This is a genomic window from Streptomyces sp. NPDC001717 (assembly GCF_042892775.1).
Taxonomy (GTDB): domain Bacteria; phylum Actinomycetota; class Actinomycetes; order Streptomycetales; family Streptomycetaceae; genus Streptomyces.
Genome location: NZ_JBIAUK010000004.1, coordinates 55,795 through 167,393, shown reverse-complemented (window position 1 = coordinate 167,393; position 111,599 = coordinate 55,795). Strand labels below are relative to the sequence as shown.

101 protein-coding genes and 1 pseudogene (2 of these 102 only partly in view) are annotated in these 111,599 nt (G+C 73.3%); 65 read left to right on the top strand and 37 right to left on the bottom strand.

Going from position 1 to position 111,599, the window contains the following annotated elements; translation table 11 throughout:
* The 3 genes from tdh to ACFYZL_RS10350 form a co-directional block, all read left to right on the top strand.
* Positions 1-821, top strand: partial view of an L-threonine 3-dehydrogenase gene (gene tdh, locus ACFYZL_RS10360; RefSeq protein ID WP_384743987.1) — the 3' portion only. It extends 208 nt beyond the left edge of the window; only the last 821 of its 1,029 coding nucleotides appear in the window; its start codon lies beyond the left edge, outside the window; it ends in the stop codon at positions 819-821.
* Positions 822-1,134: 313 nt separating this feature from the next.
* A complete protein-coding gene (locus ACFYZL_RS10355; protein ID WP_384743989.1) occupies positions 1,135-2,343 on the top strand; it encodes a glycine C-acetyltransferase in 1,209 nt (402 codons plus the stop codon).
* Positions 2,344-2,400: 57 nt separating this feature from the next.
* Positions 2,401-3,336, top strand: a complete 936-nt coding sequence (locus ACFYZL_RS10350) for a LysR substrate-binding domain-containing protein (protein WP_384743991.1) — start codon at positions 2,401-2,403, stop codon at positions 3,334-3,336.
* Positions 3,337-3,358: 22 nt separating this feature from the next.
* On the opposite strand, the gene ACFYZL_RS10345 is transcribed toward ACFYZL_RS10350, so the two are convergent.
* From ACFYZL_RS10345 to ACFYZL_RS10330, 4 genes are all read right to left on the bottom strand, one after another.
* Positions 3,359-4,834 (bottom strand): lipase, encoded by a 1,476-nt coding sequence (locus tag ACFYZL_RS10345; protein ID WP_388677865.1) that lies wholly within the window; start codon positions 4,832-4,834, stop codon positions 3,359-3,361.
* 144 nt (positions 4,835-4,978) lie between these two features.
* Positions 4,979-5,308 carry a putative quinol monooxygenase gene (locus ACFYZL_RS10340; protein WP_384743995.1) on the bottom strand — a complete coding sequence of 110 codons (330 nt, stop codon included), beginning with the start codon at positions 5,306-5,308 and terminating at the stop codon, positions 4,979-4,981.
* 48 nt (positions 5,309-5,356) lie between these two features.
* Positions 5,357-6,088, bottom strand: a complete 732-nt coding sequence (locus ACFYZL_RS10335) for an IclR family transcriptional regulator (protein ID WP_384743996.1) — start codon at positions 6,086-6,088, stop codon at positions 5,357-5,359.
* 196 nt (positions 6,089-6,284) lie between these two features.
* Positions 6,285-7,064, bottom strand: a complete 780-nt coding sequence (locus ACFYZL_RS10330) for a DeoR/GlpR family DNA-binding transcription regulator (protein WP_388677861.1) — start codon at positions 7,062-7,064, stop codon at positions 6,285-6,287.
* Positions 7,065-7,236: 172 nt separating this feature from the next.
* On the opposite strand from ACFYZL_RS10330, the gene ACFYZL_RS10325 reads away from it, so the two are divergent.
* The 5 genes from ACFYZL_RS10325 (at position 7,237) to ACFYZL_RS10305 (ending at position 11,866) form a co-directional block, all read left to right on the top strand.
* Entirely contained in the window at positions 7,237-8,139 is a 903-nt protein-coding gene (locus ACFYZL_RS10325) for an SIS domain-containing protein (RefSeq protein WP_388677858.1), read from the top strand.
* Positions 8,136-8,972 carry a ketose-bisphosphate aldolase gene (locus ACFYZL_RS10320; RefSeq protein ID WP_384744002.1) on the top strand — a complete coding sequence of 279 codons (837 nt, stop codon included), beginning with the start codon at positions 8,136-8,138 and terminating at the stop codon, positions 8,970-8,972. The genes ACFYZL_RS10325 and ACFYZL_RS10320 overlap by 4 nt, the downstream gene beginning before the upstream one ends.
* An 18-nt stretch (positions 8,973-8,990) precedes the next feature.
* Positions 8,991-9,515 carry a hypothetical protein gene (locus ACFYZL_RS10315; protein ID WP_388677855.1) on the top strand — a complete coding sequence of 175 codons (525 nt, stop codon included), beginning with the start codon at positions 8,991-8,993 and terminating at the stop codon, positions 9,513-9,515.
* A gap of 117 nt (positions 9,516-9,632) precedes the next feature.
* Entirely contained in the window at positions 9,633-10,805 is a 1,173-nt protein-coding gene (locus ACFYZL_RS10310) for an LLM class flavin-dependent oxidoreductase (RefSeq protein WP_388677852.1), read from the top strand.
* A 53-nt stretch (positions 10,806-10,858) separates the two neighbouring features.
* A complete protein-coding gene (locus tag ACFYZL_RS10305; protein WP_384744007.1) occupies positions 10,859-11,866 on the top strand; it encodes a zinc-binding dehydrogenase in 1,008 nt (335 codons plus the stop codon).
* On the opposite strand, the gene ACFYZL_RS10300 is transcribed toward ACFYZL_RS10305, so the two are convergent.
* Both ACFYZL_RS10300 and ACFYZL_RS10295 read right to left on the bottom strand, forming a co-directional pair.
* A complete protein-coding gene (locus ACFYZL_RS10300) occupies positions 11,853-12,548 on the bottom strand; it encodes a hypothetical protein (protein WP_384744009.1) in 696 nt (231 codons plus the stop codon). The genes ACFYZL_RS10305 and ACFYZL_RS10300 overlap by 14 nt on opposite strands.
* Before the next feature lie 195 nt (positions 12,549-12,743).
* On the bottom strand, positions 12,744-13,295 hold the full coding sequence (locus tag ACFYZL_RS10295; RefSeq protein ID WP_388677848.1) for a DinB family protein: 552 nt from the start codon (positions 13,293-13,295) through the stop codon (positions 12,744-12,746).
* A gap of 162 nt (positions 13,296-13,457) precedes the next feature.
* Between ACFYZL_RS10295 and ACFYZL_RS10290 the strand changes: the two genes are divergently transcribed.
* On the top strand, positions 13,458-14,648 hold the full coding sequence (locus ACFYZL_RS10290) for an acyl-CoA dehydrogenase family protein (RefSeq protein ID WP_384744066.1): 1,191 nt from the start codon (positions 13,458-13,460) through the stop codon (positions 14,646-14,648).
* Positions 14,649-14,665: 17 nt separating this feature from the next.
* On the opposite strand, the gene ACFYZL_RS10285 is transcribed toward ACFYZL_RS10290, so the two are convergent.
* Entirely contained in the window at positions 14,666-15,334 is a 669-nt protein-coding gene (locus ACFYZL_RS10285) for a CBS domain-containing protein (RefSeq protein WP_384744013.1), read from the bottom strand.
* Positions 15,335-15,622: 288 nt separating this feature from the next.
* Between ACFYZL_RS10285 and ACFYZL_RS10280 the strand changes: the two genes are divergently transcribed.
* From ACFYZL_RS10280 to ACFYZL_RS10245, 8 genes are all read left to right on the top strand, one after another.
* Positions 15,623-16,699 (top strand): zinc-dependent alcohol dehydrogenase family protein, encoded by a 1,077-nt coding sequence (locus ACFYZL_RS10280; RefSeq protein ID WP_384744015.1) that lies wholly within the window; start codon positions 15,623-15,625, stop codon positions 16,697-16,699.
* A gap of 5 nt (positions 16,700-16,704) precedes the next feature.
* Positions 16,705-17,391, top strand: a complete 687-nt coding sequence (locus ACFYZL_RS10275; RefSeq protein WP_384744017.1) for a helix-turn-helix domain-containing protein — start codon at positions 16,705-16,707, stop codon at positions 17,389-17,391.
* Positions 17,388-18,143 carry an HAD family hydrolase gene (locus tag ACFYZL_RS10270; RefSeq protein WP_388677843.1) on the top strand — a complete coding sequence of 252 codons (756 nt, stop codon included), beginning with the start codon at positions 17,388-17,390 and terminating at the stop codon, positions 18,141-18,143. The genes ACFYZL_RS10275 and ACFYZL_RS10270 overlap by 4 nt, the downstream gene beginning before the upstream one ends.
* Complete coding sequence (locus ACFYZL_RS10265; RefSeq protein ID WP_384744020.1) at positions 18,140-20,539, top strand: glycoside hydrolase family 65 protein; 2,400 nt, start codon at positions 18,140-18,142, stop codon at positions 20,537-20,539. The genes ACFYZL_RS10270 and ACFYZL_RS10265 overlap by 4 nt, the downstream gene beginning before the upstream one ends.
* A gap of 78 nt (positions 20,540-20,617) precedes the next feature.
* Positions 20,618-21,067, top strand: coding sequence for a universal stress protein (locus tag ACFYZL_RS10260; protein ID WP_384744022.1), 450 nt, complete (start codon positions 20,618-20,620; stop codon positions 21,065-21,067).
* 105 nt (positions 21,068-21,172) lie between these two features.
* Entirely contained in the window at positions 21,173-22,069 is an 897-nt protein-coding gene (locus ACFYZL_RS10255) for a universal stress protein (RefSeq protein WP_384744024.1), read from the top strand.
* Entirely contained in the window at positions 22,066-22,929 is an 864-nt protein-coding gene (locus ACFYZL_RS10250) for a universal stress protein (protein WP_384744025.1), read from the top strand. Before ACFYZL_RS10255 ends, ACFYZL_RS10250 begins: the two co-directional genes overlap by 4 nt.
* An 8-nt stretch (positions 22,930-22,937) precedes the next feature.
* Positions 22,938-24,668 (top strand): GAF domain-containing protein, encoded by a 1,731-nt coding sequence (locus ACFYZL_RS10245; protein ID WP_388677838.1) that lies wholly within the window; start codon positions 22,938-22,940, stop codon positions 24,666-24,668.
* A 30-nt stretch (positions 24,669-24,698) separates the two neighbouring features.
* Here ACFYZL_RS10245 and ACFYZL_RS10240 read toward each other — a convergent pair whose 3' ends face one another.
* Together ACFYZL_RS10240 and ACFYZL_RS10235 are read right to left on the bottom strand one after the other, a co-directional pair.
* On the bottom strand, positions 24,699-25,433 hold the full coding sequence (locus ACFYZL_RS10240) for a response regulator (RefSeq protein ID WP_384744029.1): 735 nt from the start codon (positions 25,431-25,433) through the stop codon (positions 24,699-24,701).
* A gap of 51 nt (positions 25,434-25,484) precedes the next feature.
* The gene (locus ACFYZL_RS10235; protein ID WP_388677835.1) at positions 25,485-26,129 is read right to left on the bottom strand and encodes a CBS domain-containing protein; all 645 of its coding nucleotides are present in this window, start codon (positions 26,127-26,129) and stop codon (positions 25,485-25,487) included.
* Between the two features lie 246 nt (positions 26,130-26,375).
* Between ACFYZL_RS10235 and ACFYZL_RS10230 the strand changes: the two genes are divergently transcribed.
* From ACFYZL_RS10230 to ACFYZL_RS10215, 4 genes are all read left to right on the top strand, one after another.
* Positions 26,376-26,849 carry a pyridoxamine 5'-phosphate oxidase family protein gene (locus tag ACFYZL_RS10230; protein ID WP_384744033.1) on the top strand — a complete coding sequence of 158 codons (474 nt, stop codon included), beginning with the start codon at positions 26,376-26,378 and terminating at the stop codon, positions 26,847-26,849.
* Between the two features lie 123 nt (positions 26,850-26,972).
* A complete protein-coding gene (locus tag ACFYZL_RS10225) occupies positions 26,973-27,992 on the top strand; it encodes an oxygenase MpaB family protein (protein ID WP_388677832.1) in 1,020 nt (339 codons plus the stop codon).
* Positions 27,974-30,037 (top strand): tetratricopeptide repeat protein, encoded by a 2,064-nt coding sequence (locus tag ACFYZL_RS10220; protein WP_384744036.1) that lies wholly within the window; start codon positions 27,974-27,976, stop codon positions 30,035-30,037. Before ACFYZL_RS10225 ends, ACFYZL_RS10220 begins: the two co-directional genes overlap by 19 nt.
* The gene (locus ACFYZL_RS10215) at positions 30,034-31,608 is read left to right on the top strand and encodes a phytoene desaturase family protein (RefSeq protein ID WP_388677829.1); all 1,575 of its coding nucleotides are present in this window, start codon (positions 30,034-30,036) and stop codon (positions 31,606-31,608) included. The genes ACFYZL_RS10220 and ACFYZL_RS10215 overlap by 4 nt, the downstream gene beginning before the upstream one ends.
* A gap of 20 nt (positions 31,609-31,628) precedes the next feature.
* On the opposite strand, the gene ACFYZL_RS10210 is transcribed toward ACFYZL_RS10215, so the two are convergent.
* Both ACFYZL_RS10210 and ACFYZL_RS10205 read right to left on the bottom strand, forming a co-directional pair.
* On the bottom strand, positions 31,629-32,078 hold the full coding sequence (locus ACFYZL_RS10210; protein ID WP_384744040.1) for a nitroreductase family deazaflavin-dependent oxidoreductase: 450 nt from the start codon (positions 32,076-32,078) through the stop codon (positions 31,629-31,631).
* 117 nt (positions 32,079-32,195) lie between these two features.
* Complete coding sequence (locus tag ACFYZL_RS10205) at positions 32,196-33,368, bottom strand: FAD-dependent monooxygenase (RefSeq protein WP_388677826.1); 1,173 nt, start codon at positions 33,366-33,368, stop codon at positions 32,196-32,198.
* 85 nt (positions 33,369-33,453) lie between these two features.
* Between ACFYZL_RS10205 and ACFYZL_RS10200 the strand changes: the two genes are divergently transcribed.
* The gene (locus ACFYZL_RS10200) at positions 33,454-34,062 is read left to right on the top strand and encodes a TetR/AcrR family transcriptional regulator (RefSeq protein WP_388677823.1); all 609 of its coding nucleotides are present in this window, start codon (positions 33,454-33,456) and stop codon (positions 34,060-34,062) included.
* A gap of 133 nt (positions 34,063-34,195) precedes the next feature.
* On the opposite strand, the gene ACFYZL_RS10195 is transcribed toward ACFYZL_RS10200, so the two are convergent.
* The gene (locus ACFYZL_RS10195; RefSeq protein ID WP_384744044.1) at positions 34,196-34,771 is read right to left on the bottom strand and encodes a TetR/AcrR family transcriptional regulator; all 576 of its coding nucleotides are present in this window, start codon (positions 34,769-34,771) and stop codon (positions 34,196-34,198) included.
* A 120-nt stretch (positions 34,772-34,891) separates the two neighbouring features.
* On the opposite strand from ACFYZL_RS10195, the gene ACFYZL_RS10190 reads away from it, so the two are divergent.
* On the top strand, positions 34,892-35,332 hold the full coding sequence (locus ACFYZL_RS10190; protein ID WP_388677820.1) for a nuclear transport factor 2 family protein: 441 nt from the start codon (positions 34,892-34,894) through the stop codon (positions 35,330-35,332).
* A 41-nt stretch (positions 35,333-35,373) separates the two neighbouring features.
* Here ACFYZL_RS10190 and ACFYZL_RS10185 read toward each other — a convergent pair whose 3' ends face one another.
* Positions 35,374-37,254, bottom strand: coding sequence for a serine hydrolase (locus ACFYZL_RS10185; protein ID WP_388677817.1), 1,881 nt, complete (start codon positions 37,252-37,254; stop codon positions 35,374-35,376).
* 536 nt (positions 37,255-37,790) lie between these two features.
* Here ACFYZL_RS10185 and ACFYZL_RS10180 point away from each other — a divergent pair.
* Both ACFYZL_RS10180 and ACFYZL_RS10175 read left to right on the top strand, forming a co-directional pair.
* Positions 37,791-38,906: an NAD(P)H-dependent flavin oxidoreductase gene (locus ACFYZL_RS10180; RefSeq protein WP_388677814.1), complete on the top strand. Its 1,116-nt coding sequence runs from the start codon at positions 37,791-37,793 to the stop codon at positions 38,904-38,906.
* 5 nt (positions 38,907-38,911) lie between these two features.
* Positions 38,912-40,465: an acyl-CoA synthetase gene (locus ACFYZL_RS10175; RefSeq protein WP_388677811.1), complete on the top strand. Its 1,554-nt coding sequence runs from the start codon at positions 38,912-38,914 to the stop codon at positions 40,463-40,465.
* Between the two features lie 12 nt (positions 40,466-40,477).
* Here ACFYZL_RS10175 and ACFYZL_RS10170 read toward each other — a convergent pair whose 3' ends face one another.
* Positions 40,478-41,281 carry a hypothetical protein gene (locus ACFYZL_RS10170; RefSeq protein ID WP_388677808.1) on the bottom strand — a complete coding sequence of 268 codons (804 nt, stop codon included), beginning with the start codon at positions 41,279-41,281 and terminating at the stop codon, positions 40,478-40,480.
* Positions 41,282-41,344: 63 nt separating this feature from the next.
* Between ACFYZL_RS10170 and ACFYZL_RS10165 the strand changes: the two genes are divergently transcribed.
* Positions 41,345-42,484: a calcium:proton antiporter gene (locus tag ACFYZL_RS10165; protein ID WP_388677805.1), complete on the top strand. Its 1,140-nt coding sequence runs from the start codon at positions 41,345-41,347 to the stop codon at positions 42,482-42,484.
* A 32-nt stretch (positions 42,485-42,516) separates the two neighbouring features.
* Here the strand turns inward: ACFYZL_RS10165 and ACFYZL_RS10160 are convergent, their stop codons facing one another.
* Complete coding sequence (locus ACFYZL_RS10160; protein WP_384744054.1) at positions 42,517-44,955, bottom strand: penicillin acylase family protein; 2,439 nt, start codon at positions 44,953-44,955, stop codon at positions 42,517-42,519.
* 154 nt (positions 44,956-45,109) lie between these two features.
* Between ACFYZL_RS10160 and ACFYZL_RS10155 the strand changes: the two genes are divergently transcribed.
* On the top strand, positions 45,110-46,708 hold the full coding sequence (locus tag ACFYZL_RS10155; protein WP_388677802.1) for a fatty acyl-CoA synthetase: 1,599 nt from the start codon (positions 45,110-45,112) through the stop codon (positions 46,706-46,708).
* A 210-nt stretch (positions 46,709-46,918) separates the two neighbouring features.
* Here the strand turns inward: ACFYZL_RS10155 and ACFYZL_RS10150 are convergent, their stop codons facing one another.
* The 3 genes from ACFYZL_RS10150 to paaK all read right to left on the bottom strand — a co-directional run bounded on the left by ACFYZL_RS10150 (position 46,919) and on the right by paaK (position 50,106).
* On the bottom strand, positions 46,919-47,785 hold the full coding sequence (locus tag ACFYZL_RS10150; RefSeq protein ID WP_384744057.1) for an oxidoreductase: 867 nt from the start codon (positions 47,783-47,785) through the stop codon (positions 46,919-46,921).
* Positions 47,786-47,854: 69 nt separating this feature from the next.
* Positions 47,855-48,706: a YhjD/YihY/BrkB family envelope integrity protein gene (locus tag ACFYZL_RS10145; protein WP_384744058.1), complete on the bottom strand. Its 852-nt coding sequence runs from the start codon at positions 48,704-48,706 to the stop codon at positions 47,855-47,857.
* Positions 48,707-48,798: 92 nt separating this feature from the next.
* Positions 48,799-50,106 carry a phenylacetate--CoA ligase PaaK gene (gene paaK, locus ACFYZL_RS10140; protein ID WP_388677798.1) on the bottom strand — a complete coding sequence of 436 codons (1,308 nt, stop codon included), beginning with the start codon at positions 50,104-50,106 and terminating at the stop codon, positions 48,799-48,801.
* Positions 50,107-50,213: 107 nt separating this feature from the next.
* Here paaK and ACFYZL_RS10135 point away from each other — a divergent pair, with 107 nt between their 5' ends.
* Positions 50,214-51,065 carry an alpha/beta fold hydrolase gene (locus tag ACFYZL_RS10135; protein ID WP_384744061.1) on the top strand — a complete coding sequence of 284 codons (852 nt, stop codon included), beginning with the start codon at positions 50,214-50,216 and terminating at the stop codon, positions 51,063-51,065.
* Positions 51,066-51,667: 602 nt separating this feature from the next.
* Here the strand turns inward: ACFYZL_RS10135 and ACFYZL_RS10130 are convergent.
* Positions 51,668-53,299: an acyl-CoA synthetase gene (locus ACFYZL_RS10130; RefSeq protein ID WP_388677794.1), complete on the bottom strand. Its 1,632-nt coding sequence runs from the start codon at positions 53,297-53,299 to the stop codon at positions 51,668-51,670.
* A 173-nt stretch (positions 53,300-53,472) separates the two neighbouring features.
* Between ACFYZL_RS10130 and ACFYZL_RS10125 the strand changes: the two genes are divergently transcribed.
* The 9 genes from ACFYZL_RS10125 (at position 53,473) to ACFYZL_RS10085 (ending at position 63,013) form a co-directional block, all read left to right on the top strand.
* Positions 53,473-54,273, top strand: coding sequence for a crotonase/enoyl-CoA hydratase family protein (locus ACFYZL_RS10125; protein WP_384759123.1), 801 nt, complete (start codon positions 53,473-53,475; stop codon positions 54,271-54,273).
* A gap of 351 nt (positions 54,274-54,624) precedes the next feature.
* Complete coding sequence (locus tag ACFYZL_RS10120) at positions 54,625-55,584, top strand: Zn-ribbon domain-containing OB-fold protein (RefSeq protein WP_384752413.1); 960 nt, start codon at positions 54,625-54,627, stop codon at positions 55,582-55,584.
* Positions 55,584-56,654, top strand: a complete 1,071-nt coding sequence (locus ACFYZL_RS10115; RefSeq protein WP_384752410.1) for a thiolase domain-containing protein — start codon at positions 55,584-55,586, stop codon at positions 56,652-56,654. The genes ACFYZL_RS10120 and ACFYZL_RS10115 overlap by 1 nt, the downstream gene beginning before the upstream one ends.
* Positions 56,651-57,826, top strand: a complete 1,176-nt coding sequence (locus ACFYZL_RS10110) for a thiolase domain-containing protein (protein WP_384752407.1) — start codon at positions 56,651-56,653, stop codon at positions 57,824-57,826. The genes ACFYZL_RS10115 and ACFYZL_RS10110 overlap by 4 nt, the downstream gene beginning before the upstream one ends.
* Positions 57,827-57,947: 121 nt before the next feature.
* Positions 57,948-58,175, top strand: coding sequence for a DUF397 domain-containing protein (locus ACFYZL_RS10105; RefSeq protein WP_376659906.1), 228 nt, complete (start codon positions 57,948-57,950; stop codon positions 58,173-58,175).
* 127 nt (positions 58,176-58,302) lie between these two features.
* Entirely contained in the window at positions 58,303-58,770 is a 468-nt protein-coding gene (locus tag ACFYZL_RS10100) for a hypothetical protein (protein WP_388677789.1), read from the top strand.
* A 24-nt stretch (positions 58,771-58,794) separates the two neighbouring features.
* The gene (locus ACFYZL_RS10095; protein WP_384752401.1) at positions 58,795-59,202 is read left to right on the top strand and encodes an ACT domain-containing protein; all 408 of its coding nucleotides are present in this window, start codon (positions 58,795-58,797) and stop codon (positions 59,200-59,202) included.
* 92 nt (positions 59,203-59,294) lie between these two features.
* Entirely contained in the window at positions 59,295-62,222 is a 2,928-nt protein-coding gene (locus ACFYZL_RS10090) for an ATP-binding protein (RefSeq protein WP_384752399.1), read from the top strand.
* 290 nt (positions 62,223-62,512) lie between these two features.
* On the top strand, positions 62,513-63,013 hold the full coding sequence (locus tag ACFYZL_RS10085; protein ID WP_384752396.1) for a hypothetical protein: 501 nt from the start codon (positions 62,513-62,515) through the stop codon (positions 63,011-63,013).
* A 19-nt stretch (positions 63,014-63,032) separates the two neighbouring features.
* Here ACFYZL_RS10085 and kstD read toward each other — a convergent pair whose 3' ends face one another.
* The 3 genes from kstD to ACFYZL_RS10070 form a co-directional block, all read right to left on the bottom strand.
* Positions 63,033-64,817, bottom strand: coding sequence for a 3-oxosteroid 1-dehydrogenase (gene kstD, locus ACFYZL_RS10080; RefSeq protein ID WP_388677785.1), 1,785 nt, complete (start codon positions 64,815-64,817; stop codon positions 63,033-63,035).
* Between the two features lie 88 nt (positions 64,818-64,905).
* Positions 64,906-65,460 (bottom strand): hypothetical protein, encoded by a 555-nt coding sequence (locus ACFYZL_RS10075; RefSeq protein ID WP_388677783.1) that lies wholly within the window; start codon positions 65,458-65,460, stop codon positions 64,906-64,908.
* A 309-nt stretch (positions 65,461-65,769) separates the two neighbouring features.
* Positions 65,770-66,894: an aminoglycoside phosphotransferase family protein gene (locus ACFYZL_RS10070; RefSeq protein ID WP_384752387.1), complete on the bottom strand. Its 1,125-nt coding sequence runs from the start codon at positions 66,892-66,894 to the stop codon at positions 65,770-65,772.
* Between the two features lie 231 nt (positions 66,895-67,125).
* Between ACFYZL_RS10070 and ACFYZL_RS10065 the strand changes: the two genes are divergently transcribed.
* On the top strand, positions 67,126-68,625 hold the full coding sequence (locus ACFYZL_RS10065; RefSeq protein ID WP_384752384.1) for a hypothetical protein: 1,500 nt from the start codon (positions 67,126-67,128) through the stop codon (positions 68,623-68,625).
* Between the two features lie 114 nt (positions 68,626-68,739).
* Here the strand turns inward: ACFYZL_RS10065 and ACFYZL_RS10060 are convergent, their stop codons facing one another.
* Both ACFYZL_RS10060 and ACFYZL_RS10055 read right to left on the bottom strand, forming a co-directional pair.
* Positions 68,740-70,161: a PP2C family protein-serine/threonine phosphatase gene (locus ACFYZL_RS10060; protein ID WP_388677778.1), complete on the bottom strand. Its 1,422-nt coding sequence runs from the start codon at positions 70,159-70,161 to the stop codon at positions 68,740-68,742.
* A gap of 190 nt (positions 70,162-70,351) precedes the next feature.
* Positions 70,352-70,603 carry an SCO4226 family nickel-binding protein gene (locus ACFYZL_RS10055; protein WP_384752379.1) on the bottom strand — a complete coding sequence of 84 codons (252 nt, stop codon included), beginning with the start codon at positions 70,601-70,603 and terminating at the stop codon, positions 70,352-70,354.
* Positions 70,604-70,887: 284 nt separating this feature from the next.
* On the opposite strand from ACFYZL_RS10055, the gene ACFYZL_RS10050 reads away from it, so the two are divergent.
* From ACFYZL_RS10050 to ACFYZL_RS09995, 12 genes and pseudogenes are all read left to right on the top strand, one after another.
* Positions 70,888-73,098, top strand: coding sequence for a molybdopterin cofactor-binding domain-containing protein (locus tag ACFYZL_RS10050; RefSeq protein WP_388677775.1), 2,211 nt, complete (start codon positions 70,888-70,890; stop codon positions 73,096-73,098).
* A 15-nt stretch (positions 73,099-73,113) separates the two neighbouring features.
* Positions 73,114-73,569 carry a (2Fe-2S)-binding protein gene (locus ACFYZL_RS10045; protein ID WP_384752373.1) on the top strand — a complete coding sequence of 152 codons (456 nt, stop codon included), beginning with the start codon at positions 73,114-73,116 and terminating at the stop codon, positions 73,567-73,569.
* 204 nt (positions 73,570-73,773) lie between these two features.
* Positions 73,774-75,351, top strand: a complete 1,578-nt coding sequence (locus ACFYZL_RS10040; RefSeq protein WP_388677772.1) for a helix-turn-helix domain-containing protein — start codon at positions 73,774-73,776, stop codon at positions 75,349-75,351.
* Between the two features lie 51 nt (positions 75,352-75,402).
* Positions 75,403-77,325, top strand: a complete 1,923-nt coding sequence (locus ACFYZL_RS10035; protein WP_384752368.1) for an APC family permease — start codon at positions 75,403-75,405, stop codon at positions 77,323-77,325.
* Between the two features lie 136 nt (positions 77,326-77,461).
* Complete coding sequence (locus tag ACFYZL_RS10030) at positions 77,462-78,019, top strand: TetR/AcrR family transcriptional regulator (protein ID WP_384756804.1); 558 nt, start codon at positions 77,462-77,464, stop codon at positions 78,017-78,019.
* A 171-nt stretch (positions 78,020-78,190) separates the two neighbouring features.
* Positions 78,191-78,406 (top strand): annotated as a pseudogene (locus ACFYZL_RS10025) (helix-turn-helix domain-containing protein); the annotation flags it as partial.
* A gap of 186 nt (positions 78,407-78,592) precedes the next feature.
* Complete coding sequence (locus ACFYZL_RS10020; protein ID WP_384583640.1) at positions 78,593-78,997, top strand: hypothetical protein; 405 nt, start codon at positions 78,593-78,595, stop codon at positions 78,995-78,997.
* Positions 78,994-79,767 (top strand): transcriptional regulator, encoded by a 774-nt coding sequence (locus tag ACFYZL_RS10015; protein WP_384756801.1) that lies wholly within the window; start codon positions 78,994-78,996, stop codon positions 79,765-79,767. Before ACFYZL_RS10020 ends, ACFYZL_RS10015 begins: the two co-directional genes overlap by 4 nt.
* Positions 79,768-79,853: 86 nt before the next feature.
* Positions 79,854-80,276 carry a roadblock/LC7 domain-containing protein gene (locus ACFYZL_RS10010; RefSeq protein ID WP_384756798.1) on the top strand — a complete coding sequence of 141 codons (423 nt, stop codon included), beginning with the start codon at positions 79,854-79,856 and terminating at the stop codon, positions 80,274-80,276.
* A 125-nt stretch (positions 80,277-80,401) separates the two neighbouring features.
* On the top strand, positions 80,402-80,779 hold the full coding sequence (locus tag ACFYZL_RS10005) for a hypothetical protein (RefSeq protein ID WP_384756796.1): 378 nt from the start codon (positions 80,402-80,404) through the stop codon (positions 80,777-80,779).
* Positions 80,780-80,945: 166 nt separating this feature from the next.
* Positions 80,946-84,524, top strand: a complete 3,579-nt coding sequence (locus ACFYZL_RS10000) for a CDP-glycerol glycerophosphotransferase family protein (protein ID WP_384756793.1) — start codon at positions 80,946-80,948, stop codon at positions 84,522-84,524.
* Positions 84,525-84,652: 128 nt separating this feature from the next.
* The gene (locus ACFYZL_RS09995) at positions 84,653-85,135 is read left to right on the top strand and encodes a VOC family protein (protein WP_384756790.1); all 483 of its coding nucleotides are present in this window, start codon (positions 84,653-84,655) and stop codon (positions 85,133-85,135) included.
* A 12-nt stretch (positions 85,136-85,147) separates the two neighbouring features.
* Here the strand turns inward: ACFYZL_RS09995 and ACFYZL_RS09990 are convergent, their stop codons facing one another.
* Positions 85,148-85,873 (bottom strand): NAD-dependent deacetylase, encoded by a 726-nt coding sequence (locus ACFYZL_RS09990; RefSeq protein WP_384756787.1) that lies wholly within the window; start codon positions 85,871-85,873, stop codon positions 85,148-85,150.
* A 290-nt stretch (positions 85,874-86,163) separates the two neighbouring features.
* Here ACFYZL_RS09990 and ACFYZL_RS09985 point away from each other — a divergent pair, with 290 nt between their 5' ends.
* Genes ACFYZL_RS09985 through ACFYZL_RS09975 form a run of 3 tightly spaced genes read left to right on the top strand, consistent with a single transcriptional unit; the run spans position 86,164 to position 88,466 of the window.
* The gene (locus ACFYZL_RS09985) at positions 86,164-86,610 is read left to right on the top strand and encodes a hypothetical protein (RefSeq protein WP_388677765.1); all 447 of its coding nucleotides are present in this window, start codon (positions 86,164-86,166) and stop codon (positions 86,608-86,610) included.
* 56 nt (positions 86,611-86,666) lie between these two features.
* On the top strand, positions 86,667-87,590 hold the full coding sequence (locus ACFYZL_RS09980) for an ATP-grasp domain-containing protein (RefSeq protein ID WP_388677762.1): 924 nt from the start codon (positions 86,667-86,669) through the stop codon (positions 87,588-87,590).
* A gap of 21 nt (positions 87,591-87,611) precedes the next feature.
* Complete coding sequence (locus ACFYZL_RS09975) at positions 87,612-88,466, top strand: GNAT family N-acetyltransferase (RefSeq protein ID WP_388677759.1); 855 nt, start codon at positions 87,612-87,614, stop codon at positions 88,464-88,466.
* Positions 88,467-88,560: 94 nt separating this feature from the next.
* On the opposite strand, the gene ACFYZL_RS09970 is transcribed toward ACFYZL_RS09975, so the two are convergent.
* From ACFYZL_RS09970 to ACFYZL_RS09960, 3 genes are all read right to left on the bottom strand, one after another.
* Positions 88,561-89,013, bottom strand: a complete 453-nt coding sequence (locus tag ACFYZL_RS09970; protein ID WP_384583611.1) for a subtilase-type protease inhibitor — start codon at positions 89,011-89,013, stop codon at positions 88,561-88,563.
* Between the two features lie 264 nt (positions 89,014-89,277).
* Positions 89,278-89,739: a Crp/Fnr family transcriptional regulator gene (locus ACFYZL_RS09965; RefSeq protein WP_384757165.1), complete on the bottom strand. Its 462-nt coding sequence runs from the start codon at positions 89,737-89,739 to the stop codon at positions 89,278-89,280.
* 138 nt (positions 89,740-89,877) lie between these two features.
* Complete coding sequence (locus ACFYZL_RS09960) at positions 89,878-90,180, bottom strand: hypothetical protein (protein ID WP_376655823.1); 303 nt, start codon at positions 90,178-90,180, stop codon at positions 89,878-89,880.
* Between the two features lie 210 nt (positions 90,181-90,390).
* Between ACFYZL_RS09960 and ACFYZL_RS09955 the strand changes: the two genes are divergently transcribed.
* Together ACFYZL_RS09955 and ACFYZL_RS09950 are read left to right on the top strand one after the other, a co-directional pair.
* A complete protein-coding gene (locus ACFYZL_RS09955) occupies positions 90,391-91,266 on the top strand; it encodes a class I SAM-dependent methyltransferase (protein ID WP_384757161.1) in 876 nt (291 codons plus the stop codon).
* Positions 91,267-91,281: 15 nt separating this feature from the next.
* The gene (locus ACFYZL_RS09950; RefSeq protein ID WP_388677754.1) at positions 91,282-93,207 is read left to right on the top strand and encodes a helix-turn-helix domain-containing protein; all 1,926 of its coding nucleotides are present in this window, start codon (positions 91,282-91,284) and stop codon (positions 93,205-93,207) included.
* On the opposite strand, the gene ACFYZL_RS09945 is transcribed toward ACFYZL_RS09950, so the two are convergent.
* Entirely contained in the window at positions 93,204-94,688 is a 1,485-nt protein-coding gene (locus ACFYZL_RS09945; RefSeq protein WP_388677751.1) for an MFS transporter, read from the bottom strand. The two genes, ACFYZL_RS09950 and ACFYZL_RS09945, sit on opposite strands and share 4 nt — an antisense overlap.
* Positions 94,689-94,765: 77 nt before the next feature.
* On the opposite strand from ACFYZL_RS09945, the gene ACFYZL_RS09940 reads away from it, so the two are divergent.
* From ACFYZL_RS09940 to ACFYZL_RS09925, 4 genes are all read left to right on the top strand, one after another.
* Positions 94,766-95,419 carry a helix-turn-helix domain-containing protein gene (locus tag ACFYZL_RS09940; protein ID WP_388677748.1) on the top strand — a complete coding sequence of 218 codons (654 nt, stop codon included), beginning with the start codon at positions 94,766-94,768 and terminating at the stop codon, positions 95,417-95,419.
* Between the two features lie 26 nt (positions 95,420-95,445).
* Positions 95,446-95,781 carry a MazG-like family protein gene (locus ACFYZL_RS09935; protein WP_384757149.1) on the top strand — a complete coding sequence of 112 codons (336 nt, stop codon included), beginning with the start codon at positions 95,446-95,448 and terminating at the stop codon, positions 95,779-95,781.
* 127 nt (positions 95,782-95,908) lie between these two features.
* Positions 95,909-98,641: a DNRLRE domain-containing protein gene (locus ACFYZL_RS09930; protein ID WP_388677744.1), complete on the top strand. Its 2,733-nt coding sequence runs from the start codon at positions 95,909-95,911 to the stop codon at positions 98,639-98,641.
* A 21-nt stretch (positions 98,642-98,662) separates the two neighbouring features.
* The gene (locus ACFYZL_RS09925) at positions 98,663-99,142 is read left to right on the top strand and encodes a GNAT family N-acetyltransferase (RefSeq protein WP_384757144.1); all 480 of its coding nucleotides are present in this window, start codon (positions 98,663-98,665) and stop codon (positions 99,140-99,142) included.
* On the opposite strand, the gene ACFYZL_RS09920 is transcribed toward ACFYZL_RS09925, so the two are convergent.
* Both ACFYZL_RS09920 and ACFYZL_RS09915 read right to left on the bottom strand, forming a co-directional pair.
* Positions 99,126-99,659, bottom strand: coding sequence for a GNAT family N-acetyltransferase (locus tag ACFYZL_RS09920; RefSeq protein WP_388678159.1), 534 nt, complete (start codon positions 99,657-99,659; stop codon positions 99,126-99,128). The genes ACFYZL_RS09925 and ACFYZL_RS09920 overlap by 17 nt on opposite strands.
* A gap of 434 nt (positions 99,660-100,093) precedes the next feature.
* Positions 100,094-100,567: a hypothetical protein gene (locus ACFYZL_RS09915; RefSeq protein ID WP_388677741.1), complete on the bottom strand. Its 474-nt coding sequence runs from the start codon at positions 100,565-100,567 to the stop codon at positions 100,094-100,096.
* 107 nt (positions 100,568-100,674) lie between these two features.
* On the opposite strand from ACFYZL_RS09915, the gene ACFYZL_RS09910 reads away from it, so the two are divergent.
* Positions 100,675-100,983, top strand: coding sequence for a hypothetical protein (locus ACFYZL_RS09910; RefSeq protein ID WP_388677738.1), 309 nt, complete (start codon positions 100,675-100,677; stop codon positions 100,981-100,983).
* Here ACFYZL_RS09910 and ACFYZL_RS09905 read toward each other — a convergent pair.
* Both ACFYZL_RS09905 and ACFYZL_RS09900 read right to left on the bottom strand, forming a co-directional pair.
* A complete protein-coding gene (locus tag ACFYZL_RS09905) occupies positions 100,955-101,776 on the bottom strand; it encodes a MerR family transcriptional regulator (protein ID WP_388677735.1) in 822 nt (273 codons plus the stop codon). The genes ACFYZL_RS09910 and ACFYZL_RS09905 overlap by 29 nt on opposite strands.
* 57 nt (positions 101,777-101,833) lie before the next feature.
* Positions 101,834-102,106, bottom strand: a complete 273-nt coding sequence (locus ACFYZL_RS09900) for a hypothetical protein (RefSeq protein ID WP_388677731.1) — start codon at positions 102,104-102,106, stop codon at positions 101,834-101,836.
* A 316-nt stretch (positions 102,107-102,422) separates the two neighbouring features.
* On the opposite strand from ACFYZL_RS09900, the gene ACFYZL_RS09895 reads away from it, so the two are divergent.
* The 3 genes from ACFYZL_RS09895 to ACFYZL_RS09885 all read left to right on the top strand — a co-directional run bounded on the left by ACFYZL_RS09895 (position 102,423) and on the right by ACFYZL_RS09885 (position 104,852).
* Positions 102,423-103,718, top strand: a complete 1,296-nt coding sequence (locus tag ACFYZL_RS09895) for an MFS transporter (protein ID WP_388677728.1) — start codon at positions 102,423-102,425, stop codon at positions 103,716-103,718.
* 142 nt (positions 103,719-103,860) lie between these two features.
* Positions 103,861-103,998, top strand: coding sequence for a hypothetical protein (locus ACFYZL_RS09890; RefSeq protein WP_384757568.1), 138 nt, complete (start codon positions 103,861-103,863; stop codon positions 103,996-103,998).
* Positions 103,999-104,060: 62 nt separating this feature from the next.
* Positions 104,061-104,852, top strand: a complete 792-nt coding sequence (locus ACFYZL_RS09885) for a peptidoglycan-binding protein (protein ID WP_388677725.1) — start codon at positions 104,061-104,063, stop codon at positions 104,850-104,852.
* Between the two features lie 28 nt (positions 104,853-104,880).
* Here ACFYZL_RS09885 and ACFYZL_RS09880 read toward each other — a convergent pair whose 3' ends face one another.
* The 3 genes from ACFYZL_RS09880 to ACFYZL_RS09870 form a co-directional block, all read right to left on the bottom strand.
* Positions 104,881-105,162 (bottom strand): hypothetical protein, encoded by a 282-nt coding sequence (locus tag ACFYZL_RS09880; RefSeq protein ID WP_384757562.1) that lies wholly within the window; start codon positions 105,160-105,162, stop codon positions 104,881-104,883.
* A gap of 39 nt (positions 105,163-105,201) precedes the next feature.
* On the bottom strand, positions 105,202-105,885 hold the full coding sequence (locus ACFYZL_RS09875; protein ID WP_384757559.1) for an alpha/beta fold hydrolase: 684 nt from the start codon (positions 105,883-105,885) through the stop codon (positions 105,202-105,204).
* 193 nt (positions 105,886-106,078) lie between these two features.
* Positions 106,079-106,822, bottom strand: coding sequence for an SDR family NAD(P)-dependent oxidoreductase (locus ACFYZL_RS09870; RefSeq protein ID WP_384757556.1), 744 nt, complete (start codon positions 106,820-106,822; stop codon positions 106,079-106,081).
* Positions 106,823-106,976: 154 nt separating this feature from the next.
* Here ACFYZL_RS09870 and ACFYZL_RS09865 point away from each other — a divergent pair, with 154 nt between their 5' ends.
* Entirely contained in the window at positions 106,977-108,053 is a 1,077-nt protein-coding gene (locus ACFYZL_RS09865) for an RNA ligase (ATP) (protein WP_388677720.1), read from the top strand.
* A 125-nt stretch (positions 108,054-108,178) separates the two neighbouring features.
* Positions 108,179-109,096: an NADP-dependent oxidoreductase gene (locus ACFYZL_RS09860; protein WP_384757581.1), complete on the top strand. Its 918-nt coding sequence runs from the start codon at positions 108,179-108,181 to the stop codon at positions 109,094-109,096.
* 710 nt (positions 109,097-109,806) lie between these two features.
* Here ACFYZL_RS09860 and ACFYZL_RS09855 read toward each other — a convergent pair.
* Positions 109,807-111,599 carry the 3' portion of a poly(A) polymerase gene (locus tag ACFYZL_RS09855; RefSeq protein ID WP_388677717.1) on the bottom strand. It continues 1,006 nt past the right edge of the window, so 1,793 of the gene's 2,799 nt are visible here — the last part of the coding sequence; its start codon lies off the right edge, out of view — the gene reads right to left on this strand; it ends in the stop codon at positions 109,807-109,809.

The following is a 111,599-nucleotide window of genomic DNA, read 5'->3' as shown; positions in this document are numbered from 1 at the left end:
CGGCGCTCGGCGCGGACGTCCGCGACATCGAGGTCGGCGCGCTCGTCAGCGGCGAGGGCCACCTGGTGTGCGGCAAGTGCCGCAACTGCCTGGCCGGCCGCCGCCACCTGTGCCGCAGCACCATCGGCCTCGGGGTCGGCCGTGACGGAGCGTTCGCCGAGTACGTGGTCCTGCCGGCGCAGAACGTATGGGTGCACCGCACGCAGGTCGATCTGGACGTGGCCGCCATCTTCGACCCCTTCGGCAACGCCGTGCACACGGCGCTGTCGTTCCCGCTCGTCGGCGAGGACGTGCTGATCACCGGTGCCGGTCCGATCGGGATCATGGCGGCGGCCGTGGCCCGGCACGCCGGCGCGCGCAACGTGGTCATCACGGACGTCAGCCCGGAGCGGCTGGAGATCGCCCGCAAGGCGGGCGCCACGCTGGCGGTGAACGTGGCCGAGCGCTCCATCGCGGACGCGCAGGCGCAGCTGGGCCTGCGCGAGGGCTTCGACATCGGCCTGGAGATGTCCGGCCGCGCCGAGGCGATGCGCGACATGATCGACAACATGACGCACGGCGGCCGGATCGCCATGCTGGGCCTGCCCGCGCAGGAGTTCCCGGTGGACTGGGCGAAGGTCGTCACCTCGATGATCACCATCAAGGGCATCTACGGGCGCGAGATGTTCGAGACCTGGTACGCCATGACGGTGCTGCTGGAAGGCGGCCTCGACCTCACCCCGGTCATCACCGGCCGCTACTCGCACCGCGACTTCGAGGCCGCCTTCGACGAGGCGTCCACTGCCCGCAGCGGCAAGATCATCCTGGACTGGACGGCCTGACCCTGCGCCTGGCCGCCCGAGCCCTCCGGGCCACGGCTCCCGGGCCAAGCCCCCCCGGGCCACCGGGCCACGGGCCACGGCCCCCGGCTCGGCGACCCACCGGCTCGGCCCGCCAGGCCAAGGCCCGACCAGGCCGGCCACAGGCCACCGGCACGCCGGGCCGGGTGCCGAGCCAAGATCCGACCGGGTCGGCCGCAGGCCGTCGGTCCCCTGAACCATCTCCCTACGGCCGGACCCCGCACACCCTCCCCCCTCCGCGGGGTCCGGCCCCCTCCCGTCCGCCGGACGGCAAACCGCACAAGGAGAACGCAGTATGTTCGAGACCGTCCGCGAAGACCTCCGCGCCACCCTCGACGAGATCCGCGCCGCCGGCCTGCACAAGCCCGAGCGCGTCATCGGCACCCCGCAGAGCGCCGCCGTCGCCGTGACCGCCGGCGGTGCCCCCGGTGAGGTCCTGAACTTCTGCGCCAACAACTACCTCGGCCTCGCCGACCACCCCGAGGTCGTCGCCGCCGCGAAGGACGCCCTGGACCGCTGGGGCTACGGAATGGCCTCCGTCCGCTTCATCTGCGGTACGCAGGAGGTGCACAAGGAGCTGGAGGCGCGCCTGTCCTCCTTCCTCGGCCAGGAGGACACGATCCTCTACTCCTCCTGCTTCGACGCCAACGGCGGCGTCTTCGAGACCCTGCTCGGCGCCGAGGACGCGGTCATCTCCGACGCCCTCAACCACGCCTCGATCATCGACGGCATCCGGCTGTCCAAGGCCCGCCGCTTCCGCTACGCCAACCGCGACATGGCCGAGCTGGAGGCGCGCCTGAAGGAGGCCACCGAGGGCGGCGCCCGCCGCAAGCTGATCGTCACCGACGGCGTCTTCTCCATGGACGGCTACGTCGCCCCGCTCGCCGAGATCTGCGACCTGGCGGAGCGCTACGACGCCATGGTCATGGTCGACGACTCGCACGCCGTCGGCTTCGTCGGCCCCGGCGGCCGCGGCACCCCCGAGCTGCACGGGGTCATGGACCGCGTCGACATCATCACCGGCACCCTCGGCAAGGCCCTCGGCGGCGCGTCCGGCGGCTACGTCGCGGCCCGCGCCGAGATCGTGGAGCTGCTGCGCCAGCGCTCGCGCCCGTACCTCTTCTCCAACTCCCTCGCCCCGGTCATCGCGGCCGCCTCGCTCAAGGTCCTCGACCTGCTGGAATCCGCCGGTGACCTGCGCGAACACCTCGCCGCCAACACCGCGCTCTTCCGTACGAAGATGACCGAGGCGGGCTTCGAGATCCTGCCCGGCGACCACGCCATCGCCCCCGTGATGATCGGCGACGCGGCGAAGGCGGCCCGGATGGCCGAGCTGCTGCTGGAGCGCGGCGTGTACGTGATCGGCTTCTCGTACCCGGTGGTGCCGATGGGCGCGGCCCGCATCCGCGTCCAGCTCTCGGCGGCCCACTCGACGGCGGACGTCGAGCGCGCGGTGGCGGCGTTCACGGACGCCCGGGCGGCGCTGGAGGGCGAGGAGGCCTGACGGGCCCGAGGGGCCCGCGCGGGCCGGGTGACCTGCGCTGCCTGAGATAATGGCGGGGTGATCGACCCCCGCCGGCTGCGCATCCTGCGGGCCGTGGCGGACCACCGTACGGTGACCGCCGCGGCCGCAGCCCTCTACCTCACTCCTTCCGCGGTCTCCCAGCAGCTCGCGGCACTGGAGCAGGAGACGGGCCACGCGCTGCTCACCCGCAGCGGCCGGGGCGTACGGCTCACGGCGGCCGGCGAGATCCTGCTCGGGCACGCGCACGAGGTACTGGCGCAGCTGGAGCGGGCCGAGGCCGAACTCGCCGCCTACGCGGGCGGCTCCGCGGGCGAGGTCACCGTGGCCGCCTTCGCCACGGGCATCGCGGAGGTGCTGGCCCCGGCCATCGCCCGCCTCGCCCTGGAACACCCCGGGATCCGGCTGCGCGTCCGTGACGCGGAGGGCGACCAGAGCCTGCCGCTGCTGCTGGACGGCGAGGCCGACGTGGCCCTCGCCGTCGAGTACCGGGGCGCGCCGGGAGCGGACGACGGGCGGCTGTCGGTGCTGCCGCTGTACGCGGAACCCTTCGAAGCGGTGCTGCCCTCGGGGCACCCGCTGGCCGATCTCCCGGCGGTGTCCCTGGCGGACCTGTCCGACTCGGACTGGGTGGGCCAGTACCCGGGCAACCCCTGCCACGACGTGACGCTGCTGGCGTGCGAACTGGCGGGCTTCCAGCCCCGGTTCGTGCACTCCTCCGACGACTTCCGCGCGGTCACGGCGCTGGTGGGCGCCGGGGCGGGGGTCGCCCTGGTCCCGCGGTCCGCCCTGCGCGGCATGGACCTCAAGGAGGTCCAGGTCCGCCCGGTGGCACCGGTCGGTGGCCCCGCGTCGGGCCCCGCCGCCACCCGCAGGGTCTTCGCGGCGACCCGCCGCGGCGCGGAGTCCCACCCGCTGATCTCCCCGGTCCTGGCGGCCCTGGTACGGGAGTCGGAGCGGCTGCCGGAGCACTGAGCGGGGTGCCCGACGGCGCGCGTCAGGGCCGGGGGATCTCCAGGTAGGTGAACTCGTCCGCCGGACTCTTGGGGGACGAGTAGCCGTTCGACATGACCGTGATGTCGACGGTCGCCGACTTGCCGACGGCGATGGTCGGATCGGGTACCTCGACGAGCAGCTGCTCGGTTCCGTACCGGAGGAGCTCGGCCGGGTTGTCGCCGAACCAGATCTGGGCGTCCTCGTCGAAGTAGAGGCCGTTGACCTGGACTTGGTCCTTGGCCCGCCCGGTGTCGTTGCTGATGCCGGTGACCACCACGTAGGCCGGGCCGCCGTAGGCGAACTGGCCGCGCGGAACGGCAGGGGAGGTGCCCAGGCTGCTGGTGACCCGGACGTCGACCACGCCGACGCCCTCCGGCACCCAGGCGATCAGCACGTCGTCGCGCATGACGTACGTCTTGGTGGCCGGCACCGTACCGAAGTCGACCACGACACCCTGGCCGGTGAATCCGCTGCCGATGATGTCGATCGGGGCGCCGGCCTTGCCGGCCGGGAGCGCGATGACCACCTCCGGGCCCGACAGCACGTCGGGCGCGCCGAGGAGGCCCAGATAGGTGGAGTTGGCGTGCTGGAAGGCCACCTGGCCCATGAAGTCCTGGGTCGACCTCCTCACCACGTCCGGGTCGTAGGGGTCGTAGCCGTCGTTCAGCGGGTCGTCCTTGCCCGGCTGGACGTAGACGTGGGGGCCGGGGAGGCCGGCGAGGGTCCCGATGACGGCCTTGACGGCGTCGTCCGCCACCGGGCCCGTGTCCTTGGGGTACCACTGCTTGGCGGCCTCGAGGTTGTTCCAGGCCTGCGGCACCAGGTCGTTGACGTTGTAGTGGCGCTCGTTCGCCTGCCACTCCAGGGAGTCGACGTAGGCGGCGAAGTCCGCCCCTCCGGCGGTGGGAGCGGCGAACGTGTGCAGTTCGAAGTTCGGCTTCCCGTCGGGCCAGTCGAGCGTCTGCAGCCAGGGGGCGACCATGGTCGCGATGCAGCCGCCCAGGCTGTGGCCGGTGACGTAGACCGTCGGGTTCGGCTGCGCCCCGCCCAGGGCGGCGGTGAGCGCCTGCGCCAGGGTGACCCCGGCCGTGCTCATGGTGACGACCTCGGTGAACGCCTTCATGGCCCCCTTGGCCACGGGGACCGGGGACGGCATTCCGGCGAGGTTGAGCGGGACCACCGTGCCGACGTCGAGGTCTTCCATCAGGTCGGTCACGTTGCCGACGGTGCCGCGGACCACGACGGCGAAGGAGTTGGAGCCGTCGGTGTTCCGGGCGACGTAGGCCAGGTTGGCGTTGCCCGGACTCATCCCGAGCCAGACCAGGACCCAGGTGCCCCGGGTCGCGAGCGAAGGCTCCGCCAGCTGCTGATTGATGCCGAGGACGATCCGGTTGCCCTGCTCCGCGAGGGTTTCCCCCGAGGGGCGCGGGCACGTGGTCGTGGAGGTACGCGGACGTCGCCTGAACTGGTCTTCCACCCGTCGGGCGGCGTCCCGGCCGGGCCCGCGGCCGCCGGGGTCGGCCGCGGCCGACTGCGCGTCACTCGGGGGGTGGTCGTGAGCGGCCGTGGCGGCCCGGAGCCGCGGCTCGGGCCACCATCGGGTCCGCGGTCCGGGGCCGGATCAGCCCTGCGGGGCAAGCTCCGCCATGGGACCCCACCCGTCCTGGTCGGGAATGGTCACGTTGATGATCTCGGGGGTCTCGGCGATGGCGGTGGCCATGGCGGCGAGTCCGGCGGTGAAGTGGTCGGACTTCACGTGGGCGACGGCGGCGTCGTCATCCGCGAACGCCTCCAGCAGGGTGAACCTGTGCGGGTCCTCGACGCCGCGGGACCAGTCGAAGAAGAGGTTGCCCGGTTCGGCACGGGTCGCCTCGGTGAAGGGGCCCACGAGGGACAGCCACTGGTCGGAGTACTCGGGACGGACGGCGAAACGCACGGCGATGAAGATCATGCCTCTACGATGCGGTACCCCGCCGCCTCGGGCCGGCCGGGGACGGGTTCATTCCGACCCTGCCGGAAACGCGGCCGCGGCCAGCACGAGCAGCGAGCCGATCTCGCCCCGGCGGCGCCGGAAGTCCGCGAGCGGCAGGGAGACGGACAGGGCGTGGTCCGGACGCGAGGGCAGCGGCACGGCCAGACAGGTGTAGGCCGGGTCCGCCTCGCCGACGGAGACCGCGAGGCCCCGGTCGCGGACGCCCGCGAGCTCCGCCTCGAAGCGCTGCTCGTCGGTGATCGTGTGCTCGGTCAGGCGCGCCATGCCGTGGTCGGCGAGGTAGCGCCGCCGCTGGGCCCGCGAGAGCGGGGCGAGCAGCACCTTCCCGTGCGCCGTGGCGTGCGCCCGGGTCTCGGGGCCCGGAGTGAACGGGTCCTTGGAATCGGTCAGCGGCGTGGTGCTGTCGATGACGGTGATGCGCCCGCCGCTGTAGGCGGTGAAGTACGCCTCGGCGCCGGTGACCCGCCGTACGTGCGGCAGCAGCGCGGCGACCGCGCTCCCGGCGCCCAGGTGCCGCTGGAAGGACCGGTGCAGGGAGGGGACCCGCGGCCCCGGCGCGTACCCCTCCGGCCCCCGGACCAGATAGCCGCGCGCCGTCAGCGGGCCCAGCAGGTGGTACGCGGTCGACAGCGAACAGCCCACGCGCCGCGCGAGCGCCTTGGCGGTCAACGGTCCGGGCGCGTCGGCCACCAGGTCCAGGAGGGCCAGCGCGCGGTCCACGGACTGCGGCACGGACATGGCGTCGATCCTTTCGGGGGCGTCGGACCCACGAGCGTACCGCCGCCCGCGGCCCCCCGTGCCGGTGATCGCGGGCGGCTCCGGCGTCACCCCCCCCGGGCCGGGCTCGCGCCAGGGCCCGCCGGGGAGCAGGGCCAGCCGCGGTCCAGGGCGCGCCGCTGATGCCGGTGCCCGGCCGTGGCGGGCCCCGGCATCCTCAGACCCGCACCACTTCCACCCCGGCCTCGGCGAACCGCTCCGCGACCGCGGCCGACAGGCCCGTGTCCGTGACCAGCACGTCCACGGACGAGGTCTCGCAGATGCGGGCGAAGGCGCGCACGCCGAGCTTGCTGGAGTCGGCGGCGATCACCACCCGCCCGGCCCGCTCGCACAGCAGGCGGTTGATCGACGCCTCGTCCTCGTGGCGGGTCGCCGCGCCGTCCGCCGGGTCGAAGCCGTCCACGCCGAGCACGGCGGTGTCCACCGCGAGCCGTCCCAGCACCTGTTCCGCGAGCGGGCCGGTGAGTTCGTACGACTGGGGCCGGGCGACACCCCCCGTCAGCACGATCTTGAACTGCGGGCGGATCACCAGCTCGCTCGCGATGTTGAGGGCGTTGGTGACCACGGTCAGCGCGGGCGAGCCCGAGGCAAGGTCCGGGCGCCCGGCCAGGGCGCGGGCGACCTCGGTGGTCGTGGTGCCCCCCGTCAGTCCGATCACCTCGCCCGGACCGATCAGCGCCGCCACGGCCCGGCTGATCCGCTGCTTCTCGGCGGCCCGCCGTGACGTGCGGTAGCGCAGGGGGAGTTCGTACGAGACGCCGTGCGGGGCGGCCCCGCCGCGCGTGCGGACCAGCAGCTGCTGCTCGGCGAGCTGGTCGAGGTCACGCCGGATGGTCGCCGCGGACACCCCGAGGGCGTCCGCGGCCGGCTCCACCTCCAGCTCGCCCTGCTCCACCAGCAGATCCAGCAGCCTCTGCCAGCGCTCTTTGCGCGTCATCAGCAGCCCCCTTGGTTGTCGCGCCGCCTTCCGGCATGTTCTCCGTTGGCCTACACGCCGACACTAACCCAGCCGATCACCCCTCATGATGCTTGAAGTTGCGTGAAACTCCCGGATACCTTGCAGAAACACGCAAGAATGGCACACCCGCACCCACCCGCTAGGGAGCCCCATGAGTCACGTCGCGTACGAGTTGAGCACTCAGCCCGAATGCTGGGAACGGGCCGCCGAACTGGCCCCGGCGCAGCGGCCGGTGCTGCCGCGGCCCGCCGACCGTGTCGCGATCGTCGGGTGCGGCACCTCGTACTACATGGCGCAGGCGGCCGCCGTGCTGCGCGAGGAGGCCGGGCAGGGGGAGACCGACGCGTTCCCCGCCTCGGAGTTCCCGCGCCACCGCCGCTACGACCGGGTCGTCGCCCTCACCCGCTCCGGCACCACCACCGAAGTGCTCGACCTGCTCGCCGGGCTGCGCGAGGCGGGCGTTCCCACGACCGCCGTCATCGGCGATCCGGAGACGCCCGTGATGACCCTCGCCGACGAGGCCGTGGTCCTCGACTTCGCCGACGAGCGGTCCGTCGTCCAGACCCGCTTCGCCACCACCGCCCTCACCCTGCTGCGCGCACACCTCGGCCTGCACACCGCCTCCGTGGTCGCCGACGCCCGCGCCGCGCTCGCCGAACCGCTGCCGGCCGGGCTGGACAGCCGCGGCCAGTTCACCTTCCTCGGCCGGGGTTGGAGCGTCGGCCTCGCCAACGAAGCCGCGCTGAAGATGCGCGAGGCCTCGCTGTCGTGGGCCGAGTCCTATCCGGCGATGGAGTACAGGCACGGGCCCATCAGCGTCTCCGGGCCCGGCACCGTCACCTGGTCGCTCGACGAGGCCCCCGACGGGCTCGCCGAGCAGGTGCGCGCCACCGGATCCCAGTGGGTGGCCGGGCGGCTCGACCCGCTCGCCGAACTGGTCCGGGTGCACCGCCTCGCCCTCGCCGTCGCCGCCCAGCAGGGGCTCGACCCGGACGCGCCGCGCCACCTCACCCGCTCCGTGATCCTCGCCGCCGGCGAGGAGGCGGTCCGATGAGCCTCGTACCCGCCGGTCCCCTCGTCCAGGAGGCGGCCCGCGCGGGCCGCGCCGTGGCCGCCTTCAACATCATCACCCTGGAGCACGCCGAGGCCGTCGTCGCCGGGGCGGAGGCGGCCGGCCTGCCGGTCATCCTCCAACTCAGCGAGAACGCGGTGAAGTTCCGCGGCGGGCGGCTGCTGCCCATCTCCCGGGCCGCCGCCGCGTGCGCGGAAGCCGCCACGGTCCCCGTCGGCCTGCACCTCGACCACGTCAAGAGTTCCGAACTGCTGCGCCAGGCCTGCGACGCGGGCTACAGCTCGGTCATGTACGACGCCGCCCAACTCCCGTACTCCGAGAACCTGGAGGCGACCCGCTCCGCGGCCGACTGGGCGCACGCCAACGGTCTGTGGATCGAGGCCGAACTGGGCGAGGTCGGCGGCAAGAACGGCGCGGCCCCGCCGGACCCGCACGCCCCCGGCGCCCGTACCGATCCCGACGAGGCCCGCCGGTTCGTCGCCGACTCCGGGGTCGACGCGCTGGCCGTCGCCATCGGCAGCAGCCACGCCATGACCACCCGGACCGCCGCCCTGGACCACGTGCTGCTCGCCCGGCTGGCCAAGAGCGTGGAGGTGCCGCTCGTCCTGCACGGCTCCTCGGGGCTGCCGGACACCGAGCTCGCCGCCGCCGTCGCGGGCGGCATCCGGAAGGTCAACATCGGCACCGCGCTGAACGTGGCCATGACCGGGGCCATCCGCGCCCACCTGACCCCGGCGGACCCCCGGCCGTACCTGACCGCTGCCCGCGCGGCGATGGCGGAGACGGCCGAGGCTATGATCAGCGCCCTGAACTGAGCGGAGGCGGGGGCGGTCGTGGACACGCAGCGGGGGCGCACGAACCGGCGGAGGTTCCTGCTGGTCGCGGGCCTCCCGCTGCTGGCCGCGGGCGGCGGCATGACCTACCTCCTGTGGCCGGAGCCGGACCGCAACCCGGTCCGCACCGACCTCAAACCGCTGAACGATCGGTTCAAGCCCTACCTGGGCGAGCTCGGCGAGGCGCACTGGCTGGGCTACGACATCGACGAGGTCGGCCGGGACAGCCGCACCATCCCGAGCCCGGACTCCCGGATCCGGCTGGTCGGCGTCGCCCACCTGCCGCCGGGAGGCGCGGCCGCGGTCGTCCGCGCCCCCGGCCGCACCTTCGCGCCCGCCGAGCCGTCCGCGTTGCCCGAGCGCCTGAGGACGTACGTGCCCGCCGCCGCGGCCTGGCAGCACAGCTCGGAGTTCGACGCGTACGTGAACGAGAGGACCTTGGACGCGAAGAGCTCGTCGGGCGAGTACCACTTCGACGTGGAGCGCGACCTCGTCCGCTTCGACGTGCTCTACGTCTTCAACTGACGGCCGGACGTCCCACTCAGCGGGAGGACGCCCGCGGCACCGTTGAAGCCGCGCCGCGCACGGTGTTTCGTCGTACGGCAGACCTGCCGAGCCGCACGACGGAAGGGCCCACCCGCGATGCCGCAGCACCTCCTCCCCAGCCGATTCGGAGTCTTCCTCGCCCCCTACCACCGGCCCGACCGCGACCCGTCGCTCCAACTGCGCCGTGACCTCGACCTCGTGGGCGCCCTCGACCGGCTCGGGTACGAGGAGGTGTGGGTCGGGGAGCACCACTCCGCCGGGTACGAGATCATCGCCTCGCCCGAACTGTTCCTCGCGGCGGCGGCCGAACGGACCGGGCGGATCATGCTCGGGACCGGAGTCAACTCGCTCCCGTACCACCAGCCGCTCATCCTCGCCGACCGGATCTGCCAGCTCGACCAGCAGTCGCGCGGCCGGGCCATGCTCGGCGTCGGACCCGGGCAACTGCCCTCCGACGCCTTCATGATGGGCGTCGACCCGCTCCGCTCGCGCGAGATGATGGCCGACTCGCTCGACGCCGTCATGCGGCTGCTGCGCGGGGAGACCGTGACGGCCGCCACCGACTGGTTCGCCCTGGAGGAGGCCCGGCTCCAGCTCGGCCCCTACCGGGGGCGGGAGCCGGATGTGGCCGTCGCCTCGGCGGTCTCGCCCGCCGGGGCCGTACTCGCCGGCCGGCACGGGGTCGGCATGCTCTCGTTGGCCGCCGCCGACCCGGACGGATTCGCCGCGCTCGACGCCAACTGGGCCGCGCACGAACGGGCCTGTGCCGAGGCGGGCCGGGAGGCGGACCGGTCGGGCTGGCGGCTGGTCACCCCCGTGCACCTGGCCGAGACCCGTGAACAGGCCCTGCACGATGCCGAATTCGGGATCCTCGACCTCGTCGAATACATCGAGACGCTCGGCGGCACCCGCCTCGAAGGCTGCGGCACGCCCGCGGGAGCCGTCGAACGCTGGGTCACGGACGGTCTGCCCACCTTCGGCCGGGCCGTCATCGGAACCGCCGACGACGCGATCGAACGCATCGGACAACTCGCCGACAAGACGGGCGGCTTCGGCACCTTCCTCATCCTCCAGCTGGACATCGCCGACCCCACCGCGGCCCTGCGCAGCCTCGAACTCTTCGCCGAGCGCGTGGTGCCGCGCCTCACCGGAACCGCCGACGCCCGCCGTGCAAGCCTCGACTGGGCCGGCCGCAACAGCGAGAGGTTCGTCGGGGCAGTGCGCCGCTCCACCATGGAGGCCATCGCCCGGAAGGGAGAGGTCCGTTGAGGGCCGCGGTGCTGGAAGGCGGACGCTTCCTTGTCCGCGAACACGCAGATCCCGTGCCCGGGCCCGGACAGGCCCTCGTGGAGACCGAGGCCTGCGGGATCTGCGGCTCCGACCTGAGCGCCGTCGCCCACACCGAGGAGTTCCTGCGGGCCTCCCGGGACAGCGGGACCACCAGCTTCCTCTTCGACCCGGACCGGCCGCTGGTCATGGGCCACGAGTTCTCCGGCCGCGTACTCGCCTACGGGCCCGGCGCGAGCGGCCCCGAGCCCGGCACCGGGGTGGTCGGCCTGCCCTGGGCGGTCGACGCCGGGGGAGCGGTCCGTACCGTCGGCTACAGCAACGCCTTCCCCGGCGGCTTCGGCGAGCGGATCGTCGTACAGGCGCAGGCACTGCTGCCCGTACCGGACTCCGTGGACCTGGCACTGGCCTCCCTCACCGAACCGCTCGCCGTCGGCTTCGGCAACGTCGCCCGCACCACGGCCGGCGAGGGCACCCCGGCCGTGGTGATCGGCTGCGGTCCCGTGGGCCTGGGAGCCGTCGCAGCCCTGCTGGAGCGCGGCGCCGGGCCGGTCGTCGCCTCCGACCCCTCGGCGCTGCGCCGCGCGGCGGCGGCCCGGCTGGGCGCGCACGCGGTGCTGGACCCGGGCGCCGGCGACGACCCGGTGGCCCACTGCGCCGAGCTGGCCGGGGCCGGGGCGCGGCCGATGCTCGTCGTCAACTGCGTCGGCGTGCCCGGCATGCTCAACTCACTGCTGCACGACGTTCCGCGCGGGACCGAGATCCTGCAGATCGGCGGGGTGATGACCGAGGACGTGATCCGTCCCGTGGTCGGCATCTACAAGGACGTCACCATCCGGATGTGCCTCACCTACCCGCCGCGGGAGTTCGGCGCGACCCTCGACCGGCTCGCCGACGGGCGCATCGACCCCGCCGCCCTGGTCACCGGCGAGGCCGGGTTCGGCGGCCTGGACGCGGCCTTCGCCTCGCTGCGCCGCCCCGAGGAGCACATCAAGGTCCTGATCAGGCCGGGACTCCAGGGGGACGGGATCAACGCGGTGTGAGCCGGGCCTCGTGGCACTGGATCCCCTGCCACTCGGCCCGGTCCGGGCGGGCGCCCCGGGCCAGGGACCGGGTTCCCTCCGCGACCGTGAGGGTGCGCCCGGTGGAGAGGCAGACGGCCACGAACCAGACGGTCCGTTCGGTCTCGACGGTCTCGTCGTAGTACCAGTCCACGGTGACCTCCTCGCCCCCGGAACGGTCCGACGCGAAGGGCCGTTGCAGGAAGTCCTGCACGTGCAGGGGGAAATGGCCGAGCACCCCCTGCGCCCGCTCGTCCAGGCCGAGCCGCAGGACCGGAGCCCCCGGAGCGCCGGGCGCGGCGGCCCGCCCGTCAGGCGACGGCTTCCCGTCGAAGGACCGGCTGCGCAGCGAGCCGGGCTCCAGGCGGACCCGCTGTCCCCGGAACTCCGGCATGCCGTCCCGCAGTTCCTGCCGGACCCGGCAGAGCCCGCGGTCGCCGGCCACCAGCGCGGAGGGCCGCCCGTCGGAGTCCGGCCCGGCCCACCAGGTCAGGGTCCGGCCCGCCTTCTCCGTCAGCCGGGCCGTGACGTCCCCGGGCAGGCTCTCCCAGTACTCGTGGCGTGCGGGGATGCCGTTGTCCACGGGGAGGGCCCCCGGCTCGTGGATCTGGGTCACCGCCAGGCCGTACTCGGGGTTGTCCCGGCGCCGTGCGTCGTGGTCCATGTCGGTCCACCCCCGGTTCCTTCTGCCCGCTCCGCTCCGCTCCGCTCCGCTCCGCTCCGCTCCGCCCCCGCCCGGTCGCCCGGAAAGCCCGGAAGACCCGGAAGACCCGGAAGACCTGGAAGACCTGGAAGGCGCGGACGGTCCCGACGGCCATTGTGCTGCAGGCCGCCCGGATCCGGGGCCGCCTCGCGCGGATCAGATGCCGATGGCCCCGTCGATCCGCTCCCGGAGCAGGTCGGCGTGGCCGTTGTGCCGGGCGTACTCCTCGACCATGTGGATCAGGACCCAGCGCAGGGACACCTTCCCCCGCCACACGTCATCGCCCTCGACGTCGAGGTCGGGCGCGTCCGCGACGAACCGTTCGGCGAAGGCCACTTCGTCGCGCCACGCCTCCCACGCGGCCGCCACCACCGCCGGGTCGTCGACGGCCCCGTCGAAGCCCCCGTCGGGTTCGTCCGCCGAGGAGAAGAGCGGCTCGGCGTCCTGGCCCGCCAGGACCCTGCGGAACCAACGCCGCTCCACGTCGGCGAGGTGCCGGACCAACCCGAGCAGGGAGAGGGTCGACGGTTCCACCGACCGCCGCGCCAACTCGGCTTCCAATCCGGAGCACTTCAGCTCCAGCGTTGCGCGGTGGTCCGCCAGGAAGCCGGCCAGCATCGGTCGTTCGTCGCCGGTCGCGGGGCCGGTGAAGCGGCGGTCCGGCTCCGGGCCGACGAAGATTTCCGCTCTGCTCTGTTGGGTCGTCATGGTCGAAAGTATGCGCGCACCGCCGAACGGGAGTGCGTGGGTCACGCCGAACTGCCCGCCCCTTCAGGGCCCTTCCGATTTTTTGGAACGAGTTCTAGTCTGACCGCCGCCATCACCGCCGCCGCGGCGAACCGGCTGGACCGCGAGACTCCCGGAGGGGCCGTGCACCTCGAATACACGCCTGAGCAGCAGCAGTTGCGCACCGAACTGCGCGCCTACTTCGCCGAGCTGGTCCCCGAGGACGTCTACTCCCGTTACGAGGACCCGGCCGCCCAGAAGCGGTTCTACCGGGAGACCATCCGCCGGCTCGGGGCGGACGGCTGGCTCGGGGTCGGCTGGCCCAAGGAGTACGGCGGCCGCGGCATGACCCCGATGGACCAGTTCATCTTCTTCGACGAGGCCGCGCAGGCCGTCGTGCCGCTGCCCCTGATGGCGCTCAACACCGTCGGCCCCACCATCATGCAGTTCGGCACCGACGAGCAGAAGGCGTACTTCCTCCCGAAGATCCTCGCGGGCGAGATCGACTTCGCCATCGGCTACAGCGAACCCGACGCCGGCACCGACCTCGCCGCGCTCAAGTGCAAGGCGGTCCGCGAGGGCGACGAGGAGACCGGCACCTACGTGGTCAACGGCCAGAAGATCTGGACCACCAACGGCGACACCGCCGACTGGGTCTGGCTCGCCGTCCGCACCGACCCGGACGCTCCCGCGCACAAGGGCATCACCATGCTCCTCGTGCCCACCTCGGACCCGGGGTACTCCTGCACCCTCATCAACACCCTCGCCTCGCACGACACCACCGCCAGCCACTACGAGAACATCCGCGTCCCGGCCGGCCGCCGCGTCGGGCAGGAGAACAAGGGCTGGCGGCTGATCACCAACCAGCTCAACCACGAACGGGTCACCCTCGCCGCCCACGGCACCATGGCCATCCGCGCCCTCCACGACGTCCAGCGCTGGGCCGCCGCCACCAAACTCGCCGACGGCCGCCGCGTCATCGACCTGAACTGGGTCCGCGGCCGCCTGGCCCGCACCCACGCCCGCCTCGACGCGATGAAGCTCCTCAACTGGCAGATGGTCAACGCCGTCGAGGAGGGGACGCTCACCCCTCAGGACGCCTCCGCCGTCAAGGTGTACGGCTCCGAGGCGCGCAGGGACGCGTACGCCTGGCTGATGGAGGTCGTCGGCGCGGCGGGCTCCCTCAAGGACGGCTCGGCCGGCGCGGTGCTCCACGGTGAACTCGAACGCGGCTACCGCAGCGCCGTCATCTTCACCTTCGGCGGCGGCAACAACGAGATCCAGCGCGAGATCATCTCCTGGATCGGCCTCGGCATGCCCCGCGTACGCCGGTAGCGCCCGCGCGGTGCCCCTCAGCCGGGGGCGTCGTCGGGGTCGCCGCCGGCCGAGAGCCGGCAGTGGACGTCGACGACGCCTTCCACGGAGCGCGCGAGGTGCTCGGCCAAGGGGATCAGGCCCGGGTCCCGGACCCGACCGCTCAGGGTGGCCACACCCTGCTCCACGGTGACCGTCACCGACGCGTGGGAGAGCGGGAACAGGCGCTCGACGACACTCTCGCGGATCTCGGCGGTCAGCTCCTCGTCGGTACGGAGGAAGACCTTCAGGAGGTCGGCGCGGCTGACGATGCCCGTGAGGGTGCCCTCCGCATCGACGACCGGGAGCCGCTTGACGTGCCGGCCCGCCATGAGGCGTGCGGCCTGCGGGAGGGTGGCGTCGGGACGGATCGTGACCGCCGGGGTGGTCATGAGCTGCTCGGCGAGGGTGGAACCGGCCTTGGCGGTGTCGCCGAGGCGGCGCATCTGCTCGACCAGGCCGGGGCGGTGCTCGTGGAACTCCTCCTTGGGCAGGAGGTCGGCCTCGGAGACCACGCCGACGACGCGGCCCTCGCCCTCGATGACGGGGAGCGCCGTCACCTTCCAGCGCTCCAGGGCGGCGGCGATGTCCTTGAAGCCGGTCGACGGCGTGACGGCGACGACATCGGCGGTCATGACGTCGGCGACGGTGTAAGGGCTGGAGGTCATGGCGGGCTCCTCGGCGTGCGGGGGCGAGCGGGGTTCCGCCGGCGCAGGCGGCGTCGTACGGCGGCTCGTCCCGGTTGCGGAGCCGCGGGTCCGCGACACCCTGGAAGAGTCCGTGGCCCTCCTCGCGGGACGGGATCCGGTCATTCCACCGTCTCACCGGCCGGTAGCGCGGGGAGGGGTCCGACCGGTACCCGCCGAGGGGCCGACCGGCCCAAGCGGGCCGACGGGACACGGGCACAGCCTGGCGGTGGACCCCTTTCGCACCGCACACAGAGAGAAGGCCGCGCCATGAAGGCACTCGTCTTCCACGGGCCCGGACAGACCTCCTGGCAGGACGTCCCGGACCCCTCGATCAAGGACGCCGCGGACGCGGTCGTCCGCGTCGACGCCGTCACCATCTGCGGCACCGACCTGCACATCGTCAAGGGCGACGTGCCGGAGGTCACGCCGGGTCGCGTGCTCGGCCACGAGGCCGTCGGCACCGTCGTCGAAACCGGAGGCGACGTCCGCACCGTCCGCCCGGGCGACCGCGTCCTGATCTCCTGCATCTCGGCCTGCGGCCGTTGCCGGTTCTGCCGGGAGGCCCGCTACGGCCAGTGCCGCGGAGGCGGCGGCTGGGTCCTCGGCCACACCATCGACGGCACCCAGGCCGAGTACGTCCGCGTCCCGTTCGCGGACCTCTCCGTCCATCCGCTGCCGAGCGCGCTGGCCGGTCACGAGGCGGTCCTGCTCGCGGACATCTTCCCCACCTCGTACGAGGTGGGCGTACTCAACGGGAACGTCCGCCCCGGCGACACCGTCGTCGTGGTCGGCGCCGGCCCCATCGGTCTCGCGGCCATCGCCACCGCGTCGCTCTACAGCCCGTACCGGACCATCGTCGTGGACCTGGCCGCCTCCCGGCTCGCCGCCGCCCGCGACCTCGGCGCCGATGCCACCGTCAGCGCCCGGGAGGAGCCCGAGCGACTGGTGGAGGACCTGACCGACGGGCTCGGCGCGGACGTGGTCATCGAGGCCGTCGGGGTGCCCGAGGCCTTCGAGCTGTGCACCCGGATGGTCCGTCCCGGCGGCCGGGTCGCCAACATCGGCGTCCACGGCAAACCCGCGACCCTCCACCTCGAAGACCTGTGGATCAAGGACGTCACCCTCACCACCGGCCTCGTCGACACCCACTCGACCCCCATGCTGATGCGGATGATGGCCGCCGGCCGGCTGCCCGGGGCCGCGCTGGTCACCCACCGCTTCGAGCTCGACCAGATGGAAGAGGCGTACGAGGTCTTCTCCGACGCCGCCGACACCGGCGCCCTCAAGGTCGTCCTCGGCGGAGCACAGCACGACGCGGTCGCCGTGCCGCCCCAGGAGCAGTGATCACCGTGAAGAGCAACCCCGGAACCGCGCACCGGCCGTCCGCCGGGGCGGCCGGACACACCGACCTGGGCCGCCGCCTGGCTGCCCGTCGCGAGGCGCTCGGCCTGTCGCGCGAGGAACTGGGCCGGCGGTGCGGAGCGGACGGCAAGTACATCTCGTACCTGGAGGAGCACGCGGCCTCCCCGTCCATCGGCACCCTCGTCCGCCTCGCCGACGTACTCGGAGTCACCGTCGACGACCTGACCGGAGCGAGCGCCGGCCGGGTGCGCGGCCGGTCCACCGCCCGCCGCGACGCCGTACTGACGGAGCTGGACGAGGACGAGTGCCGTGCGCTCCTGGGGACGCACGGAGTCGGCCGCATCGCCGTCTTCACCCCCGAAGGCCCGGCCGTCCTCCCGGTCAACTACCTGATCGCGGGCGACGACATCGCGTTCCGCACCGCCGCGGAAACGGTCGCGGCCAGAGCGGCGGGCACCGAGGTGGCCTTCGAGATCGACAACATCGACGACGTCACGGCCGGCGGCTGGAGCGTCCTGGCCGTGGGCCTGCTGGAAGCCGTCACGACCTCGGACGAGATACGACACCTGACCGCATCGGCCCGGTCCCAGCCGTGGGCCGGGGGCCCCCGCACCCACTGGATGAAGCTCACCCCCGTCCGCCTCACCGGCCGCCGCGTGGCCCACAGGTCATGAGCGGGGTGCGCGCCGTCGTCTTCGACACCGACGGAGTGCTCCTGGCGACGGCCGACCGCCACGCCGCCGCCTGGAAGGAGACCTTCGACGGGTGCCTCGCCCGGTGGGGCGAGCACACCGGACAACGGCCCACCCCCTTCGACGCCGTCCACGACTACCGGGACCTCGTCGACGGAAGGTCCCGGCTCGACGGCGTACGCGCCTTCCTCACCGCGCGCCGCATCGGCCTCCCGGCAGGAACCCCCGAGGACCCGCCGGGATGCGACACCGTGCACGCGGTGGCCGCCCGCAAGGAGGCGGTCTTCTCCGAGATGTTGCGGACCGCGCCGGTCGAGCCCTTCGACGACGTCGGGCCCGCCCTGCGGCGACTGCGGGAGACGGACGTGGGGTGCGCGGCGGTCTCCGCCTCACGACACGCCCGTACCCTCCTGAGGTCCGCCGGCCTCACCGACTTCTTCGGCGCCCTGGTCGACGGCCGGGACGCCGACGCGCTCGACCTCCCCGGCAAACCCGACCCCGCCCTCTTCCTCGAAGCCGCCGCCCGCCTCGGAGCCGGTCCCGGGCGCACGGCCGTGGTGGAGGACGCACTCGTCGGCGTCGAGGCGGGCCGTCGCGGCCGCTTCCACCTGGTCGTCGGAATCGATCGCGGCCGCGACCCGCGCACGGCGGACGCACTGCGCGCCCACGGCGCCCACCTCGTCCTGCCGGACCTCCTCGGACTCCCCGCCGCGATCGACGGACTCGGGCAGTGAACACGTCCTGGCGCTGGGAGTACCGGCACTACGATCCCAGGACCGAGCGGCTCGCCGAGGCGCTCTGCACCCTCGGCAACGGCCGCTTCGCCACCCGGGGATCGGCCCCCGAGACCACCGCCGACGCCGTCCACTACCCGGCCACCTACCTCGCGGGCTGCTACGACCGCCTCAGCTCCGCCGTCGCCGGACGCACCGTTTCCAACGAGGACCTGGTCCGGCTGCCGGACTGGACCGCCCTGCGCTACCGCTGCCTGCCCGACGGCGCCCCGCCCGGCGCATGGCTCACCCCGGACCACCCCTCACTGCGCCGCCACCAGGTGTGGCTCGACCTGCGGGGCGGGACGTTGACGCGCCGCATGTTCTTCCGTGACCCCGAGGGCCGCAGCCTGAGCGTCACCCACACCCGACTCGTCCACATGGGCGACCCGCACCTGGCCGCGCAACGCACCCTCTTCCGCGCGTCCGGCTGGAGCGGCCGGATCGAGGTCGTCTCCGTCCTCGACGGCGACGTCGTCAACGCCGGCGTGGAGCGCTACGCCGCCCTCGCGGGACGCCACCTCGTCGGCCACCGGGCCGGGGCCGATGCGGACGGCACCGCCTGGCTGTCCTGCCGTACGTCCGCCACCGCCGTACGCATCGGGCTCGCCGTGCGCACCTCCACGCGACCCCTGGCGGTCGTCGAACGGGCCTGCACGGCCACCACGGCGACACAGACCTCCGTGCTGCCGATCAGGCGCGGGCGACCGGTCGTCGTCGTCAAGACCGCCGCCCTGTTCAGTTCGCTCGACCGCCCCCGCGCCGACCCCGTACGCAGCGGCGTCGAACGGGCCGCACACGCCCCGGCCTTCCCCGCCCTGCTGGAGTCCCACGAGGCGGCCTGGCGGCGGATCTGGAGTCAGGGAGAGCTGCGGACGACGGGGGAGACCGGCAGGATCCTGCGCCTGCACGCCTTCCACGTACTGCAGACCGTCTCCCCGCACACCGCGGAACTCGACGCCGGCGTACCCGCCCGCGGTCTTCACGGAGAGGCCTACCGGGGCCACGTCTTCTGGGACGAGCTGTTCGTCCTGCCCCATCTCGCCCTGCACTTCCCCGAAACCGCCCGCGCCCTGCTGATGTACCGGCACCGGCGGCTGCCCGCGGCGCGGGAAGCGGCCCGCCGGGCCGGGGCCAGGGGTGCGATGTTCCCCTGGCAGAGCGGCAGTTCCGGAACCGAGGAGACGCAACGGCTGCACCTCAACCCGCGTTCCGGACGGTGGTTGCCCGACCACTCCCGCCTCCAGCACCACGTTGGCTCGGCCATCGCCTGGAACACGTGGCAGTACGGCCTCGCCACCGGCGACACCGGCTTCATGCACGGTCCGGGCGCCGAACTCCTCCTGGACATCGCCCACTTCTGGTCGGGCGCCGCAGTCTGGGACGCCTCCCTCGGCCGCTACCGGATCCAGGGCGTCGTCGGCCCGGACGAATACCACGACGCCTACCCGGACGCCGTCGCACCCGGCATCGACGACAACGCCTACACCAACGTCACCGCGGCCTGGGTGCTCGCCCGCGCCCTCGACCTCTACGCGGAACTCCCGGAAGCCCGAAGGGCGGAGCTCCTGGTGCGCCTCGGCCTCGACGCGGACGACCTCGGGGGCTGGGAGGAGATCTCGCACCGCGTGTACGTGCCCTTCCACCGGGGCGTGATCAGCCAATTCCACGGCTACGGAGACCTCGTCGAGCTCGACTGGGACCGGTACCGTGCCCGCTACCACGACATCCGCCGCCTGGACCGCATCCTGGAGGCCGAAGGCGACACGCCCAACCGCTACCAGGCGTCCAAGCAGGCCGACACCCTCATGCTCGGCTTCCTCTTCCGCCCCGCCGAACTCGCCCGGCTGTTCGCCCGGCTCGGCTACGGCTTCGACGACGAGCTGTGGGCGAGGACGGTGGCGTACTACCTGCGCCGGACGTGCCACGGCTCCACGCTCAGCAGCCTCGTCCACGGCTGGGTGCTCGCCCGGCAGCAGGGCCCGGACGCCTGGCGCTACTGCCGGGAAGCCCTGCTCGGCGACGTCACCGACATCCAGGGCGGCACCACGGGCGAGGGGATCCACCTCGGCGCCATGGCGGGCACCCTGGCTCTCGTCGAACGCGGGATCGTCGGGCTCGACCCCGCCGCCGACGGCCTGCGCGTCGACCCCGTGCCGTTCTCCGGGACGGCGGGCTCGACCCTCTCCTTCTCCTACCTCGGCCACAGGGACGTCCACCTCCGCTTCCGGCCCGGCCGGCTGGGCATCCGAGTCCCGCCTTCGCCGCTCGGCCCGCTGCCCCTGATCCTTCCGGGTGACCGGCACGAGTGGATCGCCGCAGGTCAGGAAAGGTGGTACCGCCTGCCCGAGGGGTGACGCGACCGCCCGTCGCGTGGCGGTGCGCCCGCGCCTCGCACACGCTGGAGAGAGAGCGCCGGAAGGAGTGAAGGACACATGGGCACGCAGCATGAGGCTCCACGCATCGTGGTGGGCGTCGACGGGTCGGCCTCCTCCCAGGCCGCGCTGCGCTGGGCGGTGCGGTACGCCGGCCTCGTAGGCGGGACGGTGGAGGCGGTCACGGCCTGGGAGGTCCCCGGCAGTTCGTCGTGGTCGGCACCGGCCGTCGACGCCACGTTCGACGAGGAGGACGCCGAACGGCGCCTGGTCGAAGAGGTCCGTACGGTGCTCGGCGAGGACGGCGCGTCCTCGGTGCGTCAGCGCCTCGTACACGGGCATCCGGTCGACGTGCTGGTGGACGCGGCCCAGGGAGCGGACGTGCTGGTCGTGGGCAGCCGCGGCCGCGGCGGCTTCAGCAGGGCCCTCCTCGGCTCCGTGAGCCAGCAGGCGGCGCTCCACGCCCCCTGCCCGGTGACCATCGTGCGCCCGGACGCCTCCGGCGAGTAGGTCGAGGGCCGAACCGTCCCCGTCCGGTGGACGGAACCTCGTGCCCCGCCCCGCCGATGGCAGCGTGAGGGGTGCCACCCATCGGCTTCTCGGTCGGGAGACAACGTGGACATCACCATCGGTACCCCGGACGCCGGCTCGGTCGTGGTCGGCGTGGACGGCTCGGATCCGGCACGTTCCGCCGCCCTGTGGGCCGCGGGCGAGGCCGTACGCCGCGACCGCCCCCTGCACGTCGTCCACGGCGCGGACACGGACGGCATGGCCCTCTACCTGTCCGCGAAGACCGTCGAGAGCGTCCGCGTCGCGGGCAGGGAGCTCCTGGACGACACGGCGAAGGCCGTGACCGCCGAGTACCCCGGTCTGCGCGTGACCACCGAGTTCAGCCCCGCGGACGCCGTCACCACCCTGCACCGGACCGGCGGCCTGCACGGCACCGTCGTCGTGGGCAGCCGCGGCCTGGGCGGCTTCCGTTCGCTCATGCTGGGCTCCGTCGGGCTCGGCATCGCGGCCATCGCCGAGAACCCCGTCATCGTGGTGCGCGGCATCGACGACGCGGAGGATCGCGGCAGCGTCCTGACCGCCGTCCGCGACGAGCACGACCTCGTCTGCGCCCGCCACGCCGCCCGGGAGGCCGTGCTGCGCAAGGCGTCCCTGCGCCTGCTGCACGTGTGGAACATGCTCGACTCCGTGGGTAACGTGGTGACCATGCTCGACGGCGTGGACGAGATCGCCGGGGGACACGAAGGGACCCTGCGGGCCCTCACGGAGAAGATCCGTGACGAATTCCCCGGCCTGGAAGTCCAGGGCGACGCCGAGAAGAGCTCCTCGATCGCGGGAGTCCTGGTCGAGGCGTCCCACCGGGCGGACCTGCTGGTCATGGGCGGCCGCCGGGCCCCCACCCCGCTCGGACTCGGCCGCAACCTGGGCCGGGTCACCCACGGGGTCCTGCACCACGCGCACTGCCCGGTCCTGCTCATCCCCCGGTCCGGCAGCCGGTCATGACCGCCGAGTGGGAAGCCGCCCGAGACGTCGTCATGGGGATCGACCCGGCGAGGGACTGGTACCTCCCACTGGCCTGGGCCGCCGACGAGGCCGAGCGCCGCGGGCTGCCCCTGCGGCTCGTGCTGGCGGTGCCGCCGGAACACGACACCCGTCACCCCGGTGAGACCTCGCGGCAGACCGCCCTGCGGCGAGCGGGCGCCGACCGGCTGGACGAGGCCCAGGGCTGGGTCCGGGAGCGGAACCCGGAGTTGGACGTCACCGGCGAACTGGTCGCCGGTTCCCCCGCCCACGCCCTGGTGGCGCAGGCGCGCCACGCCCACCTGGTGGTCCTCGGCTCCCGGCACCTGGGACGCATCGCGGAGTTCTTCAGCGCCGGCTCGACGCTGGTCCCGGTGACGGCCCAGGCCCCGTGCCCGGTCGCCGTGGTGGGCGACGCCGAACACGTGACCCAGCAGCCGCCCTACGTCGTCGTCGGCGTCGACGGCAGCTCCGCCGCCACGGACGCCCTGGCCTTCGCGTTCGACGAGGCCGACCGGCGGGGCGCCGAACTCAGGGTCGTCTGCGTGCGTCAGAGGTCGATGCTGATGCCGGACGACGAAAGGGCCGCCATCGCGGAGCAGCGCATCCTGCTGGTCGAGGCCACCGCAAGCCTGACCGGCAAGTCCCCGGACGTGCGCGTCACCCACGAGGTCCTCTCCGGCCACCCGGTCGAGGAACTGGCCCGTGCGGCCGAGCACGCGCTCGCCGTCGTCGTGGGACGCCGTGGTCGCGGCGGCTACACCGGCATGCGGCTCGGCTCCGTAGCGCACGGACTGCTGCACCGCGCCCACTGCCCGGTGATCACCGTCCCCTCCGGATGAGGAGGGACATGAGCGAGGACGGCAGAGCCCTCGCGGGCGGCGTGCCACGGCTGCGACTGGACGAACTCCTCGACGAGCTCCAGGTACGGATCGACGAGGTGAGGGGCGCCCGGGACCGGCTGAACGGCCTCCTGGAAGCCGTCATGTCCGTCGGCCGGAAACTGGACCTGGCCCAGGTGCTGCGCGGCATCGTCCAGGCCGCCGTCGTCCTCGTGAACGCCGAGTACGGGGCCCTCGGCGTGATCGGCGACCAGAAGAGACTCGCCGAGTTCGTCCCCATCGGCATCAGCGACGAACTCCGGGAACGGATCGGCGACCTCCCCTCCGGCCACGGCATCCTGGGCGAGCTGATCCGCCACCCGGAACCCCTGCGGCTGTCCGAACTGTCCGAGCACCCCGCCTCGTACGGATTCCCGCCGCACCACCCGCCGATGCACTCGTTCCTGGGCGTCCCCATCCGGGTGCGCGAGGAGGTCTTCGGCAACCTCTACCTGACCGAGAAGCGCGGCGGAGCGGAGTTCGACGCCGAGGACGAGGCGGTCCTCTCCACCCTCGCCGTCGCCGCCGGCATCGCCATCGAGAACGCCCGGCTGTACGAGGAAGCACGGCTGCGCCAGCGCTGGCTGACGGCCGGCGCCGACATCACGAGCGCCCTGCTCTCCGGCGCCGGTCGCGACGAGGCCCTCGAAGCCATGCTGGCACGCGCCAAGGACATCACCGGCGCCGACATCGGCGTCTTCTACCTCCTCGGACCGGCGGGCGAGCTGCGCGGCTCCCTCGCCCTCGGCAAGGGGGCCGGAGCACAGCGGGGGATCGTCCTGCCGACCCCCCGGGGCACGCCGGCCGAAGCCGCCCTGGCCCAGGAGGGCCTGCTCACCATCGCGGACATCGAGCACGACCGTCACCTCACCGTTCGGCCCGAACGGTGGAAGGGATTCGGACCCGCCGTCGCCGTCACGGTCGGTACGAAGAAGAAGCCCTGGGGTGTGCTGATGCTCGCCCGTAGTCGGGGACGGCCCGCCTTCGCCACGGCGGAGGTCGCCGCGCTCCCGGGCTTCGCCGACCAGGCGGCGCTGGCCCTGGAGCTGGCGGACCGGCGGCGCGAGGCCGAGCAGACGAGCATGGTCGAGGACCACGACCGCATCGCCCGCGACCTCCACGACCTCGCCATCCAGCGCCTCTTCGCCACCGGGATGACCCTGCAGAGCGCCCGTCGTTTCGTCGACCATCCCGAGGCTTCCGAGCGGCTCGCCCGTGCGATCGACGACCTCGACGCCACGATCAAGATCATCCGCTCCACCATCTTCGGACTCCGTGAGCACGAGTCCCCGGCCACGGGCTCGAAGCTCCGCTCGCGCGCCGTCCAGGCCCTCGACGAAGCCGCCCCCGTCCTCGGTTTCGCCCCGGCGCTGCGCATGGAGGGCCTCGTCGACACCGATGTGCCGCCGGGCGTGGCCGACGAGGCCCTGGCGGTCATCGGCGAAGCCCTCAGCAACGTCGCCCGCCACGCCCACGCCGCCCACGTCGAGGTGGTGATCGCCGCGAGCGGCGGAACCCTGACCGTGGCGGTGACGGACGACGGCGTCGGCATGCCCGCAGGCGGCCGGCGCAGCGGGCTGCGCAACCTCGCCGAGCGCGCCGGAAGGCTCGGCGGCCGGATGACGGTCGCCCCGCGGGACCCGGAGGAGCACGGCACCCGCCTGGAGTGGCGGGTGCCGCTCACCCCCGAGCCGAGGTGACCGCGGCGTCCCGGCGAAGCCGGCGACCGGTTACGCGCGGCCTCCGTGGTCGTGGCCATGGTCGTGCCCGTGTTCCTGGTCGTGGACCTGCGCGGCGATCACCGCCGCCTGGACCCGGCGTTCGACGCCGAGCTTGCCCAGGAGCCGGGAGATGTGGTTCTTGACGGTCTTCTCGGACAGGTAGAGCCGTTTGGCGATCTGCCGGTTGGTGAGACCCTCTCCGATGAGTTCCAGGACCGCCCGCTCCCGCTCCGTGAGAGCCGCCAGGCGGGCGTCCTGCGGTTCCTTCGTCGCCTCCGGGTCGCGCAGCGAGCGCATCAGGCGGGCCGTCGTGGCCGGGTCCAGCATGGACTGCCCGGTCGCGACGGTGCGCACGGCGGAGACGAGGTCGGAGCCGTTGATCTGCTTCAGTACGTATCCGGCCGCGCCCGCCATGATCGAGTCCAGCAGGGCGTCCTCGTCGTCGAACGACGTCAGCATCAGGCAGGCAAGGCCCGGCATGTGGGACCGCAGCTCCCGGCAGACGCCGATGCCGTCGCCGTCGGGCAGCCGGACGTCGAGCACGGCGACGTCCGGGCGCAGCGCCGGTCCGCGGGCCAGGGCCTGCTCGGCCGTGCCCGCCTCGCCCACGACGGTGATGTCCGGCTCCGCGTCGAGGAGGTCCCGCAGTCCGCGCCGGACCACCTCGTGGTCGTCGAGGAGGAACACCTTGATCCGTGCCCCGTCGCTCCGCGCCTCGGGGGAGGCGTTCGGGTCGTACGACATGGTGGCCCCAGGTTCGGTCCGCTCTGTGTTCTTCCACCCGAATTGTCTCAGCTAAGCGGCGGCGCCGAGCGCGCCCGGCGACTCCATGCGGACGTCCACGACGCCCTCGACCGCGCGGATCGCCCGCGCCAGCAGGGGCACGAGCGCCCGGTCCCGTACCGGACCGCGCAGGGTGACGACACCCTCCCGGACGGTGAGGTCCACCGTCCCGTCGGGGGCCAGTTCGGCGAGTACCGCCCGGCGGATCTCCTCTTCGAGCTCCTCGTCGGGCCGCAGGAACACCTTCAGGAGGTCACTGCGGCTGACCACGCCCTCGAGCATGCCGACCTCGTTCACCACCGGCAGGCGCTTGACCTGCCTGCGCGCCATGATCCGGGCCGCCTCGGCGAGAGGAGCGTCCGGATGGACGGTGACGGCCGGGGACGACATGAGCTCCTCGGCCAGCACCCCGCCGGCCTTGGACGCCTCCTCCAACTGGTCGGGAAGTACGGGGTCGGTGCGCCGGAACTCCTCCTTCGGCAGGAGGTCCGCCTCGGAGACGACACCGACGACGCGGCCCTCGCCCTCCAGTACGGGTACCGCGCTGACCTTCCACTGATGCATCAGCTCGACGATCTCCTTGTAGGACGCCTCGCGGCCGATCGCGACGGCGGTGTGGGTCATGACGTCACTGACGGTGTAGCGGGATGCGGGCATGACCTGCTCCTTCGGCGTGCGGCGCCGCGGCGATACGGGTGGGGGAGGGAGTGCCGATGGAGGCCTCCGGTTCGAGTCCGCCTCCAGTCTTCGCCGCCGCGTCCACCCGGGCATGGGCCCTGTGGTCCCCTCCGGGGGCCGACCGGCCCATGCCCGGTCCCGCCCGCGCGGGGATCCTGACAGCAGACGGTCGGACAACCGGTCCGGCCGTGGTCGGGGCTCCACGGCCCACGTGAGGTGTCCGCGATGAACAGCAGCGCAGCCCCGGGGACCGCCGGTCCTCCGCCCGCCGCCCCGCCGGTGCGGCGGGCGGAGGACCTCGGGGCGGCCGAGGCGCTGGAACTGCTCGGCAGCGTCGAGGTGGGTCGGATCGTCTTCACCCTCGGCGCGTTGCCCGCGGTGCGCCCGGTGAACCACGTTCTCGACGCGGGCGACATCGTCATCCGCGTCCAGGACGCCTCGACCCTGACCGCCCTCCTCACCACCCAGGCGGGCACGGGCGTGGTCGTCGCCTACCAGGCCGACGCCATCGACCCCGGTGACCACCTGGGATGGAGCGTGGTCGCCACCGGCTACGCCACCGCCGTGACCGATCCGCACGAGATCGAGCGCTACGCACACCTCCTGCGGCCCTGGGTCGAGGGCGCCGCATCCGGCGCCATCCGGATCAGGCCCGACCTCGTCACCGGGTTCCGGCTGCGGGCGGGCGGCGGCGGATAGCGGCGCCGACCCGCGCCCGCGTGCCGCTCACCCTCTTCGCGAGGTCACCCCGGGCGACGACGGGAGTTCGACGACAGGCCCTACAGTGGGTCCACCGGGCGCCTGCGGCAGGGAGGTACGGGGATGGGCGACACCACGACCGGACGCGCCGGCCCCACAGGCCCCCCGAATCCCACAGGCCCCCCGAATCCCACCGGCCACACGGGCCCCAATGGACCCACCGGGCCCGACCCCGGGCTGTACGGGCCGTCGTCCGTCACCTGGAACTGCCACGGCGACCCCGTCATGTGGATCGCCGGAGTCCGCGCCCTCTACCTCCAGGCGCTCCACCCACGGGCCGTCCGCGGCGTCATGGAGAACTCCGACTTCAGACGCGACGCCTGGGGCCGGCTGCTGCGCACCGCCGACTTCGTCGGCACCCTCACCTACGGCACCACCGAGGCCGCCGAGCGGGCGGGGGCCCGCGTCCGGGCCATCCACCGCAGGCTGTCCGCCACCGACCCGGTCACCGGCGAGCGGTTTGCCGTCGACGACCCCGAGCTGCTGCTCTGGATCCACTGCGCGCAGATCGACAGCTTCCTCCACGTGCTGCGCCGCACCGGCGTCGGTCTCACCCCCGGCCAGGCCGACCGCTACGTCGACGAGAACAGGGTGAACGCCCGCCTCGTCGGCCTCGATCCTGCCGGCGTCCCCGCCGACACCGCAGGCCTCGCCGCGTACTTCGAGCGGGTCCGGCCCGAGCTCGCCGCCGGCCCCGACGCCCAGGACGTGTACGACTTCCTGCAGGGTCCGCCGGTCCCTCCCCTCCTCGTGCCTGGCCGAAACCTGCTGTGGCGCCCCGTCGCCGCCCTCGCGTACGGTTCCCTCCCCGACTGGGCGCACCACCTGTACGGGCGGGCCGCACCGCCCCCGCGCACGGTCACCCGGCGCCTGCGCCTCACGGGTAGCGTGCTGCGCAGCATTCCCGCAGGTCTACGCTGGAAGCTGCCGCCAGGTCACATCTTGAAAGCGATGCGTCGCATGGGCCCCGGGAGCCGCCCCTCGACGCACGGGCTGCGCGCGGCAGCCTCCATACTGGACGGGCCGGGGAGGGCATCGCACGACGACGGGGGCGGCTTTAAGACATGGCGGAGTCCAGACTGATCCAGGGCCGGTACCGGTCGCTCGACCTGATCGGGCGCGGTGGCATGGGCGAGGTATGGCGCGCCCGGGACGAATCCCTGGGCCGTCAGGTCGCCGTGAAATGCCTCAAGCCGATCGGTGCCGACCAGGACGCCCACTTCACCCAGGTCTTGCGCGAACGGTTCCGGCGCGAGGCCCGGGTGGCCGCCTCCCTCCAGCACCGGGGGGTCACCGTCGTCCACGACTTCGGCGACGACAGCGCCGCGGGCGGCTGCCTCTACCTGGTGATGGAGCTCCTGGAAGGCCGCAACCTCAGCCAGCTCCTGGAGGAGAACGAGACCCGCCCGCTCCCCGTGGACGTCGTCGTCGACATCGCGGAACAGATGGCCGCCGCCCTGGGCTACACCCACGACCAGGGCGTCGTCCACCGCGACCTGAAGCCCGCCAACATCATGCGGCTCACCGACGGCACGGTGAAGATCTGCGACTTCGGCATCGCCCGACTCGCCCACGACATCGGCTTCACCGCCAAGCTCACCGGCGGCGGCATGGCCATGGGCACCCCCCACTACATGTCGCCCGAGCAGATCGCGGGCGGCGAGGTCGACCACCGCAGCGACCTCTACTCCCTGGGCTGCGTCCTGTACGAGATCGCCACCGGAGCGCCGCCCTTCGACCTCGGCGACTCCTGGTCCGTGCTGGTCGGCCACCGGGACAACGCGCCCGTGCCGCTCCGGCAGCACCGCCCCGAACTGCCGACCTATTTCGAGGAGCTCGTCCTCGACCTCCTCGCCAAGCGCCCCGAGGACCGGCCGGGCGACGCCCGCCACCTGCACCGCCGGCTCGTCGAGGCACGCCTCGGCCCCGGCGGGCGGCCCGGCACCCAGGCTCCGCTCCCGGCGTGGGCCCGGGGGATGACCGCCGGACGCAAGGCCGGGATCGACGCCCGCCCCGCGAGCGGCGAATGGGCCGTGCTCACCGGCTCCTGGACGGCCGCCCGCGCCGGCGGCGAACAGCACGCCCTCCGCCGCCCCGAACCCGCCGAAGACCCGCGCCTGACCGTGGCGTACGGCGTCGCACGCGTCCCCGGCCCGCGGGAGACCGACCCGGCCGCGCTCACCGCCGGCCACACCCGCGCCTTCGCGCTCAGCCGCTCCGGTCACCCCGAGGAGGCCCTGGCCGCGTACACGGCCGTGGCCGAGGGCCGCACCCGCGCGCTCGGCGCGGACCACCCCGACACGCTCGCCGCGCGCCAGGAGGCGGCGTACGAACTGGGCCGGCTCGGGCGCCACCAGGAAGCGCACGACGTCTACCGCGCCGTGCTCGTCGCCCGCGACCGGACCGTGGGACCGCGCCACCCCGACACCCTGCGCTGCCGCCACAACCTGGCCTGCGCCCTGGGCGCCCTCGGCCGGTACGCGGACGCCCACGCCACCGCCGCCGGGGTCGCCGCCGATCGGGCGGCCGTCCTGGGCGCCGAGCACCCCGACACCCTGCTGACCCGCTACGAGGTGGCGTACGCCCTCGGTCGCCTGGAGCGCTGGCAGGAGGCCCTGGCGGGCTTCCGCGAGGTCGCCGCCGTCCGGGAGCAGGTCCTCGGCCGCGACCACCCCGACACCCTGGCCGCCCGCTACGAGGTCGGCATCGCGCTCGGCCGCACCGGGAACAGCGCCCAGGCCCTCGACCTGTTCCGCGCCCTGATCCGCGACCGCACCCGCGCCTACGGCGCCGCCGACCCCGAGACCCTGCGCGCCCGGCACGTCCTCGGCGTCAACCTGGGCCGGCTGGAGCGGTGGGAGGAAGCGGTGGCCGAGGCCCGGCAGGTGGGGACCGTACGGGCCAAGGTGCTCGGCGCCGAACACCCCGACACCCTGGTCAGCCGTCGAGAACTGGCCGTCGGCCTCGGCCGGCTGGGCCGCTGGGACGAAGCGCTGCCCATCTACCGCGAGCTCTCCGGCATCCGCGAGCGGTCCCTGGGCGACGAGCACCCCGAGACGGTGCTCGCCCACGCCGACGAGGCGTACTGTCTGGAGCGGCTCGGCCAGGTGTGCTACCAAGAGCCATGACGACCTTCGGGCGGGACGTATACGACGACGTGATCGTGGGCGGCGGACACAACGGCCTGGTGGCCGCCGCGTACCTGGCCAGGGCGGGCCGCGCGGTCCTCGTCCTGGAACGGCTCGGCAACACCGGCGGCGCGGCCATCTCCAGCCGCCCCTTCGCCGACGTCGACGCCCGCCTCTCGCGCTACTCCTACCTCGTCTCCCTGCTCCCGTCGAAGATCGTGCGCGACCTCGGCCTGAGCTTCGCCGTCCGACGCCGCACCGTGTCCTCGTACACGCCCGTCGAACGCGGCGGCCGGCCCGGCGGACTCCTCGTCGGCGGCGACGAGCAGCGCACCCGGGAGTCCTTCGCACGGCTGACCGGCTCGGAGCGGGAGTACGCCGGCTGGCGCGCCTTCTACGGCACCACCGGGCACGTGGCCCGCGCGGTGTTCCCGACCCTCACCGAACCCCTGCCCACCCGTGAGGAGCTGCGCTCCCGGATCGACGACGAGGCCGCGTGGCGGATGCTCTTCGAGGAGCCGCTGGGTCGGGCGGTGGAAGCGCACTTCGACGACGACCTGGTGCGCGGGGTCGTCCTCACCGACGGACTGATCGGCACGTTCGCCGACGCGCACGACCCCTCGCTCGCGCAGAACCGCTGCTTCCTCTACCACGTCATCGGCGGCGGGACCGGGGACTGGGACGTGCCCGTGGGCGGCATGGGCGCCCTGACGGACTCCCTGGCCGCCGCCGCGCGGGCCGCCGGGGCGGAGATCGCCACCGGGCACGAGGTGCTGCGGATCGACACGGACGGGAACTCACCGGCGGAGGTGGTGTTCCGCACGGCCACCGGCGAGGGGCGGGTGGTCGCCCGGACCGTGCTGGTGAACGCCTCGCCCCGGGCGCTGGCCGAACTCCTCGGCGAGACACCGCGGGAGCCGGCCCCCGAGGGCGCCCAGCTCAAGGTCAACATGCTGCTGCGCAGGCTGCCCCGGCTGCGTGACACCACCGTGGACCCGCGCGAGGCCTTCGGCGGCACCTTCCACATCGCCGAGGGCTACGGCGAGCTGGCCCGAGCCTACGCGGAGGCGGCGTCCGGCGAACTGCCGTCCGTGCCGCCCTCGGAGATCTACTGCCACTCGCTGACCGACCCCACGATCCTGGGGCCGGAATTGGTGGAGCAGGGCTACCAGACGCTCACCCTCTTCGGACTGCACACCCCGTCCCGGCTGTTCGAGAAGGACAACCGGCAGGCGCGCGAGGTCCTGCTCGCCGCCACCCTCGCGCAGCTCGACACCCACCTGGCCGAACCGATCACCGACTGCCTCGCCTTCGACGGCGACGGGCGCCCGTGCATCGAGGCGAAGACCCCGCTCGACCTGGAGCGCGAACTGCGCCTGCCCGGAGGCCACATCTTCCACCGCGACCTGTCCTGGCCGTACGCCGATGCCGGCGGTGGTTCCGGTGGCGGCCGGTGGGGAGTGGAGACCGCCCACCGCAACGTCCTGTTGTGCGGTGCGGGGGCGGTCCGAGGCGGTGGCGTCAGCGGCGTCCCGGGCCACAACGCGGCCATGGCCGTGCTGGGGCACTGAGCTCGCCGCCCGCCGCAGGGCTACTCGGTGGGCTCGATCACGACGATCGGGATCTCGCGGTCCGTCTTGGCCTGGTACTCGTCGTACGGGGGCCAGTGACGCAGCATCAGGGGCCAGTACGCGGCGCGTTCCTCGGCCGTGGCGGTACGGGCCGTGCCCTGGAGGATCCTGGGGCCGACCTGAATGCGGACCTCGGGGTGTTCGGTCAGGTTGCGGTACCAGAGCGGGTGCGCGGGGTCGCCGCCCTTGGAGGCGACGACGAGGTAACGGCCCTCGTCCTCGCCGTAGATGAGGGGCGTGCGCACCGGATCGCCGGAAACCCTGCCCACGGTGGTGAGCAGCAGGGTCTGCGTGCCGTTCCAGTACTGGCCCTCGGTCCCCTTCGAGTCCACGTACAGCTTGACGTGGTCGAGCTGCCAGCTGCCCGGCCGCGGGTCGGTGGGGTGGTCCCAGTCGATGTCGGTCGTCACGGTATTCAGCCTGCCTTCGCGCGTTGAACGGTCAACGAACCTCAACAACGAGTGTCAACACGGTGGGACACGCGGTTTATGCCGGGCGTGCCGGGCGTGCCGGGGCCGGGCGGGGCGTCAGGGGAGTTCGAAGCCGTCGACGATCCCGTCCATCGCACGGTTCGTGGCGAAGGCCGGGGTGGCGCGGACCGCGAGGTCGCGCAGGGCGACCGCGAACGGGTGGGTGAGCGCGGCGACCCGGCCCATGCGGCGGGCCCGGACCCGGATGGCGTCGGTGCGCGCGCAGCGGGCCGCGCTGTACGCGGCGAGCGCGGCCGGCACGGCCGCGGTGTCCCCGGCGCCCAGGAGGTGGGCGAGGACGGCGGCGTCCTCGACGGCCTGGCAGCCGCCCTGGCCGAGGTTGGGGGTCATCGCGTGGGCGGCGTCGCCGAGCCAGGCGAGGCGGCCGTGGTGGAAGCGGGGGAGCGGGGCGGCCAGGTCGTGGAGGTCGTGCTGGAGCACGGCGGCCGGGTCGATCCGTTCCAGCAGGGCGGGGATCGGGTCGTGCCAGCTGCCGAAGCGGCGCAGGAGCTCGGCGTGGACGTCGTCCGGGCGGTACCCCTCGGGGGCGACGGCGGTGGCGTAGACGTAGACGCGGCCGTCGGCGAGCGGGACGGTACCGAAGCGCTCCCCGCGCCCCCAGGTCTCGGTCGTGTCGACGCCGCCACCGACCGCGGCGGCGGCGGAGGCGGGCAGTACGGTGCGCCAGGCGGTCTCCCCGCTGTAGTGGAGGCCGGGGTGGTCCGGGAAGTGTCGGCGGCGGAGCGGGCTGTGGATGCCGTCGGCGGCGAGGACGAGGTCGGCTTCGAGGTCGCCCGCCGAGGTGCGGGCCACGGGGCGGCCGGGGGGGTCGTCCACGGCGGAGACGGTGGTGGAGTACCGGATCGTGCCCGCGGGGAGCGCCGCGGCCAGGGCGTCGGCGAGGGCCGAGCGGTGCAGGGCGAGCGGCGGCCGGCCGTAGCGCGCGATGAGCGCGGCGGTGTCGGCCCGCGTGAGCCATCTCCCGTCCGAGCGCCGCAGGCCCATCGCGGCGGGGACCGTGCGGCCCCCGGCCCTGGTGGCGTCGAACCCGATGGTGTCGAAGGCGCGCAGGGCGTTCGGGGCGAGGACGATGCCGGCACCGACGGCGGTCGGCCCGGAAGCCCGCTCGCAGACGGTGATCCTCCAGCCGCGCCGGTGCAGGGCGAGTGCCGCGCTGAGGCCCCCGATTCCCGCACCCGCCACGACCGCATGACGCCGGACTACCGACATGGCAAGCCCTCCCCATCCTCGTCTTCCATGAGCCTCTACATCCGTAGAGGCTCATGCCCGCACTCTACAGCTGTAGAGTGCGGGCATGTCAACGGAGCGCAGAACCCTGATCGCCGACGCCGCGATCGACCTCGTGGCCGCCGCCGGTCTCCGGGGTATCACCCACCGGGCGGTCGACGGAGCGGCGCGGCTGCCGGCGGGCAGCACTTCGTACTACTTCCGTACGAGGACGGCCCTGATCGGCGCCTGCTACCAACGGCTGGCGGAGCTGGACCTGGACGACCTGGCCGAGGACGGCCCGTCCGCCTCCACCCCGTCCGCCTCCACCCCGTTCGGCCGGGACGAGGCCGCGGCGGCGCTCGGTGGCCTGCTGCTGCGCTGGCTGACGGTGGGGCGCGCGCGCCAACTGGCCCGTTTCGAGCTCAGCCTGGAGGCCGCCCGCAATCCCGAACTGGAGGCCGACCTCCACCGTGCGGGCCAGGGGGCCCGGTCCCGCGCGGCCGCGATGCTCGCCGGGCTCGGGGCCGACCGCCCCCGGGAGGCCGCCGAGCTCCTCGCCGCCTGGACCGACGGACTGCTCTACGACCGGCTGGCGGGCGCCCTCGCCCGCTCCCGCCCGACCCCGGATCCGGCCGAACTCACCGTCGTGGCCCGCCGCATGATCGACGCGGTACTGGCGCCGGAGGCGGACTGACGGGCTCGCGACGTCCTCGCTGGTGACGGGGGCGGTTCTCCCGGACCGCGTCACCCCTGGAGGCGCCGGTCTGCCGGTCTGCCTGTCTGCCGGTCCGCCGGTTCGCCGGTTCGCCGGTCCGTACCGGATGCGCTCAGCGGTGCGGCCGCAGGCCGTCGAAGACCACCGCGAAGATCCGTTCCCTGGGTGCCGGATCGGGCCCCAGCTGCTCCAACGCCACGCCCGTTCCGGCGAGAAGGGCGATGAACTCCGCCAGTCCCACATCCGGGCGGACCGCCCCGGCCCGCTGCGCCCCGGCCAGCAGATCGGCCAGGCGGGCCTGGATCTCCGCCGTCGGCCCTTGCAGGGACGCGTGTGCGTCCACCCCGGCGGCGGCGAGCGCCCGGGTGAACTCGCTCTTGCCGGTGGACTCCTCCACCACCAGGCGGAAGCACGCGAAGAAGGCCTCGGCGGGCCCGGTCTCGGCGGCCAACCGCGCCGTGCGCGCGGCCATCTCCTCGAGCCTGCGCACCATCACGGCTTCCAGGAGTGCCTCCTTGGTCGGGAAGTGCCGGAAGAGCGTACCGACTCCGACCCCGGCGGCGCGGGCGATCTCCTCGGTCGGCACGCCGACGCCGCGGGTGGTGAACACCTGCGTGGCGGTGTCGAGCAGCCGGGCCCGGTTGCGGGCCGCGTCCGCGCGCAGCGGGCGCTCCTGTGCGCCACCCATGTGTCTCCCACCCTTCGTCGGCGACGACGATCCCACCCTGGACAACCGGAGTGCCCAGTCCGTATCGTTGAAACGGAGTCGTCAGTCCGATTCTAGTCACGGTCTCATCGGAGGTTGGGCATGTCCGAAACGCTGTCGCCGCGCGAGGTCTTCGGGAAGCTGATCGAGAACATCGGCGCGGGCCGGTACGAGGAGTTGGCCGCGCTCTACGCCGAGGACGCGGTGGTGGAGACCGTCTTCGAACCGGTCGGTCCGCGCCGGGTCGAGGGGCGGGCCGCGCTGGAGGAGCGGTTCGCCCAGGTCGCCGCGCATTCGCCGGTGGAGCTGACGCCGGCGAACGTGGTCGTCCGGGAGACCGACGATCCGGAGGTGATCGTCGCCGAGTTCGACTACCGGGTGCGTCACCGCGTGACCGGCCGGAGCTTCGAGGCGGCCAACATCCAGGTGCTCCGCGTCCGCGACGGCCTGATCGTCGGCAGCCGGGACTACCACGACCACCTCGCCCTCGTCGTGGCCGGCGGGAACCTCCCCCAGCTGGTGGCGGCGCTCGACGGCGCCTAGTGCCGGGCAGCGCGACGCGGTGAACGCTTCCGGTCACGGAACTAGTCGGCGGACCGGGTCCAGCCGATCGCCACGAGGCGGGACGCGTCGGACGGGCGGTCCTCCGCGAAGAGGAGGCGGGACGGCTCCGCGACGCGGATGACGTCCACGTAGACGCCGCGGCCGACATAGCGGCCGGTCGCGGAGTGGCGCAGGCGCAGCCGGACCTCGCGGCCCGCCCAGGTGGCGGTGAGGGGCGCTTCGAGGCGGTGCCAGATGCGGCCCGACCAGCCGGTCACGGAGCCGCGGGGCCACTCCTCGGGGGCGCCGCCGGTGGTGCGGAGCGTGGTGAAGGGAAGCGGTTCCCAGTGCTCCCCGTCGGCCGAGGCCTCCAGGTGGAGGGCGCCCTCGCCCGGCACGGTGTCCCACCACACGGCGCAGCGCAGCCGGGCGGCCGCCGTGGCCGGGGTGAGCGGGGGCAGGTTGAGGGTGCCCGAGGCGCCGGGCTGGATGCCGGAGAACCAAGCCGGGCCGCCGTGCTTCGTACGGACCGGGACGGCGCGCGCGAAGCGGTTGCCCACGGCGACCCGCGGCGCGCTGCCGGCCCGCCAGGTGCGGACGGGGTGCACCGAGTTGCCGAGCAGGATCAGGAAGGAGTCGGTGGAGGGATCCAGGACGAGTGAGGTGCCGGTGAAGCCGGTGTGCCCGGCGGAGTGCGGGGTGGCCATCGCGCCCATGTACCAGTGCTGGTAGAGCTCGAAGCCGAGTCCGTGGTCGTCGCCGGGGAAGGCGGTGTTGTAGTCGGTGAAGAGCAGCTCGACGGAGGCGGGGGACAGGATGCGCCTGCCCGCGTAGGCCCCGCCGTCGAGCAGGGTGCGGGCGAGGACGGCCAGGTCCCAGGCGGTGCCGAAGACCCCCGCGTGGCCCGCGACGCCGCCGAGCGCGTACGCGTTCTCGTCGTGGACCTCGCCCCAGACCAGCCCGCGGTCCAGGCCGGACCAGGGCGGTCGCTGCACCTCGGTGGCGGCGGTGATCCGGCGCCAGGAGAGCGGCGGGTTGTACCGGGTGCGGTGCATCCCGAGCGGAGCGGTGATCTCGTCGTGGAGCAGGACATCCAACGTGCGGCCGGTGATCCGTTCCAGGAGCAGTTGGAGGGAGATCAGGTTCAGGTCGGAATAGCGGTAGACCGTTCCGGGGGTGTCCTGCGGCCGGACCGACCAGAGGAGTCGCAGCTGCCCCTCACGGCTGGACTCCCGGTAGAAGGGGGCCCAGGAACGCAGCCCCGAGGTGTGGGTGAGCAACTGGCGGACCGTGATCAGCTCCTTGCCGCCGCCCGTGTACTCCGGCAGGTAATGCCGCACCGGGGCCTCCAGCGCCAGGCGCCCCCGCTCCATCTGCTGCACGGCCAGGATCGACGTGAACAGCTTCGTCAACGAGGCCAGGTCGAAGACCGTGTCCTCGGCCATCGCGATCCGCTCGGCCGCCGGGAACTCCCGGACCCGGTCGGTCCGCCCGTCGTAGTCCGCGTACCGCACGGCGTCGCCCATCGCGCGGTGCAGTGCGATCGTGCGGCCCCGCCCCGCGAGGACCACGGCCCCCGCGTAGTAGGGGTGTTCGGGGGAGGGGCCGAGGAACCGGCGTGCCTCTTCCGCCACGCCTTCGAGGTGACGCTCCACCAGGCCGGCCTGGCGGGCGGAGCCGTAGCGCAGGCGGAGGCCCTGGAGGGCGCGGCGTTCGGCCGGGCTGCCGGACGCGGCCGCGCCGGGGCCTCCCGGCAGGGCGGCGTGGAGCACCAGTACGCCGCCGAGTGCGAGGAGGCGTGCGCCCAGCCTGCGGCGGTTGAATCCGTGGCCCTCGGCTGCGCCCCCGGCGCCCGCCTTCCCATCGGCCTCCGTGGAGGCTCCTTCGGCCGCCGTCCCGCCGGCCCCCGTCGTTCCTGCCATGTCCGGCCCTCCTGTCTCCTGCTTTTCTGTCCGAGTCGGCCTGCGGCGCCGTCTCCCGGGGCTCCGCCCCGGACCCCGCGCCTCAAACGCCGGCTAGGCGGGGTTTGCCCCTGCGGCGGTCCGCGCCGGCGAGGCCGGCCAGGCCCCGCCACCTCGGCGACGGCGAGAGGTCCGGCCCCGCCACCGTCGGTGACGGCGAGAGGTCCGGCCCCGCCACCGTCGGTGACGGCGGGGCGGGCTCGGCCCCGCTGCCATCGGCGAAGGCAAGAGGTTCGGCCCCCGCCGCCGTGGGTGGCGGCGAGGCCGGCTCGGCCCCGCAGCCGTCCGCGAAGGCGAGGGGTTCGGCTCCCGCCCCGTGGGGCGGGGAGGCCGGTCGTGGCCCCTGCCCCGGACGCCGACGCGGCCGAGCGCACCGCACGTTAGTGGGTATGTGCCCGCCCCGTGCGCGACCTCCGCATCGACGGGCCCGTAAAGAATCTGACACTGCATCAGAAAATCTCTTCCCTCGATGACCGGGCTGCGGCATCCTGCCGCCCATGGAGACGGAGCTGAGCAAGAAACTGGGAGTCGAGCACGCCATCTTCGGCTTCACGCCCTTCCCGGCGGTCGCCGCTGCCATCACCCGCGCGGGCGGTTTCGGCGTGCTCGGAGCGGTCCGCTACACCGCTCCCGACGACCTCAAGCGGGACCTCGACTGGATGCAGGAGCACACCGACGGCAAGCCCTACGGACTCGACGTCGTCATGCCCGCGAAGAAGGCCGTCGACGGCATCGGTGAAGCCGACATCGAGGCGATGATCCCGGCCGCCCACCGCGCCTTCGTCCGCGACACCCTCGCCAAGCACCACGTGCCCGAGCTCGCCGAAGGCGAGGCCTCCGGCTGGCGGATCACCGGATGGATGGAACAGGTCGCCCGCAACCAGCTCGACGTCGCCTTCGACTACCCCATCAAACTCCTGGCGAACGCCCTCGGTTCCCCGCCCGCCGACGTCATCGCCCGCGCCCACGACCACGGGGTCCTCGTCGCCGCCCTGGCCGGCAGCGCCAAGCACGCCCGCCGCCACGCCGAAGCCGGCATCGACATCGTCGTCGCCCAGGGCTACGAGGCCGGCGGCCACACCGGTGACATCGCCACCATGGTCCTGGTCCCCGAGATCGTCGAAGCCGTCGCCCCGCTCCCGGTCCTCGCCGCCGGCGGCATCGGGAGCGGCGAGCAGATCGCCGCCGGACTCGTCCTCGGCGCCCAAGGGGCGTGGCTCGGCTCCCTCTGGCTCACCACCACCGAGGCCGAACTGCACTCCCGCGCCCTCACCGAGAAGCTGCTCGCCGCCGGCTCCGGCGACACCGTCCGCTCCCGTGCGCTCACCGGCAAGCCCGCCCGCCAGCTGCGCACCGAGTGGACCGACGCCTGGGACGACCCGCAGGGCCCGGGAGCCCTTCCCATGCCCCTCCAGGGGCTGCTCGTCGCCGAAGCCGTCTCGCGGATCCAGAAGTACGAGGTGCGGCCGCTGCTCGGCACCCCCGTCGGCCAGATCGTCGGCCGGATGAACGAAGAACGCAGCGTCCAGGCCGTCTTCGACGACCTCACCAGTGGCTTCGAGCGAGCCATCGACCGCATCAACCGCATCGCAGGCCGAGTCCGAGAGGCGTGATCAGCGTGACCGACCAGCCCCCCAACGGTTTTTGGGCCCAGGCCGCAGCAGACCCCGGGCGGATCGTACTCGTCACCCCCGAGGGCGAGGAGTGGACCGCCGCCCGGCTGCACGCCGACGTCAACCGACTCGTCCACGGCCTGCGCGCCGCGGGGATGGAGCACGGCGACGTCTTCGCGGTCGTCCTGCCCAACGGCGTCGAGTTCCTCACCGCCTACCTCGCCGCCGCCCAGGCGGGTTTCTACCTCGTCCCCGTCAACCACCACCTCGTCGGCCCCGAGATCGCCTGGATCGTCTCCGACTCCGGCGCCAAGGTCCTCGTCGCCCACGAGCGCTTCGCCGACGCCGCCACCGCCGCGGCCGACGAGGCCGGCCTGCCCACGAGCCACCGCTACGCCGTCGGAGCCGTCCCGGGCTTCCGCCCGTACGCGGAACTCCTGGAGGGGCAGCCCGCCACGCCCCCGGCCGACCGCACCCTCGGCTGGGTCATGAACTACACCTCCGGCACCACCGGCCGCCCCCGCGGGATCCGCCGCCCGCTGCCCGGCAAGCTCCCCGAGGAGACGTACCTCGGCGGCTTCCTCGGCATCTTCGGCATCCGCCCCTTCGACGACAACGTCCACCTGGTCTGCTCGCCGCTCTACCACACGGCGGTGCTCCAGTTCGCGGGCGCGGCCCTGCACATCGGGCACCCTCTGGTCCTGATGGACAAGTGGACCCCCGAGGAGATGCTGCGCCTGATCGACCGGCGGGCCTGCACGCACACCCACATGGTCCCGACCCAGTTCCACCGCCTCCTCGCGCTCCCGCAGGCCACGAAGGACGCGTACGACGTCTCCTCGATGCGGCACGCCATCCACGGCGCCGCGCCCTGTCCCGACCACGTCAAGCGGGCCATGATCGACTGGTGGGGCACCTGCGTCGAGGAGTACTACGCCGCGAGCGAGGGCGGCGGCGCCTTCGCCACCGCCGAGGACTGGCTGAAGAAGCCCGGAACCGTCGGCAAGGCCTGGCCCATCAGCGAACTCGCCGTCTTCGACGACGACGGCAACCGGCTGCCCCCCGGCGAACTGGGCACCGTCTACATGCAGATGAAGACCGGCGGCTTCAGCTACCACAAGGACGAGGGGAAGACGAAGAAGAACCGCATCGGCGACTTCTTCACCGTCGGCGACCTCGGGCTGATGGACGAGGAGGGCTACCTCTTCCTCCGCGACCGCAAGATCGACATGATCATCTCCGGCGGGGTCAACATCTACCCGGCCGAGATCGAGTCCGCCCTGCTCTCCCACCCGGCCGTCGCGGACGCCGCGGCCTTCGGGATCCCGCACGCGGACTGGGGCGAGGAGGTCAAGGCCGTCATCGAACCGGCCGAGGGCTTCGAGGCGAGCGACGCGCTGGCCGCGGAGATCCTGCGGCACTGCGAGCGGCAGCTCGCCGGCTACAAGCGTCCCAAGACCGTCGACTTCATCGCGACGATGCCCCGCGACCCCAACGGCAAGCTGTACAAGCGGCGGCTGCGCGACCCGTACTGGGAGGGCCACGACCGGGCCATGTGACACGACCCCGCGTCACCAGTGGGTGAAGTCGTGCACCGAGGCGCAGTACGGATCCGGCGCCTCGGTACGCGTCCACCCCAGCTCGTCCCGCACGAGGGAGTCCAGCGCGGCCATCAGCCCGGTGTGGCCGCCCTTGACCCGGCCGTCGCGGTCGCGGAGCGAAACGTCCAGGCCGACCCGCGCGCCCCCGTCCTCGGGGTCCGCGTACAGGCGCACCGTGTCCGCGTCGATGTGGAGGAATCCGCCGAGCCGCGGCCCCTCCTTCCGGCCCCCGTCGAACGACCGGAACATCGACACCGCGGAGTGGAGCGCGTCGCCGAGGTCGTACGAGGGCTCCTCGCAGAAGCGGAGCGTCGCGTCGCGGGCGTCGACCACGGGGATGCCCAGGCCGTCCCGTGCGCGGCCCGGCCCGTCAGTGGGGCCGGGCCCGACGGCCAGGCTCCGCAGCACCGCGACGAGAACGCTCCACGGGATGTTGCCGCCGGCCGGGTGCACCAGCGGCAGGTCGTACGCCACCGAGCCCGCCGTGTCCGCGCCGTCCCACAGGACGACCCGGGTGATGTCCGGGCGCCCCGGCGGGGTCAGCACGCCCCGCACCGGCCACCCGTCGGTACCGCCAGGCGGCCGTGAGACGTGGCGCAGCATCGCCCAGACCACGATGCGGTGGAGGTCGTCCAGATCGTCCTCGGTGTATCCGGCGGATCCGGTGTGTCCGGTGTACGCGGGATCGGGCTCCTCGGAGGTCATGGCCCAGTCTGCGGCGGACCAGGGGCCGGGCCGCTCCGCCACGCCCGGCGGAACCGTGAGAAGGGACACGTCGGGGCCCTGGAGGGGCTCCTTGCACCGCAGCGGGGGGATGGTTCTGGCAAGTTGGCGTATATGAGTACGGCAACCCGCAAATCGCCCCTGACCGACTGGACCGTCCTGGTCCCCGTGGTGGCGCTCGTCGCCCTCGTCTTCAGCTGGGGACGCGAGCTGCCCTCGCTCGGGGTGGCCCTGGTCGCGCTCTGCCTCGCGGGCGCGGTGCTGGCGGCCGTCCACCACGCCGAGGTCGTGGCCCACCGGGTCGGCGAACCCTTCGGATCCCTCGTGCTCGCCGTCGCCGTCACCGTCATCGAAGTGGCGCTGATCGTCACCCTGATGATCGACGGCGGCGACAAGACCGCCTCGCTCGCCAGGGACACGGTCTTCGCCGCCGTCATGATCACCTGCAACGGCATCGTCGGCCTGTCCCTGTTCGTGGGCGCCCTGCGCAACCGGGTCGCCGTCTTCAACCCCGAGGGCTCCGGCGCCGCCCTCGCCACCGTCGCGACCCTCGCCACGCTCAGCCTGGTGCTGCCGACCTTCACGACCAGCAAGCCCGGACCGGAGTTCTCCACCGCCCAGCTGACCTTCGCGGCCGTCGCCTCGCTCGCCCTGTACGGCCTGTTCATCGCCGTCCAGACGGTCCGCCACCGGTCCTACTTCCTGCCCGTGGAGTCCGCGAGGCCCACCGGCTCGGCGGGCGCGGACGGGGGCGCGGACGGGGACGGTGACGGTGACCACGAGGCGGAGCGGCCCACCCCCCGCGCCGCCCTGATCAGCGTCGGCCTGCTGCTCGTCGCGCTCGTCGCGGTGGTCGGCGACGCCAAGTCCGTCTCCCCGACCATCGAGAAGGGCGTCGCGGAGGCCGGCCTGCCGAACGCCGTCGTCGGTGTGATCATCGCCTTGCTCGTGCTGCTGCCCGAGACCCTGGCCGCCGTCCGGGCCGCGCGCCGCGACCGCGTCCAGACCAGCCTCAACCTGGCCTACGGATCCTCCATCGCGAGCATCGGACTGACCATCCCCGCCATCGCGCTGGCCTCGATCTGGCTCTCGGGCCCGCTGCTGCTGGGCCTCGGCCCGACCCACATGGTGCTGCTCGCCCTCACCGTCGTGGTCAGCGCCCTCACCATCGCCCCGGGCCGCGCCACCCTGCTCCAGGGCGGAGTCCACCTCGTGGTGCTGGCCGCGTACCTCTTCCTGGCCGTGAGCCCGTAGACGGCACGACCGGGAAGAGGGACCGGCGGGCGTCAGCGCCGCTCGCGCGGCCACACCACCTTGAGCTTCGGCGAGGTGAGGATGTCCCGCTCGCAGAACCGCGAGGTCACCCAGCGCTCCGCCGAGAACAACCGGGTCTGGTCGGCGTGGTACGGCGAGTCCGGGTTCGAGGACTGGCTGTACGTCAGCAGGGTGCGGGCCACCGGGCAGCGGCCGCCGTCCCAGCCGACCGCCTGGATGTGGCTGGAGCCGTGAACGACCTCGGGATAGCCGCCGGCCGCCGCGTTCCAGGGCGCCTCGATCTTGTTCCAGACGCCGAGGGCCTCCGTGCCGCCGCCCACCGGGAGCCGCCGGCCGTCGCGGACCACGAACTGGTGCTCGCCCAACGGCGCGTCCAGCGCGATCCCGGCCGCCTTCAGCTCCACCACCGTGTCCGCGAGCGCCCGCCCGATGCCCGGCGCCGCCTGGTTGAGCGTGCGGGGCGTGCGCACGGGATCGGCCGGCGAGAACGGCACCAGCCACAGGTCCTTGGGCGCGGTCGACGCCGTCAGCCTGCGCCAGAACCGGTCGAAGAGCAGGGCGCCCCGGCTGGAGGAGTCCGCCGTACGGTCCCACGCGGCCAGTACCCCGCAAGCCGCCGAGACGTCCACAGCCGTGCCGTCGCCCGCCGTCGCCGAACCCCCGGGGAGCGCGGCGCACGCCTTCGCCGCGTCGGCCGCCGCCAGGTCACCGGCCGGCACCCGGTTCGCGAACTGCTGCCGCTCCAGGTCGGCCGGCTTCAGCCCGCCCTTGGCGGCCATCGCCGACACGTCCTCGACCGCGCCGCGCGTACGCATCGACCGCGGGGTGGAGACATTGCCCCAGATCCGCTCGTAGCCGGTCAGCGGCCGATCGGCATTGGCCAGCCAGGCACTGTCATTGGAGTTCTCGGCGTACGGGGCGTCCCGCAACGTCGGTGCCTTCGCCGGGCCGAACACGCCCGGCTGCACCGCGTCGGGATCCGTGCCGAGCGCGCAGTCGGTGCGCGAACCGTCCAGCACGGCCAGCCCCGAGGCGGGGTACGTGGCCCGGCCCAGCGGGGTGGAGCAGCGTGCGGCCAGCTCGTCCGTGATCCGGGGGAGCACCTGGGACTGCGTGAAGAGGGTGCCGCCCGCGGAGTCCGCGGCGACCGTGTTCACCCAGGGCAGCCCCTGGGTGGTGGCCAGGGCCTCCTGGATCCCGGCCACCGAACGGGCCTTGCCCATGGCCAGGGCGGTGTCGGAGCCCCGCAGGTTCACCGCGTTCGGGTCGTTCAGCGCGTACGCCGTCTGCGCGGTCCAGGGCAGTGGCAGGCCCGGGCCCAGACCCGTGATCACCGGGCCGTAACGGGTCCACCACTGGGTGCGGGTGACCGGATCGCCGCCCGCCACCGGGACGGTGACGGTGCGCCGGGTCATCGCCTCCGGCTTGCCGTCGACCAGGTAGGCCGTCGGATCGGACGGGTCGAGGGCGAGCTGGTGGAGGTTGACGGGGGTGCCGGTGGCCACCGTGTGGCTCCAGGCCACCTTCTCGTTGAAGCCGATGTTGACCACGGGGGTGCCCAGGAGGGAGCCGCCCGAGACGTTCAGCTCGCCCGGGATGGTCTGCTGCGACTGCCAGAAGCGGCGGCCGCCCTGCCACGGGTAGTGCGGGTTCCCGAGCAGCAGACCGCGGCCGTTCGCGGTGGTGGAGCCGTTGAAGGCCACCGCGTTGGAGCCCATGTCGTACCGGGAGGTGTCGAAGAACTCCCGCGCGGCCTCCGCCGCTGCCACCGGATCCGTCTGCTGCGGGGCAGCGGTACGGGCGCCGGGCGCGGGCGCGGCCGGGGGCTGCGCGGCCGTGACGGCGTCGATCCCGCGCCCCTGGCCCCCGAGGACCGAGACGGCGAAGCCGCGGGCCGCCACGTCCGTGGCGGTGACCGGACGGACCCAGCCGGCGCCCTTGCAGGCCGGGTCGGTGATCTTGTTCTGGGCGAGCCAGGCGTTGTACCCGGCGGCCCAGCCGCGCATCAGCTCCTTGAGGTCCTTGCCGGGACCGGCCGGAGCGGGCGTCGCGAGGAGCTTCTCCACCGTGCCGGATTCCCGGACGCCCTTGAAGTACAGGTCACTGGAGAGGTTCCGGGTGGCGGAGGAGAGGGATCCGTCGGGCGCGGCGTCCGGGCCGAACCAGCGCGAGCGCTCCCCGGCGAGGGTCACGAACCCGTCGGCCAGCACGCACACCTGGTCGGCGGCCTGCGCCCAGCCGGTGCCGAAACCGAGGTGCGCGTAGTCCTGGGCGAGGATGTGCGGGATGCCGTTCTCGGTGTACCGGATGACGGCGGACAGGCCGCCGCCGGACGGCATCCGCTCCCCGGTCGCCGCCGAGGCCGGTGGCGCCGCGGCAGCGGCGGCGAGCAGCGCGGCACCCGCAAGGGCGACGCGCCGGAGTATCGGACGTGTGCTGAGGTGCAACATGCCTCCCAAGTAGCCTGCGGATGTGCGTGATTGCCGTTGCGACGGGCGGTGCGTCAGTGCCCCCACACTCATGCAGTCGGTCCGATGATCTGTCAACATCCCGTTCGGTATCCCGGTTATTGACCTTGGGCGTACGGGGCATGAGGATCGCGCCATGACGCCAGAGCAGGCAGTGCGGGCAGAGCGGTCAGGGCAGGCGGAGCGGGCGGAGGGCGCTGACGGCGCCGACGGCGCGGAGCGGGCCGTGCGGGACCGGACGGTCGACGGACTCGTGCGCCACAGCGCGCGCCGGGTGCCCGACCGGGTCGCCGTCCGCTACCGCGAGCGGACCTGGACCTATACGGAACTCGACGCCGCCGCCACCACGGGCGCCGCCCTCCTGCGGGAGCGGTACGGGCTCTCCGAGGGCGACCGGGTCGCGACCTTCGCCCACAACTCCGACGCCTACCTCCTCGCCTTCCTCGCCTGCGCCCGCGCCGGGCTCACGCACGTCCCCGTCAACCAGAACCTCACCGGCGAGGACCTGGCGTACATCCTGGACAACAGCGCCGCCGCCCTGGTCCTGGCCGATCCGGACCTCGCCGGGCGGATCCCCGACGGGTACCGGGTACGGCCGCTGCGCGACGCCGACGGATCCTTCCTGGCGGAACTGGCCGAGCCGCTGCCCTTTGACGGCCGGAGCGAACCGGACGGGCTGGCGCAGCTGCTGTACACCTCCGGGACCACGGCCCTGCCCAAGGGCGCGATGATGACGCACCGGGCGCTCGCGCACGAGTACGAGAGCGCGATCGAGGCGCTGGACCTGGCCGAGGAGGACCGGCCGGTGCACTCGCTGCCGCTGTACCACTCGGCGCAGATGCACGTCTTCCTGCTGCCGTACCTCGCGGTGGGGGCGAGCAACACCATCCTGGACGCGCCGGTCGCCGAGCAGGTCTTCGACCTCGTGGAAGCGGGGGAGGCGGACAGCCTCTTCGCCCCGCCGACCGTGTGGATCGGCCTGGCGAACCACCCCGACTTCGGGCGGCGCGAGCTCGGAGCGCTGAGCAAGGCGTACTACGGGGCGTCGATCATGCCGGTGCCGGTCCTGGAGCGGCTGCGCGAGCGGCTGCCCGGGCTCGGCTTCTACAACTGCTTCGGCCAGAGCGAGATCGGCCCGCTGGCCACGGTGCTGGGGCCGGACGAGCACGAGGGGCGGATGGACTCCTGCGGGCGGACGGTACGGCACGTGGAGGCGAAGGTCGTCGACGAGGACGGCAAGGACGTGCCGGCCGGTACGGCGGGCGAGGTGGTCTACCGCTCGCCGCAGCTGTGCCGCGGTTACTGGAACGACCCGGAGGCGACGGAGAAGGCCTTCCGGGACGGCTGGTTCCGCTCGGGCGACCTCGCGGTGCGGGACGCCGAGGGCTACTTCACGGTCGTGGACCGGGTCAAGGACGTCATCAACTCGGGCGGAGTGCTGGTGGCCTCCCGGCAGGTCGAAGACGTGCTCTACACACACCGCGGGGTGGCCGAGGCGGCGGTGGTCGGGCTGCCGGACGAGCGGTGGATCGAGGCGGTGACGGCCGTGGTGGTACCGCGCGGGGAGGTGACCGAGGCGGAGCTGATGGCGTACGCGCGGGAGAAGCTGGCCCACTTCAAGGCCCCGAAGCGGGTCCTGTTCGTGGACGCCCTCCCGCGCAACGCCAGCGGCAAGATCCTCAAGCGCGAGCTCCGCGACCGCCTCGCCGAACGCCCGGCGCCCGGCTCGGCCTGACGCGTACGCGTACCGCGGCCTGCCAGGGCTCGGTTCCCGGACCGGTGCTCCGGCCGGACCCCGGACCCGGGACCCCGGACCCCGGGCCCGGGACCCCGGACCCCGGACCCGGGACCCGGCACCGCCCCCGGCCTCGGACCGGCGCCCGGGCGCGGGATGCGGGCTCGGGCCGGTGTCACGGGGGCTGTCCGGTACGAGGGGGTGTCGGGGTCAGGAGTCGAAGTCCGTCCCGCGGCTGGTGGGTTCCCAGGCCAGGGCCTCCGCGCGAGCGGCATCCGCGTGGGACAGGATCGCGTCCAGCGCGTCGTTGCCCAGCGCCAGCCGCAGCGGCGTCTGCTCGGCGTCCAGCGCGGCCAGGATCGCCGCGGCCGCCTTGACGGGGTCGCCGGGCTGCTTGCCGTCGCTGTCCGGCAGGCCCCTGCGCACGCCGCCCACCGTGTCCGCGTAGGCCGCCAGCTCGGTGGCGGTCTGCTGCAGCGCGGCCCCGCCCGCGAAGCCCGTACGGAACGCCCCCGGCTCCACGATCAGGGCCTTGATGCCGAAGGCCGCGACCTCTCCGGCGAGCGCCTCGGTCAGCCCCTCCAGGGCGAACTTCGTCGCCGAGTACGCCCCGACCCCGGGGAACGACAGCCGTCCGCCCATGCTGCTCATCTGGACGACGGCACCGGACTTGCGGGCCCGCATGTGGGGCAGCACGGCGCGGGTGAGCGCCGCCGGGCCGAAGAAGTGCAGGTCCATCAGGTCCCGGAGTTCGGCGTCCGAGGTCTCCTCCACGGCCCCGATCAGGCCCCGGCCGGCGTTGTTGACCAGGACGTCGATCCGGCCGAAGCGGTCCACGACCTCCGCCACGGCCGCCTCCGCGCGCGCGACGTCCGAGACGTCCACGGCGAGCGGCACGAGCCGCTCCGGGTGCTCGGCCGCCAGAGCTTCGAGCGACTGGGTGCGGCGGGCCGCCGCGACCACGGTGTCACCGGCCGCGAGCGCGGCCTCGGTGAGGGTCCGGCCGAAGCCGGACGAGGCCCCGGTGATCAGCCAGACCCGGCCGGCCGCTTCACCCGCGGCATGCTGCGTTGTCATCAATCCCCCTGTGAATCAAGCATGTTGACGGCGGTGCGGACCGATCCTGCCATCAGTGGAGCGGTGCGGTCAGCCTGTTTCCGGATCATGAGGAGGTCCCCCGGAGGAGAGGGGTCCCTCGCGCCGCAGGCGCGTCAGCGTGAGGTGCTCGTGGACGAGACGGCCGACGAGCGCCCCGCCGTAGACCACGAAGCCCACCCCGACCAGCCAGGACTGCACGACCAGCAGGGTGCCGAAGGGGCCGTACGTCACGGCGTTCGACGCGATCAGCGGGGAGAACACCAACTGCGAGAAGACCCGCAGACCCAGCAGCCCGAGGCTCGTCGCCAGCGCGCCCGGTACCAGCGCCCGCCAGCGGACCCGCCCGCAGAGCAGCAGCCGCTGCGAGGCGACGAAGAACAGGCAGGTGCCGACCAGGTCGCTCAGGGTGCCCACGACCGTGCCGTACACACTGTGCGACGGCGCCGGGATCCCCACCAGCAGGCCGAGGTAGCAGACCAGCAGGGCCAGCCAGACGACGTGCCGCCACATGGTGTGCCAGCGCGCGGTCGGCAGGTCCCAGACCTTCTCGTAGCCGGTCTGCACGGCGGAGCCGAAGGTCAGGCCGAAGACGGCCAGCGCCGCGAGACCGAAGGCGGTGGTCCGCTCCAGCGCCAGGTCCGCCGCGCCGAACAGCAGCTCGACCCGGTTGCGGGAGGCCCGCGTCACCCCGAGCGCCTGGCCGAGCCAACGGCCGAACCCGGAACCGCTGCCGGGTGCGGCGGCGGCCACGACGATCAGCAGCGGCACCAGGGTGAGGAAGCCGAGGGCCGCGAAGCCCATCGCCCGGTGCATGAGCTCCATCTCCCGGCCTCGGCTCCAGGCCAGACCGGCAGGGGAGCCCTGGAGCCGGTCGTAGAGCTGCCGGATGATCGAGGTCACGCCTCATGCCCTACCCGCGCGGACGACCCCCCTCCCGGAAGGGACCCCGAAGTGGGCCCGAAAGGGTGGTTTCCCCCGGCCGCGGGCGCGTGTCACTCCGCCGCGGAACGCCGCAGGTCCACCAGTCGCTTGATCTTCCCCACCGAACGCTCCAGGGTCTCCGGGTCGACGACCTCCACCCGGACGGAGACCCCGACGCCCTCCTTGACGGCCCGCACGACCTCGGCGGCCGCGGCGGTCCTCCGGTCGGAGTCCGTCTCACGGCGGGCCTCCACCCGCACCGTCAGCGCGTCCAGCCGGCCCTCCCGGGTCAGCCGCAGCTGGAAGTGCGGAGCGAGTCCGGCCGTCCGCAGCAGGATCTCCTCGACCTGGGTCGGATACAGGTTGACCCCGCGCAGGATGATCATGTCGTCGCTGCGGCCCGTGATCTTCTCCATCCGGCGGAAGGCGGGCCGGGCCGTACCGGGCAGCAGCCGGGTCAGATCCCGGGTGCGGTAGCGGATCACCGGCATGGCCTCCTTGGTGAGGGAGGTGAACACCAGCTCGCCCGGCTCCCCGTCCGGCAGCACGTCGCCCGTCAGCGGGTCGACCACCTCGGGGTAGAAGTGGTCCTCCCATATGTGGAGCCCGTCCTTGGTGGACGCGAACTCCTGGGCCACGCCCGGGCCCATGACCTCGGACAGCCCGTATATGTCCACCGCGTCGATGCCGAGCCGTTCCTCGATCTCCCGGCGCATCTCCTCCGTCCACGGTTCCGCGCCGAAGATGCCGGTCCGCAGGGAGGTGGCGCGGGGATCGATGCCCTGGCGCTCCATCTCGTCCAGCAGGGTCAGCATGTAGGAGGGCGTCACCATGATCACCTCCGGTTTGAAGTCCTCGATGAGCCGGACCTGCCGGTCCGTCATCCCGCCCGAGGCGGGCACGACGGTGCAGCCGAGGCGCTCGGCACCGTAGTGCGCGCCGAGGCCGCCGGTGAACAACCCGTAGCCGTAGGCGATGTGCACGACCTGGCCGGGCCGGCCGCCCGCCGCCCGTATGGACCGGGCCACCACGTCCGCCCAGGTGGAGAGGTCCCCTTCGGTGTACCCGACCACGGTGGGGCGCCCCGTGGTGCCGCTGGAGGCGTGGATGCGGCGGACCTCGGAACGCGGTACGGCGAACATGCCGAACGGGTAGTTGTCACGGAGGTCGGTCTTGGCGGTGAAGGGGAACAGGGCGAGGTCGGCGAGGGAGCGGCAGTCGTGGGGATGCACGCCCGCCTTGTCGAAGGCCTGGCGGTAGAACGGCACGCGCTCGTAGGCGTGGAGCAGCGTCGCACGCAGCCGTCGCAACTGGAGGGCGGCCAGCTCGTCGCGGCTCAGCCGCTCGCCTTCGTCGTGGAGATCCGCGTGCACCGCCATGTCGTCACCTCATCCTGAACGAACCGAACGATCATTCGGTAGATTGCCAGGTCCGCCCGAGCCAAATCAATGACTCGAACGAGTGATCGTCTGTTGTGATGGTCCGCATGCCTACCTTCACCACGTATGACGGAACCGAACTCGCCTACCACTTCAAGGGTGGGGGTGAACCGTTGGTCTGCCTCCCGGGCGGCGCCATGCGGGCATCGGCCTACCTGGGTGACCTCGGCGGACTGGGCGCCGGACGGCGGCTGATCCTGCTCGACCTGCGCGGCACGGGCGACTCCGCCGTGCCCGCGGACGAGTCGACGTACCGGGTCGACCACCAGGTGGCGGACGTCGAGGCGCTGCGGGCCCATCTCGGGCTGGAGCGCATGGACCTCCTCGCCCACTCCGCGGGAGGCAACCTCGCCCTGCTCTACGCGGCCGCGCACCCCGACCGGGTGCGCCGGATCGTCCTGGTCACCCCCACCGCCTGGGCCGTGGACCTCCCGGTCACCGCGGAGCACCGGCTGGAGGCGGCCCGGCTGCGGGCCGGCACCGAGCTGTACGACCGGGCCATCGAGGCGTACGAGGGGATCCTCGGCGGCGGCGCCGACGGTGACGAGGCCTGGGAGGCGGCCGCGCCGCTGTTCTACAGCCGGTGGGACGATGCGGCCCGGGCCGACTGGGCGGCGGGTGCGGAGGATCAGAACGAGAAGGCGGCCGGGGCCTACGCGGGGCCGGGCGCCTTCGACCCGCCGGCCACCAGGGCGGGGCTGCGGCGGGTCGAGGGGGAGGTCCTGGTGCTGGCCGGCGGGCTGGACGGGAACCCGCGGCCGGCCCTCGCCGGGCAGGTCGCGGAGCTGTTCGCGCGGGGGGTGGTGGACGTGCAGGCGGACGCGGTGCACTTTCCGTGGCTGGACGACGCGGGGTGGTTCTCGGCCCGGGTGGAGCGGTTCCTGGCCTCCGGCCGCTGAGTCTGGCGGAGCCGGTGCCGGTGCCGGTGCCGGTGCCGGGGTCGGGGTCGGTGCGCGGCGGGCCGGGTCGGGCGGGGCGGTACCGGTGCGCGGCGGGCTTGGCGGGGCCGGGTCGGGCGGGCGGTGCCTGTGCGGGGCGGGGTGCCGCTGCGCGGAGCAGCTCCCCGCCCCGCCCTTCCACCGTTCCCCGGGGCTCCGCCCCGGACCCCGCGCCTCAAACGCCGGCGGGGCTGGGGTGTGCCCGGGCGGGTGGGCGGCGTCGGGCATTCCCCTGCTGCGGAATCCACGCGAAGTCGTCAGCGGCCTGGCCGCCCCCCCCCCCCCCAACCCCGGGGGGGGGGGGGGGGGGGGGGGGGGGGGGGGGGGGGCCGGCGGCGCCGTTGCCGGGTGCTGCCCCGGGCCCGCGGCAAAGCGCCGGCGGGGCTGGGGTGTGCCCGGCCGGGTGGGTGGGTGCGGCGCCCCTGCAGGCGCTGCGCCGGGCCCCGTGGCGAAGCGTCGGCGGGGCTGGGGTGTGTTCGTCGGGGTGGGTGGGTGCGGGGCTCTTGCCGGGGCCCCGCACCGGAGCCCGCGCCTCAAGCGCCGGTGGGTGAACGGATTGCCGGTCAGTCGGTCGTGTCGGCTTGCGTGGCTATCGATTTCGCCCAGCGGTAGTCCGCCTTGCCGCTCGGGGAGCGTTGGATGGCCGGGGCGATCACCAGTTGGCGGGGGATCTTGTAGCCCGCCAGCTTCGTGCGGCAGTGCGACTGGATCTCGTCGAGGGTCGGCTCCGGGGCGCCCGCCCGGATCTGGACCACCGCCGCCACGTGGTTGCCCCACTTCGGGTCCGCGACGCCCGCGACCAGCGCGTCGTACACGTCCGGGTGGGACTTCAGCGCCTGCTCGACCTCCTCCGGATAGACCTTCTCGCCGCCCGTGTTGATGCACTGCGAGCCACGGCCGAGCACCGTCACGATGCCGTCCTCGTCGACGGTCGCCATGTCGCCGAGCAGGACCCAGCGTTCCGAACCCCGCCGGAAGAAGGTCTCGGCCGTCTTCGCCGGGTCGTTGTAGTAGCCGAGCGGTACGTAGCCGCGCTGCGCCAGGCGCCCGGGAACGCCCACCTCCACCGGCTCGTGCGTGACCGGGTCCACCACCTGCGTACGCTCGTTGACCTCCAGCCGGAAGCCCTTCTCCGGGCCCGAGTCGTCCGTCGCGCGCCCGTTGGAGCCGGATTCGGAGGATCCGAAGTTGTTCAGGAGGAGCACGTTCGGCGCCAGCCGCTGGAACTCCGCCTTCACCGTGTCCGACATGATGGCGCCGGACGAGGAGACGCTGAAGAGGGAGGAGAGGTCCGTGCCCTTCAGCGGCCCGTTCAGGGCGTCGATGAGCGGCCGCAGCATCGCGTCGCCGACGAGGGAGACGCTGGAGACCTTTTCCTTCTCGATCGTGCGCAGCACCTCCTCCGGCGCGTACTTGCGGTGGATGACGATCCGCTGGCCGTAGTTGAAGGCCACGAACGACGTCAGGGTCGAAGTGCCGTGCATCAGCGGCGGCGCGGGGAAGAAGGTGAGACCGGCGCCGCGCGCCGCGACCCGCTCGGCCAGTTCCTCGGGCCGCTTCACCGGCTCGCCCGACGGCTCGCCACCGAACAGCCCCGCGAAGAAGAGGTCCTCGGCCCGCCACATCACGCCCTTGGGCATGCCCGTGGTGCCGCCCGTGTAGATGATGAACAGGTCGTCGGGGCTGCGCGGCGGGAACCCCCGCTCGGGTGAACCGGCGGCCTCGGCGTCCTCGTACGGGACGGGGGCGATCGCGGGCTCCGGTGCGCCCTCGGGGGTGGCGCCGACCCGGATCAGGTGGCGGAGCTTCGTGGTCTGCGGGAGCGCCGCCGCGACCCGCTCGGTGAACTCTCCCTCGAAGACGAGCGCCGCGAGATCGGCGTCGTTGTAGAGGTAGACCAGCTCCTCCTCCACGTACCGGTAGTTGACGTTCACCGGTACCAACCGGGCCTTCAGGCAGGCCAGTACGGTCTGCAGGTACTCGACCCCGTTGTAGAGGTGCAGGCCCAGGTGTTCGCCGGCCTTCAGGCCGCTGTCGAGCAGGTGGTGCGCGATCCGGTTCGCCGCCATGTCCAGTTCGGAGTACGTCAGACGGCGCTCGGCGCCGGTGCCGGGGTGGTCCACGTACACGAGGGCCTCGCGGTCCGGGACCACGTCCACGACCGACTCGAACAGGTCGGCAAGGTTGTACTCCACCGTTCCTCCTGACGCGTGACGCGCATGGCTGGTCTGCTCGGCGGTCATTAGAGCGCCGTCGAAGACAACTGGGAAGGGCGCCGCCCAAGAAATCTGACTGGGTGTCAGAAAACTATTGAACTGCACCCGCCCCTACTGCAACCTGTTCTAGGTCTTGAGACGGGAGGACGGCAATGGGTGGGACGGAACACCTGACCGTGGAGCGGCACGGTGCCACGCTGGTGCTGACCATGAACAGGCCCGAGGCGAAGAACGCGCTCTCGCTGCCGCTTCTGGTGGGCCTGTACGACGGCTGGCTCGAAGCGGACGCGGACGACGAGATCCGCTCGGTGGTGCTGACCGGCGCGGGCGGGGACTTCTGCGCCGGCATGGACCTCAAGGCGCTCGCCGGCAAGGGCATGGCGGGCGACTCGTACCGCGACCGCCTCAAGGCCGACCCCGACCTGCACTGGAAGGCGATGCTGCGCCACCACCGGCCGCGCAAGCCGGTGATCGCGGCGGTCGAGGGGTACTGCGTGGCCGGCGGGACGGAGATCCTCCAGGGCACCGACATCCGGGTGGCGGGGGAGGGGGCGACCTTCGGACTGTTCGAGGTCAAGCGGGGGCTCTTCCCGATCGGCGGCTCCACGGTGCGGCTGCCGCGCCAGATCCCGCGCACCCACGCCCTGGAGATGCTGCTGACCGGGCGCCCGTACTCCGCCGAGGAGGCGGCCCGGATCGGACTGGTCGGGCGGGTGGTGCCGGCCGGCACGGCGCTCGATGCCGCGCTGGAGATCGCGGAGCAGATCAACGCGTGCGGGCCGCTGGCCGTGGAGGCCGTGAAGGCCTCCGTGTACGAGTCCGCCGAGCTGACGGAGACGGAGGGCCTGGCGGCGGAACTGCTGCGGGGGTGGCCGATCTTCGACACGGCGGACGCGAAGGAGGGGGCGCGGGCGTTCGCGGAGAAGCGGCCGCCGCTGTACCGCCGCGAGTAGCCTCTTGCGGCGCTGCCGCCGCGGTGCGCGGGCCGCCGTGCCGTGCCGTGCCGTGGCGTGTGAGGGTGCGGCGCCGCTGCCGGGGCTCTGCCCCGGGCCCCGCGCCTCAATCGCCGGCGGGGCTGGGTTCTGCCCCGGCGGGGCGTGCGCATGGCCCGGCGGGGCCGAGGGATCGGGACTCTGCCCCGGGACCCCGCGCCTCAAACGCCGGCGAGGCTGAAGCGGGCCCGGCGAAGCCGGAGTTGGCCGCCGGGGCGGGGACCGTGCAAGACGTCAGACGGGGGAGTGGGCCCGCCCGGGCCCGTGTGCATCGACCGCCCGTACCGGAATCAAACGCATCGGAGAGCCACCATGACAGCTGCCTCCCCACCGGAGGTGCTCCGCGCGCCCCTCGTCGTCGAGTTCCCCTTCACCCGGTCGCTCGGGCCCGTCCAGAGCGCCTTCCTGACCGGACTGCGCGAAGGCGTCGTACTCGGCGTCAAGACCACCGGCGGCGCGGTGATGGTGCCGCCCGTCGAGTACGACCCCGCCACCGCCGAGGAGATCCGCGAGCTCGTGGAGGTCGCGGACACCGGCACCGTCACCACCTGGGCCTGGAACGGCCACCCCCGGCCGAACCAGCCCCTGGACACCCCCTTCGCCTGGGTGCTGGTCAAGCTCGACGGCGCCGACACCGCCCTCCTCCACGCCCTCGACGCACCCGGCCCCGACTCCGTGCGCACCGGCATGCGGGTCCGGATCCGCTGGGCCGCGGACCGCATCGGGGCGATCACCGACATCGCCTGCTTCGAGCCGTACGAGGGACTCGACGTCGGCGAGGGCACCCCGCACGACGGGGCCTTCGACGACGCCGTCCACGGCATCGTCGCCCGCGCCCGCCTCGACTACACCTACAGCCCGGGCCGCGCCCAGACCGCCTACATCGCCGCCCTCTCCGAGCAGAAGACCGTCGGCGAGCGCTGCCCCTCCTGCCACAAGGTGTACGTCCCGCCGCGCGGCGCCTGCCCCACCTGCGGAGTGGCCACCACCGACCAGGTGGAGGTCGGACCGGCGGGCACCGTCACCACCTTCTGCATCGTCAACATCAAGGCCAAGAACCTCGACATCGAGGTCCCCTACGTCTACGCCCACATCGCCCTCGACGGCGCCGGCCTCGCCCTGCACGGCCGGATCGGCGGAATCCCGTACGACCAGGTCCGCATGGGCCTGCGGGTCGAACCGGTCTGGACCGAAGGCGGCCGCTACCCCGACCACTACCGACCCACCGGCGAACCGGACGCGGACTACGACGCGTACAAGGAGCTCATCTGATGCCGAAGACGCCGTCGAGGTACGCCCGCGAGGTCGCCGTCGTCGCCTTCGCGCAGAGCGACCACCGCCGCGACACCTCCGAACTCAGCGAAGTCGAGATGGTCATGCCGGTCCTGCACCAGGTGCTGGCCGCCACCGGCCTGAAGGCCGGGGAGATCGGCTTCACCTGCTCCGGCTCCAGCGACTACCTGGCCGGCCGGGCCTTCTCCTTCACCATGACCCTCGACGGGGTGGGCGCCTGGCCGCCCATCTCCGAGTCGCACGTCGAGATGGACGGTGCCTGGGCCCTGTACGAGGCCTGGGTCAAGATCCAGACAGGCGAGGCCGACACCGCGCTCGTCTACTCGTACGGGAAGTCCTCGCCCGGCTCGGTGCGCGACGTGCTGACGCGCCAGCTCGACCCGTACTACGTGGCTCCCCTCTGGCCCGACTCGGTGGCCCTCGCCGCCCTCCAGGCCCAGGCACTGATCGACGCGGGCGAGACCGACGAACCCGCCCTCGCCGCGATCGGCGCCCGCAGCCGGGCCGACGCCGAGGCCAACGCGCACGCCCAGCTGCGCGGCGCCGTCCCGCAGGGCGACTACCAGGTCGCGCCGCTGCGCACCGGGGACTGCCCGCCGATCGGCGACGGCGCCGTCGCCGTCGTCCTCGCGGCCGGCGACACCGCGCGCCGACTGTGCGAACGCCCCGCCTGGATCACCGGCATCGACCACCGCATCGAGGCCCACAGCCTGGGCGTGCGCGACCTCACCGACTCTCCGTCCACCCGCATCGCCGCAGAACGCGCCGGCGTCTTCGAGGCGGCGGTGGACACGGCGGAGCTGCACGCGCCGTTCTCCTCCCAGGAGGTCGTGCTCCGCAAGGCGCTCGGCCTCGGCGAAGAAGTCGCCGTCAACCCCTCCGGCGGGGCCCTCGCCGCCAACCCGATGATGGCCGCCGGCCTGATCCGGATCGGCGAGGCGGCCGCCCGCATCCACCGCGGCGAGTCCGACCGGGCCGTCGCCCACGCCACCTCCGGCCCCTGCCTCCAGCAGAACCTGGTCGCCGTCCTGGAAGGGGACGCTCGGTGAGCACTACGGGTAAAGAACCGGTCGCCGTCGTCGGGATCGGCCAGACCAAGCACGTCGCGGCCCGCCACGACGTCTCCATCGCCGGACTGGTCCGCGAGGCCGCGACCCGCGCCCTCGCCGACGCCGAACTGACCTGGGCGGACATCGACGCGGTCGTCATCGGCAAGGCCCCCGACTTCTTCGAGGGGGTGATGATGCCCGAGCTCTACCTGGCGGACGCGCTCGGCGCCGTCGGCAAGCCGATGCTGCGCGTGCACACGGCGGGCTCGGTCGGCGGCTCCACGGCGCTCGTCGCCTCCAACCTGGTGGCGGCCCGCGTCCACCGCACCGTCCTCACCCTCGCGTTCGAGAAGCAGTCCGAGTCGAACGCCATGTGGGGGCTGTCCCTCCCCGTGCCCTTCCAGCAGCCGCTGCTGGCGGGCGCGGGCGGGTTCTTCGCCCCGCACGTGCGCGCGTACATGCGGCGCACCGGCGCGCCCGACACGGTGGGCTCGCTCGTCGCCTACAAGGACCGCCGCAACGCCCTGAAGAACCCGTACGCGCACCTGCACGAGCACGACATCACCCTGGAGAAGGTCCAGGCGTCGCCGATGCTGTGGGACCCGATCCGGTACTCCGAGACCTGCCCCTCCTCGGACGGGGCCTGTGCGATGATCCTCACCGACCGCGCGGGCGCGGCCCGTTCGCCGAAGCCGCCCGCCTGGGTGCACGGCGGGGCGATGCGCAGCGAGCCGACCCTCTTCGCGGGCAAGGACTTCGTCTCCCCACAGGCCGGAAAGGACTGCGCGGCCGACGTCTACCGGCAGGCCGGGATCACCGATCCGCGCCGGGAGATCGACGCGGTCGAGATGTACGTGCCGTTCTCCTGGTACGAGCCGATGTGGCTGGAGAACCTCGGCTTCGCGGAGGAGGGCGAGGGCTGGAAGCTCACCGAGGCCGGCGTCACCGAACTCGACGGGGACCTTCCGGTCAACCCGTCGGGGGGCGTGCTCTCCACCAACCCGATCGGCGCCTCCGGCATGATCCGCTTCGCGGAGGCCGCCCTCCAGGTCCGCGGCCAGGCCGGGGAACACCAGGTCCCGGGAGCCCGCCGGGCCATGGGACACGCGTACGGCGGCGGCGCGCAGTTCTTCGCGATGTGGCTGGTGGGGGCGGAGGAGCCCACCGGCTGACAGGCCGCGGGGGGTGCCGGACCGGTCAGGGTGACCCACCGTGGCCTGTGCGGCACCCGCTGCGGTGGTTAACCTTGGCCCCGGACGACGTACCGGGAGGAGCACGCACGTGGCAGAGAGCATGACTTCACAGCCCCTCGCTGGCTGGGGGAAGCCGGACCTCGATCTCACCGAGGCGGACTGGCAGTCGAGCAGCCGGGGAGCGGGCGACGTCCAGATCGCCTTCGTGGACGGCTTCATCGCGATGCGCAACAGCGAGCGCCCCGAGAGCCCTTCGCTGATCTTCGCGCCGGACGAGTGGCGCAAGTTCGTACTGGGCGCGCGGGGCGGGGAGTTCGACCTCACGTAGGCGTCGCCCGCCCCGCCGTGACCCGCCGTCCGGCCGCTGGGCAGCGGGTCGCGGCGCATAAAGCCGTTGCCCGGCGATCGGTCGGCCCGCCACGATGGGCGCGTGACGATCAACCGCCGAAAGGGCGATGCCGCGTAGACGGCCGGGCGCGCTGCGCGCCGCACGAGGAGATTTCGAGGGCCGCCGGCCGTCCGCCTGGGCGCGGGAACTGCCGCCCGTGGACCGGCTGTCGCCCGCCGCGAGCGCGGAAGTCCACTGGGCGCTACGGGGCCGGGCCGACGAGGTCGAGACCCTGCTGAGCACGTACCGGGACTTCCTGCGCCGCCCGGGGAACGGACTCCGGCTCGCCCCGTCCCTGTGCGAGTCCTGCCCGGGCTGCGCGCGCGACGACGTCGCCCTGGTCCGGGACGAACTGGCCGAACTGTACCGAGGGCTCCCGCCCGGGGCCCGGCGCGCGCTGGGCCGCGTACTGCGCGCACTGGACGCGGAGTTCCGCCGCCGCACGATGCCGGCGTCCGTCCCCTTCCGCATCGGGCCCGACCGGCAAGGCCGCCCCTACGCCTGGTGGCACCGTCGCGTCTACGAGGGCACGTGATCGGCACCGCCTAGGCTGACGGCCATGAGCGGCGAGAGCGATCTGCGGAAACTGCTGAGCGGCATGCGGCCCGAACTGAACGACGGCGTCTACGTGTTCTGCACCGTCCCCGGCACCGCCGTCCCGGCCGGGACGGCGCCCGTGGCCACGATCCGGGAGCGCGAGGGGCTCACTCTCGTCCTGCGGCAGGAGGAGGCCGACGCGGCCGGGCTCGCCTACGACTACACCGCCGGCTGGATCACCCTGCGCGTCCACTCCGCGCTGGACGCCGTCGGCCTCACCGCCGCCTTCGCCGCCGAGCTCGGCGCACACGGCCTGAGCTGCAACGTCATCGCCGGCTACCACCACGACCACCTCTTCGTGACAGCCGACCGCGCCGCCGAGGCCGTCGCCGTTCTGGAGGGCCTCGCGGAGCGCTCCGCGAACAGCTGAAAAGAAGATCGGAAACTTTCCGACAGCAGGCTCCCTCCCGCTGTGCGCGGGCGTACGCTGATGCCCCCGAACAGGCCTGGGGGGTACCAGCCATGACGGAACGCCGGACCCGCATGCGGCGCACACTGGTCGAACGCGAGACCGAACTCGCCATCGTCGACGAGGCCCTCGACCTGCTCGCCGGCCCCGCACCGGACGGCGGCGGCGCACTCCTCGCCTTCTCCGGACCCGCCGGCCTCGGCAAGACCACCCTCCTCGCCGAACTGCGCCGCCGCGCCCACGCACGCTCCTGCACCGTCCTCGCGGCGCGCGGCGGCGAGCAGGAGCAGAGCCAGCCCTTCCACGTGGCCCGCCAACTCATCCAGCCCCAGCTCGCCGGGAACTCCGAACGGGAACTGCGCGCCGCCCTCGGCAGCTGGTACTCCATCGTCGGCCCGGCCCTCGGCCTCTGCGCCCCCGAACAGGGCTCACCGCCCGACCCCCAGGGCCTGCGCGACGGACTCGACTGGGTGCTCACCCACCTCGTCGTCAAGCGCGCCCCCGTGGCCCTCGTCGTCGACGACGCCCACTGGGCCGACCCCGAATCCCTCGAATGGCTCGCCGCGTACGCGCCCCGCGCCGAGCACCTCCCGCTGCTCCTCGTCGTCGCGTACCGCCCCGACGAACTGCCCGCGCACGCCGACGCCTTCCGTACGCTGCCCGGCCGCGCGGGACAGCGCCCGCTCTCCCTCTCGCCGCTCACCGAGCCCGCTGTGGCCGCCCTGGTCCGCGAGGCGATCGGCGACCACGCCGACGACGCCTTCTGCAAGGAGGCCTGGGCCGTCACCACCGGCAACCCCTTCGAGGCCGTCGAACTCACCGCCAAGATCCAGGACAAGGGGCTCGCCCCGGTCGAGGCCAGCGCCCCGCTGCTGCGCGACCTCGCCGCCGCACAGCGCGGCAGTGGCCTCGTCGAACGCCTCGAACGCCTCGGCCCCTCCACCGTCCGCTTCGCCTGGGCCTGCGCCGTCCTCGGCACCGCCATCCCGCAGGACCTCGCGGCCCGGGTCGCCGCCCTCGGAGCCGAGGAGGCCGTGGACGCCACGCGACGGCTGCGGGACGCCCGCATCCTGTCCGCCGCCGCCACCGAATCGTCCGTCTCCGAAAAGCGTGACGCGGGGCTGGAGTTCGTCCACCCGCTCATCGCCACCGCCCTGTACCGCGCCATCCCCGACGCGCTGCGCGTCGCCCTGCACGGCAAGGCCGCCGTGGCGGTCATCGACGCCGGACTCGGCCCCTCCGCGGCGGCCCGCCACCTCCTGGAGACCCACCCCGAGAACGACCCCTGGGTGGTGCGCATCCTGCGCGAGGCCGCAGGCGAGAACCTCCGGGCCGGGGCCCCCGAAGCGGCCCGCCGCCAGCTCGCCCGCGCCCTGCTCGAACCCCCCGACTTCGACGAACGCGCCGCCGTGCTCTACGAACTCGGCTGTGCCTCCTTGCTCACCGAACCGGCCAACACCGTCAACCACCTGCGGGCGGCCCTCGCCGAGCCCGTGGACGACCCCGCCCTGCGCCAGGGCATCGTCATCCGGCTCGCCCAGGTCCTCGCCCACAGCGACCGCCTCGCCGAGGCATCCGAATCCCTCGCGCGGGAGATCCCGAACACCCACGACGCACGCGCCCGGCTGCGCCTGCAGTCCGAGCAGTTCATGTGGGACGCCTTCAACGCCGCCGAGACCGACTCCCCGGCCCGCTCCCGCCGCCTGGCCCGGCTCGCCGACCGGCTGACCGGCCGCGACCTCACCGAGCGGTACGTCATCGGGCTGCGCGCCTGGGACGCCTGCCTGCGCGGCGAACCGGTGGACGTGGTCCTGCACCACGCCGGGCGGGTCCTGGAAAAGGGCTTCAGCTGGGCGTACGAGGACCGCGGCTTCGAGGTCCCCGTGCTCGTGGCCATGGCTCACATGTACGCCGACCGCCCCGGCCGGGCCGAAGATCTGTTCGAAGCGGGCACGGCCGAGTTCGAGCGGCAGGGCTGGCGCGGGGCACACCTCTCCTTCGGGTACAGCCTGCGCGCCTACATCCGCTTCCGGCGCGGTCGGCTCGCGGAGGCCGAGGAACTGGCCCGGGCCGGGCTGCAGCTCGCCGAGCGCGTGGGCCGCGGAACGCCCGTGCACTGGTACACCATCGCCATCCTGATCACGACACTGCTCGCCCGCGGCCGGACCGACGAGGCCTGGCAGCTGGCGCATGAGCACGAGTTCGGCCGGCCCTTCCCGGCGGCCGTGGTCTTCCCGGACTCCCAGACCGTGTACGCCGAACTGCTGCTGGCCCGGGGCGACGCGAAGGCCGCCGCGGCCGAGCTGGAGGAGGTCGACCGCCGGCTGACCCCGCGCGGCATCCAGAACCCGGCGTGGTGCCCGTGGCAGCTGCACCTCGCCCGGGCCGTGGCGGGCGAGGACCCGGAGCGGGCCCGTGCCCTGGCCGGCGACGCCCTGCGGCGGGCCCGCGCCTTCGGCGCCCCGTCGGCGATCGGCCAGGCCCTGCGCGTGGCGGCCGAGGTGGCGGCTCCCGCCGACCGGGCGGAGCTGCTGCGCGAGGCGGTGGCCCGGCTCGCCACGTCCCCGGCGGGATACGAACTGGCCCGGGCGCTCGCCGCCCTCGGCACGGAGCTGCGGGACGAGGAGCTGCTGGGGCGGGCCGTGGTGACGGCGCGGGAATGCGGAGCCGACGGCCTGGCGGCCGAGGCGGCCGGCATCCTGGCGGGCCCGGGCGGCGGTCCGTCGCTCGTCCCGCTCGGGGAGGACCGCCTCACGGAGGACGAGCTCCGGGCGGCGGAACGCGCGGTGCGGAGCGAGGCGGTGCCGGAGGCGCACGTGTCCGCGCACCCGACCGGGGAACCGGCGGCCGACCCGCATCCGGACCCGCACCCGGACCCGCACTCGGACGGGGCCGCGGACTGGGAGCTCTCCACGGCCTGCCGCAAGCTCGGCACCGACCTCACCGGCCTCCCGGCCGCCCTGGCGGCCTACGCGAGGTAGGCCGCCGCCCGCGGGGCGCACCCCGGTGCGCGCGTCCGGGGCTCGGGAGGGCTGCCGGAGCCGGCCGGCTTCGCCGCGCGGGGCGGCTGCCCCGGCCTCCGCGGCGGGGGTGGCGATCACCGCCGGTGGCGGTACACCGGCCCGCCCATCGCATTGAACGTGTTCACAGTGGGCGTGGTCGGATCACGCCCCGCCCGCGTCGAGGTCGCGCGACGCGCGCCACCGGTGACGGGCGGCCGGGATGAGGGGCCCCGGGCGGGAAAAGCCGCGCGGCCACGTACCATGGCGGCATGTCCTTCCTCCGCCGCCACCGCGCCGCCACACCCGCCGGCCCGGACTTCGACGTCCTGGCCATGGACCCGGGGGACTGGCCGGGCAATCTCGGGGCCGGGCTGCTGCCCGCGCCCGACGGCAGCTGCCAGGGTGTCTTCCTCCGCTACGACCTGTTCGGCGGACGCGGCCCCGCAATGATCATCGGCAACCTCCCCGAGGGTTCCCCCGCGAGGGACCTCGCCGAGGGAGAGATCCCCTTCGAGGTGGCCCAGCTCCTCGACGCGCTCGAGAACGACGAGGACGTCGAGGTCACCGGCATCGAGGACTGCCCCGTCATGCAGGGCGACAACCTCCTGATCGTCCGGAAGATCAAGCTGTCGGAGTCCCGCATCTCCTGCGTCCAGTTCGACCGCAGCGACAACGTGCTGGTCACCATCGCCAGCTGGGACCGCCCGATCACCGATGACCTCTACGCGCTCCTGAAGCCGCTCCCCGCCGAGCTCTTCCAGCAGGGCTAGCAGCCGCTACACCACGACGTCACGCGTCCGCGATGTCGTTCGCCGCCACATAGCCGAACGTCATCGCGGGTCCGATCGTCGACCCGGCCCCCGCATAGCTGTGGCCCATCACCGCCGCGCTGGCGTTGCCCGCCGCGTACAGGCCCCTGATCACCGAGCCGTCCGCCCGCAGCGCCCGCGCGCGGGCGTCCGTGACGATCCCGCCCTTCGTGCCGAGGTCCCCCGGCACGATCTTGAAGGCGTAGAACGGCGGAGCCCATATCGGAGCCAGACACGAGTTCGGCGTCACCCCCGGGTCCGTGTAGTAGTGGTCGTACGCCGTGTCCCCCCGGTGGAAGTCGGAATCGTTGCCGCTCCACGCCTGCGCGTTGAACCGGTTGAGCGTCGCCCGCAGCGCCGCCGCCGGAACGCCGATCTGGCCGGCCAGCGCGTCCCAGCTCCACGCCTTCTTCGCCGCCCCCGCCTCGTACCAGGAGTCCGGGAAGACGATCGTCGGCAGGATGTCCTTGAACAGGTACTTGTTGCGGTAGTTCTGATCCACGATCAGCCACGCCGGGATGTGCGAGCCGACCGCGCCCCGGTCCTTCTCGTACATCACGTGCACCACATCGCTGTACGGGGCCGCCTCGTTGACGAACCGAGCCCCGTTCGCGTTCACGATCAGCCCGCCCGGCAGGGTCCGCTCGGCGAGGCAGAAGTACGGCTCCCCGGGCAGCGGGATCGACGGCCCCCACCACGCGTCCTCCATCAGGGCCAACGCGGCGCCCGCCCGCTGCCCCGCCCGGATCCCGTCACCGGTGTTCTCCTTCGCACCCACCGACCACTGGGTGCCGATCGGCTGCTGCTGGTACTGCGCCCGCATCTCCGCGTTGTGCTCGAAACCGCCCGAGCCGATGATCACCCCGCGCCGCGCCCGCACGGTGCCCCGCACGCCCGCCTTCTCGACGACCACCCCGGTGACCGCGCCGCCCTCCTGGACCAGGTCGACCAGCGGACTGTTCAGCCACACCGGCACCCCGGCCCGCATGAGCCCGGCCCGCAGACCGGCGGCGAGGGCCTGGCCCATCGTCAGCGGCTTCTCCCCGCACAACGCCGCCTTCGTGCCGCGTGCCAGACACTCCGTCGACACGGCGAGTCCCTTCGCGTTCACCGCGGCGAGGTTCAGCCACTTGTAGTCCTGACTGAACACCACCATCCCGGCCGGGACCGGCATGTACGCAGGGTTCAGACGGGCCAGTTCGGAGCCCAGGATGTTGCCGTCGATGTAGTCCGGCTCGATGGATCGGCCGTTCGGAAGGCCGCCCGGCAGGTTGGGGTAGTAGTCGCTGTAGCCCTCCATGTAGCGGAACTTCAGCGGGCTGTTGGCCATCACGAAGTCCAGCATCCGCGGCCCGTTGGACAGGAAGGCCGCCTGGCGGTCGGCAGGCACCTCGCTCCCCACGACCGCCGCGAGGTACGTCGCCGCCTTCTGCGGGGTGTCCGGCACCCCCGCGCCGAGGATCACCGAGTTGTTCGGCAGCCAGATTCCGGCCCCGGAGCGGGCGGCCGATCCGCCGAAGGTGGGGGCCTTCTCGACGACCAGCACGCTCAGCCCCCGCTTGGCGGCGGTGAGCGCGGCCGTCATCCCGGAGGCCCCGGAACCGACCACCACGACGTCGTACTCGCCGAGCGGGGGACCGTCCGCGGCCCGCGCGGCGGCGGACGGCAGCACGGCGGCGGCGAGGACCCCGACTCCCGCGCCGGCGATGACCGTACGTCTCGAGGGGAGGGCTTCCGACGGCGTGCGTGAAGCGCTTTCGGACATGGGCAGGCTCCAGCGAAGTGGGAAGGCGAGGGTGGCTCCAGCATGTCTGATGCTGAGTCAGAAAAGGTGTTCGGGGGATCATGTGATGTCAAGGCATGTGGCGCCGCCTCCTCCAGTACGCCACCGTCACTACGCCCAGCAGCGGCCCCCACAGCATCAGAGGGGCGTAGCAGACGTAGAACCAAACGGAGCTCCAGCCGCCCGCCTCGCTCGGGAAGTCGGCCGGTAGCGGATCGCCTTGGATGGTGGTCCCGGCCACCTGGGTCACCGCCGTGAGCACCGTCCACAGGGCGGTCAGCGCCAGGGCGCCCAGCGCCGCGGGGACGACCACGGCGGCCACCGGTATCCGTCGCCCGCCCAGGAACGGGATCCGGCGCGGGACCACCTCGCCCCACGCGGCGACCAACCCCAGCGCGGTCAGAGCCAGGAGCTCGGAAAAGACCGACAGGACCACGATGTACACGTCGAGCGGGAGCCACCCCGGCAGCGTCCCGCTGTCCGCGGCGGAATGGTCGACGAAGAGCACCCCGAGGCGCCAGACGCACGACGGGAGGACGGTGAAGGGGATCGCGGCCGCGGCGATCCGCGCGTGGCGCGGGACCCCCGCGACCGGGGTGTGCGCGGCCTTCCAGGCGGCGCGCACACCCCCACGGCGCGGGCGCCCGCCGGGGGGGCGCGTCGTCGGCATGCGTGGTCATCGGGACCTCCGGAGTGGCCGCGGGCACCTGTTGCCCACTCTTCTCCGAAGATCGCAGCCACCCCGGTTCGCGCGGATCCCCCGCGAGGGGGGTCCGCTCCCCCCGTACGGGGGAGAGGCGTCAGACCAGGGGCTTACCGGGCCGCCGCCCGCACACGAGCGAAGTCCCGCGGCGGTGGGAGCCACGGGACTTCGCGTCTGGGGGGCGGGGGACGGATCGGGGCCGGGGCCGGGGTGGCGGAGCCTGCGGAGGACCTACCGGGTGCCGACCGCCGCCCGGACCGCTCTGCGCGCCATGCCCGCGTCGTCGTGCAGGCGGCGCAGCAGCAGGCGCTGCTCCTCACCCGAGGACAGGGAGCCCGCCGGGAGCGGCTGGGTCGGGGCGGTGGACAGCATGGAGCGCTGCACCGCCGTCTCGCACATCCGGATCTCCCTGGTCAGCACGAGCATCAGGTTGACCAGGAAGGCGTCCCGAGCCGCCGGACCGGCAGCCTGGGCGAGCCGGCTGATCTGCGCCCGGGCGGCCGGAGCGTCGCCCAGCACCGTCCACAGCGTGGCCAGGTCGTAGCCGGGCAGGTACCAACCCGCGTGCTCCCAGTCGAGCAGCACCGGCCCCGCAGGGGACAGCAACAGGTTCGACAGCAGCGCGTCACCGTGGTTGAACTGCAGGGCCGTACCCGACAGTTTCACGCCGTGCAGCAGCTTCTGCAGGTCGCCGAGGTCCCGGTCGGTCAGCAGCCCCAACTCGTAGTCGCGGGCGATCCGCCGCCCGTAGTTCACCGGGGTCCCGAACAACTCCGTGGGCGGACGCCACTGGTTGACCCGGCACACGGCCCCCAGGGCGGCCCGCAGGTCCACCCGCGGCGGCGGCTCCACCGGGTGCCGCTGGAGCGCCGCGACCCGGCCGGCCATCCGCTCGACCACCAGCGTGCAGTTCTCCGGGTCGGCCGCGATCAACCGCGGTACGCGGACCGGAGGGCGGTGCCGGACGAACGTCCGGTACGCCGCTATTTCGTGCCGGTAGCGCTCGCGCCACTCCGGCGAATGGTCCAGTAAAACCTTCGCGACGGCGGTCATCCGTCCGGTCGTGCCCACCAGCAGGACCGAGCGGCCGCTGCGCCGCAGCACCTGCACCGGCGCGAACTCCGGACAGATCCGCTGCACCGAGGCGAGCGCGGTGCGCAGTTGCGCCCCCTGCGGCCCCGAGAGGTCGATCCTTCCGCTCAGCGGCTGCGACCCGGCTCCCGGCAGCCGCCGCGCCCGAGCGGCGCCCTGCGCCGCCGACGCGGGCCGGCCGGGGTCGAGGTAGGGGCCGCCGCCCGCCGGGAGCGTGCGGTAGGGCCGGACAGGTGCGGACACGGAGGACGTTGCTGCGTACATGGCTTTACGGATCCCTTCGTGCGCCGACTGGGTTCGTACGCCACCCCGCCGGATCCCGTACTTCACCCTGGGGAGTTCCGCCGGTGAACCGGGTCGGGGAGGCGCATTCCTACCTGACACCCGGCGGTAGGTGGCGAACCATCGGGCGTGCCCTGGCGAAGCCTGGCGAATATGCCGTGGGGGCGTGGCGGGGGGTTACTGTCAACTCAGCCGAGAACCTGGGGGCTTGACGTGAGCAAGGGTCCAAACACCCGCTTGAACGACCTGTTCGGCCTGGCCGGCTGGTCGAAGGGCGAACTGGCGAGGATGGTCAATCGGCAGGCGGCGGCCATGGGCCACCCCCAGCTGGCCACCGACACCTCGCGGGTGCGGCGCTGGATCGACATGGGGGAGACCCCGCGCGAACCGGTGCCCACGGTACTGGCAGCACTGTTCACCGAGCGGCTCGGTCGTGTCGTGACCAACGAGGACCTCGGGTTCGTACGGCAGCGGCGCACCACACGACGGCAACCGGACGGGGATCGGCAGAACCCCGACGGAATGCCCTGGGCGCCCGAACGCACAGCCGCGGTCCTCACCGAATTCACGGGAATGGACCTCATGCTCAACCGTCGCGGTCTGATGGGCGCGGGTGCCGCGCTCACCGCCGGCTCCGCCCTCAGCAATGCCATGTACGACTGGCTCCACACCGACCCCGCCCTCGCCAAGGAGGCGCAGCACTTCGGGGACGCCTTCCAGGCCGACCCGGCGGGCTTCGACCGCTACGAGGCCGCCCCGATCGGCTCGCAGGAGATCGAGGCACTGGAACGCTCGGTCGAGGTGTTCCGAGCCTGGGACGCCTCCAGAGGCGGAGGGCTCCAGCGCAAGGCCGTCGTCGGCCAGCTGAACGAGGTCGGCGGGATGCTGGCCTACCACCACCCCGACCACCTCCAGCGCAGGCTGTGGGGGGTGGCGGCCAACCTGGCGGTGCTCGCCGGCTGGATGTCCCACGACGTGGGCCTCGAACCCACGGCGCAGAAGTACTTCGTCATCGCCGCCCACGCGGCCCGTGAAGGCGGCGACCGGCCGCGCGCCGGCGAGGCCCTGTCCCGCGCCGCCCGCCAGATGGTCCACCTCGGCCGGCCGAACGAGGCCCTGGACCTCATGAAGCTCGCGCAGTCCGGCTCCGGGGAGCGGACGCTGCCCCGCACCCGCGCCATGCTGCACACCATCGAGGCCTGGGCACAGGCCGCCATGGGCAAGGGCCAGGCCATGCGCCGCACCCTGGGCGAGGCGGAGGAGCTGTTCGTGTCCGACAAGGGCGACGTCCCGCCGCCGAGCTGGATGCAGCACTTCGACGAGGCGGACCTGCACGGCATGCAGGCCCTCGCGTACCGCACCCTCGCCGACCACGACGCCACGGCGGCGCCGATCGCGGCACGCCACGCGAGGGAGGCCCTGCGGCTGCGCGGGGACGGCTACCAGCGCTCGCAGATCTTCGACTACATCTCGATGGCCTCGGCCTGCTTCATCGCCGACGATCCCGAACAGGCGGACCGCTACGCCCGCTTGGCCCTGGTGTCGATGAACGAGACCTCCTCGCACCGGACGTGGGACCGGCTGCGCGAGATGTACCGGCTCACCGGCCAGTACTCCGGGTACTCGCGCATCGAGGACCTCCGCGAGGAGATCGAGATGGCCCTCCCCGACAGCCCCGCGCCGACGCGCGGGCCACGCGTGACGGGAGCGTAGGGGCGGGCGTGGCCGGGCACCGGCCGCCCGTACGTCCACGGCCCACGGGCGGCATCCCACGACGGAGACGAGAAAGGCCGCGCCTGGCGGCGCGGCCCCGATGAACGGCAGCGGCTATCCGCCGACACGGGCGACCAGCACGCACGCGTCGTCCTCGCGCTCGCTCTCGCCGAACTCCTCGATCACCATCCGCACGCAGTCCTGCGCCGACCGCGCCGCCGAGAACCGGGGCGCGAGGGCCAGCAGCCGCTCGGTACCGTCCGCCCGGCTGAACTCGATGCTGCGCGGGGTCAGTCCGTCCGTGCGCAGGACGAGTACGTCGCCCAGTTCCAGCCGCTCCTCGGCCTGTCCGTAGACCGCCCCCGAGGTCGCGCCCAGCAGCACGCCCTCCGGCGGCAGCAGGGACCGGCCCGATCCGTGGCGGATCAGCAGGGGGGCCGGGTGGCCGGCCTGTGCCCAGGTCAGGACCTGGCGGTCGGCGTCGTAGCGGCAGCACACGGCCGAGCCGAGCGCGGGCTGGACGGAGGTCTCCAGGAGCTGGTTGAGCCAGCCCATCAGGGGGCCCGGCTCGATCCCGGCCATGGCCATGCCCCGCAGGGCGCCCAGCATCATCGCCATCCCGGAGGTGGCGGTCACCCCGTGCCCGGTCAGGTCGCCGACGGTCAGCATCGAGCTGCCGTCGGAGAGTTCGAGCGCGTCGTACCAGTCGCCGCCGATCAGCGCGCTGGTCGCGGAGGGAAGGTAGTGCGCGGCCACGTCCAGCGTGCCCGCGTTGCCGTGCGGGAGCCGCAGGGAGCCGCGCCACGGGGGGAGCACGGCTTCCTGCAGCTCGACCGCCAGCCGGTGCTCGGTCTGCGCGATCTCCCGCCGGCGCTGCAGCGAGTCCCGTGACTCGCGCACCGCCCGCTGGCTGCGGCGCAGTTCACTCACGTCCCGCAGCACGGCCCACATGGAGGCCGTGCATCCGTCGGAGTCGAGTACCGGCTCGCCTCTCATGTGCAACGTCCGGACGCGGCCGTCGGCCCGGACGATGCGGAACTCGCCGTCGATCGGCTTGCCGTCGACGAGACAGGCCGTCACCCACGCGGTCAGCAGCGGCTGGTCCTCGGAGAACAGGGTGGAGCCCAGTTCGTCGAGGGGCAGCGGGCCCGCCTCGGGGGAACGGCCGAAGATCTGGAAGAGCTCGTCGGACCAGCTGACCTCGTCGGTCAGCAGGTTCCACTCGGCGCTGCCGACCCGGGTCTGGGCCTCGGGGCCGGTCTCGGGCGCCGCCTGGGGGAGCTCGATGGCCTCGGGCGCCGGCGGCAGACCCTCTTTGAGCTGGCCGAGGTGCTCGCCGAGGTCGTCGAGGTGGTGCACGGCGAGGTCGCACAGAGCTCGCTGCCAGCGGCCCTGGGCATCGTCGTCGTCGACGACCGTGTCGCGGCGCACCGCGTCCACTTCTCCCCGCAGCCGTCGGGTCTGTGAGATCAGTGCGTCCACCGATCCCGGCTCGGGCGGCTGCGCGGGACGGTCCGCGAACAGGTGGGACGGCATGAGAACTCCGATACAGGCGCGGCACGGCCAAGTCTGAAGGAAGGACCGGTAACGACTGTTGCACAGGCCGCGACTGCGTGTAAGGCGTTTGGCAACATCCGCAACGGTCTTGCTTCTGGCATATGCCCTAGGCCTCTCGGCCGTCCCACCGGAAGGCGTTCGTGTGCGAACGAATCCAGTCAGGGAGCCGTCAGGTGACCATCACCGGAACCGGAAGGATCGAGTCCGCCGGGTGTCCCGTGCGCTCGTGGATCCGCCGGACCGCATCGGCCGAAGGGCCCTCGGAGAGGCAGTAGACCGTGCCGGACTCCGGGTCCGCCCACGCCTGCTTGAAGTGGACGCCTTCCTCCTTCTCGATCGCCAGGTCCGCCTTGTGGGCGGCCATCAGCTGCTCGCTCGTGATGCCCTTCATGCCCGTGTGGACATCCATGAATGTGGCCATAGCCGGGCACCTCCTTCTCGTCCCTTCCATCGTCCGCCCGCGTCCGGAAAAAGGCCCTCCGGAACGGCCGGCTCGTTCGTACGGCCGAGACGTACGAGGGCCCGTACCGCATTCACCCCGTCTCGGACCCCGATCAAGCCGCCGCGCCAGGCGTCCCCCGAACGAGGGATCGGCGCCGGGTCGGTCCCCCCTTCCCACCGCACCCCCTGATGGCTACTCTACGTGCCGGTAATGATCAGGAGCCGGTCCGCGGGGGCCGACCCGTGCGGGGTGGGGACGACGAAATGACCGGGCAGAGCCGTCGCTCCTTCCTCACCCACCTGGTCGCCGCACCGACCCTGGCCCTGGTGACGCGCGCGGGCCTCGACGCGGTCGCCCCGCAGCCCGCCCACGCCGTGGTGCCGAGCCTGCCCGCCATCGCCGACGTCATCGACCTCGGTGACCTGTTCATCCTGGCCGGTGCGCCCACCTCGGCCCTGCTGGCGCTCGCCGTGGAGGCGGACGGGACCATCCGCTTCCGGTTGCCCCGGGAGGAGGTCGGCCAGGGTCTCACCACCGCCGTGGCCATGCTCGTCGCGGAGGAGCTCGACGCACCGCTGGCGAACGTACGGGTGGAGCTGGACGACGCACGACCCGAGCTGCTGTTCAACCAGCTCACCGGCTCCTCCAACTCCATCCGCTCCCTCTACGGTCCGGTCCGCCAGTGCGCCGCCACCGCACGGGCCCGGCTCGTCGCGGCCGCCGCCCTGCGCTGGAGCCTGTCCGCCGCCACGCTGACCACCGCGAACGGCGCCGTCCGCGCCCCCGACGGCCGCACCGCCGACTACGGCGGTCTCGCCGCGGCCGCCGCCGACCCCGCGCTCGTGGTCCTCGGCGCCACCCCGAAGAAGACCGCGAAACACAGCCTGATCGGCAGGCCCACCAGCCGGGTCGACGCCCGCGCGATGGTCACCGGGGCCCAGAAGTACACCCTCGACCTCGACGTGCCCGGGGCCAAGCCCTGCGTGGTGCGCCGCCCGCCCACCCTGGGCGCCGCCGTGCGCTCCGTCGCCAACCTCGCCGCCGTCCAGGCCATGCCCGGCGTCCTGCACGTGGTCACCGTCCCGACCGGGGTGGCCGTCGTCGCCGAGACGTTCGGGCAGGCCCTCACCGCCAAGGCCGCCCTCGAGGTCACCTGGGGACCCGGCCCCGCCGACGGACTCTCCGACGCCGAGGTCCGTACGAAGCTGCGCGCGGCCACCCCTCCGTTGCTCGTGCCGCCGCTGCTGACCCCGTACGTGGACGCCGAGTTCGACTTCGCCTTCGTCAGCCACGCCCCGATGGAGACCAACTGCGCCATCGCGGACGTCCGCGAGGACCGCGCGGAGATCTGGTCCGGGCTCAAGTCCCCGATCGTGGCCCGCGAGACGATCGCCGCCGAACTCGGCCTTCCACTGGGCAAGGTGCAGGTGCACGTGGTGCAGGCGGGCGGGTCCTTCGGCCGGCGCCTCTTCTTCGACGCCGCACTGGAGGCCGCGCGGGTCTCCAAGGCCTGCCGCCGCCCGGTCAAGCTGATGTGGACCCGCGTCGACGACACCCGCCACGGCCGGATGCGCCCCGCCACCCACCACAAGATCCGCGCCACCCACCTCCTCGGCGAGGTCCTCACCTTCGAGCACCGCGTCGCGGCCGCCGAGACCGACTTCCGGCACGGACTCGGCGAGATCATCACCGCGACGGCCGCGCACCTGCCGCTCGGCATCGGCAACGCCACCCTCGCCCAGACCCTCTTCCTGACCACCGTGAAGTCCCCCTACAACTTCGGGGTCACCACGCAGGCGCTGACCGAGGTGCCGACCGGAGTGCCCACCGCCTCCTGGCGTTCGGTGTACTCCGCCAACACGCGCGGCGCGGAGGAGATCGTCGTCGACGAACTCGCCGCCAAGACGGGCCGGGACCCGTACCGGTTCCGCCGACTCTTCCTGAAGACCGACGCCCAGCGCGCCGTACTCGACAAGGTGGCCTCCGAAGGGGAGTGGGGACGCCCGATGGGCGCGGGCCGCGCGCAGGGCATCGCCTTCCACGAGGAGTACAAGTCCCGCACCGCCTGCCTCGTGGAGATCGACACCCGCGACCCGGAGCACGTCCGCGTCACCAAGGCCGTCATCGCCGTGGACGTGGGCCTGCCCGTCAACCCGCGCGGACTGGAGGCCCAGATGATCGGCGGCCTCACCGACGCGATCTCCACCACGCTGCGCGCCGGCATCCACCTGGACAAGGGGCTGCCGATGGAGGGCAGTTACAGCCAGTTCCACTGGGCGCGGCAGCGCGACACCCCGCTCGACGTGCGGGTCTTCGTGCTCCCGGCCACCGGCGAGGAGCCGGGCGGCGCCGGCGAGCTCGGGGTTCCCGCGGCGGTCGGTGCCATCGCCAACGCCTGGGCCCGGGCCACCGGTTCCAAGCCGCGCAGCTTCCCCCTCGACTTCGACGTCGACTTCACCCCCTACCCGCGCTGACCGCAGGAGTACGCCGTGCCCTCGCACACCTTCACCGTCAACGGGCGCAGCGTCACCGTGGACGCCCCCGACGACCTGCCCCTGCTGTGGGTGCTCCGCGACATGCTGGGCGTCCACGGACCCAAGTACGGCTGCGGCGTCGACGTCTGCAAGGCCTGCACCAGCCATCTCGACGGCGTCGACGTCCGGCCCTGCGTGGTGCCCGTCTCCGCCTGCGCGGGGAAGTCGGTGACCACCATCGAGGGGCTGGCCGACGGGGACGTACTGCACCCGGTGCAGGAGGCCTGGCTCGAACAGGACGTCGCGCAGTGCGGTTTCTGTCAGCCCGGTCAGATCATGGCCGCCGTCGCGCTGCTGCGGCGCACCGCCGAACCGACCGACGCGGACATCGACGCCATCGCCAACATCTGCCGCTGCGGCACCTACGTCCGCATCCGTGAGGCCATCCGCAGCGCGGCCGCCAGGATGTGACGATCCGTCGCCGATGCCGCCGCCGGCACGAGCGAGAAGGACCCCGACGTTCCCCCGTTGCGATATTCCGCTTCGCGTCGGGGTCCGACCGCTCATGGGCAAACCTAGGCGGGATCCCACCCGAACACAGGGTTCGCCCTGCCCAGTGACCCGGCGAGACGGGTATCACAGCGCACAGTGGGCGCAGGGTGGTTGAATGCGCCGGTGTCCCGCTCCGACGACGTCCTGAGGCTGCACCGGCTCGCCCACACCGGGGGATCGGCGGGCCTGCTCGCATGGCTCACCATCCGGCTCGGAGGATGGGTCGGAGTGGTGGACGCCGAGCGGGCGCACGGTTCCGGATCCGGCCTGGCCGCCGGTGTCGGCCGTGCCGCAAACGTCGGCCAGGCCCCCGCCCCCGCCCCCGCCACCGATCGCGCCTCCGCCACCGGTCACGCCCCCGATCACGCCCCCGCCACCGGTCACGCCCTCGAAGCCGGCCGTGCCCCCGGGGCCGCGCAGGTGCCGGCGTCCGCCCTGCGCGGCGCCGCCGAGATGGGCGCCCGCGGCCTGCGCTCTGCCGTCCTGGAGGGCGAGGGCTCCGCGACGCTGCTGTTCGCGCTGGACGACCGCCGCGCGCTGGCCGCCGTACTGCCGTTGCCGCATCCCCCCGAAGCGGCCACGCTGCTCGCCGACGCCGCCGTACCCCTGGCTCTCGTCCTGGGCGCCGAGGAGGGCACGCGGCGCGAGGAACGGGCCCGGATCGCCGAATCGAGGGCCCGCGAGGCGGTGCTGCACCTGCTGATGAACGGCCGGCTCTCCATCGCCCGGCAGATCGCGGAGGCGCTGGGGCCCTCGCTCCCCGATCCGATGCGGATGTACGTCGTGGAATGCCGGACCGGGCAGCGCGGCGAAGTGGCCCGGCTGTGCGCGGAGCTGACGGGTGGCCGGGCCTGGACCGTGCGCTGCCCCGTGTACGTACGCCATCTCATCGTGCTCGTCCCGACCGGACCTGCCGCGGCGGACGACGATCCGCTGGCCGGGGCATTGGTGGGGGTCGCCCGGGACGCCGTGGTCGGGGTCAGTGCCGAGGCGGCCCTGCGGGAGGCCCCGGCCGCCTACACCCAGGCCTTCCACGCCCTGGCCGTCGCCCGCGGACGCCGGGAGCGGCACGCCCGGTTCGGGCCGGGCCCCGAGCTGGCGCTCGCCGCGCACGCGGCCGGGGCCGGCTGGGCCGGGGACCTGCTCGCCCCGCTGCACGGTCACGAACCGAAGCGGGCCCAGGACCCGGGAGCGCAGGAGCTGCGCGCGACCGCGCACGCCTGGCTGAACTTCACCTCGCACGCCACCCGCCTGCTGAAGATCCACCGCAACACCCTGGCGGGCCGGCTCAAGCTCGTCGAGGCGCTGCTCGGGCTGGACCTCGCGCGCCTCGCCGACCAGTCCGCGCTGTCGCTCGCCCTGCGCCTCACTCCGGGCGGGAGCGGCCCGGGCGCGGGCGCGGAGCGGGAGAGCGACCTCGACGGGGTGCTGCGCGATCCCCGGCTGACCGACTGGGCCCGTGCCCACCTCGGCCCGCTGACCGGACCCGACGCCCCGCCGGGGGCACGCGCCACCGTTCGCGTCTGGCTGGAGCACGACGCCCAACTCGTCCCGACCGCCGCCGCGCTGGGCATCTCCGTACCGGGCGCCCGCAAGCGGCTGACCCGCGTCGAGGCGCTGCTGGAGCGCTCGCTGCTCCAGTCGCCGAGCGCCCGGCACGACCTGTGGCTGGCGCACCGGGCGGAGGAGCTCGCCGGGTGACACCCTCCCCAAAAGGGAGGAATCATGCGAAACATGCACGATCATGCCTGAATGAGGCGTATCAATGCGAAGCGCGTGCTGGTCGGTGAACCCCTCGACACCGCACGCCTGGGCGAGACCCTGCTGCCGAAGCGGCTCGCCCTGCCGATCTTCTGCAGCGACCCGCTCTCGTCGGTGGCGTACGCCACCGAGGAGATCCTGCTGATCCTCGCCCTCGGCGGGGTCGCCCTGCTCCACCTCGCCTGGTACGCGGCCGCCGCCATCGTCTTCCTCCTCGTGGTGGTCGTCGCCTCCTACCGGCAGACCTGCCACGCCTATCCCAGCGGAGGCGGCGCGTACGTCGTCAGCAAGGAAAACCTCGGACCGACCGCAGCGCTGACCGCCGCGAGCGCCCTGCTCGTCGACTACGTGATGACCGTCGCCGTCTCCGTCGTCTCCGGGGTCTCGGCCATCACTTCCGCCATCCCCGCGCTGAGCGACCACGAAGTGGTCCTGTCGGTCGGCTTCGTGGTGCTGCTCACCGTGATGAACCTGCGCGGCGTCCGCGAATCGGGCCGGATCTTCGCCATCCCCACCTACGGGTTCGTCCTCGTCATCTACCTCATGTTCGCCTTCGCCGCGGTACGGCTGGCCACCGGCGAGACCATCCGCGCCGAGTCCGCCGACCTGCCGATCACCGCGACCGGCACCTACACCGGGATCGCCCTGGTGTTCCTCGCGATGCGCGCCTTCGCCTCCGGCTGCACCGCCCTGACCGGCGTCGAGGCGATCAGCAACGGCGTACCCGCCTTCCAGAAGCCCAAGGCCAAGAACGCGGCGACCACCCTCGCCGCGATGGGCTTCCTCTCCGTGACCATGTTCGTGGGCATCACCGCCCTCGCCATGACGTACCAGGTGCACGTCGCCGAGGACCCCACCGAACTGGGCCTGCCGCCCGGTACCCCGATGTCCACCGCCCTCGCCCAGATCGGACGCGCCACCTTCGGCGACTGGCACTTCCTGTTCTACCTGCTCCAGGCCGTCACCGCCGGTGTGCTGATCCTCGCCGCGAACACGGCCTTCAACGGCTTCCCGATGCTCGCCTCGATCCTGGCCAAGGACCGGTACGCGCCCCGGCAGCTCTACAACCGCGGCGACCGGCTCGTCTACTCCAACGGCATCGTGCTGCTCGCACTCGTCGCGATCGGGCTCATCGTCGCCTTCGACGCCAACCTGACCCGCCTCATCCAGCTCTACATCATCGGCGTGTTCGTCTCCTTCACCCTCTCCCAGGCCGGCATGGTCCGGCACTGGGACAGGGAACTGGCCTCCGCCGAGACCCCGCGCGAGGAGCGCGTCCACATCCACCGCCGGCGCGCCATCAACGCCGTCGGCGCCGTCCTCACCGCCCTGGTCCTGGTCATCGTCCTCATCACCAAGTTCACGCACGGCGCCTGGCTGGTCGTCATCGCCATGCCGGTGCTGTTCTTCGGGATGCTGGGCGTACGGCGCCACTACGACCAGGTCGCGCAGCAGGTCGCCGTCGCCCCCGACGCGAAGCCGCGCAAACCCGCCCGCCACCACGTCCTGGTGCTGGTCGCCAGTGTGCACGCCCCCACGCTGAAGGCCCTCGGCTACGCGCAGGGCCTGCGCCCCGACACCCTGACCGCCGTCACCGTCGCCGCCGACGAGCAGGACGCGAACCGGCTGCGCGAGGCCTGGACCGCGCACGACCCCGGCGTCCCCCTGAAGATCCTGCACTCCCCGTACCGCGAGGTGGTGGGCCCGATCCAGGCCCATGTGGAGGAACTGGCGCGGGACTCGGCGACGGACGTCCTGTCGGTGGTCATCCCGGAGTACGTCGTGGGGAACTGGTGGGAGCACCCCCTGCACAACCAGAACGCCCTGCGCCTGAAGGCGCGGCTGCTCTTCACACCCGGGGTCGCGGTCATCGACGTGCCCTACCTGCTGGAGTCGGCGCGCAAGGAGCACTAGGGCCTGTCCTTCGGATCAGGCCCCGGGCCGGCTCTTCCGGGCGGACCGGACCGGTACCATCCGCTACCGTGAGCGAAGCACTGCATGTGCAGTGCTCACCTCGTGTGCCACACCCACCCCGATCCGAGGACCGTCCATGCGCCAGAATCCGCAGCGCCGCGCCGCCCTGCTCGACGCCGCCATCGAAGTCCTGGCGCGCGAGGGCTCGCGCGGGCTGACGCTGCGCGCCGTGGACGCGGAGGCGGGAGTGCCCACGGGCACCGCCTCGAACTACTTCGCCAACCGGGCCCAACTCCTCGTGCAGATCCTCCACCGCACCCGCGAGCGGCTCGCACCGGACCCCCAGGACCTGGCCGGACCCCTGGACACCAAGGTGCTGCTCGACCGGCTCCTGGAACGGATGCGGCGCGAACGCAGCGTGCACATCGCGATGCTGGAGCTGCGCCTGGAAGGCACCCGCCGCCCCGAACTCCAGACGGAACTGGCCGGCTTCCAGGCCGCCGAGCTGGAGGCGAACATCGACTGGCACCTGCAGTCGGGCCTCCCGGGAGACCGGCAGGGCGTGGCGCTGCTGTACCTCGCCATGCTCGGCCTGATCGTGGACGACCTGACCGCCCCGGCCACCCTGCGGGCGCACCCCGTGGAAGGCCTCATCGAAACGATGGTCGAACGGCTGCTCCCGGACGGGGAGTAGCCGGGAGGCGCGCGCGGATCACCCGAGGATGGAGGGACGCGGCGTCGGGGCCGCGGTCGGACCGGGGTGTGGTGATCCGACGCGCGGGTTCAAGCGAGTCAGCCGGGTTTGGGGCCGGTGAGCGACTTTGATGGGTCTGCCAGGACTCGTACCGGAGGAGGGGGACCACGCATGGGTGCCGAGCAGGACCGGAAGGACAGCACGCCCACGCTGATCGGTTCCGTGCAGCGCGCGCTGCGTCTCGTGGAGGCGATGCACGCCGAGGGCGGGGCGACCGCGAAGAGGCTCTCCCGGATCACCGGGATTCCCTTGCCCAGCGTTTACCACCTGCTGCGCACCCTTACCCACGAGGGTTACGTCCGGCGCGAGGGCGGCGCCTTTCGACTTGCGGACGATCTACCGCTCGCATCTTGATCAAAAGTCGAAGCGAACCGGCCAAGGTCGGTTGTGCTTTGGCGCATGTTCCAGCGGAAAATGCCAGAACCCCCTTCCGCAGTGTGGAACTTGAGTAAGTTCCCTCCTGTCGCGCCGCAGACCGTGCACTCAGCACGTCCGGCCGGGAGGGGAGCCCGCGTGCCCGGGATCGACGAATGCCTGCTCGAAGCCATGGCCCTGCCTGGTGCGCGGGGGGCCGCGCTCGTCGACTGGAGCAGCGGACTGGCCCTCGGCACCGCGGGGGAATCGCCCGTGGGCGACCACGAGACCACCGCCGCCGAGACCGCCGAGCTGGCCCGGGCGGCCGCCGAGTACGAGTCCTTCGCCCCGGCGGCCACCGCGGCCCTGGGCGGCGAGGCGGCCGGCCCGCCCGTGGAGGACCTGATCGTCACCACCCGTACCGGCTACCACGTACTGCGCTTCGTCGAGACGAGCTTCGACAGCAGCGTGTTCCTGCACCTCTGGCTCGACCGCACCGACGGAAACCTCGCCCTCGCCCGCCACAGACTCCGGGCCCTGGCGGAGGGGCTGGTGCTCAGATGACCGCCACCGCCACCGCCGTCTCCCCCCTCCTCACCCGGCTCGCCGCCGAGCGGGCCACCGGCGCCCTGCTCCGCGACCGCGGCACCCTCTTCCTGGAGGACGGCCGCATCGTGCACGCGGAGAGTCCGGCCACCCCCGGCCTCGACGTACTGCTCACCACCGGCGGCGGCCTCGCCCCCGAGCGCTGGCGCGAGGCCGTCGACCGGGCCGGTGCCCGCCGCCAGGTCGCCCGCTTCCTCGTGGACAGCGGCGGACTCGCCGGCGGAGAGCTGGAGATATGCCACCTCGCCGCCATGTTCGACGCCGCGTTCTTCGCGCTCTCACCGGGCAGCGGCCCCTCCCGGTTCCGCCGCGGGGCCACCCACTGGATCGGCTCCGTCCGCTCCGTCCCCGCCGCCGCCGTCGAGCGCGAGACCTGCCGGCGCAGGGAACTGCTCGACGCGGTCTGGCCCTACCCGCAGCTGGACACCGCCCCGGTGGTGCCCCGGCCCGCCGCCCCCGGCCAGACGGTCACCTCCCGGCAGCGGATCCTGCTGCACCACGCCGACGGCGTGCGCACACCGGCCGACCTCGCCTGGGTGCTGGGCCGTCCGGCCTTCCACACACTGCTCGACGTACGGCGCCTCGCGGCGGCCGGACTGGTCGAGACGCCGCACGCGCCGGCCCCGCAGCCGCCCGCGGCCCCCCTGCCCGACTGGATGACCCAGGACCAATCCCCGGACGTGGCGCTGCTCCGCCGGTTACGCGACGCACTGGAGGCAAGTCTGTGAGGCTCCCGCTGCGACCGGTCCTGCGCACCGACCGCTCCGAGCGGAGGCAGCCCGAATCGAGGGATGCCGAGAGGAGGAAGTCCGACATGAGTACGGTGCCCCCGGAGACGGAAGCCGAGATACTCGCCGAGCTCCGCAGGCTGCGGTCCCGAGTGCCCCAGCTCACCGGCGCCTTCGCCGCGAGCACCGACGGCCTGGTCCTCGCCCAGGACAGCGCCGCCACCGAGGCCGAGTCCGTCGCGGCACTGACCGCGGCCGCCCTCGGGGTGGCCCAACGGCTCAGCGACTGCACCGGCCAGGGTCTCTTCCGCGAGCTGCTGGTACGCGGCGAACAGGGCTACGTGGCGACCTACGCCGCGGGCGACGCCGCCGTGCTGACCCTGACCGCGGAACCGCGGGTCAACGTCGGGCGGCTCCACCTGGAGGCCCGCCGCTCCAGCGTCCGCATAGCCGAACTCGTCGAACCCGCCCTCGGGCGCCGCCGGGGCCCGGGCGCCGCACCCGCGTGAACCCGTACCACTGTCGGGGCCGCGCGGTCCCGTACCGCTCCGTCCCGTACCACCACACCTGACAGAGACACCGAGACAGACACCACCAGCGACATCACACAGCGAACGAGAAAGAGGAACGACTCATGGCCAACGTGGAGACAGCGCTCAAGGAAGCCACCACCCTCATCGAGGGCGCCGTCGGCGCCGCACTCGTCGACTACGGCAGCGGCATGGCCCTCGGTACCATCGGCGGCGGCAAGGACCTCGACCTCACGGTCGCCGCGGCCGGCAACACGGACGTGGTGCGGGCCAAGGTCCGCACGATGGAGATGCTCGGGATCAAGGACGAGATCGAGGACATCCTCATCACCCTCGGCACCCAGTACCACCTGATCCGCCTGATGCGCGCCCGGGGATCCGCCGCGGGCTTCTTCCTCTACCTGGTGCTCGACAAGGGCCGGGCCAACCTCGCGATGGCCCGACACCAGCTGAAGAAGATCGAGTCGGACCTGGAGATCTGACGTAGGACGGCGTCGTCGACGTGGCGGACGGTTTAATTCTTGCCGTCCGCCCGGCGATCGGCTTCGTTTGCCCCATATGGGTGGAGTTTATGATTCTGTTACAGAGTAGGATGCTGTGAGCAGCTGATCATCGATAAAGCATAAAACGCTGGAGAACCCGCCACCTATGCCCCCGCGCCTGAGCATCGTCGTCCCCGTTTACAACGTCGAGCTTTATCTCGACGAGTGCCTGGAATCCATCGCCGCTCAGACCTTCGAGGACTTCGAGGTCATCCTCGTGGACGACGGGTCCACGGACACCAGCGCAGTCATAGCCAAGGCGTTCGCCGCCAAGGACAAGCGCTTCCGCGTCGTGATGCAGGAGAACGCGGGCCTCGGCGCCGCGCGCAACGTCGGTGCCCGGCACGCCGACAAGGATGCGGAGTACCTGGCCTTCGTCGACAGTGACGACACGATGCCGGACTACGCCTACGAGCGCATGATCGCCGCGCTCGACGAGACCGGCTCCGACTTCGCCGGCGGCAACGTGAAGCGTTTCCGCTCCGTCGGCATGCAGCAGTCCTGGGGCCACCGGGCCGCCTTCGCCCGGACGCAGCTGAAGACCCACATCTCCAAGTTCCCGGCGCTGGTCACCGACCGCACCGCGTGGAACAAGGTCTACCGCCGCTCCTTCTGGGACCGCCACGGCTTCCAGTACCCGGAAGGCATCCTCTACGAGGACGCCCCGGTCAGCATCCCCGCGCACTACTTCGCCGCCAGCGTCGACATCATCAGCGACTGCGTCTACCACTGGCGCGTCCGCGAGACCGGCGAGCGCTCGATCACCCAGCGCTCCACCGACCCGATCTCGCTCATCGACCGCGTGAAGTCCGTCCGCCTCGTCCGCGAGTCCCTCAAGGCCAAGCAGGGCGCGAAGTACGAGCGCTACCTGCGCGACTACGACTACAACGTGCTGAGCGAGGAGCTGCCGCTCATCTACAAGTACGTCGGTGAGGGCGGCCCGGACTTCCGCGCCGCGTTCGTCAAGGAGGTCGGCGGCCTCGTCCGCGAGATCGGCACCGGCCCCTGGCCCAACCTGACCGTCGCGGACCGCCTCAAGGCCTACCTCGCCGGCGAGGGCCGCGTCGAGGACTTCATCGCCCTCCAGAAGCACCAGTCCGACTACCACTACAGCGTGCCGGTCAAGGGACTCGCCCGCCCGCAGGCGGACTACCCCTTCCTGCACGGTCGCCCGCCGGTCCCCGCCAAGATCCTCACCCTCGGCCAGCGCGAGCGCCGCGTCGTCAGCCGTCTGGAGCAGGCGTCCTGGGTCGACGGCAAGCTGATGCTGCGCGGCTACGCCCTCCCCGGCCACCTCGGTGCGGAAAGCCGCCTCGGCTCCCGCAAGATGCTGATCTTCCGCGAGGGCGGCAAGCGCCGTCGCTCCGTCGTCAGCACCCGCACGGTCGCCTCCCCGATGGCCTCCGTGATGTCCCCGCACCTCGCCCTGCGGCACGCCGGCTGGGCCGGCTTCACCGCCGCCGTCGACCCCTCGGTCTTCCAGTCCGGCGGCGAGTGGCGCGACGGGACGTGGACGACCTCCGTCGCCGTCACCGGCGCCGGCGGCCTGCACCGCGCCCGCCTGCGCGGCGGTGAGCACGACACCGGCCAGAACCCGCCCCCGCACTGGGTGGCCCCGAACGTCCGCATCCTGCCCACCGTCTCCGGAGCCCTCACCATCCAGGTCGAGGTCGTCGGAGCCCGCGGCCTGGACGTGCGTCCCGCCGGCGACGACGCCGTGGAGATCATCGGCGAGCTGTCGGCCTCGGTCGGAGTTCCCTCCGTCCTCCAGGCCGTGCACGTCACCACCGGCACCACCGCCACCTTCCCGGTGGAGACGGGCGAGGCCGACGGCGGCCGCGTCCCCTTCACCGCCCGCGTCGCGCTGGCCGAGCTGGCCGCCGTACCGGACACCGAGTGCGAGCCCGGCGAGTGGACCCCGGAGCCCTGGAGCCTTTCCGTGCTCGGGGCCGACGGCACCGAGCACCGCCTGGCCCACGACGAGCGCGGCGGCTTCAACGGCCTGATCGTTCCGCTGCCCGGCGCCGACAAGGGCCGCGCGCTCTTCGCGAAGCGCGGCAACACCGGACACCTCACGCTCTCCGTGCAGCCCTCGCCGCCGCTGATCGACGAGGTCACCGCCGGGGAGGGCAAGGTCGCCCTGCGGGGTCGCTTCATCGCGCCCACCGACGAGCCGTACGAGCTCGTCCTGCACAACGCGCACGGCGTCGAGTTCAGCTACCCCGTCACCCGTGACGGCGACACCTTCACCGCCGAGTTCGAGCCGATGCTGCCCGAGGCGTACGCCGGCCGCACCACGCTCCCCGAGGGCCGCTGGTGGCCCACCATGCGCCCGGTCGCCCAGGGCGGAACCACCGCCGGCCTGCTCGGCGTCGACCGCGGCGCGCCCGTGCAGATGGGCACCGGCATGCTGTTCTCCGGCCCGCACCCGTTCACGGTCCAGGGCCGCCGGATGCGGGTCGAGACCCGCTTCCACGACCGCATGGTGCTGGTGGCCGACCCGCTGCTCAGCCCGCACGACCGCTCCAACTACGCCCAGCGCGTCGCCCGCTTCGAGACCTACCCGGCGCAGCGTGCCCTGCCGGTCAAGGACATCGTCGTCTACGACACCTTCCAGGGGAACGGCGCGGGTGACGCGCCCCGCGCCATCCACGAGGAACTGCTGCGCCGCGGCGAGAAGCTGGAGCACATCTGGCTGGTCCGCGACGGCCGCGCCGAGGTCCCCGCGACCGCCCGCGCCGTGCAGTACGACAGCGTGGAGTCCTGGGACGTCCTGGCCCGTGCCCGCTACTTCGTGACCAACGACAACGTCCCGCGCCGCTTCCTGCGTCGCCCCGGACAGACCGTCGTACAGACCTGGCACGGCACGCCGATCAAGCAGATCGGGCACGACTTCGTGCACGACTACTACACGAGCCCGTGGATCCTGGAGGGCCTGGAGCACGACAGCGCCCAGTGGTCGCTGCTCGCCTCCCCGAGCTCGTACGCCACCCCGCTGCTCAAGCGGGCCCTCGGCTACGACGGCGAGGTCATCGAGGTCGGCAGCCCGCGCACGGACGCGCTCGTGCGCCCCGACGCGGAGCGCATCGCCGAGGTCCGGCGGAGGCTCGGCCTGCCCGAGGGCAAGAAGGTCGTCCTCTACATGCCGACCTGGCGCGAGAACTGCGAGGGCTTCTCCGGCGGCTACAAGCTGGACCTCCGGATCGACCTGGACGCGGCCCGCCGCGAGCTGGGCGAGGACCACGTCCTGCTGATCCGCGGTCACCACCACGTGACCGAGCAGGTCCGCGACGGCGTCCGCGACGGTTTCGTCATCGACGTGTCCCGCTGGGCCGACGCGACCGACCTGCTGCTCGTGGCCGACGTGCTGATCTCGGACTACTCCTCCGCGATCTTCGACTTCGCGCTGACCGACCGGCCGATCCTGCTCTTCACGTACGACCTGGCCCACTACAAGGGCACGCTCCGCGGCTTCAACTTCGATCTGGAGGCCAAGGCCCCCGGCCCGCTGCTCGCGGACTCGGCGAGCCTGATCGAGGCCGTGCGGGCCGCGGACGCGGTCGGTGCGGAGTACGCCGCTGCGCGGGCCGCGTTCCGCGAGGAGTTCTGCGACCTGGACGAGGGCCACGCCGCCGAGCGGGTCGTCGACCGGATGCTCGCGATGAACCAGGCCGGCGAGAAGTAGGCCGTACGAGTCGATTCAGGACCGGACACGGACCGGCCCCGGGCCCACCGATGAATTTCGGGCCCGGGGCCGGTCCGTATGTGAGGACGTGCACGCGCACGCACTCACCCACTCGCCTGGAGGCAGTCATGAGCGGCAACGGGTTCACCACGTGCCTGTGGTTCGACGGCAACGCGGAAGCGGCGGCCGACTACTACCTGTCCGTGTTCAAGGACGGCAAGCGCGGCCGGACCGCCCGCTACAACGAGGCGGGACCCGGGCCGACCGGATCGGTGATGATCGTCGAGTTCGAGATCAACGGGCAGAAGTTCGTCGGCCTCAACGGGGGACCGCAGTTCCATTTCTCCGAGGCGATCTCCTTCCAGATCCACTGCGCCGACGAGGCCGAGGCGGACCACTACTACGACGCGCTCACGCGGGACGGCGGTGAGGAGTCGGCCTGCGGTTGGGTCAAGGACCGGTTCGGGCTGTCCTGGCAGGTCATCCCGCCGGGCGCCATCGACCTGGTCTCCGACCCGGACCCGGAGCGGGCCGCCCGGGCCACCGCCGCCATGATGAAGATGAAGAAGCTGGACGTGGCGGCGATGCGCCGGGCGGCCGACGGGGAGTAGGCGGCCCGGAGCTCAGCCGGCGATCCGGGCCAGCAGCGCCGGGAGGGCGGTACCGATCGGCTCGCGCAGGACCTCGTCGGCGAGGGAGTCGTACGGGGTCTCCTCCGCGTTCACGATGATCAGCCGGGCCCCCGCCTCCGCGGCCATCCCGGCGAGCGAGGCCGCCGGTTGCACCTGGAGGGTGGATCCGGCGGCGATGAACACCTGGCAGCCCTTGGCCACGGCCATCGCCTGCCCCAGTACCTCCGGGTCGAGCCGTTCCCCGAACATCACCGTCGCGGCCTTGAGGATCCCGCCGCACGCCCGGCAGGCGGGATCCGGCTCCCCGGCGGCGACCCGGGCCAGCGCCTCGTCCATCCCCGACCGGGCGTGGCAGGCCGTGCACACCACTTCGCGGGCGGTGCCGTGCAGCTCGAACACCTTGCGGGCCGGCATCCCGGCGAGCTGGTGCAGCCCGTCCACGTTCTGCGTGAGGACCCGGACCGGGGTGCCGCCGCGCTCCAGTGCGGCGATGGCCAGGTGCGCCGCGTTGGGCCGCGCCCCGATCGCCCCGAGTTCGGCCCGCATCAGCCAGGAGCGGCGCCGGATCTCCGGGTCGGCCATGTAGTACTCGTACGTCACGAGCTTCTCGGCGTCGGGCTCCCGGCGCCACAGGCCCTGCGGCCCCCGGTAGTCCGGAATCCCGGAATCGGTGGACATTCCTGCCCCACTGAACACTGCGACGAGCGGCTTTCCCATGCGCCGACCCTACGGACCGGCAGCCCGCGCCCGCGACCGGATTTGGCACCGCCGGCCCGCACGCGTGGGCCCGCCACCGCGTCCACCATCCGGAGTACGCCCTTCCCCCGGCTCTCGTCTGCCTTCTCCGATCGATCCGCTCGACGGACCGTCCGGGCCGGAGCCTGCGGAATCCCGGGTGGGGAACGGCCCTCGAAGAGTCGTTTCTGCGGTGAATCGAGCCCTCCACGAGAGTGGGACACGCGACACGCCGGGGCGCGCCGACAGGAGCCGAGGGTTACATATCGGATATGAAGCTCATGCCGTACAGCCTCGGCGTCCTGCCGCTGACCCTGCTCGCCCTGCTGGCCCCGACGCCCGGCCACGCCGCCCCCGGGGGCGGGGACGGAGCCGTCCTCGCCCCCGCCGCCCGGGGCGGGCACACCGCCGCCGAGATCACCCGCTTCCTCCGCGACTTCTACGGTGACCACGGCCCCTCCGACGACGGCCGCGAGAACCAGGTCTCACAAGTCCTCAAGGACAAGCAGAAGGAGAACACGGACACCGACGTGCTCCTCTGCGCCGAGAACGAACCCGAGGGCATCTCCATCGGCCCGGTCACCGTCGCCCAGGCGGCCGGCGTCGGCTGGGCGACCGTCACCACGCAATGGGGCTCCGAGACCACCGACACCTTCACCGCGTACGTCCGGCTGGACTCCCAGCCGATCCGGCTCGACGACGTGATCTGCGCGGGCTGAACGCCTGACGAGGGGCGCCGCGAACACGCCCCGGAGGGCTCCCTAGGCTGGTGGTCATGACCATGGCCACCACGCCCGCCACGACCGTCCTGTACTGCGCCGACCCGCTGGGCGGGCGCCGCGTCGACCCGCACTTCGCGGCGGAGGCCCGGGCATTGCGCGCCCAGGGCGCGACGGTCGCCCTCGTCGACCACGACGCGCTGCTCGCCGGGGACGCCGAGCGGGCCGTGGCCCGCGTCCCCACGGCGGCGGGCGGTGTCCGCTACCGGGGCTGGATGGTTCCCGCCGCCCGGTACGCCGAGCTGGACGAGGCCCTGCGGCGGCGCGGGGGCGAACTGGGCACCGGCCCCGAGGCGTACCGCCGCGCGCACGAACTCCCGGGCTGGTACGACACGTTCGCCGCCCTCACCCCGGCCAGTGTGTGGCTGCCCACGGCTCCGGGGGCGATCCCGGACCGGAAGCGGCTCGCCGCCCTCGCCGCAGCACTGCCGCCCGGCGCCGGCGTGGTCAAGGACTACGTGAAGTCCCGCAAGCACGAGTGGCACGAGGCCTGTCACATCCCCGATCTGGGTGACCCGGAGGCCCTGCACCGCGTGGTGAGCCGATTCGTCGAACTCCAGGACGAGTTCCTGACCGGCGGGGTGGTACTGAGGGCCTTCGAGCACTTCGTCGCGCCCGAGGGTGCGGCCACGGAAGTCAGGATCTGGTGGCGGGACGGGGAGCCCCGGTTGTTCACCGCCCACCCCGACAGCCCGCTCCCGGAGGCCGCCGAGATCCCGGCGCGGGATCTCGAACCGGTACGAGCCGCCGTACGGGCGCTGGACTGTCCCTTCGTGACCACGGACCTCGCGCTGCGGACGGACGGGGCGTGGCGGGTGGTGGAGGTCGGCGACGGACAGGTCAGCGACCTGCACCGCGAGGTCGATCCGAGCCTGCTCACCGCACTCTTGACGGATGATCAGTCCACTGCCGGATCCTGACGGTCTGGTACAACACGGGGCATGACGACATTCGAGATCACCGGCGCGAGCGCCGCCGACATGGAAATGATCCGTGGCTGGGCCGACGAGGAGGGCTGGAACCCGGGGGACTCGGACCGGTTCGCGTTCGCCGTCGCCGACCCGGAGGGCTTCCTCGTCGGCCGGCTCGACGGCGAGCCGGTGGCCTGCGTCTCCGCCGTCCGTTACGGGGTCGGCTTCGGCTTCCTCGGTTTCTACATCGCCCGCCCCGCCCACCGCGGCCAGGGCTACGGCATCCGCATGTGGGACGCCGCCATGCGAAGGCTCGACGGACGGCTCGTCGGCCTGGACGGGGTCGTCGCCCAGCAGGACAACTACCGCAAATCCGGGTTCCGTCACGCCTGGAACAACATGCGCTACGAGGGCGTGCCCCGGGGTGGCGGCGAGGGCGGGGCCGACGGCCGGGTCGAGATCGTGGACGCGGCCTCGCTGCCCTTCGCCCGGCTCGCCGCCTACGATCGGAGGTTCTTCCCCGAGCCCCGGGACGCCTTCCTGTCCGCCTGGACCTCCCTGCCCGGCCGTACGGCGCTCGCCGCGGTCCGCGACGGCCGCGTCGAGGGCCTCGGCGTGATCCGTCCGAGCAGCGGCGCCCACCGGATCGGCCCGCTCTACGCCGCCGACCCGGCGGTCGCGGACGCGCTGCTGCACGGCCTCGCGCGGTCCGCGCCCGGCGAGGCGGTCGCCGTGGACGTGCCCGACGCCAACCCGCATGCCGCCGGGCTGTTCGAGGCGTTGGGCCTGGAGCCCACCTTCGAGACCGCCCGCATGTACACCGGCCCGACCCCCGAACTGTCGTCGGCGGAGCTGTTCGGGGTGACCAGTCTCGAACTCGGCTGAGCGGCCGAGCGGCAGCGGCCGAGCGGTCGAGCGGGGAACGGCCGGCCTGACGGCGGTCGCACGGCGCCGCCAGGCCGGTCCCTCCCGCGCACGGTCAGAAGTCGAACAGCACGCTCTCGGTGCTCCGCAGGCCGCACGCGTTGGCGAAGACGTGCGTGTAGTTCAGCCGCCGGCCGTCCAGCACCCCGTCGACCGTCACCGTCATCGGCTTCCACTCCCTGGTACACGCGGTGTCGGCGGCCGGGGCGGTCAGTGCGTCCAACCGGGTGCCGCTGCGCCGTAGTTCGCCGCACGCCGCGACGGGGTCCGGGTGCGTGCCGCCCGGCGCCGGCGCGCATACGAGGGTCACCGCCCGCAGCACCGTACCCCTGTGGGCGTCGTCCCCGGCGGTGACACCGAGCACGAGCGCCGAAGGCGCGTACAGGCTCGTGGTGCCGGCCGGAGCGGCGGGGGCGGCACCGGCCGCCCCGGGCCAGGCCAGCGCGGACAGCGCCGTGAGCGCCATGGCGGCGGATCCGAGCCCGAGACTCCTTGCGATGGACCGCATTTCGAACACTCCCTTGGGTCGTTGTTTCGGATAGCGGACGCAGTCTTGCCCAAGCGGGACGTGAACGCCCGTTCGCACCCCCATTTTTCGTCACCGATCGTGTGCGAATGAGTGCAGACAGCAGCGCTGGCCAAAGCTCTGACCTGTGCGGGAGCACGCCGACGAATCGGCCGAACACCGATGGGGAAACACCCCTGAAACCATCCGAGGGCGTCCGAGGGGTACGGCATGCCGTACCCCTCGGACGCCCTCGGGCCCCGCCCGCTAGCCGGCGGCCATGCGCGGGGCGTACAGGTCGAGGAGACGCGTACGGGTCTGCTGGAGCCGGAGCGCGAGGACCCGGCCGACCCAGTGCCCGATGGCCGACCCGAAGGCGGGGTCGGAGTCCATGAGCATCCGTACGGTCACCCCGTCGAACTCGTACGCGCGCACCGGGGTCATCGCCTCCGCGCTCAGCTGCCACACATAGGGCGGGAAGAGCCAGGACCAGCCCACCAGCTCACCCGGTCCCAGGCTCTCCACCGAAGCGGGCCGCCGGACGCCGGGCATGGGGATCTGCAGGGTCACGGTGCCGGAGCGCACGATCCAGAAGGACTCCGCGCGTGCGCCCTCCTCGAAGATCCGCGCACCCTCTTCGAAATTGACCTCACGGGCCTGGGACATCAGCCGGCCGCGGTGCTCCGAGGACAGCACGGCAGCGATCCGGATGGGGGAAGGTGTGCTCACGACGGCCTCCGATCACGACCCCCCACGACGCTCCTGCTCTCCCCAGTGTCGCCGACACCCGCCCGATGCCAAGCCGATCGCGCGCGGCATCTTCGGTGGTGTCCGCGCCGGCCCGCGTCCGGCCCAGGCCGGGCCCGGTCAGTCGTCGGCGTTGGCCTCCAGACAGGCCAGCTCCATCGCGTCCAGCACGGCCTCGTGACTGCGCCCGCTGAGCTCGGCGACGTTCTCGATCTGCGCCGTCGCCCAGGCGGCCAGGGTCATCGCGAGCACGCGGAGCCCGTCGGTGCCGTGCCGGGCCAGGATCGCGTCGGCGACCTCCATGGCGTCCTCGGGCACCTGCTCGGGTGGCTCCAGGCCCACCAGGCCGCGCAGCATCGTCAGGGCGCGCAGCGAGATCTCCGGGGTCATCCCCGCCAGTCGCATGTCTTCCTCGTCGTTCATTGGACCCATCCCCTCTGGTTGCCGCGCCCATTGCCTGAGGGCACGGTAGAGGGACGTGGCGTCGCGCGGGGCGGTTTCGCACGGGTGACCCCGCGTGATCGGGCTGCGGCGGCCGGTTCCCGTCGGCGCGGATGCGCCCCCGATCCGCCCCGTCCGGGCGGGAACCGGGGTCGGGCCCCGGGCGGCGCGGGGCCGTGGCATGCTCGGCGCATGCCCGAAGAGATGATCGAAGCGAGCCCCCCGGACATGCCCGAGGCCACGCCCGAGGACGTGCCCGACCGTCGAGAAGGACTCGCGTTGAACCGCGCCCTGTGGGACACCCGCGCCCGCATCCACGGCTCGACCTCCACCGACAGGTTCTACGACGTCGAATCCTTCGTCGCCGGGCGACAGACGCTCTACGGGCTCGAACGCGAACTGGCGGGTGACGTCGCGGACAAGGACCTGCTCCACCTCCAGTGCCACTTCGGGATGGACACGCTGAACTGGGCCCGGCTCGGCGCCCGGGTCACCGGTGTCGACTTCTCCCCGGCGGCCGTCGAGCGGGCCCGCGCGCTCGCCGAACGGACCGGCCTGGCCGCCGCCTTCGTGGAGGCGGACACCCAGCGACTGCCCGAACACCTGGCGGACGGCTTCGACCTCGTCGTCGCCACCTACGGGGTCCTGTGCTGGATCGCCGACGTCAAGGCCTGGGCCCGGGGCGCCGCCATGGCGCTGAAACCCGGGGGCAGCCTGGTCATGGTGGACCTGCACCCCGCCTTCCAGACGATCGCCACCGTCGACCCGCTCGTCGCCGACTGGCCCTACGGCGGAGGAGAGCCGCAGCGCGAGACGGTCACCGGGACCTACGCCGAACCGGGGATGCCCGTGCCCGCGCACGACAGCGTCCAGTACCCGCACTCCCTCGGCGACATCGTCAGCGCGATCGCCGACGCCGGGCTCACCGTGAAGCACCTGGGCGAGCACACCGCCGCCGAGTTCGACCCCCGGGGCATCCTGAGCCGAAGTCAGGACGGCCTGTACCGGCTTCCCTTCGGAGACACCCACCTGCCCGTCCTGTACTCGCTGCGCGCGTCGCGGAGCTGACGGAGAGCGCCCCTGATGCCCACCCCAGGCAAGCAACCGAACACCGCCCTGCGCCACACGCTGAACCTGCTGAACCTGCTGGTCGAGGGCGCGCCGGCCGAGAGCTTCACGCTGCCGCCCGGACCGGACGCGGACCTCTCCGAGGCGGAGGCGGCGGCGATGGCGGACGCCACCGGGATCGCGCTGCGCATACGCCGTACGCTCAGCCAGCACCGTCGGCGCGAAGCCGAGCTCGCCGCGCTCTTCGACACCGCCGGGGACCTCGCCGGGCTCCGGGACCTGGACGCGGTGCTCAAGGCCATCGTCCACCGGGCGAAGCTGCTCCTGGGCACCGACGTGACGTACCTGTCCCTCAACGACGACGAGGCCGGCGACACGTACATGCGCGTCACCGACGGCTCCGTCTCGGCCGCGTTCCAACGGGTGCGCCTCGGCATGGGCGAGGGCCTGGGCGGGCTCGTCGCGGAATCGGCCCGCCCCTACACCACGGGCGACTACCGCGACGACCCCCGGTTCCGGCACACCGCGACCATCGACCACGCCGTCGCCGAGGAAGGGCTGCGCGCCATCCTCGGCGTACCGCTGCGCCTGGGAGCCCAGGTGATCGGCGTCCTCTTCGCGGCGGACCGCACCACCCGCTCGTTCACCCCGGACGAGATCGCGCTGCTGTCCTCCCTCGCCGACCACGCCGCCATCGCCATCGACGGCGCCCGGCTGCTGGACGAGACGCGGACCGCGCTGGTCGACCTGAACGCGGCGTCGCGGACCATCGAGGCGCACAGCGCGGCCATCCGTCGAGCCGAGGACGCCCACGACCGGCTGACCGACCTGGTGCTGCGCGGCGGGGACGTCACCGACGTCGCGACCGCCATCGGCGCCCTGCTGCGGGGCGGCACCCTCATCCACGACGCCGACGGCATCGAGCTCGCCCGGGCGGGCACCGACCCGCGGCCCCCGTCGGCCCGGGCCGTCGCCGCTTCCCGGGCCGACGGACGGGCCGTGCCCGTCGCGGGAACCTGGGTGTGCGCGGTCCTCGCCGGACCCGAACCGCTCGGCAGCATCACCCTGAGCGGCCGCGCCGACCTCGACGACGCGGACCGCCGCCTCTTCGAACGGGCCGCCGTGGTCACGGCGCTGCTCCTGCTCCTGCGCCGCTCGGTGGCGGAGGCCGAGGACCGGGTACGGGGCGAACTCCTCGGCGACCTCCTCGGCGGGGCCGCGGACCCGGCCGGACTGGCCGGCCGCGCGCGGCGCCTCGGCGTGAACCTGCACCAGGCGCACGCGGTGTTCGTCCTGCACCCCGAGGCGCCCGGTCCGGGCACCGCCCCGCACCCCGGGAGCGCGTCGAGGCCGCGGCTGCTCACCGCGGCCGCCCGTATCGCACACACCCGCAAGGGCCTGGCCGGGGTGCACCACGGGGACGTGGTCCTCATATGCCCCTCCGAAACCCCCAGCGCCTGCGCGGCCGGCCTCGCGAACGAGCTCGGCCAGGCGCTGGCCACCCCCGTCACGGTCGGCGCCGCGGGCCCGGCCACCGGCCACGCGGCGTTCGCCGACGCCTACGCCGAGGCCCGCCGCTGCCGCACCGCCCTGCGCGCGCTGGGCCGCTCCGGCACCGGAGCCTCCCTGCGCGACCTGGGCTTCCTCGGCGTACTGCTCGGCGACCCGACGGACCTGGCCGGCTACGTCCACCGGACGCTGGGCCCCCTGATCGAGTACGACGCACAGCGCGGCACCGACCTCGTACGCACCCTCACCGTGTACTTCGACGCCGGCATGAACCAGTCCAGGGCCAGGGAATCCCTCCACGTGCACATCAACACGGTGGTCCAACGCCTCGACCGGATAGGCCGATTGCTCGGCACGGACTGGCAGCGCCCGGAGCGAGCCCTGGAACTCCAACTCGCCCTCCGCGTCCACCGGATCCACGCGGCCGGCTAGTGCTCTGACCGGAGCCGGCCGGGAACCGCCGGCGCGAGCTTCCACGCCAGCGTGAGCGCGAGGCAGATCGCGACCGCCGCGACCGCGAACGTGGTCCGCATGCCCGTGGCCGTGGCTCCGGGGGACGCGGTCGCCACATCGCCGGCCGCCGACGCGAAGGCGAACACGGCGCCCATGACCGAGGCACCCGTGACGAGTCCGAGGTTGCGCGACAGATTGAGCAGTCCCGAGACGACGCCCCGCTGACCCGGCGCCACATCCGCCATCACGGCCGTGTTGTTGGCCGTCTGGAAGAGCGCGTAGCCGCTCGTCACGACCGCGATGGGGAGCACGTAGCCCCCCACTCCGAGCGTCGCGGGAAGGAGGACCAGCAGCGCGCAGCCCGCGGCCATCGCGGCGAGCCCGACGATGGTCGTGCGCCGGGTGCCGAACCGGTCCGCGCCCCGCCCGGCCGGCACCCCCGTGACAGCGGCGACCAGCGGTCCCACGGACAGGACCAGACCGACGGGCGCCTCGTCGAGGCCGAGCGTGCGAGCGAGGTAGAACGGGCCGACGACCAGCGTCGCCATCATCACCGTCGACACGAGCGCGCTCATCGCGAGTCCCGCGCCGAGCACCGGATCGCGCAAGGTCGTGAGCCGGACCAGCGGCGCCGCCGCCCGGGCCTCGGCGCGTACGAAGAGAACGGCACCGACGGCGGCGGCGAGCAGCAGGGCCAGACCGGGCGCACCGAACCGGCCGCGCTCGATCGTCATGGCGAGTGCGTAGGCCCCGAGCGTCACGGCGAGCAGCAGGGTGCCCAGGCGGTCGAAGCCGCGCCGCCCGGCCCCGGGCTCCTGCCGCCGGTCGGCGGGCAGGAAGCGGTGCGCGAGCACGAGGGTGAGGACGCCCAGCGGCACGTTGACGAGGAACACGGAACGCCAGCCGAGCCCGGCTATGAGCGCGCCGCCCAGCGAGGGACCCAGAGCGGTGCCCACCGCGGACATCGTCCCGAGCAGCCCCATCGCCCTGCCGGTCCGCTCCTTCGGAACCGTCTCGCCCACGAAGGCCATGGTGAGGGCCATCATGACGGCCGCTCCGAGACCCTGTACCGACCGGGCGGCGATCAGCCACCAGAGCGCCGGCGCGGCCGCGCACAGGGCGGACGCCACCGTGAACAGGAGCACGCCGCCCAGCAGCAGTCTTCTGCGGCCGAAGAGATCACCGAGCCGGCCGGCGCCGACGATGAGGGTGGTGATGGCGAGGAGATAGGCGAGGACGATCCACTGGACCTGCTGGAAGGAGGCGTCGAACGCCCGCGCCAGCGTGGGCAGCCCGACATTGGCGATGCTGGTGCCGAGGGAGGACAGCAGCATGGACAGCGACAGGCTCGCGAGCGCCCAGGGCACCGGGGTCCGGCGTCGGACGGGCCCCGCCGCCCCCTGCCGCTCGTCGTCGTGTGGTCCCGCGCCGACCGGGGTCGCGTCACTGTGAGGATTCATGGGCCGGAGCGTGCGCCCGCGAAGCCGCCGCGGCAACTCTTGTTGCCGTTTCCGGGACGGGGGGATGGAATGCCCCCATGAACGCCTCAGCCGACACCGCACCGGACGACTCGCCGGACACCGCACCCGGCAACGCGCCGGACACCGCACCGGACGAGCCGGGGCCGTACCGGGCCGTCCTCGACCAGGTCGCCCCCCGGCTCCGCCGGCTGCGCGCCGCCCGGGGTCTCACCCTGGCCGCGCTCTCCGAGGCGACCGGCATCTCCAAGAGCACCCTCTCGCGGCTGGAGTCCGGCGGTCGCCGCCCCAGCCTGGAACTGCTGCTCCCGCTCGCCGGGGCGTACGGGGTGCCGCTGGACGACCTGGTCGGCGCCCCGGAGGTGGGTGATCCCCGGGTCCGGCTCACGCCCCACCCGCTGCCCAGCGGCGGTACGTTCGTCCCCCTGACCCGGACTCCGGGCCCACTCCAGGCGTACAAAATGATCATCACCGACCGGGGCTCCGAGCCGGACCACCGTACGCACGAGGGCTACGAATGGCTGTACGTGCTCACCGGCCGGCTGCGCCTGGTCCTCGCCGAGCACGACCTCGTCCTCGGCCCGGGCGAAGTGGCCGAGTTCGACACCCGGTTGCCCCACTGGTTCACCAGCGCGGACGGGCGGCCCGTGGAGATCCTCAGCCTCTTCGGTAGGCAGGGGGAGCGGATGCACGTCCGCGCGAAGCCGCGCTGAACCGCCGCCACCTGTAGGGTCTGGCCGTGACGACCCCATGGGACACCATCCGCGCACTCGCCGACCGCTTCAACGCCTCGGACGCCGGCAAGGGGATACGGCCGGAGGAGAGCCACGTCCTGCAAGTGCTCAAGATCGGCGAGGAGTTCGGCGAGGCCGCCCAGGCCGTGATCGGCGCCAAGGGCACCAACCCCCGCAAGGGCCACTCGCACAGCTGGGAGGACGTCCACGACGAGGTGTGCGACGTCATCATCACCGGCATGGTCGCCCTCGCCCGGATGCGGCCCGACGCGGCGGCGTACTTCGAGGGTCAGCTCGAACTGAAGGCGGGCAAGTTCCTCCCGGCGGCCGGGACGGAGTGAGGGAGCGGTCCGCTTCCCATGCCGGTGACGCGAATTGGCAACCGATCCTTCATTTGGCGTGAACAGAACACCGAATCGCCCTAGGGTGCGCCCGTACGGTCACACCGCACAGAGAACTGGGGGGTTCATGCGTAGATCCAGAGGGCTCGCGGCCGCCGTCGCCCTGTCCCTGGCCGGAACCGGCGCCGGGTTCGGCCTCGGCCTCGTCCCGCAGGCCGCGGCCGTCACCCCGCCCGTCGCCTTCACCGCCGACCCGCTGCCCACCTGGCAGCCCAACGGCGTGGTCTGGGCCCTCGCCGAGGCGGCCGGGCAGGTCTTCGTCGGCGGCACCTTCTCCGCCGTGCGCCCGCCCACGGGCGGCGCCGGCGCCGAGCAGTCGGCCGTGAACTTCGTCGCGCTCGACGCCGCGACCGGCGCACCGACCTCCTGCGCCCTGTCCTTCACCGTCGCCTCCGGCACCGCCACCGTCCGCGCGCTGGCCCTCTCCCCGGACAAGAAGACCCTGTACGCGGGCGGCTACTTCGGTGCCGTCAACGGAACCGCCGTCTCCAGCCTCGCCGCCGTGGACGTGGCGAGCTGCACGGTGAAGACGGACTTCCGGCCCGCCTTCGCGGCCACCGTCCGGGCCCTCGCCGTCACCGGCGACACCGTCTACGCGGGCGGCGACTTCCTCAGCGTCGCCGGCCAGTCCCGTCAGCGCTTCGCCGCCGTCGGCGCGGCCGACGGCGCCCTCAAGCCCTTCACCGCCGACGCGGACGAGCCCGGGCGCGCGATCGAGGTCACCCCGGACGGCAAGAACGTCGTCCTCGGCGGCGACTTCTTCACGGTCAACGGTACGAACACGCACGCGCTGGCCGTCGTCGACGCGACGAGCGGCGCACTCACCAAGTCCTACGCCGGCTTCATCGAGACCAACTCGGTGGTCAAGGACATCGCGACCGACGCGACCGGCTTCTACACCGCCAACGAGGGCACCGGCGGCGGCGTCTTCGACGGCCGCATCGCCCTGAACCTCACCGACTTCAACCAGCGTTGGCGCGACACCTGCCTGGGCGCCACCCAGGCCGTACTGCCGTACCAGGGCGTCCTCTACAGTGCCTCGCACGCACACGACTGCTCCGGCGTCGGCGAGTTCCCCGACGGCCAGCGCCACCACCTGCTCGCCCAGCCCACCACCGGCACCGGCAAGCTGGGCTGGGCCCCCGACACCAACGACGGCATCGGCGAGGGAATCGGCCCGCGCGTGATGACCGTCGGCTCCAAGAGCGGCGTGCAGTACCTGTGGGTCGGCGGTGAGTTCACCACCGTCAACGGCGCGGCGCAGCAGAGCCTGACCCGCTTCGCCTCCACCGGGGACACCGGGGCGCCCAGCGTGCCCGTCGCGAGCGCGGTCGCCTTCAAGCCGGGTGAGGTGCAGGTGCGCTGGCGCACCAGCCTCGACCTCGACGACAGCACGCTGACGTACAAGGTCTACCGGAACGGCGCGGCCACGCCCATCGCGACGGTCACCGCCGACTCGCTGTTCTTCAAGCGCCCGCAGGCCTCGTGGACCGACACGACCGTGACGGCGGGCCAGTCGTACACCTACCGTGTGACGGCCACCGACGCGGCCGGCAACACCAGTGCCCTGTCGGCCACGGCGAGCGTCACCGTCCCCACGAAGGCGGACGCCTACCCGAGCCAGGTCCGGGCCGACGGGGCGCGGCAGTACTGGCGCTACGACGAGTCGGCCCTGCCCTTCGTCGCCGACTCCTCCGTCTCGGGCAACAAGAGCGGCGCGCACCTGAACGCCCCCGCCCTGCGGCAGACCCCGGGAGCGGTCTCCGGCGCGAGCACGGCGATCGGCTTCAACGGCACCGACACCCAGGTGTACGGGGACGAGCGACAGACCGTGGGGAACACCTACACCATCGAGACCTGGTTCAGGACGAACACCACCCGGGGCGGCAAGCTCTTCGGCTTCGGAAGCAACCAGTCCCGCGGCAGCAATCAGTACGACAAGCACATCTACATGACCAACGACGGCCGGCTCGTCTTCGGCGTCTACACCGGAGCCACCCGCACCATCACCACCGCGGGCACCTACAACGACAACGCCTGGCACCACGTCGTCGCCACCCAGGGCCCCGGCGGGATGACCCTCTACGTGGACGGCGCCCAGAAGGGCACCCTGGCCGTCACCACGAACGAGAACTTCGCCGGCTACTGGCACGCGGGCGGCGACAGCCTCGGCGGCTGGCCCGACCGCCCCATCAGCGAGTACTGGGCGGGGCAGCTCGACGAGACGGCCGTCTACCCGACCGTCCTGAGCGCGGCGCAGGTGCAGAACCACTACGCCCTCGCCACCGCCCCGGCCGACCAGGTGCTCCAGGTCACCGCCTCGGAGGACACCTACGCCAACGCCGGCGCCCCCGACACCAACTACGGGACCTCCAGCTCCCTCGCCGTGCGCGGCACCTCGTTCTACGCGAGCTACCTGCGCTTCGACCTTCCCGCCGCGCCCGCCGGGACGGTGCTCAAGTCGGCCGTCCTGAGCGTGAAGACCAGCACCATGAACGGCGCCGGCACGACGGACACCGTTTCGGTGGTCCCCGTCACCGGGGCGTGGACCGAGACCGGGGCCACGTACAACAACCGCCCCGGCCTGGGCGCCGTGTCGCTCGGCGGTTTCGCCGGGATCCCCGACGGCTCGGCGGTGCACACCGCCGCGCTGACCACGGCGAGCGTCGCCGCGGCGCTCGGCGGCGGCTACGACCTGGCGCTGAGCAGCACCGGCACGGACGCCCTGTGGCTGTGGTCCTCCGAAGCCCCGGCGGGTGAGGGGACGCCCCAACTGACACTGACCTTCGGCGCACCGTGACCAGGGGAGCGGGACCGGCGCATGCACATCGTGATCGAGCTGCGCGAGACCCGGGACGGTGACCTGGACGTCTTCTGGGAGCACTTGACGGACCCCGGCCTGCGGTACGCACCAGGGCGGGCCGGGGCCCACTCCCACGACCGCGAGCAGTTCGACACGGACTGGGCGGGGATCCGCCACGACCCCGCCGTCACCCTGCGCACCGTGGTGGCGGACGGGGCCGTGGTCGGCTACGCCGGCGTCTTCGGGCAGCCCGGCGCTCGCCAGGTGACGTACGTGATCGGCATCGAGCACCGGGGGCGGGGGATCGCGAGCCGGGCCGTGGCCGAACTGGTCCGGCTGGAGGGCACCCGCCCCCTGTACGCCGGGGCCGTCGCCGACGACGCGGCCGCGGTCCGGGTCCTCGGGAAATGCGGCTTCACCGTCACCGGCCGCACCCGGGAGTTCGCCCGGTCACGCGGCGAGGAGGTGGACGTGCTCCTGCTCACGCTCGACCGGTAGGACCGTCCGGGCCGCCGCCGGACTCCCAACGGACCTCGCCGTCCTGCCGGTGCGGGGTGGCCCGCAGCCCGCAGGCGGCGGCCACCGCGGCCGAGGCGGCGTGGTCCGGGTGCACGTGCGCGACGAGGAGGCCGACGGGCAGCTCCCGCAACCGGTCGGCGAGCGCCCGTGCCGCCTCCGCCGCCAGCCCACGGCCCTGCCAGGGCGTACCCACGACCCAGGCCAGCTCGGCGCGGCTCCGCGCCGGTTCGACGGTCGCCTGCACGGTACCGACGAGCTCGCGCCCGGCGCGCAGCCGCAGCACCCAGTTGCACCAGACCACCCCGGGATCGGGCGACCCGGCCGCGAGCCGCTCGTAGCGCGCACGCAACGCGTCGGGCGGCAGCGGCTCACCGCCGATGAAGGAGTGCAGGGCGGGATCGGACAGCACGCCGGCCATCTCCTCGGCGTGCGAAGGGCGCAGGGGTACGAGCTCGAGTCGCTCGGTGGTCAGCGCGACGGGCCAGACCTCGGGCAACACCACCGGCCCGGACGCGGCCCGCGACGCGGCCCCTCGCACCTTCGCCTCGGCACGCGGGCGCGGTACGCCGTCCACGGACACGCAGATGCCGAACACCCGGTCGTGGCCCGCCCAGCCGTTGACGCGGCCCCGGTTGTTGGCGATCCGCACCCGGCGGCGCGGGCCGTCCACGGCCGACACCAGGTGCAGGTACACCGTGCCCGAGACGCGGACGAGGACGATGTCGCCGACCTCCAGGAGCGCCGGGTCGGCGGGCACGACCCGCACCTTCTGCCGGCTGCGGACGAGCGGAACCATCGAGTCGCCGGTCGGCCGGAATTCCACGGTCTCGCCCCGGCCGAGCCGGTCCGCCATCGCATCGAGCATGCCCATCCGGGCAGTCTGCCGGGGCCGGAGGGCGCACGCCGGCGGATTTCCGCCGCGCCGGGCGCTCAGCGCGGCGGTTCCACCTCCAGGAAGCGGCGGCGGCGCGGACCCCGGTACAGCAGGCACACCCAACCGGCCCGTTCCAGCACCGCCGCGCAGTCCCCCAGCCGATCCTGTTCCTCCTCGGCCGCGCCGGATCCCGGTGCGCCGAGCCAGGTCACCTCCGCGCGCCCGGGCTCCGTCGCGGCGGTCACCCGGTAGCCCGTACGCGTCCGGCGGCCCTCCGCGTCCAGCGCCGAGGGAGGGACGCCCGCGGCCTCCAGGGCCAGGGCCACCGCGCGCGGAGCCTGCCGCACCTCCCACGGCGCGGGAACCGAGGCGCCCGCCGGGCCGCCCACCAGGCGGCGGATCTGCAGCAGGCCTTCGTAGGCCGTGCGCACCTCGGCTTCCCGCCCGGTCGCCGCGGGGCCCGGTCCCGGTCCCGGCCCCGGTCCGTCGCCGGTCGCGGGCTCGAAGACCCGTCCGGTTCCCTCCGACATGCGCCGCTCCTCCCCGCCCGTCTCCCCGCCCGTCTGAGTACGTCGTACCCAACGGCCTGAGTATCCGCCCCGATTCCCCGACGCGCCGCCGCTGGTCGAATGGGGCCATGACCACCGAGACCCCCCGCGGTACGACGCCCACCGCACTCCGGCCGACCAGGCAGCACGTGACCACCGCCGGGACGGCCCTGGCCGTGGCCCTGGCTCCGCTCGTGGTCGGGGTCCTCGTGGCCAAGGGGCTGGGCGCCGACCCGATGACCCCGGTCAACGCCCTCATCTCCGGCGGCGGTCACCGCGCCGGGCTGCCGCGCGCCGAGTGGCGGCGGCGCGGCCACGTCGCCATGTGCCGCCTGCGCACCGTCCGCCGCACCGCACGCCCGCGCCGCCTCAGGCGAGCGGCTCCTGCAATTCGGTGACCCACTGCTCGCGGTCCTCCGGGCAGGCCAGCGTCAGCTCCCGCGCGTACCCCGCCGACCGGTGTCCGTTCGCGTCGATCCACCGGGCCAGAGCCTGCGCCGTGGGCAGCACCCCGTCCATCGAACCCCGGTGCACCACCGTCGCGGCCCGCTCGACCCCGGGCAACGTGACGATCCGTACCTCACCGCCCAGTTGCCCGGCGTCGACCGACGCCGCCACCGGCAGCGCCGCGTGCACGCGGATCGCCCCGTCGGGCGCGTCCTCGTAGTAGGCGATGCCCGGCCCGGTCGGAGCCACCCCCGCCCGTTCCATCGAGCGGCACAGCTCCTCGTACAGGGGCCCGATGACCGGGCTGATGTCGTGCGGTTCGTAACTCCCCGCGATCCCGGTCAGTTCGGCGAGCCGGACGGGTGGGAGGCTCTTCACGACGATGTCGTAGGCGGACATGGATCCCTCGCTCTCGATGGTCCGGAGCCTCGCCTCGACCTGCACCAGCCGGGCCGCCGCGGCGGCCATGGCGGTCTCCAGCTCCGCCTGCCGCAGCCGCAGCATGCCGCGCAGCGCCTGCGGGCCGACCCGCTCGTCGAGGATCGACCCCACCTGATCGAGGCTGAAGCCGAGTTCCTTGAGCGCGATGACACGGTTGAGGCGGGCGAGCTGGCCCGCCTCGTAGAAGCGGTAGCCGGTGAAGGGGTCGACACGGGCCGGGCGGAGCAGTCCGAGGGCGTCGTAATGACGCAACATGCGGACCGACACCCGGCCGTGTTTGGCGAAATCTCCGATGCTGAACATGACGCTCTCCAGTGCAGGCCCTGACACAGGGGGAGGGTCAAGCTTCACATCCGCCGGTCAGCGCCCGTACTGCCGCAGGCACAGGTCCACGATGGACGCCGGTACGGAGCCCTCCGCCGCCGCGCACAGCTCCTCGGGGCGCGGCCGGTGCGGGGGAGGCGCGGGTTTGCGGCGCGGGCGGGTGGTCGCGGGGCCGGGCGTGCGCGCCCGTCGGGGCTGGACCGGCGTCTTCCCGGAACGGGCGGGAGAAGGCTCCGGGTCCGGTTCCGGTGCGGGGGAGGCCGGGAGTTTGCCCAGGGGGAGGGAGAGCGGCACGTCAGGCGCGTCCACGGGCGGTACGGAGCCGCGCGAGGGCGCCGGAATCGAAGCCTCCGGACCCACGGAGACACAGCCGGCGCTTGCGAGGAGCGCGACGAGGGACAGGGGAACGGCCCGGCGTAACTGCATTCGACCACTGTGCCGTACCCTGCGGCGGACCCGGTCCTCCACCTCACGCGTCCGAGTGACTCAGGACGCGGAACGCGTGGGAACGCGTGGGGAGACCGGGTGATCGGAACGGCGGTGCGGATGCCGGTGGAGGCGCGACCCCCGGCACCCCGCGCCGTCGAGTCCTGCCCGCCGAACGTCTCGTACGGAGTAACGATCGATGACCGCAGCCGCCGCGCCCGGTGACCCCGCTCCCTCGCCCGACCCGGAAACCCCGCCCGGCTCCGCGCCGCCCGCCGGAACCGGTCCCGCACCTGCCCCCGGCCCTGCTCCTGCTGTCTGGAAGGGCTGGGCGGCCGTGTTCGCCGTCGCCCTCGGGATCTTCTGCCTGATCACTTCCGAGCTGCTGCCCGTGGGACTCCTCACCCCCGTCGCCGCCGACCTCGGGGTTTCCGACGGCACCGCCGGACTGATGGTCACCGTGCCCGGGCTGATCGCGGGGTTCTGCGCCCCGCTCGTCACCGTCGGCGCCGGCCGGCTCGACCGGCGGCACGTGCTCTGCGTGCTCATCGCCCTGATGACCGCCGCCAACCTCGCCGCGGTCCTCGCCCCGAACTTCACCGTCCTCCTCACCGCCCGCCTGCTCGTCGGCGTCAGCGTCGGCGGGTTCTGGGCGATAGCCGGCGGGCTCGCGGGGCGTCTCGTTCCCGAGGGGCACGTCGGCCGGGCGACCGCGCTCGTGTTCAGCGGCGTCCCCACCGCCTCCGTGCTCGGCGTACCCGCCGGCACCCTGCTCGGCGAACTCGGCGGCTGGCGCACCGCCTTCGCGGCGGTCTGCGGCCTCGGAGTGGTCACCCTCGCCGCCCTGATCCTCTTCCTGCCCCCGCTGCCCCCGACCCGGCACATCGCCTTCCGTGAACTGCCCGCGCTGCTCCGCCGGAACCGTGCGGTCCGGGCGGGTGTGATCGTCACCTTCCTCGTGGTGACCGGGCAGTTCGCCGCCTACACGTTCGTACGGCCGATCCTCCAGGACGTCTCCGGCATCAGCGCCGACCGGGTCAGCGTGCTCCTGCTCGGCTACGGACTCGCGGGCGTCGCCGGCAACTTCCTCGCCGGGGCGCGCGACGCGTACCGGAACCTGCTCCTGATCAGCTCCTTCCTCACCCTGATCCTCGCGCTCATCGCGGTCCTGCCGGGAGCGGTCGCCGGAACCACGCTGCTGGTCGCCTGGGGGCTCGTGTACGGAGGGGTGTCGGTGAGCGTGCAGAAGTGGATGATCAAGGCCGCTCCGACCGCCGCGGAAGCCGCGTCCTCGCTGATGGTGGCCATGTTCAACCTGGCGATAGCGGCCGGGGCCCTGTTCGGAGGCCTCGCGGTCGACAACCTCTCCGTCCCCGCCGCCCCGCTCGGCGGAGCGGCCCTGATGCTGCTCGCCGCCGGCACCGTGTGGGCCACGGCGATCCGGCGCCGAACCGACACGGGGGACGCGTCGGGGCAGACCGGACACCCGGCTTGACCGGGCCCGTCCCGGAGGGAAAGAGTGCGCCGATCAACCACCACCACGGAAGCACCGCAGCACCACCACCGCGCAGGACCCACAGAACCGCCGCAGTCGCACCGCAGCCGCACCGCTTGAGCCGCACTTCGGAGAACCGCAGATGTCCAGACCCGCGTCCGTCCGCTCATCGCTCGCCCCGGCCGCCTCCGGCGGTTCCCCCGCACTCGGCACGCCCGGACCGGCCCCGGCCGCCGGCGCGGCCGTCCCGGCCCTCACCGCCCGGCGGCGCAGGGCCTGACCGGCCGGGTGGGGGCCGGCACCGCACCGCCGCGCCGGCCCCCGTCCTCGCCGGGAGCGAACATGTCCCACGACACCGATGAGCACGGCGCGTCGCCCGACGAGCGCCATTTCGCCTACCCGTACGTGCCCCAGCCCACCGTGTGGCCGTCCGGTCCGCCGACGCACGCGTGGCCGCACACGGACCCCGTGCCCCACCAGGACCAGCACCAGGACCCGGCCCCGTACGCGGCGGCCCCCGTGCCCGCGCCCGTGCCCGCGCCGGACCGGGGAACCGACTCCGGGCGGGCCCCCGCGCAGACCCCGCCCGCCGGTCGCCGCCGGGAGCGCCGCGGCGCCGACCCGCTCGTGATCGCCGTGTTCACCCTGCTCGGACTGGGTGCGGCCGGTGGCCTGGTCCTGATGCTGACCGGTCCCGACGACCCGAAACCACCCCGGGCGAAGGCGCCGACCGAACTGACCGTGCCCGGTCTCCCGGGCCGCATGCCGGGGTCCGGGGCGGAGCCGACCGGGACACCCGAACCGACCGGGCCGACCCGGAGCCCGAGCCCTTCCCCGTCGGCCCCCCGGTCCTCCGGCCCGCCCACCACCCAGGCCCCCGATCCGACACCGTCCGCGAGCCCGTCGACCGCGAAGGCGGGCGTACCCGCTGCGACGCTGCGCATGGGGGACAAGGGGCCGCAGGTGCGCGCCCTGCAGGAGTTCCTGCTCGGGCAGGGGTTCACGTACGTCTCCGTCACGGGCGTCTACGACGGCCAGACGAAACGCGGTGTCAGCCAGCTCCAGCGCGACCGCGACATCAAGGGCGACCCCCAGGGCGTCTACGGCCCCGCCACCCAGGCGGCCCTCGACTAGGCCGGCCGACGGCGTGGCCGGGCGTCGCTCAGAGAGCCCGGATGGCTTCCGCGAGGTCGGATCCGTACGAGGACCAGCAGGCGATCGAGCCGTCATCGTCCAGCTCGCCCATGAACCACTCGTCGTCGTCCTGTACGAGGCACAGCCCGTGGAACGAGAGGATCACCCGCGGCCGGAGCACGGAGTAGTCGCCCCGTTCGAAGTCCTCGACGACCACGAACCGGTCGAGGGAGAGCGGGGTGGCGCTCGCGTCACCGGACAGGGTCCGCACGCGCTCGATCGTCCAGTCGGCTGGGAGGTTCGGGATCATCGTCGCATGATCCCGGCTCAGCGGTCTCACGGCCACCGGTTACACCGATCCGGCGGCCTTCCGGATGAGGCTGAGGACGGCTTCGGGCTGGGACAGCATCGGGACGTGGGCGGAGGACACCTCGGCGACGGTGGCTCCCATGCGCTGGGCCCCGAACCGCTGGAGTTCCGGGTTCACGGCGTGGTCCTGCGTGGTGACCAGGAACCAGCTGGGCTTGGACCGCCAGGCCGGGGTGTCGACCGTCGACCCCAGGACCTCCGCACGCGGCGCGCCCTGGGTGGCCCACACCAGCTGCTGCTCCTCCTGCGGGAGGTCGCCGCAGAAGTCGGAGATGCCGTCGCGCGCGATCCAGATGCGCCCCTCCTCGTTGTCGAGGTGGGAGAAGAGCGGCGGTGCGTCGAACCTGCCGATCAGTTCCTGCGGGCTCTCCCCGGCGTCCGGGGCCAGGGCGGCGATGTAGACGAGCCCGGCGACGCGGTCGTCCGTGCCGGCGGCGGTGATGACGTAGCCGCCCCAGGAGTGGCCCACGAGGATGGCCGGGCTGCTGACCCGTCCCAGTGCGTGGTGGACGGCGGCCACGTCCCCTTCGAGGGAATCCAGGCTGTTCTGCGCCGACACCACCTCGTGGCCCTCGCGCTGGAGGGTGGGGATCAGCTTGCTGTAGCAGGATCCGTCGGCCCACAGGCCGTGGGCGAAGACGATGCTCGGCTTGCTCGACGACATCGGGTGTTCCTCCAACTGGTAGCGCGGCCCGCGGGTCCGTGTCCGCGAGGGCCACTCGGCCATCCAGAGTCCACACCGGTGCCCGGCGGGCCGCATCCCGGCGGACCCACTCGGGTGCCGCGTCCGCCGGGGCCGCCGGCACGGTCGTCCGGGTGCGGTACGCGTTGCCGCGTCCCCCGGCCCCACCGCGCGGTCAGCGGCCGCCGGAGACCCGCAGGACCGTTCCCGTCGTGTACGAGGCGTCCGGGCCCAGCAGCCATGCGATCGCTCCGGCGATCTCCTCCGGCTGTCCGGGCCGGCCGAGCGGGATGCCGGCGGCGGCGCGGGCGGGGCGGTCCGGGTCGCCCATCGCCGCGTGCATGTCGGTCTCGATGATGCCGGGGGCCACCGCGTTGACCCGGATCCCGTCCGGCCCGAGCTCCTTGGAGAGCCCGACCGTCAGCGCGTCGGTCGCGGCCTTCGTCGCCGCGTAGTGGACGTAGTCCCCGGGGCTGCCGAGGGTGGCCGCCGCCGAGGACACGTTCACGATGGCCCCGCCGCCCGACTCCGCCATGTCCCGGGCCGCCCGGCGGCAGCACAGCAGGTACCCGAGGAGGTTCACCTCGACCACCCGCCGCAGGTCCTCGGTCCGGGCGTCCGCGAGCCGGCCCAGCGGGCCCGTCACCCCGGCGTTGTTGACCAGGCCGGTCACCATGCCCAGTTCGGCCCCGGCGATGTCGAAGAGCCGGTCGACGTCCTGCTCCTCGGCGGTGTCGACGCGTACGGTCACGCACCGCGCCCCCGCCGACCGTACGCGCTCGGCGACGGCCTCGGCGGCCGACGCGTCACGGACGTACCCCAGCGCGAGGTCGTGCCCGTCGGCCGCCAGCCGCAGGCAGGTCGCCGCGCCGATGCCCCTGCTGCCGCCCGTGACGACGGTGACCGGACGACGTGGCATGGAGGCCTCCTGGGTGCCGTGGAACGCACATGCGTGGTGCATGCAGCCGTATGGGGCGGCGCGGCAGGCTAACACCCCGATTTCCACTGGACCAGCGGAAATCCGTGGCCGGAAAGTGGGGACCGATCACGAACCACCGTACGAGGAGACGCCCATGTCGACTTTGCGAGTCACCGCCGAAGAGCTGACCGTCCACGAGCACCCGAACGCCGACGCGCTGGAACTGGCCCAAGTGGGCCTCTACCGCGCCGTGATCGCGAAGGGCGCCTACCGCACGGGTGAGTTCGCCGTCTACATCCCCGAGCAGGCCGTGCTGCCCGCCGACCTGATCGAGGAGCTGGGCCTGACCGGTCGGCTCGCCGGCGGCTCCGCCGATCGGGTCAAGGCCGTCCGGCTGCGCGGAGAGCTCTCGCAGGGCCTCGTCTGCCGGCCGCGCGCGCTCGACGGCGTCGACCTGGTGAAGGCGGCCGAGGAGGGCACGGACTTCGCGGAGCTGCTCGGCATCACCAAATGGGCCCCACCGATACCCACCACCATGAGCGGAGAGGTCGAGGCCGCCCCCGACCTGCTGCCCTGGGTGGACATCGAGAACCTCCAGCGCTACCCGCAGATCTTCGAGGAGGGCGAGCCGGTCGTCCTCACCGAGAAACTGCACGGCACCGCCTGCCTGTTCACGTACGTCGTGGAGGGGGCGAGGAGCCTCGTCACCTCGAAGGGGTTCGGCGGGAAGGGCCTGGCCCTCAAGGAGGAGGAGCGCAACCTCTACTGGCGGGCCGTACGGGGCCACGACGTACCCACCGTCGCCGCGGAACTCGCCACCCGGCTCGGCGCGACCCGGATCGGGATCTTCGGCGAGGTGTACGGGGCGGGCGTCCAGGACCTCGCGTACGGCACGGACGTGCGCACCGCCGATGCGCCGCCCGCCTTCGCCGTGTTCGACGTGTCGGCCGAGATCGACGGTCAGGTCCGCTGGCTGGACCCGGCGGAGCTGCTCGCCGGCGGTGAACTCCCCCTGGTGCCGCGGCTGTACGAGGGCCCGTACGCCCTCGACACCGTCCTGGAGTGGGCGAGCGGTCGCGAGACGGTGTCGGGCAAGTCCGTGCACCTGCGCGAGGGCGTCGTCATCCGGCCCGCGACGGAGCGGTACAGCCCGGTCGTGGGCGGCCGGGCCATCGCGAAGGCGGTCAGCCCGGCGTACCTGACGCGCAAGGGCGGCACCGAATACGAGTGAGCGGGCCCGCCTGCCGCGGGCCGGCCCCGGTACGTGGTGGGATGGGCCCCGGGGCGGGGTCGGGGCCGGGGGGTCCAACCACTGCGTCGCGGAGAGGTCGGTATCGGTACATGTCCCAGGACACCATGCGGGCGATGGCGTACGAGACGTACGGCGGGACGGAGGTGCTCACCGAGACCAGGCTGCCGATGCCGAAGGTCGCGCCGGGAGAGGTCCTCGTCCGGGTGAAGTGCGCCGGCGTCAACCCCGTCGACTGGAAGATCATGGCGGGCGGGCTCGACGGCCTCATGGACGTCGTCTTCCCCGTGGTCCCCGGCTGGGACGTGTCCGGGACCGTGGAGCGGGTGGGCATCGACGTTCCCGAATGCGCGGAGGGCGACGAGGTGTTCGCGTACGCCCGGAAGGACTACGTGCGGGGCGGGACCTTCGCCGAGTTCGTGTCCGTGCCGGTACGGACCCTGGCGCGCAAGCCCGCCGCGCTCGACTGGGCCGAGGCGGCGGCCCTGCCGCTCGCGGGGCTCACGGCGTACCAGGTGCTCACGCGGCTCGGGACGGGTCCGGCCGACACCGTGCTCATCCACGGCGCGGCCGGTGGTGTCGGCTCCTTCGCCGTCCAGATCGCACGCTCGCTGGGCGCGCGGGTCATCGGCACGGCCTCCGCGCGCAACCACGACCGGGTCCGGGCGATGGGCGCGGAGCCCGTGGAATACGGCGACGGGCTGGCCGGGCGGGTGCGGGCCCTGGCCCCCTACGGGCCGACGGTCGTCGCCGACTTCGTCGGCGGGGTCGTCGGCGTCACCCGAGAGGTCCTGCACGCCGACGGCCGCCACGCCTCCATCGCGGACCCCACCGTTACGGGGGCCGGGGGCGAATGGATGTGGGTCCGGCCGGACCGCGGCGACCTGACGGAACTGGGGCGGCTCGCGGACAGCGGGCAGCTGACGGTGCCGGTCGCGCGGACGTTTCCGCTGGAGGAGCTGGCGGCGGCCTTCGAACTGAGCCGGGGCGGACACACGGCGGGCAAGATCGTCATCCGCCTCTGACCCCCGGGGGCGACCCGTGCCGATGCCTCGCCCCCTACGGCGCTCCGCGCCCGCGCCTCAAACGCCGGCGGGGCTGGATTCGACTGCTGCCGCCCGCCGGCTGCGGGCCGAGTCGCCCGCAGGGCAAGTCCAGCCACGGACGCGTCCAGCCCCGCCGGGCACATTCAGCCTCGCCGGCGTTCGAGCCCCGGGCAATCTCAGCCTCGCCGGCGGTTGAGGCGCGGGGTCCGGGGCGGAGCCCCGAAGCCTTCAGCCCGTCCGGCGTTTGAGGACCGGGTCCGGGCGGAGCCCGGGGAACGGTGGAAGGGCGGGTAGGGGACCGGCTCCGCGCAGCGGCACTGCCCTTGGCCTGGGCGGGCCGGGTGGGCCGTCGGGGCCGGGCGCGCGCCGGGGCACCTCCTCGGGCGTCGAACCCCATGCGGCACCGGCAAGGCGAGCGGGTTTCGTTCGACGCCCTGCGGGGGCGCCCCGCCGCACACCCGACCCCGCCGGCGCGGGAGTGCCGAGAGGGACCGGGCCCCCGAGCACCGGCGTTCGACGCCCTGCGGGTGCCCACAGCACGCCCGGCCCCGCCGAGCACCAGCGTTCGACGTGCTGCCGGGGCGCCCCGCCGCACCCCCGCGGCGCGGCGGTACGGGCGTGGGCCGGCCCGGCTGCGGGGAGCTCCGGGGGACGGTCCGCAGGGCAGCGGATCGGCGAGGGCCGGTGGGTCAGGGGAGGTCCGGGACCTCCCCGCCCGGGGTGTGGGTGACTTCGACCCCCGGCAGGCCCCGGGACCACCCCGAGGACACGGCGGCGAGCGCAACCGCGTCCGGCGGCATCGGCCCCAGCCCGATCGCGTAGCGCGCAAGGGCGGGGGTCGATTCGAAGGGGCGGGGCCACGCGTGCGCCTCGCGCACCCCGGCCTCCTCCAGGGCACCGAGCAGCGCCCGCACCCTGCCCCGCATCCGGCCCAGGGTTTCGTCGAGCGGCGCCGCCCCGTCCCGGCGCACCGTCACCACCGCCCACGCGGCGTGCCGCCGGTGCAGCGGGGGCGCGGCGGCGAGGGAGGCCGTGGGGTCGGCGGACAGCAGCTCCCACGCCTCGTACAGCTCCCGGACCAGCAACTCCCGCATGCCCCGGCCCACCTGGGCCGTGCAGCTGCGCACGGGATGCGACGGGGTGAGGACCGTGAGCGGGTCCGGGGACGGCACGGGGGCGGCGGGGGACAGGGCGACCGGGGTGCGCCAGTCCCAGGCGGCCCAGGTGCCGAAGAAGTCCAGGAGCAGGCCGGCGGGGGAGCGGTCCGCGGCCTCGCGGACGGTACGGGCCGCCAGCACCGACCAGGCCAGCCCCGGGAGCCCGCCGAACGGGGCCGAGTCCAGGCCCCGGGCCCGTGCCCAGACCTTCACCTGCCGGGCGAGGGCGGCGAACGCCTCGTGTTCCGCGCCCACGTGCCCGCGTACCGCGTCGGCGTCGCTGACCGCGCTCAGGGCGAGGGCCGCCGCCTCGCCCAGTTCGGAACGCCGGGACACCGCCCGCGCCGGGTCCTCGGACCCGGTGGCGACGGCCACCAGGTCCACGTCGAGGGTGCCCACGCGGAACCGGAGTCCCGGCACCCGTGCTCCCGTCACGTCCCGCAGCCGTCGGGCTTCCGGCAGCGCCGCGGCCACCCGGCCGCGCAGACCGGCCGCATCGGGCAGGGCCGCCACCAGGTCCAGGTCCGCGGTGGGCAGCTCGCAGCCCATCCGCCGGGAGCCGGCCACGTGGAGCTCGGCGTCCGGCAGGGCGGCGCGCAGCCGCTCGGTCACCGGACCGGCGGGGGTCGCCGGGGCGGGGTCGGGCGCTTGCTCCGGGAGCCACCGGATCTCACCGGTGCCCAGTGCGACGGTGGCCCGCACCCGCATGGGGCCGTCCCCGCGTCGTGAGAGCACCGCCAGCTCCCCGACCCGCGCGGACAGGGCGGGGCCGAGCCGGGCGGCGAACTCCGCGGCGGCCCGGCGCGGATCGCGGCTGCGGCCGAGCGTCAGGTGCGGGGTGTAGCCCTCGGCGCGGCCCCGGCAGGTGGGGAACCGTTCCGCCAGGGCTCGGCGCAGCTCCTGCCAGGGGGCGTCACCGGCCGCGGCCGGGTCCAGCCAGAGGGTGGCTTCCTCACGGTGCCCGAACTCGTACACGCCGTTCAGTTCGGTGGTGAAGGGGGCGGTGCCCGAAGCGACTTCGGAGAGGAGGGGGAGCGCCTGCGCGAAGGAGGATTCCGGGACGAAGCCGAACAGCAGGTTCACGTGTGCGGGCCAGCGGTCGGCCTGCGGGTCGTGCTCGCGGCGCAGGTCGGCCACGGCTTCGGGAAGGTGTGGTGGCAGCCAGGCCACCGCCGTGCGCGCCGTCGCCGGTAGGGCCGGCCCGGCGGGCGCGGCGCCGAAGCCGAGCGTCGCCTCCACCGCGTAGTGGTCGGAGGGGAACAGGCCCTCGGCGTCGGGTGAATCGCCGCGCAGCGCCGCCCGCGTGACGCGGGTTCCGGCGGCGC

Excerpts from the sequence above, each read along its gene's own strand:
- ACFYZL_RS10355 (WP_384743989.1), top strand. The coding sequence starts at position 1,135 with ATGTTCGAGACCGTCCGCGAAGACCTCCGCGCCACCCTCGACGAGATC.
- ACFYZL_RS10340 (WP_384743995.1), bottom strand. The coding sequence starts at position 5,308 with ATGATCTTCATCGCCGTGCGTTTCGCCGTCCGTCCCGAGTACTCCGAC.
- ACFYZL_RS10335 (WP_384743996.1), bottom strand. The coding sequence starts at position 6,088 with ATGTCCGTGCCGCAGTCCGTGGACCGCGCGCTGGCCCTCCTGGACCTG.
- ACFYZL_RS10330 (WP_388677861.1), bottom strand. The coding sequence starts at position 7,064 with ATGACGCGCAAAGAGCGCTGGCAGAGGCTGCTGGATCTGCTGGTGGAG.
- ACFYZL_RS10325 (WP_388677858.1), top strand. The coding sequence starts at position 7,237 with ATGAGTCACGTCGCGTACGAGTTGAGCACTCAGCCCGAATGCTGGGAA.
- ACFYZL_RS10320 (WP_384744002.1), top strand. The coding sequence starts at position 8,136 with ATGAGCCTCGTACCCGCCGGTCCCCTCGTCCAGGAGGCGGCCCGCGCG.
- ACFYZL_RS10310 (WP_388677852.1), top strand. The coding sequence starts at position 9,633 with ATGCCGCAGCACCTCCTCCCCAGCCGATTCGGAGTCTTCCTCGCCCCC.
- ACFYZL_RS10300 (WP_384744009.1), bottom strand. The coding sequence starts at position 12,548 with ATGGACCACGACGCACGGCGCCGGGACAACCCCGAGTACGGCCTGGCG.
- ACFYZL_RS10295 (WP_388677848.1), bottom strand. The coding sequence starts at position 13,295 with ATGACGACCCAACAGAGCAGAGCGGAAATCTTCGTCGGCCCGGAGCCG.
- ACFYZL_RS10285 (WP_384744013.1), bottom strand. The coding sequence starts at position 15,334 with ATGACCTCCAGCCCTTACACCGTCGCCGACGTCATGACCGCCGATGTC.
- ACFYZL_RS10280 (WP_384744015.1), top strand. The coding sequence starts at position 15,623 with ATGAAGGCACTCGTCTTCCACGGGCCCGGACAGACCTCCTGGCAGGAC.
- ACFYZL_RS10270 (WP_388677843.1), top strand. The coding sequence starts at position 17,388 with ATGAGCGGGGTGCGCGCCGTCGTCTTCGACACCGACGGAGTGCTCCTG.
- ACFYZL_RS10260 (WP_384744022.1), top strand. The coding sequence starts at position 20,618 with ATGGGCACGCAGCATGAGGCTCCACGCATCGTGGTGGGCGTCGACGGG.
- ACFYZL_RS10250 (WP_384744025.1), top strand. The coding sequence starts at position 22,066 with ATGACCGCCGAGTGGGAAGCCGCCCGAGACGTCGTCATGGGGATCGAC.
- ACFYZL_RS10245 (WP_388677838.1), top strand. The coding sequence starts at position 22,938 with ATGAGCGAGGACGGCAGAGCCCTCGCGGGCGGCGTGCCACGGCTGCGA.
- ACFYZL_RS10240 (WP_384744029.1), bottom strand. The coding sequence starts at position 25,433 with ATGTCGTACGACCCGAACGCCTCCCCCGAGGCGCGGAGCGACGGGGCA.
- ACFYZL_RS10235 (WP_388677835.1), bottom strand. The coding sequence starts at position 26,129 with ATGCCCGCATCCCGCTACACCGTCAGTGACGTCATGACCCACACCGCC.
- ACFYZL_RS10230 (WP_384744033.1), top strand. The coding sequence starts at position 26,376 with ATGAACAGCAGCGCAGCCCCGGGGACCGCCGGTCCTCCGCCCGCCGCC.
- ACFYZL_RS10225 (WP_388677832.1), top strand. The coding sequence starts at position 26,973 with ATGGGCGACACCACGACCGGACGCGCCGGCCCCACAGGCCCCCCGAAT.
- ACFYZL_RS10220 (WP_384744036.1), top strand. The coding sequence starts at position 27,974 with ATGGCGGAGTCCAGACTGATCCAGGGCCGGTACCGGTCGCTCGACCTG.
- ACFYZL_RS10215 (WP_388677829.1), top strand. The coding sequence starts at position 30,034 with ATGACGACCTTCGGGCGGGACGTATACGACGACGTGATCGTGGGCGGC.
- ACFYZL_RS10205 (WP_388677826.1), bottom strand. The coding sequence starts at position 33,368 with ATGTCGGTAGTCCGGCGTCATGCGGTCGTGGCGGGTGCGGGAATCGGG.
- ACFYZL_RS10200 (WP_388677823.1), top strand. The coding sequence starts at position 33,454 with ATGTCAACGGAGCGCAGAACCCTGATCGCCGACGCCGCGATCGACCTC.
- ACFYZL_RS10195 (WP_384744044.1), bottom strand. The coding sequence starts at position 34,771 with ATGGGTGGCGCACAGGAGCGCCCGCTGCGCGCGGACGCGGCCCGCAAC.
- ACFYZL_RS10190 (WP_388677820.1), top strand. The coding sequence starts at position 34,892 with ATGTCCGAAACGCTGTCGCCGCGCGAGGTCTTCGGGAAGCTGATCGAG.
- ACFYZL_RS10185 (WP_388677817.1), bottom strand. The coding sequence starts at position 37,254 with ATGGCAGGAACGACGGGGGCCGGCGGGACGGCGGCCGAAGGAGCCTCC.
- ACFYZL_RS10180 (WP_388677814.1), top strand. The coding sequence starts at position 37,791 with ATGGAGACGGAGCTGAGCAAGAAACTGGGAGTCGAGCACGCCATCTTC.
- ACFYZL_RS10165 (WP_388677805.1), top strand. The coding sequence starts at position 41,345 with ATGAGTACGGCAACCCGCAAATCGCCCCTGACCGACTGGACCGTCCTG.
- ACFYZL_RS10160 (WP_384744054.1), bottom strand. The coding sequence starts at position 44,955 with ATGTTGCACCTCAGCACACGTCCGATACTCCGGCGCGTCGCCCTTGCG.
- ACFYZL_RS10155 (WP_388677802.1), top strand. The coding sequence starts at position 45,110 with ATGACGCCAGAGCAGGCAGTGCGGGCAGAGCGGTCAGGGCAGGCGGAG.
- ACFYZL_RS10150 (WP_384744057.1), bottom strand. The coding sequence starts at position 47,785 with ATGACAACGCAGCATGCCGCGGGTGAAGCGGCCGGCCGGGTCTGGCTG.
- paaK (WP_388677798.1), bottom strand. The coding sequence starts at position 50,106 with ATGGCGGTGCACGCGGATCTCCACGACGAAGGCGAGCGGCTGAGCCGC.
- ACFYZL_RS10135 (WP_384744061.1), top strand. The coding sequence starts at position 50,214 with ATGCCTACCTTCACCACGTATGACGGAACCGAACTCGCCTACCACTTC.
- ACFYZL_RS10125 (WP_384759123.1), top strand. The coding sequence starts at position 53,473 with ATGGGTGGGACGGAACACCTGACCGTGGAGCGGCACGGTGCCACGCTG.
- ACFYZL_RS10120 (WP_384752413.1), top strand. The coding sequence starts at position 54,625 with ATGACAGCTGCCTCCCCACCGGAGGTGCTCCGCGCGCCCCTCGTCGTC.
- ACFYZL_RS10115 (WP_384752410.1), top strand. The coding sequence starts at position 55,584 with ATGCCGAAGACGCCGTCGAGGTACGCCCGCGAGGTCGCCGTCGTCGCC.
- ACFYZL_RS10105 (WP_376659906.1), top strand. The coding sequence starts at position 57,948 with ATGACTTCACAGCCCCTCGCTGGCTGGGGGAAGCCGGACCTCGATCTC.
- ACFYZL_RS10100 (WP_388677789.1), top strand. The coding sequence starts at position 58,303 with ATGCCGCGTAGACGGCCGGGCGCGCTGCGCGCCGCACGAGGAGATTTC.
- ACFYZL_RS10095 (WP_384752401.1), top strand. The coding sequence starts at position 58,795 with ATGAGCGGCGAGAGCGATCTGCGGAAACTGCTGAGCGGCATGCGGCCC.
- ACFYZL_RS10090 (WP_384752399.1), top strand. The coding sequence starts at position 59,295 with ATGACGGAACGCCGGACCCGCATGCGGCGCACACTGGTCGAACGCGAG.
- ACFYZL_RS10085 (WP_384752396.1), top strand. The coding sequence starts at position 62,513 with ATGTCCTTCCTCCGCCGCCACCGCGCCGCCACACCCGCCGGCCCGGAC.
- kstD (WP_388677785.1), bottom strand. The coding sequence starts at position 64,817 with ATGTCCGAAAGCGCTTCACGCACGCCGTCGGAAGCCCTCCCCTCGAGA.
- ACFYZL_RS10070 (WP_384752387.1), bottom strand. The coding sequence starts at position 66,894 with ATGTACGCAGCAACGTCCTCCGTGTCCGCACCTGTCCGGCCCTACCGC.
- ACFYZL_RS10060 (WP_388677778.1), bottom strand. The coding sequence starts at position 70,161 with ATGCCGTCCCACCTGTTCGCGGACCGTCCCGCGCAGCCGCCCGAGCCG.
- ACFYZL_RS10055 (WP_384752379.1), bottom strand. The coding sequence starts at position 70,603 with ATGGCCACATTCATGGATGTCCACACGGGCATGAAGGGCATCACGAGC.
- ACFYZL_RS10050 (WP_388677775.1), top strand. The coding sequence starts at position 70,888 with ATGACCGGGCAGAGCCGTCGCTCCTTCCTCACCCACCTGGTCGCCGCA.
- ACFYZL_RS10035 (WP_384752368.1), top strand. The coding sequence starts at position 75,403 with ATGAGGCGTATCAATGCGAAGCGCGTGCTGGTCGGTGAACCCCTCGAC.
- ACFYZL_RS10030 (WP_384756804.1), top strand. The coding sequence starts at position 77,462 with ATGCGCCAGAATCCGCAGCGCCGCGCCGCCCTGCTCGACGCCGCCATC.
- ACFYZL_RS10015 (WP_384756801.1), top strand. The coding sequence starts at position 78,994 with ATGACCGCCACCGCCACCGCCGTCTCCCCCCTCCTCACCCGGCTCGCC.
- ACFYZL_RS10010 (WP_384756798.1), top strand. The coding sequence starts at position 79,854 with ATGAGTACGGTGCCCCCGGAGACGGAAGCCGAGATACTCGCCGAGCTC.
- ACFYZL_RS10005 (WP_384756796.1), top strand. The coding sequence starts at position 80,402 with ATGGCCAACGTGGAGACAGCGCTCAAGGAAGCCACCACCCTCATCGAG.
- ACFYZL_RS10000 (WP_384756793.1), top strand. The coding sequence starts at position 80,946 with ATGCCCCCGCGCCTGAGCATCGTCGTCCCCGTTTACAACGTCGAGCTT.
- ACFYZL_RS09995 (WP_384756790.1), top strand. The coding sequence starts at position 84,653 with ATGAGCGGCAACGGGTTCACCACGTGCCTGTGGTTCGACGGCAACGCG.
- ACFYZL_RS09990 (WP_384756787.1), bottom strand. The coding sequence starts at position 85,873 with ATGGGAAAGCCGCTCGTCGCAGTGTTCAGTGGGGCAGGAATGTCCACC.
- ACFYZL_RS09985 (WP_388677765.1), top strand. The coding sequence starts at position 86,164 with ATGAAGCTCATGCCGTACAGCCTCGGCGTCCTGCCGCTGACCCTGCTC.
- ACFYZL_RS09980 (WP_388677762.1), top strand. The coding sequence starts at position 86,667 with ATGACCATGGCCACCACGCCCGCCACGACCGTCCTGTACTGCGCCGAC.
- ACFYZL_RS09975 (WP_388677759.1), top strand. The coding sequence starts at position 87,612 with ATGACGACATTCGAGATCACCGGCGCGAGCGCCGCCGACATGGAAATG.
- ACFYZL_RS09970 (WP_384583611.1), bottom strand. The coding sequence starts at position 89,013 with ATGCGGTCCATCGCAAGGAGTCTCGGGCTCGGATCCGCCGCCATGGCG.
- ACFYZL_RS09960 (WP_376655823.1), bottom strand. The coding sequence starts at position 90,180 with ATGAACGACGAGGAAGACATGCGACTGGCGGGGATGACCCCGGAGATC.
- ACFYZL_RS09955 (WP_384757161.1), top strand. The coding sequence starts at position 90,391 with ATGCCCGAAGAGATGATCGAAGCGAGCCCCCCGGACATGCCCGAGGCC.
- ACFYZL_RS09950 (WP_388677754.1), top strand. The coding sequence starts at position 91,282 with ATGCCCACCCCAGGCAAGCAACCGAACACCGCCCTGCGCCACACGCTG.
- ACFYZL_RS09945 (WP_388677751.1), bottom strand. The coding sequence starts at position 94,688 with ATGAATCCTCACAGTGACGCGACCCCGGTCGGCGCGGGACCACACGAC.
- ACFYZL_RS09940 (WP_388677748.1), top strand. The coding sequence starts at position 94,766 with ATGAACGCCTCAGCCGACACCGCACCGGACGACTCGCCGGACACCGCA.
- ACFYZL_RS09930 (WP_388677744.1), top strand. The coding sequence starts at position 95,909 with ATGCGTAGATCCAGAGGGCTCGCGGCCGCCGTCGCCCTGTCCCTGGCC.
- ACFYZL_RS09925 (WP_384757144.1), top strand. The coding sequence starts at position 98,663 with ATGCACATCGTGATCGAGCTGCGCGAGACCCGGGACGGTGACCTGGAC.
- ACFYZL_RS09915 (WP_388677741.1), bottom strand. The coding sequence starts at position 100,567 with ATGTCGGAGGGAACCGGACGGGTCTTCGAGCCCGCGACCGGCGACGGA.
- ACFYZL_RS09910 (WP_388677738.1), top strand. The coding sequence starts at position 100,675 with ATGACCACCGAGACCCCCCGCGGTACGACGCCCACCGCACTCCGGCCG.
- ACFYZL_RS09905 (WP_388677735.1), bottom strand. The coding sequence starts at position 101,776 with ATGTTCAGCATCGGAGATTTCGCCAAACACGGCCGGGTGTCGGTCCGC.
- ACFYZL_RS09895 (WP_388677728.1), top strand. The coding sequence starts at position 102,423 with ATGACCGCAGCCGCCGCGCCCGGTGACCCCGCTCCCTCGCCCGACCCG.
- ACFYZL_RS09890 (WP_384757568.1), top strand. The coding sequence starts at position 103,861 with ATGTCCAGACCCGCGTCCGTCCGCTCATCGCTCGCCCCGGCCGCCTCC.
- ACFYZL_RS09885 (WP_388677725.1), top strand. The coding sequence starts at position 104,061 with ATGTCCCACGACACCGATGAGCACGGCGCGTCGCCCGACGAGCGCCAT.
- ACFYZL_RS09880 (WP_384757562.1), bottom strand. The coding sequence starts at position 105,162 with ATGATCCCGAACCTCCCAGCCGACTGGACGATCGAGCGCGTGCGGACC.
- ACFYZL_RS09875 (WP_384757559.1), bottom strand. The coding sequence starts at position 105,885 with ATGTCGTCGAGCAAGCCGAGCATCGTCTTCGCCCACGGCCTGTGGGCC.
- ACFYZL_RS09870 (WP_384757556.1), bottom strand. The coding sequence starts at position 106,822 with ATGCCACGTCGTCCGGTCACCGTCGTCACGGGCGGCAGCAGGGGCATC.
- ACFYZL_RS09865 (WP_388677720.1), top strand. The coding sequence starts at position 106,977 with ATGTCGACTTTGCGAGTCACCGCCGAAGAGCTGACCGTCCACGAGCAC.
- ACFYZL_RS09860 (WP_384757581.1), top strand. The coding sequence starts at position 108,179 with ATGCGGGCGATGGCGTACGAGACGTACGGCGGGACGGAGGTGCTCACC.